Annotated in this window: 110 protein-coding genes, 1 tRNA gene and 7 pseudogenes; 60 read left to right on the top strand and 58 right to left on the bottom strand. The window is 62.9% G+C overall.

What is annotated here, in order from left to right; translation table 11 throughout:
- Positions 1-145: pseudogene (locus tag I6F38_RS20320) on the top strand (IS630 family transposase); the annotation flags it as partial.
- A gap of 675 nt (positions 146-820) precedes the next feature.
- Here I6F38_RS20320 and I6F38_RS20315 read toward each other — a convergent pair.
- Positions 821-1,054: pseudogene (locus I6F38_RS20315) on the bottom strand (ATP-binding protein); the annotation flags it as partial.
- 309 nt (positions 1,055-1,363) lie between these two features.
- Between I6F38_RS20315 and I6F38_RS20310 the strand changes: the two are divergent.
- Positions 1,364-1,789, top strand: coding sequence for a hypothetical protein (locus tag I6F38_RS20310; RefSeq protein ID WP_223153801.1), 426 nt, complete (start codon positions 1,364-1,366; stop codon positions 1,787-1,789).
- Here I6F38_RS20310 and I6F38_RS20305 read toward each other — a convergent pair whose 3' ends face one another.
- Entirely contained in the window at positions 1,790-3,550 is a 1,761-nt protein-coding gene (locus I6F38_RS20305) for an oleate hydratase (RefSeq protein WP_011082857.1), read from the bottom strand. It abuts the gene before it with no gap.
- A gap of 45 nt (positions 3,551-3,595) precedes the next feature.
- Positions 3,596-4,354 (bottom strand): glucose 1-dehydrogenase, encoded by a 759-nt coding sequence (locus I6F38_RS20300; RefSeq protein WP_011082858.1) that lies wholly within the window; start codon positions 4,352-4,354, stop codon positions 3,596-3,598.
- 1,182 nt (positions 4,355-5,536) lie between these two features.
- Between I6F38_RS20300 and I6F38_RS20295 the strand changes: the two genes are divergently transcribed.
- From I6F38_RS20295 to I6F38_RS20280, 4 genes are all read left to right on the top strand, one after another.
- Positions 5,537-6,379 carry an acetoacetate decarboxylase family protein gene (locus tag I6F38_RS20295; protein ID WP_011082860.1) on the top strand — a complete coding sequence of 281 codons (843 nt, stop codon included), beginning with the start codon at positions 5,537-5,539 and terminating at the stop codon, positions 6,377-6,379.
- A 96-nt stretch (positions 6,380-6,475) separates the two neighbouring features.
- Positions 6,476-6,763 (top strand): hypothetical protein, encoded by a 288-nt coding sequence (locus I6F38_RS20290; RefSeq protein ID WP_011082861.1) that lies wholly within the window; start codon positions 6,476-6,478, stop codon positions 6,761-6,763.
- Positions 6,764-6,855: 92 nt separating this feature from the next.
- Positions 6,856-8,436, top strand: coding sequence for a recombinase family protein (locus I6F38_RS20285; RefSeq protein WP_011082862.1), 1,581 nt, complete (start codon positions 6,856-6,858; stop codon positions 8,434-8,436).
- A 64-nt stretch (positions 8,437-8,500) separates the two neighbouring features.
- The gene (locus I6F38_RS20280; protein ID WP_014490262.1) at positions 8,501-8,740 is read left to right on the top strand and encodes a recombinase family protein; all 240 of its coding nucleotides are present in this window, start codon (positions 8,501-8,503) and stop codon (positions 8,738-8,740) included.
- An 82-nt stretch (positions 8,741-8,822) separates the two neighbouring features.
- Here the strand turns inward: I6F38_RS20280 and I6F38_RS20275 are convergent, their stop codons facing one another.
- Positions 8,823-9,008 (bottom strand): hypothetical protein, encoded by a 186-nt coding sequence (locus tag I6F38_RS20275; RefSeq protein WP_011082864.1) that lies wholly within the window; start codon positions 9,006-9,008, stop codon positions 8,823-8,825.
- Between the two features lie 294 nt (positions 9,009-9,302).
- Here I6F38_RS20275 and I6F38_RS20270 point away from each other — a divergent pair, with 294 nt between their 5' ends.
- Positions 9,303-9,536 carry a polysaccharide deacetylase family protein gene (locus I6F38_RS20270; protein ID WP_011082865.1) on the top strand — a complete coding sequence of 78 codons (234 nt, stop codon included), beginning with the start codon at positions 9,303-9,305 and terminating at the stop codon, positions 9,534-9,536.
- A 179-nt stretch (positions 9,537-9,715) separates the two neighbouring features.
- Here I6F38_RS20270 and I6F38_RS20265 read toward each other — a convergent pair.
- A pseudogene (locus I6F38_RS20265) lies at positions 9,716-9,861 on the bottom strand (TrbI/VirB10 family protein); the annotation flags it as partial.
- An 87-nt stretch (positions 9,862-9,948) separates the two neighbouring features.
- Between I6F38_RS20265 and I6F38_RS20260 the strand changes: the two are divergent.
- The 5 genes from I6F38_RS20260 to I6F38_RS20240 all read left to right on the top strand — a co-directional run bounded on the left by I6F38_RS20260 (position 9,949) and on the right by I6F38_RS20240 (position 11,924).
- On the top strand, positions 9,949-10,374 hold the full coding sequence (locus I6F38_RS20260; RefSeq protein WP_011082866.1) for a transposase: 426 nt from the start codon (positions 9,949-9,951) through the stop codon (positions 10,372-10,374).
- A complete protein-coding gene (tnpB, locus tag I6F38_RS44020; protein ID WP_011082867.1) occupies positions 10,371-10,727 on the top strand; it encodes an IS66 family insertion sequence element accessory protein TnpB in 357 nt (118 codons plus the stop codon). Before I6F38_RS20260 ends, tnpB begins: the two co-directional genes overlap by 4 nt.
- On the top strand, positions 10,714-11,016 hold the full coding sequence (locus tag I6F38_RS20250) for a transporter substrate-binding domain-containing protein (RefSeq protein WP_014490263.1): 303 nt from the start codon (positions 10,714-10,716) through the stop codon (positions 11,014-11,016). Before tnpB ends, I6F38_RS20250 begins: the two co-directional genes overlap by 14 nt.
- A gap of 12 nt (positions 11,017-11,028) precedes the next feature.
- The gene (locus tag I6F38_RS20245) at positions 11,029-11,385 is read left to right on the top strand and encodes an ABC transporter permease subunit (protein ID WP_011082869.1); all 357 of its coding nucleotides are present in this window, start codon (positions 11,029-11,031) and stop codon (positions 11,383-11,385) included.
- A gap of 257 nt (positions 11,386-11,642) precedes the next feature.
- Complete coding sequence (locus I6F38_RS20240) at positions 11,643-11,924, top strand: helix-turn-helix transcriptional regulator (protein ID WP_011082870.1); 282 nt, start codon at positions 11,643-11,645, stop codon at positions 11,922-11,924.
- 109 nt (positions 11,925-12,033) lie between these two features.
- Here the strand turns inward: I6F38_RS20240 and I6F38_RS44015 are convergent, their stop codons facing one another.
- Positions 12,034-12,156 carry a hypothetical protein gene (locus tag I6F38_RS44015; RefSeq protein WP_256379488.1) on the bottom strand — a complete coding sequence of 41 codons (123 nt, stop codon included), beginning with the start codon at positions 12,154-12,156 and terminating at the stop codon, positions 12,034-12,036.
- A gap of 166 nt (positions 12,157-12,322) precedes the next feature.
- On the opposite strand from I6F38_RS44015, the gene I6F38_RS20235 reads away from it, so the two are divergent.
- Positions 12,323-12,562, top strand: a complete 240-nt coding sequence (locus I6F38_RS20235; protein WP_011082871.1) for an AAA family ATPase — start codon at positions 12,323-12,325, stop codon at positions 12,560-12,562.
- Positions 12,563-12,890: 328 nt separating this feature from the next.
- On the opposite strand, the gene I6F38_RS20230 is transcribed toward I6F38_RS20235, so the two are convergent.
- The 16 genes and pseudogenes from I6F38_RS20230 to I6F38_RS20155 form a co-directional block, all read right to left on the bottom strand.
- Positions 12,891-13,286, bottom strand: a complete 396-nt coding sequence (locus tag I6F38_RS20230) for a GFA family protein (RefSeq protein ID WP_014490264.1) — start codon at positions 13,284-13,286, stop codon at positions 12,891-12,893.
- A gap of 536 nt (positions 13,287-13,822) precedes the next feature.
- Positions 13,823-13,924: pseudogene (locus I6F38_RS20225) on the bottom strand (P-type conjugative transfer ATPase TrbB); the annotation flags it as partial.
- On the bottom strand, positions 13,921-14,361 hold the full coding sequence (locus I6F38_RS20220) for a ribbon-helix-helix protein, CopG family (RefSeq protein ID WP_011082874.1): 441 nt from the start codon (positions 14,359-14,361) through the stop codon (positions 13,921-13,923). The pseudogene I6F38_RS20225 and the gene I6F38_RS20220, both read right to left, overlap by 4 nt.
- Before the next feature lie 7 nt (positions 14,362-14,368).
- Positions 14,369-16,351 carry a conjugal transfer protein TraG gene (locus tag I6F38_RS20215; protein ID WP_018269525.1) on the bottom strand — a complete coding sequence of 661 codons (1,983 nt, stop codon included), beginning with the start codon at positions 16,349-16,351 and terminating at the stop codon, positions 14,369-14,371.
- A gap of 41 nt (positions 16,352-16,392) precedes the next feature.
- Positions 16,393-18,132, bottom strand: coding sequence for a VirD2 family relaxase/mobilization nuclease (locus tag I6F38_RS20210; protein ID WP_018269524.1), 1,740 nt, complete (start codon positions 18,130-18,132; stop codon positions 16,393-16,395).
- A gap of 468 nt (positions 18,133-18,600) precedes the next feature.
- Entirely contained in the window at positions 18,601-19,509 is a 909-nt protein-coding gene (locus I6F38_RS20205; RefSeq protein ID WP_011082877.1) for a lytic transglycosylase domain-containing protein, read from the bottom strand.
- A gap of 4 nt (positions 19,510-19,513) precedes the next feature.
- On the bottom strand, positions 19,514-19,849 hold the full coding sequence (locus I6F38_RS20200) for a DUF736 domain-containing protein (RefSeq protein WP_011082878.1): 336 nt from the start codon (positions 19,847-19,849) through the stop codon (positions 19,514-19,516).
- Between the two features lie 34 nt (positions 19,850-19,883).
- Complete coding sequence (locus I6F38_RS20195) at positions 19,884-20,429, bottom strand: S26 family signal peptidase (protein ID WP_011082879.1); 546 nt, start codon at positions 20,427-20,429, stop codon at positions 19,884-19,886.
- Entirely contained in the window at positions 20,426-20,944 is a 519-nt protein-coding gene (locus I6F38_RS20190) for a DUF2840 domain-containing protein (protein ID WP_011082880.1), read from the bottom strand. Before I6F38_RS20190 ends, I6F38_RS20195 begins: the two co-directional genes overlap by 4 nt.
- The gene (locus tag I6F38_RS20185) at positions 20,931-21,197 is read right to left on the bottom strand and encodes a hypothetical protein (protein WP_011082881.1); all 267 of its coding nucleotides are present in this window, start codon (positions 21,195-21,197) and stop codon (positions 20,931-20,933) included. The genes I6F38_RS20190 and I6F38_RS20185 overlap by 14 nt, the downstream gene beginning before the upstream one ends.
- Entirely contained in the window at positions 21,194-21,832 is a 639-nt protein-coding gene (gene parA / locus I6F38_RS20180) for a ParA family partition ATPase (protein ID WP_011082882.1), read from the bottom strand. The genes I6F38_RS20185 and parA overlap by 4 nt, the downstream gene beginning before the upstream one ends.
- Complete coding sequence (locus tag I6F38_RS20175) at positions 21,829-22,944, bottom strand: replication initiator protein A (protein ID WP_014490269.1); 1,116 nt, start codon at positions 22,942-22,944, stop codon at positions 21,829-21,831. Before I6F38_RS20175 ends, parA begins: the two co-directional genes overlap by 4 nt.
- Positions 22,945-22,957: 13 nt before the next feature.
- Complete coding sequence (locus I6F38_RS20170; protein WP_014490270.1) at positions 22,958-23,209, bottom strand: helix-turn-helix domain-containing protein; 252 nt, start codon at positions 23,207-23,209, stop codon at positions 22,958-22,960.
- A 203-nt stretch (positions 23,210-23,412) separates the two neighbouring features.
- A complete protein-coding gene (locus I6F38_RS20165; RefSeq protein ID WP_014490271.1) occupies positions 23,413-23,928 on the bottom strand; it encodes a DUF2285 domain-containing protein in 516 nt (171 codons plus the stop codon).
- Between the two features lie 61 nt (positions 23,929-23,989).
- Entirely contained in the window at positions 23,990-24,199 is a 210-nt protein-coding gene (locus tag I6F38_RS20160; protein WP_014490272.1) for a DUF6499 domain-containing protein, read from the bottom strand.
- Positions 24,200-24,318: 119 nt separating this feature from the next.
- Positions 24,319-24,582 (bottom strand): hypothetical protein, encoded by a 264-nt coding sequence (locus tag I6F38_RS20155; RefSeq protein ID WP_011082886.1) that lies wholly within the window; start codon positions 24,580-24,582, stop codon positions 24,319-24,321.
- Positions 24,583-24,813: 231 nt separating this feature from the next.
- On the opposite strand from I6F38_RS20155, the gene I6F38_RS20150 reads away from it, so the two are divergent.
- On the top strand, positions 24,814-25,047 hold the full coding sequence (locus I6F38_RS20150) for a helix-turn-helix transcriptional regulator (RefSeq protein WP_016841283.1): 234 nt from the start codon (positions 24,814-24,816) through the stop codon (positions 25,045-25,047).
- Positions 25,048-25,210: 163 nt separating this feature from the next.
- Positions 25,211-25,621 (top strand): hypothetical protein, encoded by a 411-nt coding sequence (locus I6F38_RS20145; protein ID WP_011082888.1) that lies wholly within the window; start codon positions 25,211-25,213, stop codon positions 25,619-25,621.
- 116 nt (positions 25,622-25,737) lie between these two features.
- Here the strand turns inward: I6F38_RS20145 and I6F38_RS20140 are convergent, their stop codons facing one another.
- Positions 25,738-26,064: a DUF736 domain-containing protein gene (locus tag I6F38_RS20140; protein WP_011084751.1), complete on the bottom strand. Its 327-nt coding sequence runs from the start codon at positions 26,062-26,064 to the stop codon at positions 25,738-25,740.
- 707 nt (positions 26,065-26,771) lie between these two features.
- On the opposite strand from I6F38_RS20140, the gene I6F38_RS20135 reads away from it, so the two are divergent.
- The gene (locus I6F38_RS20135; protein ID WP_011082890.1) at positions 26,772-27,113 is read left to right on the top strand and encodes a hypothetical protein; all 342 of its coding nucleotides are present in this window, start codon (positions 26,772-26,774) and stop codon (positions 27,111-27,113) included.
- 31 nt (positions 27,114-27,144) lie between these two features.
- On the opposite strand, the gene I6F38_RS20130 is transcribed toward I6F38_RS20135, so the two are convergent.
- Positions 27,145-27,378: a cold-shock protein gene (locus tag I6F38_RS20130; RefSeq protein WP_011082891.1), complete on the bottom strand. Its 234-nt coding sequence runs from the start codon at positions 27,376-27,378 to the stop codon at positions 27,145-27,147.
- 407 nt (positions 27,379-27,785) lie between these two features.
- Here I6F38_RS20130 and I6F38_RS20125 point away from each other — a divergent pair.
- Positions 27,786-28,555 (top strand): annotated as a pseudogene (locus I6F38_RS20125) (class I SAM-dependent methyltransferase).
- A gap of 48 nt (positions 28,556-28,603) precedes the next feature.
- On the opposite strand, the gene I6F38_RS20120 reads toward I6F38_RS20125, so the two are convergent.
- Complete coding sequence (locus tag I6F38_RS20120; protein WP_014490276.1) at positions 28,604-29,026, bottom strand: hypothetical protein; 423 nt, start codon at positions 29,024-29,026, stop codon at positions 28,604-28,606.
- 295 nt (positions 29,027-29,321) lie between these two features.
- On the opposite strand from I6F38_RS20120, the gene I6F38_RS20115 reads away from it, so the two are divergent.
- Positions 29,322-29,990, top strand: a complete 669-nt coding sequence (locus I6F38_RS20115; RefSeq protein WP_011082894.1) for a hypothetical protein — start codon at positions 29,322-29,324, stop codon at positions 29,988-29,990.
- Positions 29,991-30,065: 75 nt separating this feature from the next.
- On the opposite strand, the gene I6F38_RS20110 is transcribed toward I6F38_RS20115, so the two are convergent.
- The 4 genes from I6F38_RS20110 to I6F38_RS20095 all read right to left on the bottom strand — a co-directional run bounded on the left by I6F38_RS20110 (position 30,066) and on the right by I6F38_RS20095 (position 35,899).
- Positions 30,066-30,995, bottom strand: a complete 930-nt coding sequence (locus tag I6F38_RS20110) for a DUF2493 domain-containing protein (RefSeq protein ID WP_011082895.1) — start codon at positions 30,993-30,995, stop codon at positions 30,066-30,068.
- A 326-nt stretch (positions 30,996-31,321) separates the two neighbouring features.
- A complete protein-coding gene (locus I6F38_RS20105; RefSeq protein WP_011082896.1) occupies positions 31,322-32,380 on the bottom strand; it encodes a toprim domain-containing protein in 1,059 nt (352 codons plus the stop codon).
- A 56-nt stretch (positions 32,381-32,436) separates the two neighbouring features.
- Positions 32,437-34,530: a ParB/RepB/Spo0J family partition protein gene (locus I6F38_RS20100; protein WP_014490278.1), complete on the bottom strand. Its 2,094-nt coding sequence runs from the start codon at positions 34,528-34,530 to the stop codon at positions 32,437-32,439.
- A 172-nt stretch (positions 34,531-34,702) separates the two neighbouring features.
- Positions 34,703-35,899, bottom strand: coding sequence for a hypothetical protein (locus I6F38_RS20095; RefSeq protein WP_026192137.1), 1,197 nt, complete (start codon positions 35,897-35,899; stop codon positions 34,703-34,705).
- A 382-nt stretch (positions 35,900-36,281) separates the two neighbouring features.
- On the opposite strand from I6F38_RS20095, the gene I6F38_RS20090 reads away from it, so the two are divergent.
- Together I6F38_RS20090 and I6F38_RS20085 are read left to right on the top strand one after the other, a co-directional pair.
- On the top strand, positions 36,282-36,440 hold the full coding sequence (locus I6F38_RS20090; RefSeq protein WP_016839828.1) for a hypothetical protein: 159 nt from the start codon (positions 36,282-36,284) through the stop codon (positions 36,438-36,440).
- Positions 36,441-36,801: 361 nt separating this feature from the next.
- Positions 36,802-37,017, top strand: a complete 216-nt coding sequence (locus I6F38_RS20085) for a helix-turn-helix domain-containing protein (protein WP_011082899.1) — start codon at positions 36,802-36,804, stop codon at positions 37,015-37,017.
- Between the two features lie 267 nt (positions 37,018-37,284).
- Here I6F38_RS20085 and I6F38_RS20080 read toward each other — a convergent pair whose 3' ends face one another.
- From I6F38_RS20080 to I6F38_RS20070, 3 genes are read right to left on the bottom strand one after another with little or no spacing between them, the layout of a single operon-like run.
- A complete protein-coding gene (locus I6F38_RS20080; RefSeq protein ID WP_011082900.1) occupies positions 37,285-38,691 on the bottom strand; it encodes an exodeoxyribonuclease I in 1,407 nt (468 codons plus the stop codon).
- 7 nt (positions 38,692-38,698) lie between these two features.
- Complete coding sequence (locus I6F38_RS20075) at positions 38,699-39,220, bottom strand: ImmA/IrrE family metallo-endopeptidase (RefSeq protein ID WP_011082901.1); 522 nt, start codon at positions 39,218-39,220, stop codon at positions 38,699-38,701.
- The gene (locus tag I6F38_RS20070) at positions 39,217-39,612 is read right to left on the bottom strand and encodes a helix-turn-helix transcriptional regulator (RefSeq protein ID WP_011082902.1); all 396 of its coding nucleotides are present in this window, start codon (positions 39,610-39,612) and stop codon (positions 39,217-39,219) included. The genes I6F38_RS20075 and I6F38_RS20070 overlap by 4 nt, the downstream gene beginning before the upstream one ends.
- Before the next feature lie 134 nt (positions 39,613-39,746).
- Here I6F38_RS20070 and I6F38_RS20065 point away from each other — a divergent pair, with 134 nt between their 5' ends.
- The 4 genes from I6F38_RS20065 to I6F38_RS20050 all read left to right on the top strand — a co-directional run bounded on the left by I6F38_RS20065 (position 39,747) and on the right by I6F38_RS20050 (position 42,870).
- Positions 39,747-39,968, top strand: a complete 222-nt coding sequence (locus I6F38_RS20065) for a DUF2188 domain-containing protein (protein ID WP_011082903.1) — start codon at positions 39,747-39,749, stop codon at positions 39,966-39,968.
- 75 nt (positions 39,969-40,043) lie between these two features.
- Entirely contained in the window at positions 40,044-41,294 is a 1,251-nt protein-coding gene (locus I6F38_RS20060; RefSeq protein WP_011082904.1) for a nucleotidyltransferase, read from the top strand.
- 6 nt (positions 41,295-41,300) lie between these two features.
- On the top strand, positions 41,301-41,750 hold the full coding sequence (locus tag I6F38_RS20055; RefSeq protein ID WP_202557271.1) for a hypothetical protein: 450 nt from the start codon (positions 41,301-41,303) through the stop codon (positions 41,748-41,750).
- Complete coding sequence (locus I6F38_RS20050; protein ID WP_014490283.1) at positions 41,743-42,870, top strand: SAVED domain-containing protein; 1,128 nt, start codon at positions 41,743-41,745, stop codon at positions 42,868-42,870. The genes I6F38_RS20055 and I6F38_RS20050 overlap by 8 nt, the downstream gene beginning before the upstream one ends.
- 362 nt (positions 42,871-43,232) lie before the next feature.
- On the opposite strand, the gene I6F38_RS20045 is transcribed toward I6F38_RS20050, so the two are convergent.
- Both I6F38_RS20045 and I6F38_RS20040 read right to left on the bottom strand, forming a co-directional pair.
- Positions 43,233-43,787 carry a restriction endonuclease gene (locus I6F38_RS20045; protein ID WP_011082907.1) on the bottom strand — a complete coding sequence of 185 codons (555 nt, stop codon included), beginning with the start codon at positions 43,785-43,787 and terminating at the stop codon, positions 43,233-43,235.
- Positions 43,788-43,902: 115 nt separating this feature from the next.
- The gene (locus I6F38_RS20040; protein ID WP_011082908.1) at positions 43,903-45,714 is read right to left on the bottom strand and encodes a hypothetical protein; all 1,812 of its coding nucleotides are present in this window, start codon (positions 45,712-45,714) and stop codon (positions 43,903-43,905) included.
- Between the two features lie 571 nt (positions 45,715-46,285).
- On the opposite strand from I6F38_RS20040, the gene I6F38_RS20035 reads away from it, so the two are divergent.
- The 6 genes and pseudogenes from I6F38_RS20035 to I6F38_RS20010 all read left to right on the top strand — a co-directional run bounded on the left by I6F38_RS20035 (position 46,286) and on the right by I6F38_RS20010 (position 54,503).
- Complete coding sequence (locus tag I6F38_RS20035; RefSeq protein ID WP_223153803.1) at positions 46,286-47,425, top strand: 5'-methylthioadenosine/S-adenosylhomocysteine nucleosidase; 1,140 nt, start codon at positions 46,286-46,288, stop codon at positions 47,423-47,425.
- Between the two features lie 246 nt (positions 47,426-47,671).
- A pseudogene (locus tag I6F38_RS20030) lies at positions 47,672-47,836 on the top strand (JAB domain-containing protein); the annotation flags it as partial.
- Positions 47,837-48,198: 362 nt separating this feature from the next.
- Entirely contained in the window at positions 48,199-50,322 is a 2,124-nt protein-coding gene (gene glgX, locus I6F38_RS20025) for a glycogen debranching protein GlgX (protein ID WP_225161541.1), read from the top strand.
- A gap of 245 nt (positions 50,323-50,567) precedes the next feature.
- Positions 50,568-52,433 (top strand): sigma-54-dependent Fis family transcriptional regulator, encoded by a 1,866-nt coding sequence (locus I6F38_RS20020; RefSeq protein ID WP_225161540.1) that lies wholly within the window; start codon positions 50,568-50,570, stop codon positions 52,431-52,433.
- A gap of 82 nt (positions 52,434-52,515) precedes the next feature.
- On the top strand, positions 52,516-54,099 hold the full coding sequence (locus I6F38_RS20015; protein WP_225161539.1) for a hypothetical protein: 1,584 nt from the start codon (positions 52,516-52,518) through the stop codon (positions 54,097-54,099).
- Positions 54,099-54,503, top strand: coding sequence for a hypothetical protein (locus tag I6F38_RS20010; RefSeq protein ID WP_225161538.1), 405 nt, complete (start codon positions 54,099-54,101; stop codon positions 54,501-54,503). Before I6F38_RS20015 ends, I6F38_RS20010 begins: the two co-directional genes overlap by 1 nt.
- A 9-nt stretch (positions 54,504-54,512) precedes the next feature.
- On the opposite strand, the gene I6F38_RS20005 is transcribed toward I6F38_RS20010, so the two are convergent.
- On the bottom strand, positions 54,513-55,268 hold the full coding sequence (locus tag I6F38_RS20005; protein WP_225161537.1) for an SDR family oxidoreductase: 756 nt from the start codon (positions 55,266-55,268) through the stop codon (positions 54,513-54,515).
- Positions 55,269-55,729: 461 nt separating this feature from the next.
- Here I6F38_RS20005 and I6F38_RS20000 point away from each other — a divergent pair, with 461 nt between their 5' ends.
- Positions 55,730-56,206 carry a hypothetical protein gene (locus tag I6F38_RS20000; protein WP_137481292.1) on the top strand — a complete coding sequence of 159 codons (477 nt, stop codon included), beginning with the start codon at positions 55,730-55,732 and terminating at the stop codon, positions 56,204-56,206.
- 144 nt (positions 56,207-56,350) lie between these two features.
- Here the strand turns inward: I6F38_RS20000 and I6F38_RS19995 are convergent, their stop codons facing one another.
- A complete protein-coding gene (locus I6F38_RS19995) occupies positions 56,351-57,124 on the bottom strand; it encodes an MBL fold metallo-hydrolase (protein WP_225161536.1) in 774 nt (257 codons plus the stop codon).
- Here I6F38_RS19995 and I6F38_RS19990 point away from each other — a divergent pair.
- Positions 57,123-58,085 (top strand): LysR family transcriptional regulator, encoded by a 963-nt coding sequence (locus tag I6F38_RS19990; protein WP_225161535.1) that lies wholly within the window; start codon positions 57,123-57,125, stop codon positions 58,083-58,085. The two genes, I6F38_RS19995 and I6F38_RS19990, sit on opposite strands and share 2 nt — an antisense overlap.
- A gap of 104 nt (positions 58,086-58,189) precedes the next feature.
- Here the strand turns inward: I6F38_RS19990 and I6F38_RS19985 are convergent, their stop codons facing one another.
- From I6F38_RS19985 to I6F38_RS19975, 3 genes are all read right to left on the bottom strand, one after another.
- Positions 58,190-58,744 (bottom strand): flavin reductase family protein, encoded by a 555-nt coding sequence (locus tag I6F38_RS19985; RefSeq protein WP_016847112.1) that lies wholly within the window; start codon positions 58,742-58,744, stop codon positions 58,190-58,192.
- 109 nt (positions 58,745-58,853) lie between these two features.
- Positions 58,854-59,954: an LLM class flavin-dependent oxidoreductase gene (locus I6F38_RS19980; protein ID WP_225161534.1), complete on the bottom strand. Its 1,101-nt coding sequence runs from the start codon at positions 59,952-59,954 to the stop codon at positions 58,854-58,856.
- A 355-nt stretch (positions 59,955-60,309) separates the two neighbouring features.
- Positions 60,310-62,655 (bottom strand): mechanosensitive ion channel domain-containing protein, encoded by a 2,346-nt coding sequence (locus I6F38_RS19975; RefSeq protein ID WP_225161533.1) that lies wholly within the window; start codon positions 62,653-62,655, stop codon positions 60,310-60,312.
- A gap of 314 nt (positions 62,656-62,969) precedes the next feature.
- Between I6F38_RS19975 and I6F38_RS19970 the strand changes: the two genes are divergently transcribed.
- Complete coding sequence (locus I6F38_RS19970; protein WP_225161532.1) at positions 62,970-64,700, top strand: ATP-dependent Clp protease adaptor ClpS; 1,731 nt, start codon at positions 62,970-62,972, stop codon at positions 64,698-64,700.
- A gap of 6 nt (positions 64,701-64,706) precedes the next feature.
- Here I6F38_RS19970 and I6F38_RS19965 read toward each other — a convergent pair whose 3' ends face one another.
- Positions 64,707-66,794, bottom strand: coding sequence for a tetratricopeptide repeat protein (locus I6F38_RS19965; protein WP_225161545.1), 2,088 nt, complete (start codon positions 66,792-66,794; stop codon positions 64,707-64,709).
- Positions 66,795-67,126: 332 nt separating this feature from the next.
- Between I6F38_RS19965 and I6F38_RS19960 the strand changes: the two genes are divergently transcribed.
- Together I6F38_RS19960 and I6F38_RS19955 are read left to right on the top strand one after the other, a co-directional pair.
- Positions 67,127-67,591 carry an Rrf2 family transcriptional regulator gene (locus I6F38_RS19960; protein WP_225161531.1) on the top strand — a complete coding sequence of 155 codons (465 nt, stop codon included), beginning with the start codon at positions 67,127-67,129 and terminating at the stop codon, positions 67,589-67,591.
- On the top strand, positions 67,578-68,396 hold the full coding sequence (locus I6F38_RS19955) for a class I SAM-dependent methyltransferase (RefSeq protein WP_225161530.1): 819 nt from the start codon (positions 67,578-67,580) through the stop codon (positions 68,394-68,396). Before I6F38_RS19960 ends, I6F38_RS19955 begins: the two co-directional genes overlap by 14 nt.
- A gap of 40 nt (positions 68,397-68,436) precedes the next feature.
- On the opposite strand, the gene I6F38_RS19950 is transcribed toward I6F38_RS19955, so the two are convergent.
- The 9 genes from I6F38_RS19950 to I6F38_RS19910 all read right to left on the bottom strand — a co-directional run bounded on the left by I6F38_RS19950 (position 68,437) and on the right by I6F38_RS19910 (position 74,758).
- Positions 68,437-68,604: a hypothetical protein gene (locus tag I6F38_RS19950; RefSeq protein WP_168857300.1), complete on the bottom strand. Its 168-nt coding sequence runs from the start codon at positions 68,602-68,604 to the stop codon at positions 68,437-68,439.
- A 50-nt stretch (positions 68,605-68,654) separates the two neighbouring features.
- The gene (gene mscL, locus I6F38_RS19945; protein ID WP_028335905.1) at positions 68,655-69,074 is read right to left on the bottom strand and encodes a large conductance mechanosensitive channel protein MscL; all 420 of its coding nucleotides are present in this window, start codon (positions 69,072-69,074) and stop codon (positions 68,655-68,657) included.
- A gap of 79 nt (positions 69,075-69,153) precedes the next feature.
- Complete coding sequence (locus I6F38_RS19940; RefSeq protein WP_225161529.1) at positions 69,154-69,438, bottom strand: hypothetical protein; 285 nt, start codon at positions 69,436-69,438, stop codon at positions 69,154-69,156.
- Positions 69,439-69,515: 77 nt separating this feature from the next.
- Positions 69,516-69,920: a DUF3597 domain-containing protein gene (locus tag I6F38_RS19935; RefSeq protein ID WP_225161528.1), complete on the bottom strand. Its 405-nt coding sequence runs from the start codon at positions 69,918-69,920 to the stop codon at positions 69,516-69,518.
- Between the two features lie 282 nt (positions 69,921-70,202).
- Positions 70,203-70,703, bottom strand: coding sequence for a GTP-binding protein (locus tag I6F38_RS19930; protein WP_057018933.1), 501 nt, complete (start codon positions 70,701-70,703; stop codon positions 70,203-70,205).
- Positions 70,703-72,454, bottom strand: coding sequence for an OmpA family protein (locus tag I6F38_RS19925; RefSeq protein WP_225161527.1), 1,752 nt, complete (start codon positions 72,452-72,454; stop codon positions 70,703-70,705). The genes I6F38_RS19930 and I6F38_RS19925 overlap by 1 nt, the downstream gene beginning before the upstream one ends.
- Before the next feature lies 1 nt (position 72,455).
- A complete protein-coding gene (locus I6F38_RS19920) occupies positions 72,456-72,842 on the bottom strand; it encodes a hypothetical protein (protein ID WP_225161526.1) in 387 nt (128 codons plus the stop codon).
- A gap of 139 nt (positions 72,843-72,981) precedes the next feature.
- Entirely contained in the window at positions 72,982-73,638 is a 657-nt protein-coding gene (locus I6F38_RS19915) for a response regulator transcription factor (RefSeq protein WP_028335911.1), read from the bottom strand.
- Positions 73,639-73,687: 49 nt separating this feature from the next.
- A complete protein-coding gene (locus I6F38_RS19910) occupies positions 73,688-74,758 on the bottom strand; it encodes a histidine kinase (protein WP_225161525.1) in 1,071 nt (356 codons plus the stop codon).
- A gap of 248 nt (positions 74,759-75,006) precedes the next feature.
- On the opposite strand from I6F38_RS19910, the gene I6F38_RS19905 reads away from it, so the two are divergent.
- From I6F38_RS19905 to I6F38_RS19885, 5 genes are all read left to right on the top strand, one after another.
- Complete coding sequence (locus tag I6F38_RS19905) at positions 75,007-75,321, top strand: hypothetical protein (RefSeq protein WP_225161524.1); 315 nt, start codon at positions 75,007-75,009, stop codon at positions 75,319-75,321.
- Positions 75,322-75,534: 213 nt separating this feature from the next.
- Positions 75,535-75,987: a MarR family transcriptional regulator gene (locus I6F38_RS19900; RefSeq protein ID WP_225161523.1), complete on the top strand. Its 453-nt coding sequence runs from the start codon at positions 75,535-75,537 to the stop codon at positions 75,985-75,987.
- Between the two features lie 41 nt (positions 75,988-76,028).
- Positions 76,029-76,631: an isochorismatase family protein gene (locus I6F38_RS19895; RefSeq protein WP_225161522.1), complete on the top strand. Its 603-nt coding sequence runs from the start codon at positions 76,029-76,031 to the stop codon at positions 76,629-76,631.
- Positions 76,618-76,947: a hypothetical protein gene (locus I6F38_RS19890; RefSeq protein WP_225161521.1), complete on the top strand. Its 330-nt coding sequence runs from the start codon at positions 76,618-76,620 to the stop codon at positions 76,945-76,947. The genes I6F38_RS19895 and I6F38_RS19890 overlap by 14 nt, the downstream gene beginning before the upstream one ends.
- Positions 76,944-78,206, top strand: coding sequence for an MFS transporter (locus I6F38_RS19885; RefSeq protein ID WP_225161520.1), 1,263 nt, complete (start codon positions 76,944-76,946; stop codon positions 78,204-78,206). Before I6F38_RS19890 ends, I6F38_RS19885 begins: the two co-directional genes overlap by 4 nt.
- Before the next feature lie 171 nt (positions 78,207-78,377).
- On the opposite strand, the gene I6F38_RS19880 is transcribed toward I6F38_RS19885, so the two are convergent.
- On the bottom strand, positions 78,378-78,554 hold the full coding sequence (locus tag I6F38_RS19880) for an MJ0042-type zinc finger domain-containing protein (protein WP_310881097.1): 177 nt from the start codon (positions 78,552-78,554) through the stop codon (positions 78,378-78,380).
- 389 nt (positions 78,555-78,943) lie between these two features.
- Here I6F38_RS19880 and I6F38_RS19875 point away from each other — a divergent pair, with 389 nt between their 5' ends.
- The 6 genes from I6F38_RS19875 to I6F38_RS19850 all read left to right on the top strand — a co-directional run bounded on the left by I6F38_RS19875 (position 78,944) and on the right by I6F38_RS19850 (position 86,488).
- A complete protein-coding gene (locus tag I6F38_RS19875; protein ID WP_176936742.1) occupies positions 78,944-79,651 on the top strand; it encodes a TetR/AcrR family transcriptional regulator in 708 nt (235 codons plus the stop codon).
- 19 nt (positions 79,652-79,670) lie between these two features.
- Positions 79,671-80,642, top strand: a complete 972-nt coding sequence (locus I6F38_RS19870) for an ABC transporter permease (protein WP_050385026.1) — start codon at positions 79,671-79,673, stop codon at positions 80,640-80,642.
- A gap of 42 nt (positions 80,643-80,684) precedes the next feature.
- Entirely contained in the window at positions 80,685-81,701 is a 1,017-nt protein-coding gene (locus I6F38_RS19865; RefSeq protein ID WP_225161519.1) for a sugar ABC transporter substrate-binding protein, read from the top strand.
- A 76-nt stretch (positions 81,702-81,777) separates the two neighbouring features.
- Positions 81,778-83,901 carry an SMP-30/gluconolactonase/LRE family protein gene (locus I6F38_RS19860; RefSeq protein WP_225161518.1) on the top strand — a complete coding sequence of 708 codons (2,124 nt, stop codon included), beginning with the start codon at positions 81,778-81,780 and terminating at the stop codon, positions 83,899-83,901.
- On the top strand, positions 83,898-84,995 hold the full coding sequence (locus I6F38_RS19855) for a hypothetical protein (RefSeq protein ID WP_225161517.1): 1,098 nt from the start codon (positions 83,898-83,900) through the stop codon (positions 84,993-84,995). The genes I6F38_RS19860 and I6F38_RS19855 overlap by 4 nt, the downstream gene beginning before the upstream one ends.
- Positions 84,992-86,488 carry a sugar ABC transporter ATP-binding protein gene (locus I6F38_RS19850; RefSeq protein ID WP_225161516.1) on the top strand — a complete coding sequence of 499 codons (1,497 nt, stop codon included), beginning with the start codon at positions 84,992-84,994 and terminating at the stop codon, positions 86,486-86,488. The genes I6F38_RS19855 and I6F38_RS19850 overlap by 4 nt, the downstream gene beginning before the upstream one ends.
- Before the next feature lie 81 nt (positions 86,489-86,569).
- Here the strand turns inward: I6F38_RS19850 and I6F38_RS19845 are convergent, their stop codons facing one another.
- Genes I6F38_RS19845 through I6F38_RS19835 form a run of 3 tightly spaced genes read right to left on the bottom strand, consistent with a single transcriptional unit; the run spans position 86,570 to position 88,078 of the window.
- Entirely contained in the window at positions 86,570-86,944 is a 375-nt protein-coding gene (locus tag I6F38_RS19845) for a hypothetical protein (RefSeq protein WP_225161515.1), read from the bottom strand.
- Between the two features lie 50 nt (positions 86,945-86,994).
- Positions 86,995-87,282 (bottom strand): DUF5658 family protein, encoded by a 288-nt coding sequence (locus I6F38_RS19840; protein ID WP_225161514.1) that lies wholly within the window; start codon positions 87,280-87,282, stop codon positions 86,995-86,997.
- Entirely contained in the window at positions 87,269-88,078 is an 810-nt protein-coding gene (locus I6F38_RS19835) for a sterol desaturase family protein (protein WP_225161513.1), read from the bottom strand. Before I6F38_RS19835 ends, I6F38_RS19840 begins: the two co-directional genes overlap by 14 nt.
- A 230-nt stretch (positions 88,079-88,308) precedes the next feature.
- Here I6F38_RS19835 and I6F38_RS19830 point away from each other — a divergent pair.
- Positions 88,309-88,629 (top strand): annotated as a pseudogene (locus I6F38_RS19830) (recombinase family protein); the annotation flags it as partial.
- 259 nt (positions 88,630-88,888) lie between these two features.
- Positions 88,889-89,410, top strand: a complete 522-nt coding sequence (locus I6F38_RS19825; protein ID WP_225161512.1) for an isoprenylcysteine carboxylmethyltransferase family protein — start codon at positions 88,889-88,891, stop codon at positions 89,408-89,410.
- Positions 89,411-89,458: 48 nt separating this feature from the next.
- Here I6F38_RS19825 and I6F38_RS19820 read toward each other — a convergent pair.
- Positions 89,459-89,535 (bottom strand) — tRNA-Arg (locus tag I6F38_RS19820).
- A gap of 151 nt (positions 89,536-89,686) precedes the next feature.
- Positions 89,687-91,165, bottom strand: a complete 1,479-nt coding sequence (locus I6F38_RS19815; protein ID WP_057018967.1) for a HAMP domain-containing sensor histidine kinase — start codon at positions 91,163-91,165, stop codon at positions 89,687-89,689.
- A gap of 365 nt (positions 91,166-91,530) precedes the next feature.
- Between I6F38_RS19815 and rpmH the strand changes: the two genes are divergently transcribed.
- From rpmH to dapE, 11 genes are all read left to right on the top strand, one after another.
- A complete protein-coding gene (gene rpmH, locus I6F38_RS19810; protein ID WP_008542748.1) occupies positions 91,531-91,665 on the top strand; it encodes a 50S ribosomal protein L34 in 135 nt (44 codons plus the stop codon).
- Between the two features lie 32 nt (positions 91,666-91,697).
- The gene (gene rnpA / locus I6F38_RS19805; RefSeq protein WP_057018968.1) at positions 91,698-92,108 is read left to right on the top strand and encodes a ribonuclease P protein component; all 411 of its coding nucleotides are present in this window, start codon (positions 91,698-91,700) and stop codon (positions 92,106-92,108) included.
- Positions 92,109-92,111: 3 nt separating this feature from the next.
- Positions 92,112-93,983, top strand: coding sequence for a membrane protein insertase YidC (yidC, locus tag I6F38_RS19800; protein WP_225161511.1), 1,872 nt, complete (start codon positions 92,112-92,114; stop codon positions 93,981-93,983).
- A gap of 113 nt (positions 93,984-94,096) precedes the next feature.
- On the top strand, positions 94,097-94,747 hold the full coding sequence (gene yihA, locus I6F38_RS19795) for a ribosome biogenesis GTP-binding protein YihA/YsxC (RefSeq protein ID WP_028340402.1): 651 nt from the start codon (positions 94,097-94,099) through the stop codon (positions 94,745-94,747).
- Positions 94,747-95,115, top strand: coding sequence for a DUF423 domain-containing protein (locus tag I6F38_RS19790; RefSeq protein WP_225161510.1), 369 nt, complete (start codon positions 94,747-94,749; stop codon positions 95,113-95,115). The genes yihA and I6F38_RS19790 overlap by 1 nt, the downstream gene beginning before the upstream one ends.
- Before the next feature lie 224 nt (positions 95,116-95,339).
- On the top strand, positions 95,340-96,233 hold the full coding sequence (argB, locus tag I6F38_RS19785; RefSeq protein WP_016848093.1) for an acetylglutamate kinase: 894 nt from the start codon (positions 95,340-95,342) through the stop codon (positions 96,231-96,233).
- Positions 96,234-96,292: 59 nt separating this feature from the next.
- Positions 96,293-97,279, top strand: a complete 987-nt coding sequence (locus I6F38_RS19780; protein WP_225161544.1) for a DUF1036 domain-containing protein — start codon at positions 96,293-96,295, stop codon at positions 97,277-97,279.
- Between the two features lie 190 nt (positions 97,280-97,469).
- Positions 97,470-98,159: a pyrimidine 5'-nucleotidase gene (locus I6F38_RS19775; RefSeq protein ID WP_225161509.1), complete on the top strand. Its 690-nt coding sequence runs from the start codon at positions 97,470-97,472 to the stop codon at positions 98,157-98,159.
- 255 nt (positions 98,160-98,414) lie between these two features.
- Positions 98,415-99,260, top strand: a complete 846-nt coding sequence (gene dapD, locus I6F38_RS19770; protein WP_028335932.1) for a 2,3,4,5-tetrahydropyridine-2,6-dicarboxylate N-succinyltransferase — start codon at positions 98,415-98,417, stop codon at positions 99,258-99,260.
- A gap of 239 nt (positions 99,261-99,499) precedes the next feature.
- Complete coding sequence (locus I6F38_RS19765; protein WP_225161508.1) at positions 99,500-100,111, top strand: DUF805 domain-containing protein; 612 nt, start codon at positions 99,500-99,502, stop codon at positions 100,109-100,111.
- 17 nt (positions 100,112-100,128) lie between these two features.
- Positions 100,129-101,295, top strand: coding sequence for a succinyl-diaminopimelate desuccinylase (dapE, locus tag I6F38_RS19760; RefSeq protein WP_225161507.1), 1,167 nt, complete (start codon positions 100,129-100,131; stop codon positions 101,293-101,295).
- 198 nt (positions 101,296-101,493) lie between these two features.
- Here the strand turns inward: dapE and truA are convergent, their stop codons facing one another.
- The 3 genes from truA to def form a co-directional block, all read right to left on the bottom strand.
- A complete protein-coding gene (gene truA / locus I6F38_RS19755; protein ID WP_225161543.1) occupies positions 101,494-102,231 on the bottom strand; it encodes a tRNA pseudouridine(38-40) synthase TruA in 738 nt (245 codons plus the stop codon).
- 110 nt (positions 102,232-102,341) lie between these two features.
- A complete protein-coding gene (gene fmt, locus I6F38_RS19750) occupies positions 102,342-103,277 on the bottom strand; it encodes a methionyl-tRNA formyltransferase (RefSeq protein ID WP_225161506.1) in 936 nt (311 codons plus the stop codon).
- 134 nt (positions 103,278-103,411) lie between these two features.
- A complete protein-coding gene (gene def / locus I6F38_RS19745) occupies positions 103,412-103,939 on the bottom strand; it encodes a peptide deformylase (RefSeq protein WP_038385628.1) in 528 nt (175 codons plus the stop codon).
- 170 nt (positions 103,940-104,109) lie between these two features.
- Between def and rmuC the strand changes: the two genes are divergently transcribed.
- The coding region (gene rmuC / locus I6F38_RS19740) for a DNA recombination protein RmuC (protein ID WP_225161505.1) at positions 104,110-105,289 on the top strand (1,180 nt) is incomplete at its 3' end.

The following is a 105,289-nucleotide window of genomic DNA, read 5'->3' as shown; positions in this document are numbered from 1 at the left end:
GCTCGAAGCCGACATCCGTACCTTCATCGAATTGCACAACAACAACCCGAAGCCCTTCAAATGGACCAAGTCCGCAGACCAGATCTTGGCTTCCGTCAAACGCTTTTGCCACAAAGCCCAGCAGACTCTATGTGGCGAACTTTAGATTCATGTGACTAGCTGCTGTTGTTAGTTGGTAAACTCACCGCCGTTTGTCGTGCTGGTGATTGCAACGCCGTTAACGCATGTTGTCAACAGCCGTTAACGTAAGCGGATCAACTTTCCGGACACGATGCAACCGCAGGCATAAATACACGTTCGTCTGCCTATTTTATAAGGCAGGCCGATCGTCGCAGCCAAAAACCTTTCCGAACATCGAATAGCGGCGAACAAGCGTAAACATCGACACGCACTGCTTTTGGCGACAATCAAAACGACCATCGACTCGTGCTCGTGACGATGACGAACGATGGTCAATCAAGCCACATCGGCATGGGATTCTGAGGAGGTGTCGCTTCTGCAATGCATGTGGAGCGCGGGCCACTCGGTGTCTGCGAGGGGTGGCGATGCGTATCTCGCAACGCCATCATCGGCAAGGTCAAGCGCATGAGAGCTCGCCGAGGCCAAGCAACGCAACAGGGACAAACGACGGCAAAGTCAGCAGCAGTCGCTATCGACTTTGATCCGGCGCTCGTGCAGGAGATGCTCGCCAAGATCGATGGCTATCACGCCGATCTCGCATCCGAACGCGGTTCGTCGATGGCGCGGTGTCGCAACATCCGCGATGTCGATCAGCAACGTCTACAAGGAAGTCAAAGCGCGGAGCTCATCGGCAACCCAACCATCGGCCGTCGCCCCGCGCGAGGGCAAGCGCCTCGAACAGCCGCGGCAGCCGCTGACAGAGCACGGAGCGGTTGTCGCGGCAGGCCTTGTGGCCCAAGGCGCAAGCAATCCAGCTCTTGCAGACGCCGGTCGGGCCGATGATGAGCAGGTTCTGATGCCGGTCGATCCACTCGCCGGCGACGAGCTTTTGGAACAGCGGCTTGTCGAGCCCGCGCGGCGCCTTCATGTCGATAGTCGATCCAGTCCCAATTGATCTTGCCGGCGTGCTGAACCAGTTCGTGCTCCATGTTGATGACCTGCTTGAGCCTGGCCCGGAACAGATCACCTTCGTCCGTCGCCTTCGGCTTCTTCGGTCGCATCGGCTCCTCCCGATACGAGCGCCGAATCATGCCGTGCGATTCGAGGGAATCTCAAACTGCAAATTGCAGGTTCCGAGCTACCGCACTGTCAAAGCCTGCAATCACAAAATCGCCGCAGCCGAAAAACAACGACTCCAGATCAGCCCCTTACCTGTTCTTCACGGACGACTAAGGAGGCACGGATGAATCGATCCATGAGTCAAAAACCAGGCGCACGCTTTACCGAGAAGCAGGGCCATTATCTGGCGTTCATCTATACCTATTCGCACATGTCCGGACGGCCACCCGCCGAATCCTGCATCCCCAGAAGCATCGAAGTCCTTGTGCCGCCAGAAAACTTGCCTATCCTAAGCTGGCCGGTATCAAACCATCAAGATCACTGTGACGAGCCACTAGCTAGTTTCGCCCTCACCTCGTGGCAAGAGGTTAATCGGATGCGTGTGGCGAGAATAACATCAAGCCGAAAGAACACCGAATTCCAGAGTACGCCTAAAGGTTGCCTGGAAGATCGGCGCGAACGTTTGATCCGCGCCTTGGCGAGTCCGAGCCGTCACGGCGCAGGACAGCGCTTCTCTATCCGAGCGAAGCCGCAGCGTCCGCTGCCTTAATCACCTCAGGTGATATTTATTGAGTAGTTCGCCAAGCTCAGTCGCTTCAATCTTTTTTAGAATGAGCTCGCGCAGGAACGCAGGTCCCGGGATCTCAATTTCATTGCCGTCGCGCAGTCTACCCATTGCTGCAAGCAGCTTGCGAATATCATAGGTCGAGTTGAATACCTCGGGCACGCCACGTTCAATCTTGAGGAGGATATACACGGCTTCCATCGCGGTCCGAACGGAGTATTCCGTCGTGAAGATACAATCCCGTTCACCCGACTCCGCGAACTGGCCGATGAAGGCGAAATTGACCGCATCTTTCGGCACAACATCTGGCCGGTCGCCCGCCTGCCGCGGCATGAAGAAGGAAGTGACGTAGGGCATCATCACCGGGACCGTCTTGGCGGCCCCAGCGGCGAGTTCCGGTATACTCGCAACCGGCACACCGAGGTGATAAAGCCATTCTTGCGTGATTTCCTCGCCCGTACAATCTTGCATCGGTTTCCTCACGTAGTCGCCGGCTTTATCGACGAATAGCGAATAGACCCAGACGACGACTTGATCGCTGGGCTGGCGCTTGAAATGCGGCTGGCGATTTGTGGTCCAACTGAGCAACCAGCTCGAATCTTTCACCGTAACGATGCCTCCTGTGACAACCTTGCCGCTGAACGGATCGCGTTTGGCGATCTTGCGGATGTATGCTGGAATGCGTTTGTCCAGGGTCGTGATCGTCGCCGATTCCCATTTGCTTGCAGGAATATTGCCGCAAAAGACATTTGGGCGTCCAAAGGCCGCATCTTTGGCCGCAATACGCCGCCACAGATCCCAGGCGGGCGCCGGTCCTTCGTTGAGCCTGGCGGCCGTGTGATGGTCCCCCATGTCCGAGTTTTCGGTCAGCGACCCGATCGTCATGAAAACAAGATCGTCGGCGCCAATAATGAGACTGCCCTCAATGCCATTCTCCAGCCAGCGGATGGCTGTGGCTTGCTTGCGGCCACGCTTTATGTCGAAATCGATATCGGTGACTCCGACCCCGTAGCGAAAGTTGACGCCTTGCGCCAACAGCCATTTGGATAACGGCAGAACGAGCGATTCATATTGATTGTATTTGGTAAACTTCAGCGTACTGAAATCCGGCAGGCCGCCGATATGGTGGATGAATCGATGCAGATAAAGTTTCATCTCGAGGGCTGAATGCCATTCTTCAAAGGCGAACATGGTCCGCCAATAGAGCCAGAAATTGCTGTTGAAGAAATCTCTTCCGAACACTTCGTCGATGCGCTTGGTCTCCATCTGCTTACGAGTGGCAAGAAAAAGGGCAATCAGCTCTTTCTGGGCCTGTTCGCTCAGTGTGAAGAGGCCATCGGTATGGGCATCCTGCCCCTGCTTCACCGTCGCCCGCCGTAGTGTGTAGTTCGGATCATCCTTGTTCAGCCAGTAAAACTCATCGAGCACGCTGGCGCCTTCAAGTTCGAGCGATGGGATCGAACGAAACAGATCCCAGAGACACTCGAAATGATCCTCCATCTCTCTACCACCTCGAATCACGAATCCCCTTTCCGGATCCTGACAACCGTCCAACGCGCCCCCCGGAACCGTCTGTCGTTCGAGGATGGTGATACGGTCGCCACGCAACTGCCCGTCGCGGATCAAGAAGGCCGCGCCGGAGAGCGCAGCCAACCCCGAACCAACGAACCATGCTGTCTTGCTATCCACGCCGGCGGGTTTGCGGGGCCGAGCAAAAGCTTCGTAATTTCCACTGGTGTAATACATCGCGACATTCGATCTCGTTTGATGTGACAATCCGTCCGCTGATAGTCAGAAGATGTTTTCGACCGCCTGACCCTTCTGCGGGACGCCGATCGTCAGACCGCCATCGACGACGATTTCGGAGCCGGTAAGATAAGAGGACTCGTCGCTAAGCAGGAACAAGACTGCCTGTGACACTTCCTGCGGCTCGGCTGGCCGCGCGAGCGGAATTGGAAAACTGGAAAGATCGATGTTCTCTGTCATCCGAGTGTTGATGAAGCCCGGATGGATAGAGTTTATGCGAACGCCGGACGCGGCGGCCTCCAAGGCAGCGGACTTCGTTATGCCCCGCACGCCGAACTTGGAAGCAACATAGGCGTGAAGCCCAGGACTACCCCTCATCCCCTCGACCGACGAGATGTTGACGATCGAGCCTCCGCCCGCGCGGCGCATCGCAGGTAGGGCAGTCTGCATTCCCAAGAATACACCGGTGAGATTGACAGCCAGGGTCTTCTCCCACTGCTCGAGCGGGAACCGCTCGATGGGAGCCATACTCGCTATGCCTGCATTGTTGACGAGGCCGTGCACCGCGCCGAACTTGCCCTCCGCAGCCGCAATCGCCTGGCACCATTCCCCTGGCTGAGCGACGTCTTGACGCACATAGATCGCGGATGGGCCAAGTTCGGCCGCGAAAGTCGCTCCTTCATTGTCAAGAATATCGGTGATCACGACTTTCGCGCCCTCGGCTACCAGCAGGCGCGCATGAGCGGCCCCCATCCCTTGAGCCCCGCCGGTTACCAAAATGACTTTTTCGCTCACACGTCCCATAACTCTTGGTTCCCTCGATCAGTGGCGGTGCAGGGGTTTTCAGCATCAAAAAGGATGACGGGCGTGTTGATCAAAATGGTTGAGAACGAGCATTGAAAGTCGGGCAAGCCAAGAGTTGCGGTCTGCACCACGCCCCGGACTCTTGGCGATCTGCCCTCTGCTACGTATCATCTTTGATTCCCAAAGCCTGTGCGCAGTACCCGTGTAAATTGGCGCTAAAGCACTTCGATAACGATTTCACGTCGCGAACATGCTTCCGCCGCTCAGGCGTTAGCCATCCTTTGGATTATTGCATTGGCTTTGCCGAACTACCCCGCCTTCTAGACGCCGACAATTTGCGACCGAATTTCCTCCGGTTTCGGAGATAGGATCGGTACCCGCGAGCGGAGCGATACCGGTGCCGAACGGTGCTGAGCTCCTTGTGGATCGAAAAGTGGGGCGCAGAACGCATGAGGTTCTCCTTAGTCTTGCGAATTGGAGTATCCATTCCGTGCAATCGGCGCGCCGAGACTCTGATGGGAAGTCAGCCTCACGTGACTCTTGCACAGGCGCCGGAGGTCTTCCGACTCTCCACCGAGACGGCGATGTCAGGGCCTGCGTTTTCGACCATGCGCAGCGACAATGTTACGCTGATCTGGTTTAATCGAGGCTGTTGCGAAAACTCGTGAGAGAGCCTCATCGACTTTCTGTCCGGATACTTGATCATGTCGGGCTTTCGACATCGCGTCGTCAATCGGACAAGCGAGGAAGGCAACAGAACAAGGGTCGAAAGTTGTCGGGTCACTCGTACCCAATTTGACGTCAGCCAGTGAGCCGTATAAACCGCACGAGGTGCCTGGCATCGACGTTGCATAACGACTGATAGACAAATAGGAATCACCCACTCGCCTTGACGTCATCATCGGTGAGCAGGCTCCGCCGGAATGGATGCACAATCAGGCGCATCCGGCAGCACAGGACAGCTGCCGGCTTCTAGAATGGAAAAGGTCAAGCGTGTCGGATGTTTTCGGATCGTTTAATCCGGCGGATTGAGGTGCAAGGCGCAGAAACGGCACTGCGGCCTCGCGTAGCGAAGATCGCTATCACCGGATCGATGTGCCGCACGGACTACCGAACCCACATCGCTGCCAGCGCAGTACAGTCGCTTCAGGGGCGCTTCAACAACCGGAGAGGCGCGGTGAGATGAATAGCTCAATCTCCAACCGCGCGAATTGTTCTGAGATCAAGGAGGATGCGATGCCCGACGTCAAAGGCATTCCGCTTGATGCGCCTCTTTACCATGGGGGCAAAAATCGTGGCGGTGCGTTTCTCGGCTGCCAAGCCATAAACCTTATGTTCAGCGTGGGGCACGAGGCGAATTGTTTATTGCCGAAGGAACTAGCACCTGCAGCAAACCCTGCAATCGCCATTGTGGGGGTCGCGAGCTATCGCTCAAGCACTGTCGGGCCATACTTGGAGTGCTATTCAGGAATTCAAGTTCGTGATCCCGACGGCGAGACTGGCTACTACATCCCTTACATTTACGTGACGGTAAATGATGCAGCTCTCGCCTCGGGACGAGAGGTTCTTGGTGCTCCAAAAAAGCTGGCGCACATTAGACTGATCAGAGAAGGCGGTCTAATTCAGGGTACGCTCGAGCGTCCGAAAGGCAAGCGCCTGCTGACCCTTACCGCTCAACCAGACGAGCGCATGAGCTCGGATTCGCGGCAGATGTATTCTGCGCGGACGAATTTCTACTCGGTTCGGCAGCTGCCGCCCATCATTGAGTCCGGGAAGGGAGAGGTCACGCAACTCGTCAAATGGTGTACGGACCGAACGTTGCGACGCGACGAGCGTGGCGAAGAAGTTCTATTTACTGGACCAACCTCCCTAACTTACGACTCCCCCTCGATTATCGATCCCGTGCACAACTTGACAGTTGGCCAAGCCCTGCTCGGCACATACGAGGAGTATGACGCAAGGCTCGAGGCCATTGATATCCTTTCGGAGGAATCAAACCCGGTAAACGATGATCGACGAGCTTGAAGAATTCATCCAATCCTAAATTGCTGCCAGCGCTGTCGGTTTGCCAGCTGACGGGCGGTATGTGGGGTTCACCTCCCCGGCGACTCATTCTGGAAGATGGTCGACAAGGCCGGCTTCAAGACCCACGTCTACAACAAGAATAGCGGCAATAAGGAGAAGAAGGCCGACGTGGCGATCGCCACAGCCATGATGGATGGGCGTTCAACATCATCGACAAGGACAACGACGATATCCTGCTGGTTGCCTCGTCAGAAGCAGACGAAAGAGCTGCGCCGGACATGTCGGCTACGGGCCCAAAAGCGCAAACCCGCATTTCTCTGCAGCTCGCTTCGCCCGCCGCAACGTGCTTTCAAGAAAAACGACATAGCAGTTGACTCTTTCTGAATACACTTTCCGATGGCGCGGACTTGATGATGCGCCTAAATGGTTTGCGATGCGCAATACAGCGCGGCGCGATATAGCCGCGGGGAGGCAACATGGGGAACACCCTTGTTGTACACGCGAAACGTCTGCCTCAGTCGCAGAAAGCGCGACGGGCGGCGCAGTATGTCCGCATGTCGACGGATTACCAGCAATACTCGATTGAGAATCAGGCAGTGGTCATCGCGACCTACGCCGAACTTCACAAGCTAACCATCGTCCACACCTATCGTGACGAGGGAGAAAGCGGCCTCAGAATCGAAAACCGGGGGGGCCTTACCGAACTGGTTGAAGACGTGCAATCGGGACGCGCTGACTTCGCTCATCTGCTTGTCTTCGACGTGAGCCGATGGGGACGCTTTCAGGACGTTGACGAGAGCGCGCACTACGAGTTCATCTGCCGCAGGGCGGGCGTCGAGGTTGCTTATTGCGCGGAGCAATTCGACAATGACGGAAGCCTTCTCGCCAGCATCATGAAGAATATTAAGAGAGTGATGGCGGCTGAGTTCAGTCGGGAACTCTCCGCCAAAGTTTTCGCAGGGTCAGTCCGGCTGACGCATCGCGGCTTCAAAATGGGCGGCCCTACGGCTTACGCGTTCCAACGACGTCTCGTCGACGATCAATGCAGACCGAAGGGCATTTTAACGATCGGCCAGCGCAAATCTTTGCTTACCGACCATGTCAAGCTCATCCCCGGTGCGCCCGATCAAGTCGAGATCGTGAATTGGATTCTCCACGAATATCTCCGTCACAAATCGCAGGCCACCATTGCCCGAGAGCTCAACCAGCGAGGGATCTTGAATAGCCAGGGAAGACCGTGGCTTGGAAAGGCTGTCGGTGACCTCCTCCGGAACGAAGCTTATATCGGCGTTCTGACCTACAATCGCAAAAGCAGAAAACTTGGCGCCAAGGTGACGCGCAACCCAAGGGAGCTCTGGATCAGAAAAGAGAATGCCATCGAACCTATCGTCCATCGCGACGCATTCCGGCGCGCGCAAAAGATTATGGGTGAGGGGCGCGTCAGCATTCCCGAAGAGGAAATGTTGCTTCGGCTCCGTAAGGTCCTGATGAAGAAAGGCAAGCTTAGTAAGACGATTATCAATTCAAGTCCGGGACTGCCGTCCATGTCATCGTATGTTTTGCACTTCGGCGCGCTGCGGAACATCTACCGTCTTATTGGGTACAACGGCAATCAAGAATGGTTTGACAAATACGCGTCGCACCAACGGTGGGCCGCCCTTCAGCTTAGCAATGCTGCTCGCCTTCGAGACGCCTTCGAGAGACTTGGTCGCAGTGCCACCCTCAATGCTTCGACTGAATGTCTTCGAATCGACAATGTCGTGAATGTCGTCTTTCGGGTCGCGAGATGCCGCAACTATGAAAACCGGCCCTTGCGCTGGACGCTGCAATACCGCGTGAGGTGGCCGAAGGGATGGGTTGTCGCGGTTCGGCTGGACGAGAAGAACGAAGCGATCTTCGACTATGTCTTGATGCCCTCGGCGTGGCTCACCTTCAGTCGTCGCATGTTCTGGTTCTCAAAGGAAGTCTATAAGGGCCGCACCATAAACCGATTTGACACGTTCGAAGCGCTGTCACGCTTCCTCATCGAATGCGTCGGCAAGGAAAAGCCTTCGTGAGTCTAACACCGCAGATGAAGAAGCCGTTGAAGGCGGCAACTCGCCACGCGACATCGCAACTGCCTTGAACAAGAAAGGCGTACCCGGGCCACGTGGCGGCGCCTGGAACGCCTCGACCATTGACGGTAGCCGCAAGCGCTTGAACGGCATCCTTCAGTACGCCGGGCGGATCATCTGGAACCGCCAAAGGTTCATAAAGGTCCCGGAGACCGGCAAGCGCATCAGCCGCGAAAACCCGCGCGAGCAGTGGATGACTGCTGAGGCAAACGATCTGCACGCGCATGAAGGAAACTGGTTTCTGTGATAACCGGCGCACGGTGCCGCTCGAAGCGATTGAAGCCACGGTTCTAGAGGGGCATCGAGCAGATACTCGCGGTCTGCTGAGATCATGCGTCGGTTTCTTCCAGCTCGGCGATACGCTTGCGCAGCGCGGCGACTTGGCGGCCCAGCTTCCATATCTCGTCGCCGGCCCAGTAGGCGCCGCGCTGGGCGATTTCCTTGCGAACGTCGTCTGCTTCCGCGATCTCGCAGCGGATGACGCTGTCAAAGGCTTCGATGATCAGGTCTCGCACGGGTTATTACCACCTTTTCGGAGCGTGCCGGGGCCATCAGATGCCGGCTTTTGCCGGCCGCGTTGCTCAAATACGTAGAGCGCTCCCTACGGAGCGCTCTACGATCGTCAGTTACGCCTTCGGCAAACTGCCGGCGCGCAAGATGGCTTACGCCTGCCGTACGAGGTTTTCTGGATGCGACGATAGGAAATACCATTCGGCCATGTCAACGTTTAAGTTGTATTCTTTTGTATAACACGTATTGAGTCATTAATTATATCGACACACAAAGGTGCACCGTGTTTGAATCGCGCGATGAAGCGTAGAATCAAACCGAACTCGCAGATGGCGGACTATGAAGTCGTCCTCACCTTCGATGACGGACCGCGGCCGCCGAACACGGATAAGGTGTTGGCTGCGCTCGCACAGGAATGCGCGCGAGCCACGTTCTTTCTGGTGGGCCGATCCTCGGCGGAATTTCCCGAGCTCGTGCGGCGTATGGCCGCCCAGGGCCACACCGTAGCGCACCACAGCTGCCGATCGACGTGATAAGCAGATTGCCCATCCCGGGCCACGAAAACACCGTCTCAACAAGGATTGAGCCCGTGACCACTCCCCCAACAAGCAACCCGAGCACCGTCAATATGGCACGGCCGCGTTCGGCAACGCATGATGGATCAAGATACGCCAGACCGGGATGTCGCGTAGCGGACCGAGTTTGAGCTTCGTCATGGCGTTCCTCCCTTGCCGTAGGGTGCCAATACCAAATCGCGGGTAACGATGACCCGCACGGGGAAACCTGGCCGGATGGTCAGCGTCGGCTGGATGTTGAGCTGGCGCTGCAGATCTGCTGGCCAGTCTGGCTGATGCTGCTAGGTCGTCCAGCGACTCGGCATAGACGACGTATCGCTCCGGGGAGGACCGCCTTGTGCGGTTTGATGGAGGATGAAGACATAGGCGTATGACTGACCATATGCCTATGCCGAAGGTTTCCCGACTTGAAGTCGTCTCGACAGGCGCTCGACGTCGTTGGACATTGGAAGAAAAGCAGCGAATCGTCACCGAGAGCTATGGCGGGCCACGTCTGGTGTCGGTCACGGCACGACGTAACGGGCTGTCGACAAGCCAATTGTTCACGTGGCGCCGGTTGGCGCGGGAAGGCAAGTTGAGCGGGGATGCCGCGCCGGTGCTTGTTCCGGTTGAGATGACGCCTGCGGCGGCTCCGATCTCGAGTGGCGCGCCACAACCGGTGTCTTCACCGCCTGCGCAACGTGCACGGGCCGGCATTATCGAGATCGAGCTTGGGGGCGGCTGTCGCGTGCGCGTTGACCGGGACGTGGACGCGGAGGCGCTGCAGCGGGTTCTTGAGCTTCTGAGACGGCGATGATCCCGATCCCGAGCGGCGTCAGGGTCTGGATCGCCACCGGCCACACCGACATGCGCCGCGGGATGCAAAGCCTGGCGCTTGCGGTCCAGGAGAGCCTGAAGCGCGATCCTCATGCTGGCGATCTCTACATCTTCCGGGGTCGCCGCGGCGATCTGGTCAAGATCCTCTGGCATGACGGGCTGGGCATGTCGCTCTACGCCAAGCGCCTGGATCGCGGCAAGTTCATATGGCCTTCGGCGTCGGACGGCGCAGTATCGATCTCGGCGGCGCAGATGGGTCCAGAAACTAAAGGTCCCAAACGTGAAAATCCTAAACATCTCGAATTTTTCAGAAGGACTCTTGGCTGTCGATAGCGATCGCGCCGACGCGTTTTGTTCGGACGACGCGATCCTCTACACTTTGCGACAAAAGCCGGCTCGCGACCGTCTGGAGGTCGTCGGCCGCCCGCTCTCCTTCGAGCCGTACGGGTTAATGATGCGCCGTGACGACTCTGCGTTTCGCTTGGCTGTCAACAAGACGCTGGCCGAGCTCTTTCGCTCGGGAGAGATAACATCTCTCTACCACAAGTGGTTTGACCAATTTGGAATTCCACTGAGCGAGAAGCTCGAGACCGTTTTGCAAGCGCAAGCAGTCCCTCAATAGCGGCTGGGTCGAATGCTCTCCTACAATTGGAACTGGAGTATTCTCTTCCAGCAGCCGCAGCTTGGATGGCTGCTGGAAGGTCTGCGTCTCACAATAGTCATGGCGGTGGTGAGCTTCCTCCTAGCGCTTGCGATCGGAACCTTAGTCGGTACAGCCCGCACTGCTCGATCGAGAGCGGTGCGTGGAATAGGCTTCGTCTACACAGCTCTCTTTCGGAACGTGCCATTGCTGATCCAGATGTTCCTGTGGTTCTACGTCTTTCCGGAGCTCCTGCCCTCAAATCTTGGACGCTGGGTGAAGCGGGATTGGGCGTGCTTGTCGTCCCTTATGGCGATCGATACGTACGGTTGGTCATCTACGCTGGAATAGGACGGGATCAGATCGATGCGGTCTTGAGCGCTTTTTCGGAGATAGGCCAAAGCTTAGAGGCGAAATACCCCGATACACTGTCGACATCCTAAGCCGCGGGCATCGTGCGAAGCGCGTGGGACGCCGACTGCCCACGTGCATCGATCACGGTCCCGGCCGCGTTTGAGGCTAGATCACGTCGAGGAACACCGACCAAGAAATAATAGCGGGATTATAGCCAGTGTTTTGAGGCCTAGCACCATGGCATGAGTTGACGTATGAAAACTCGTGCGATTGTAGCCTGGAATGTGCGTCGGATTCGCGTGAATCGGGGTATCTCGCAGGAGCAATTGGCTTGGAAGGCCGGGATCGACCGCTCCTACATGAGTAGTCTTGAGCGGCAATCGAAGAACCCGACGATTGATCTTCTCGACCGCATCGCCGAAACGCTGGACGTGCAGTTGTCCGAGTTCTTTGTTCTGCCGCCCAAAGGTGCTAGGTCTCCGAAGACCTTGCCTAAAAGCCGCAAGCCAGCGGGTCCACGTCGCAAGAAAAAATAGCGAATTTCAACGGCTTCTACGTAGCCAATTGAGGGACTTAGAACACCAATTTCGCCCGACAAGCCTTCTTTGCCGGCCGAACAGGGCTGTGATTAAATTGGAGTGCGTTTCACAGCACGGGAGTGAGTGACGACTGGTTGCCGGATGCAGGTTCGCGAAATGCATTGGCGGGCGCGGTCGCATCGGAAGAGGAGACTTCGATAATCGCAATTGCCTCGACTTTTTCAACCATTTGTACGCAGCCGATTGACCACGGCAACCGGGTTCATCCCCACTGGGGCGATCTTTCGTAGTCCACGTGTGATGTGTCCGGAGGCGCAAAGGCGCGGAGATTACGCCTCATCAGGCAAGTCTATTGGAGCGCCAATTGAGCTTGAAGAATATCTGATCGATTCGCCGTGATCTCGGGATGCCCCGGCTGTGGGAAGTCCACGCTGCTGACCGAACTCGGCCGACGCGGCTACGCGACGATAGATGAGCCTGGACGCCCGGTCGTAAGGAAGGAATTGGAGTCGGGCGTTCCCGCGTTGCCCGGGACAGGTATTGAAGCGCGCCTGCACAGTGCGTTTGATCTTTCCCTTGAAAACCTGACGCGAGCGAGTGCGTTCGACGGCTGGGTTTATTCGATCGCGGCCTGATCGACGCCGCAGCGGGTCTCGAACGCGTGACAGGCGAGCCGGCGACAAGGAACTCGGACAGGCACGCCACTATCATCGACGCGTGTTCATCGCTTCCGCCTTGGCCGGCCATCCACGCGACCGATCAAGAGACGCGTCATGATTTCGAGGATGCCTGTCGAAAACGAGCATCTTCTGAAGGTTTTCCCGATGCTCGGCTATGAAGTGGCACTACTCCCAAACTCAGCGTGGTGGAAAGGGCCGATTTCGTTCTTTGAGTGCCGACGTCCAACGAACATCACCAATTATAAACACGTGCAGTCGAACGGAAAGTCCATGGCAAGGGCCGCTATGGCGAATCAATTGTCAGCCTGCTGCCGTGAATCTGCCGAACGGGCACTGAAAACGGATCGAAGTCCTTCAGGCAACGCACGTTCACTGCCCATCCGTCGAACGGCCGAATGCCGGCTTCGCGTTCTGCTGCGGTGGGCTGGCTTGGTTTGCGGAACGGCAAAATACCGCAAACCGGGCAAAAATAGTCAGCCGCAGTGAATAAACCCCAGCGATAGACCGACAACTCCTGGAGGGGCGTCAGGAGCCGGAAGTCGCCCTCGGCGACGCGATAAATCAGCGCGCCACGCTTCGAGCAGATAGAGCAGTCGCAAACCCGCACATGGTCGATATCGGCGTCGATCTCGAAACGGACGGTGCCGCAGTGACACGAGCCGGTGTACGTCTTCATCATCGGCGGTTTGTCTCTAGAAGCCCGACCGAAGATAGATCAACGGATGGGGCCTGACAAAATCTCGTTGATCCTGTTCGCAAACACATAATAGCCGCAACTCCGCCAGCAAGTCACGGGCGCGGCGCGCTGATTGGCTCCTGGCTTACTCGCTCGATTGGAGTCGAGAAGAACTCGGGTGGAAGAAATGCCAGTCGTCGCCTTGAGACACACACCGTCTAAAGATACGCCCGCTTCAATGGCGAGGTCATTGGTTAACCAGTCTGGGAAATCGAGCGTGAATGTGCGAACACTATCCGTGTCTTCGACTGAGGCAATCTTGGCAACGCTTGTACAATTGTCGCAAACACAGGATCCCCCCTCATCCCGTTGACATCACTCGCTAGGTCGCAGTCGATCCTGGCAGGCCGTCGAGGGATATAGCTCGCATCAGACGGTCGCATACGGGGCCAGGGGGTCGCCTCTGATCGAGTTGATCCAGGGGAGGGCATGCATTTCGCAGTTGAGCACGCGGGTCGCCTAACACTTTTTGGATGGTCCACGATCCGCTCGCCGTCGGCGGCGGACATCGTTCGTCCGCTATCCTCCAACCCGCCAGACAGCCAATCGATCCAGAGCCGACCGTCGGGGTTGAGCATCACTCGCCTGGGGACGAGTCAGTCTGCTGGGCATCCTCCGGGATTTCTTGCCGCAGTTTCGGCCCTTGATTGAGCCGGCGGCCCAATGCGGCAAGGAAATTATCATAACGCGCTCCGGCCTGTGCTCTCGCGGCCTTGGCGGCGGGTTCGGGGAGTGATGGTGTTGTCGTGAGCCAGAAGCGGATGAAGAGAGCGATAGTCTCGACCGAAATCCCGACATCCCGCTCAAGGCGCGCGATCCGGCGGTCGATCTGGTCAAGACGCTTGGCAGTAGCAGCCTCTCGCCGTTCATCGGCGTCCGGCGACAGAAAGGAAGCGATCGCGGCTTCCGCGATAAGCGACAGCGACTGCTCGCGCCGGGCGGCGTAGGCCGATAGCGCCTTCATGACATCAGGATCGAGATAGACCGACAGCTGAGCCTTCTTTTTTGTCCCGATCATGGCTACCTCACAATCCGAGATCGTCGCCGGGATCGAGGGAGGCTTGGCGCGCCACGCCCTGCATCATGTCGTTCATGCGCCTGATCCGCGGGACATCTTCATCGAGCTCATCCACGAGGTCCGAAGCGAACTCGTTCTCGAGTGGTTCCTTATTCTCCACCGTGTCTCGATCGAGTTCCGGCTGCTGCCTGCGGTCGGCGGCCTTTGGATCTTCGTCATCCGTCTGGTCGTCGTTCAACGTCTCCAATGCCCTTGGGCGCGGCGGCAATGGCCTTGAGCTCCAATCGTCCAACCGGCCGCCATTGGATTTCGTCAGCATCGGCGGCGCCATGATGCGCTCCTGGAAACGTCTATCTTCGTAATAGCGCGCCTTCTTCGCCCGAATCGGATGGAGGCCCGACATCATGACGATCTCGTCGGAGGGCGGGAGCTGCATCATCTCGCCGGGCGTGAGCAGCGGGCGGGCGGTCTCGGACCGCGACACCATGAGGTGGCCCAGCCAAGGCGCCAGCCGGCTGCCGGCATAGTTCTTCATCGCCTTCATCTCGGTCGCCGTGCCGAGCGCGTCGCTCACGCGCTTTGCGGTGCGCTCGTCGTTGGTCGCAAAGCTGACCCGGACGTGGCAGTTGTCAAGGATCGAGTTGTTGGGCCCGTAGGCCTTCTCGATCTGGTTCAGCGACTGAGCAATCAGGAAACTCTTGATGCCGTATCCGGCCATGAAGGCCAGCGCAGACTCGAAGAAGTCGAGCCGGCCGAGCGCCGGGAATTCGTCGAGCATCAGGAGGAGCCGGCGCCGGCCGGCCTTGGCTTGCAGATCCTCGGTCAAGCGGCGGCCTATCTGGTTGAGGATCAGACGGATCAGCGGCTTGGTGCGATTGATGTCGGAGGGCGGCACGACAAGGTACAGCGTGGTCGCTCGCTCTCCGCCAACGATATCGGTAATCCGCCAGTCGCAGCACCGCGTCACCTCCGCCACCACGGGATCTCGGTAAAGGCCCAGGAACGACATGGCGGTGCTCAAGACACCGGAGCGTTCGTTGCCGGACTTGTTCAGCAACTCGCGGGCAGCGGACGCGACGACGGGATGAACACCGGCCTCGCCGAGATGCGCGGTTCGCATCATTGCGGCAAGCGTCGTCTCAATGGGCCGCTTGGGATCGGACAAGAAGGCTGCGACACCGGCGAGCGTCTTGTCTTCCTCGGCATAGAGGACGTGGAGGATCGCGCCGACCAGCAGGGCGTGACTGGTTTTCTCCCAATGGTTCCGCTTCTCGAGGCTGCCCTCCGGGTCGACCAGAATGTCGGCAATGTTCTGGACGTCGCGCACCTCCCACTCGCCGCGGCGCACCTCGAGCAACGGGTTATAGGCCGACGACTTCGCGTTGGTCGGATCGAACAGAAGGACACGGCCGTGTCGGGCGCGAAAGCCGGCAGTGAGCTGCCAGTTCTCCCCCTTGAGGTCGTGGACGATAGCCGAGCCCGGCCACGTCAAGAGCGAAGGGATGACGAGGCCGACGCCCTTGCCCGATCGCGTGGGTGCGAAGCACAGGACATGCTCCGGTCCATCATGGCGAAGATAGGTGCGCTCGAACCGGCCGAGCACCACGCCGTCGGGTCCAAGCAATCCAGCCTGCTCGATCTCCTTTGCCTTCGCCCACCGCGCGGACCCATAAGTCTCGGCATTCTTCGCTTCGCGGGCGCGCCAGACCGACATACCGATCGCGACCGCCGCAGCGATGATGCCGCCGGATGCCGCGATGAAGGCGCCCTCGGTGAAGATTGAGGGCGCGTAAGCATCGTAGGCATACCACCACCAGAAGAAGGCAGGCGGAAGGTAGAACGGAAAATGGAGCAGCTCGAACCAGGGCTGCCCGAGCTGCGGCTGAAAGCCGAGGCGCCAAGCCGTCCATTCCGTCGCGGCCCAGATCGTGAGCAGGACGATGCCGAAGACCATGATGACCTGCCCCCAAAGAATCTTGGTCGCCGACATGGCGGCCGCCCTCTCCTGACGTCGGTGATTGGAAGGATCACTCACAAGCCGAGCCCCCGGTTGCGCCCAAAACCCCAATCGATGCCGCCATCCGCGCGCGCGACGCCAGAGACATGCCGGCCGAGCTGTTTATCGAGTGAGGGCGTCCAAGGCACGAGCTGGAAGCCGAGACCGTCGTCGATCATGGCGAAGCGGCCGGAGGCGAGCGCGAAGCGCTGCCGATAGGTGCCTGCCACATACTCGCCGCTAGCCGACGGGTTGAACGGCTGACCGGTCTCGGCGGCGAGCTGCTTGCCGAGATCCTCTAACTCCCGACGGCGCAGCGTGCCGATAAGGTTTTTCGCGAACACCAGTCCACGCGCCTGGCGTTCGGCGAGCCCCTGCCCGATGAGCTGCTCGGGCCGCCGTTCCATAGCGTCGCGGACCTCGGCGCCGAAGCCGCCCTGGCCAAGCGCCACAGGGTCGCGCGCGACGGCCTGCCGATCGAGCCATGTCGCGCCGCTCGCGGTCACCTGCGCTTCGATCGAGAGATCGGAGCGGACGGCAAGCGCCACGCGACGCTGCCCTCTTGCGTCATCGAATTTGCGAAGCTCGACGATTGAGCCTGGCGCGCTGTCGCCGGCAGCGTCGAGGTCGGGCAGCCGGATGTGGTGGGTGCGGCCGTCGACCCCGTCGACCACGGCATAGGCGGTCGCCTTGAGCTCGTCGTCGAGACCGCGATCAACGAGACGCCCGATGACGGGGACGTCAAGATTTTCGCCTGATAACACGTAACTCGCGCTCCCGCGCTCGATGCCGCGTTCGGTCAAGCTGCGGTGGATACGCTTGATGATGTCGCCGCGTTCGCCGAGCTCGCGCAAGGTCGTTTCGGCGGCCTCGTCCATGGACCATTGGCCGGGCCCGAGTTGATGAGCGAGGCCAAGACTTTCCAAGTGTCGCAGCCGGCCAACCTTCAACGCATGGAATTGATCGGGCTGCTGCTCGGGACGCGGCGCAAGGTCGATAACACCGTGCTGGTTTGCATCGCGAACAAGCTGGCGATCGAGCTGCGTCCAGCGCTCGGCTCCGATCTGGCTCTCGAGCGAGCGACGAATGTCGAGATCGGAGCGCAGTCCAAGTTCCTGGGTGACCAGGTCCTGGGCGCGGGCGCGCATCCCTTCCTTGATGTAGTCGCGGGAGATGACGAGGTCTTGGCCGTCCTCTGCGACGCCGCGCACGATGATGTGGACGTGGGGGTGCTGGGTGTTCCAGTGATCGACCCCCACCCAGTCGAGCTTGGTACCCAGATCCACTTCCATCTGGCCGACCAATTCGCGGGCGAAACCCTTGAGGTCGGCCATGTCAGGCGCGTCCTCGGGGGAGACGATGAAGCGGAAATGGTGGCGGTCATTCTGACAGCGCTCGGCGAAGGCCTTGGGATCGGCATCCTCGGTGCCCGGGCCGAACAGGTGGGCCTTCTCCCCGTCCCGGGTCACGCCTTCGCGCCGGAGATAGCCGAGATGCGTCGCGAGCGGCGCCGACCTCGCCCTGTGCCGGACGACCCGGGTCTTGATGGTCACCAGACGCGAGCGGCCGGTGAGCAGACGGTTTGCCCGCACGCTGGCGGCTCGGCCGCGGCCGAAGCGCGAATGACGGTGGCTGACGAGCTGGCCGGCTCGCGAAATGCCGCCGCCAGCGCGTTGAGCGGCGGCAAGCGCCTGGGCGATGAAGGGCTTGGCCCGCTGGCTCCTCGAGGAGCGGATGCGGCCGGGCCGTGGTTGAAAATCGCTGTCTTCAGCCATGGCCAGCCTCGACAATGTGCGGAATGCAGAATCCCTGCAACGGGTTGATAGTCGAGCGCACATTGCGCGCCGAAGCCGCACATTGCGGACCCGAGGAAAAATAGCAGCACAAACAACCAACCAACCGAGCCGCACATTGCGGCCTTTTATCTCGCCATCGTTCGGTCGGTACTCGCGGAAGCCCCCACTGTTTGCGAGTGTTTGCGATAGCGATCGTTACGCGAAGGGCCGAGACACCCGTAGGGTGGCTCGGTGAGGAGCGAAGCGACGAGTAGAGCGCGGGCCGAAGGCATCGCCCGTATGACTGTGTTGCAGCGTTTCGAATGCAAACCGAATGTTCGTCAAGGGGCGCCAGCGAACCTGGAAACTGACAGCTGATATCGCGAGCTGCCCGATGTGCAGCCGCCGCAACAAGGGTGCCTGCAGACGTACCGCGATCCGCGCATTGACGTTGAAGATGCCGTGCAGTCATTGCGATCGCCCCATGGCCGAGAGCGCGACGAACAGGCCCTCCGACTGCGGCGCAATCGCCGAAATATCGTGCACCGTAGTGCCGACTGAGCCGCCGTGCGCGGGTTGATCGAGCGCCGCTCGCGCGCCAGGGGACGGCCCGTCAGCGTGGTCGAAGAACAGCGGCGCCCGCGTCCAGGATGAACGAGAAGAAGCCGCGAGGAGAAGAGGTCCTGGCGCTCCCTCCGCGTCGACAAAAGGGACGATGGCCGCGACATAGGCTGTCGTCTCCGCGGGCAGTGGACGGTGTCTATCCCGAAACTCCTCGTAGCGGCCGGGACCTGCATTATAGGCCGCGAGAAAGCCCGGCGAGCCGTAACGGTCGTGCAGTTCGCGAAGAAAGGCGGCGCCGGCGAGGATGTTGTCACGGGGATCGAAGGGATCGCGCCCGAGACCATAGCGCGCGCGCATGTCCGCCCAAGTCTTGGGCATGAGTTGCATCAGGCCGAGTGCGCCTTTGGGTGAGACGGCACGCCGATCGCCATTGCTCTCGACCCGCATGACGGCTCGTATCCATGCAGCCGGAATGCCAAAGCGCTGCGCGGCCTCTGCCACATGAGATGCGTAGTGATCGCTCGCCGGTTGACTTCGTGCCGGTGCTCTCTGCCCGGACACTGCTGCCGTTGGCCCGCCAATCACCAGCAGGCCGGTAAGGAGGAGAACGGCAAGGCTCGCCCTGTCTCCGCCATCATGGCGAGGCGTCTTGCTGCCTACCGGCGGTGCGCACGGACCACCGGTTTGACCGCCGCTGTGCGTGGCGGCCGCCCGACGGTTGCGTGGACCCGAGTTATGAGAGGGCTTTTCCCCGAACAAGGGGGTGGACCGTTGATGCGCCTGGTTGGCGGCACGCGCGACAGGATCCTGCATGCAATCAGTCCCGCTCGGCGCGTTGGGGCTGACGATTCCAGTTCAGCGTCCAGGCCGCTTTGTCGTTGCCCGACTGGAAGAGATTTGCGCGGATCGGCCGCGGCAGCGCCGGGTCGTCGATGACGAGCGAAACGTAATCGCCGGCCTTCTCGCCGGTCCGCTTCCAACCTGCGCCGATCTCCGGGCCATCGGCATCGCCGAGGCGGATACGGTAGTCCGGCGCGTTCTCGGCATCCGAGGATTCGGCCGGGACGAGGGTGAGAATCCGCTCGAAGAACAGCGTTTCAACGCGACCGGTGAAGCCGGACTTATCGCGCGTGAACTGGCCGATTTGTGCCATGGGAAAGCTCCTGGGTTGCTGGGTTGGAAACGGGTCAATGAGTGGCGGCGCGCCAGACGAAACGGCCGTCGGCGGCTTCGTCCGTCCAAAGCGGGACTGCGCGCGCGACGATCGAGCTGACGGGGAGCGCGCCGAAATAGCGGCCGTCCAGGCTGTCTGGGACGGTCGGGTTCATGAGAAAGACCTCGCCCGGTTCGAGGGTATGGCAACCGCTCCAACGCGGCAGCGGACGGCCGCGATGATCGTGCTCGTGTGCGGCGCCGACATCGACAGCATCGACCGTGATGGCATCGCCCGACCGGCACACGGTTTGCCCGGGCAGCGCCATCACACGCTTCAGCAGCGGCAGACCTTTTGGAAGAAAGCCGCCATCGGCAAGGAAGCTGGCGATCGGTTCCGGCAGCCGTACCGCGACCAGTTCCAAGTCGCGCAGCTCTCCGAGCGGATGCAGCGCGTAGAGCCCTATTGGCGTGCTCGCGGTAGCGTTCCAAATCAGCCGCGGCGCAGGATGAACGAGGGCCAGGGCGCCGGCGACCAGCGCCGCAAGGTAGGTCAACATGAGATAGCCGAAGCGGGTCATGGCGTGACGCTCCGGCGCTTGAGCCAGGCGATATGCTGCTCGCGCGTGTAGGCGCGCGGCACATGGTCGGCGGCGAGACGGTTGTGGAGATGCCGCCAGTATTCGGGTGCGGCGTCAGCCGGATCGATGGAGAGCGCCTCGATGGCGTCGATGGCCTGCAACACGCGCTCGACCTTCGGCCAGCTATCAACGCGCAGCAGGATTTCGCCACCGGGGCGGACGAAGGGCAGCGTCTGATAGCGCTGCCCGGCTTCCACGGCACGCACGATGTCCATGCGCGACACCACGGTGCCATAGTCGTTCGATGCCCAGCGGACGAAGCCGAAGATGCTGCCCGGCTCAAAGCTCGAGATGCTGCGGCGACGGTCGAGAATCTTCTCCTCCGCGCGGCGGCCGAAGCGCAGCCAGTGCTCGATCCGCTTCTCGATCCAGGTCAGCTCGACATGGGTGAGCGCGACATCCCGTCGATGCGAGGGCGGCACTGCACGCGGCGGCAAGGCTTCATTGTCGTTCATGACGGTTCTCCGGGGCGTCAGCGGGGAACTCTCGCGCCAGCAATTCGCGCAGCATGTCGGCGACGGTCACGCCGCGCTGGAACGCGGCGACCTTGATGCGGCCGCGCAGCGTGGGCGTGACGTCAATCGTCAGGCGCGCGGTGAATGCGGCAGCATCATTCACGCTGCGTGGCGGCGTATCACTGGCTTTGATCCAGCTCTCGGCATCGCCCGGACGCGAGGCGAAGCCGCGTTTGATAGAGCGGTCGCTCATGGCGCGAACCTCGCAACTTCTGCCGCGAGCGCGGCGATCTCGCGGGCGGCGGCGCTCTGCTCGACGAACTCGAAGACGAGCCGTCCGGACTGAGCGGCGTCGGCGAAGACAACGCGTTGGCCGATGGTGCTGGCGAGCACCGGCGGATCGTGGTCGGCGAGAGTTTCGGCAGTCTCGCGGGCGATGATCGTGCGCGCGCCGCAGCGGTTGAGCACAAAGCGAGCAGGAAGCTGCGGACGATAGATGCGAGCCTCTCGCAGCAGAGCGAGCATCTCGGCCGAGGCCCAGCCGTCGAATGGCGACGGCTGCACGGGGATCAACACGAGATCCGCCGCCAGCAGCGCCGAACGCATCAGTCCCGCGACGCGCGGCGGTCCGTCAATGACGACATGATCGGCGGTGCGTGCGATTTCCGGCGCCTCGCGGTGGAGCGTATCGCGCGCGAGGCCAACGACGCCGAATAGCCGTGCGACATTCTCCCGCGCACGCTGCTGCGACCAGTCCAATGCGGAGCCCTGGGGGTCAGCGTCGATCAGCGTCACGCGCTTTCCGCGCAGCGCCCATACGCCGGCGAGGTGCAGGGCGAGCGTGGTCTTGCCGACACCGCCTTTCTGGTTGAGCACGGCGACGATCATCGCATGCCTCCCGTCTTGCGACCTGAAAGCGGCAGAGATGGTTGGCTTGGGTGCTCGGTTGGCGGCTGAGCGCGGATGTCGGTGTTATCCGCAAGACGCGCGGCCCCACTACAACAGTTAGATTCTAAGTTAGACTCTAAGTTAGGGCAGGCGATCGTGTTTCCTGGCCAAAGCGTTAGCTGTGGTTTGCACTCCCGGAATCCCGATACCGGCACGCCCGGAGTCCCGATAGTGTGAACGCCCGAAGTCCCGAGCTGATTCACAGCGCCGTCCACAGGAGCTGTGAATGACTTCGATGGCAGGATGCGCAATAGCTCTCGGCGTTCCCTGCGTTCGATGCTCAGGCAGTAGCCTGGCAGCGGTTGACGTGCCGCGATCCGGCGGAGATCAAAGGCGAAGTCTGCAGGCTTGGCGAGGCTGCCGGATTTCTCATGGAGGTGTGCGACCTCGAACAGCCAACCTCTCGGCTGGCGGCCAGCATGCTTGCGCGCGACGCGGTAGAGCCAGCGCTCGATCCCACCAGTCAGGCTGAAATAGGCCGGATCGATCGTGAGAACGAGTGAGCGATCGATGACGCCGCGATAGAGCCAGTCGGGAAGGACGAATTCCATTCCCTGCACCCGACCGTCGCGCGTCGCGCATTCCTCCCATTCGTTGATCCATGAGAACTGGTGGCGCCGCCAATGCTCCCCCTGCCGGATGCTGGTGCGGATGACGGTCGCCTGCAGGCGGGCCAATGCCCCCTTCAAGAGCTTGTAGTCGCGGGCGCCGGTCTGCCGGCCGACTGCGGTCAGAAGCTGGTAGGGTGTGAAGCGCAGGAAGCGCGAGGTCTTCAGACCGAGGTTCTCGGCCTCGACAATCTGGCTCGCCGCCCAAATCAGCACGTCGGCATCCCAAATGGTCGCCATACCGTGCTCAGGAACTGCATAGACTTCGACACACACGTCGCCGGTCTGGTAGAGGATCGGTCTTGTTCGCTTGGCCTTGGCGAGCGAAAAGAACGGGCGCTCCATCAGGTCGCGTTGATCACGCGGGCTGGCATCACCGGTGGCGACAACGAACGGGTCGAGCTTGCTTCGCTCGCTGGGTGTGATGAGGCGACGCGACGACATGACGAGCGTTGCCTTAGCGATGCGCGTTGCCGGCGGCGCGCGCTTCGAGGTAGCGCGGATCCGACGTTGAGCTGCAGGCGGCCTGATCGGCCCAGGCTTCGAGATCGCCGATGGCGTAGACAACGCGGCCGCCGAGCTTGCGAAAAGTCGGGCCATTGCCATGGCAGCGATATTTTTCAAGCGTGCGCGGCGAGATGCCGAGGAGGCGCGCGGCCTCGGGGGTGCGCACGTAACGGGTGGCGAGTTGCGCAGGCCTGTCGAGCATGGGAGATCTCCGTCTTGCCTCGAAGTGCCGCGGCCAAGTCGCGGCATGTCCGGGCCAGAGTGGCGGAGAGTTCAGGCGTTGGGGGTGGACGAAAATTGACGTACGTTTGTGTCCCCCCATCGTCGCAACCAGGCGAAGCCAGGCGTACTACCGGGGCGCAACTAACTCATCAGGTCGATGGCTTGAAGGAATCGGGGAGCCGATCAGAGGCCGCGTAGAAGTTTCAGATAGCCGCGCTCGACCAAAGCGATTGAATCGTGAATGAGCCGGTTCGCCTTGCGGCGGGCATGAGAATCCTTCCACTCGACCGAGCGGCGCTGAGCGTGGTCGGAGGCGAGCACCTTCGCTGCCACGTCTCGCGGGCCGCCACCCAGGTCGTGGACGTCGAAGGCGTGCAGGAGCTGAATCAGTCGCCGTTTCTGAAACGACGTCAGCCGCAGCGCCGCCGGGAGAAGACCGGTGCGCTGGCCGCTGAGGCGACGCACGAAGTGTAGCGCCACGTCGGCCCGCAGTTCGCCCATGCCGTCGAGCGGCACAAGCACGGCGGGACGGCGCGCGGCCTGCTCGTCGCGCAAACTGACATGGAGCTCACCCGAGCCGTCGGCGACAACCAGCTCGCGACCGTCAGCATCTGTCCGCCCGACGATCGACAGTCCGAAAGCGTTGCGATCAATCGAATGAACGGTCTCGAAGTCCGGCGGCGCGGGCGTCAGGATCAATGTTCCCGGTGATGCCTCGGGCAGCCAAATGGCTGGTTCGGGCCAAACCGGAGAGGCGGGGTCATGGGCGACACCGCAACCTCCATCGACGTGCGAAACTGGTTCGGATGGTGTTGGGATCGGATTCGCCGCGCGCGATCTGTCGCTCAGTGCGGGCGAAGTCGCGGCGGTAGTCGGCATTGCGACGAAGGAATTCGAGGGCAAAACCCGGGCGCTCAAGACGATTCAGGCGTTCGATGGTCTCCGGCGAGCGCCAGTACTGGGTCGGCATGGTCTGTCTTCTCGTCTTTTTGTTCTGTGCCCCGCACCACGATCCCTAAAGACGCTACAAGAGACCAGACCCGGAGGTTGCATCACGCGAGATCGCAATTTGCGTGATTGGGGCGCAAATCACTGCATCCGCGGTTCCAAAAGGCCCTGATATCCGGCTTCCACCATCCATCGCGCGCGGGCGAGATGGCTATCATGGACATTTTTGGCACGATCTGGTTCGCGCGTGGGGTCGAGGCCGAAGATCACGCTGACCACCTCGCGCCAGTCGGCGCCCTCCTCTTCGGCCATCAACAACCGAACGTAGATAGCAAGATGTTTCTCGTCATAGGCGTTGACGCGATCCGTTATTGGCGGCCGGTCCTGGAATGGCGCGCCGTTCATTGCAATTGCCCCTCAGCATTGATGCAGCGATTAGAATTCATCTAAGCTCCAGAACTTTGCAAGCTGGGAAATCGTCACACTCGAATTGTGCCGTGATGCGCAGATCGCATCGCGGCGCTCCCCGGAAGCGGCACACCAGGGCCTAGCCAGACGATATGAATAGCACAGTGACGCACGAATCGGAACGATCGTTCCTGGAACGATCATTCCGATGTGAGTTCCCTTGTTGCCATGGATCTCAAGGAGGTCATGGCGGTCAATCTGCGTCGGATACGTCATGTGAAGAAAATGACGCAGGAAGAGTTGGCCGATGGCGCTGGACTAAGCGTCCGTTACGTCGGCGCAATTGAACGCGCAGATGTGTCGGCCAGCGTGACCGTGCTTGGCCGAATCGCGGAGGCGCTCGGCGTCGAAGCAACCGATCTCGTCAAGCGAACGACGGTTCATTCCCATCGGGCTCGATGACGCGACAATTTTGTGCCCCACCGCAACACCGGCACGTCGTGAATCAACTCCGCATTGCCTCACGCATAAGTTGATAGTCGGCTTTACGTAAATCTGATCTGTCTCCAAAGCGCATGCCTAGTTCAGAAACGGACGAGCATGCTGGGGAGATGGAGTAGGCCTCATGACTCTGTACGAGCACTTGCCAGCCGACATTCGCGAGACAGTGGATGCTCTGGTCACGGAACTCAGGCCGCAACCTTGGCCAACGCGGTTCTTTGCGCTGATTGGCCTGCTCGGAGAGAAGTTGGAGGCGCGGCGCGAGGCGGAGCCGTGGCATCTGATCCAACAGTGGACCGGCATAGTGACGGCAACGATGGAGCACTTGCTCCCCGACAGTTCGGTTGTCGAATGCCTGGGACTGATGAGCATTAGTTTCAACGACCAGTGGCGCGCTCAGGCGCTTGGCCAGATCGAACGGGATCCCACAGTGCTGGATCGTCTCGTCGCCATTTGTCCGGACTGGGAAGACATCGTCGAGAGCGTGATCGAGGCCAACCAAAGACGTCCAATCAAATCGGCACGCGGCCGCTGATCGGCATCGGTTACGCCCTTGCCGCTTGCGCCGTCACGGCAAACGAGGTGCCTTCGCGCTTCCTCAGCGTGGCGGTGCCCCGCCCGGGCCAGCCGGGCGGGGCATTGCGGATCGGCTCAGTCGCCGTTGCGACGGTTGGGGCGAGACCAGATCAGGCTGAAGCCCTCGCCCTCTTCATCGGCGAAGAGGTTGGCGAAGATCGGGGCGGTGAAGCTCGGATCGTCGAGCTTGAGGCCGAGATAATCGCGGCCTTCGTTGGAGCGCTTGGACCAGGCGGCCCCGATCTCGACCCGGCCGACATAGATCCGGTGGCTGGGGGCGTTGTCGCCCGAGCGGCTGGTTTCGGGGACGATGCGGACGTTCCTCGCCTGGAGCGAGAGAGTGACGATCTCGCCGTTGAACTCGTTGTTGCCGGTCTTCTTGAAGGTGCCGATGGTCGCCATGGTAGTTCTCCTTGATCTCTGTTTTCGAGCCCGCACCTTGCGGCCTCGATGGTGATCGACAGGCCGGAGGCGATCGACGGCGCACCCCGAAGGGGCTGGACAGCAAAGGAGGAACTTTCTTGTCTCGCGCGAGGAATGGCGGCGCAGCCGGCAGGGGAAGAAAGTTGTGACGCCGCTGTTGCGCCAAAGGCGGTCGAGGCTTCAGCCGTCCTTCGGCCAGATCCATCCATCGAAGAGGCCGTTGGTGCGCTCGATCCAAACAGAGCTGACATCAAGGAGAACGTGGCGATTTGGGAGCCCACCGAGAGAGCTGGCCCAACGAATCCAATGCTGCTTAGCCCTCTGTAATCGAGACGGACGGATCTCCGCTTCCGCGATCGCGCGTCGGCAGCACGCCCCATTCACGAGAGCGGCTGGCCGTAGTTGTGATCCGTCACCGTTTGGTCGATGCCGCACAACGACTGCCACGAAACTGCCACTCTGCGATGATCGGTCGTGTCTCGATGCTTGGCCGCTCTGTGTGAAGCTCACAGACTAGAATGCGAGCACGCTGGATGTCTGATCGAGTCAGCCCCTTCCAATGGACGCTGCCGGCTTGCGCCAGGCCTTCCCGCCCCTACAGGGGTTACGACAATTCGCCGCGCGGACCCAGAGGAGGATCTCGCGCAAATGATGACCGCTAAGAGCTCGAGTGAGAAGAGAACCGGATGAGCGACAAAAGCGATCTTGAAAACAGAGCCATCGAAGCGATATGGAACTATCGTGAGGCCTTCGCCGTGGTCGGCCGCCTGGAGCGAAAAGAACGTTCCGCGCATCGAGCGGTGACCAGGATACTGCCTGAATTGGGGCGCGCCTTACGCAGCCAAGACACGCGGTGTCTTAAGAATAGCATTAAGATCGGCTCGGCAGCTGTCTCGCGGCAGAACGAAGCGTGGGCCAACCTAACTGAGGCGACCGCACGTTTGGATTCAGCCCACTCGACTTTGGCCGCCCTCGAGCGCCAACTAGGATATCTTCCAAAGGTCTCAAAACCACGAGATTCAGGCTAGCTCAAAGTATGCCAGGACGTCGAGCTGCGCCTTATCCTAGGCGGAGATTTTCTGCGGCTTGTTTGCCGCTGCGGTTCATCACCAGCTCGTAGCTGACCTTCGCGCCTTCAACAAGCGAGGTATAGCCGGCCTTCTCTACCGCCGAGATGTGCACGAAAACATCGTTGCCACCGTCGTCCGGCGCAATGAACCCATAGCCTTTGGTCGGGTTGAACCACTTAACAGTCCCTAACGCCACGTCATTTGCTCCAAAAAGAAAAAACACCTTCCCATCTAAATCATTGAACGAGCCGATCGCAAGTCTCCGCGCGAAAGCGGCTCGATGGGATCCGTTGTCCCGCCCGTTCGTAGGTCTTGGACAGAAGAAATAGAGTGCCCCACTCGATGAAATGAACGAGCACGCTGAAATCGGCCGGCATTCAAGAACGACGAGGCGAAGGTCACATTTTCTTCGAAAACTCCGTGCTAACTGTCGCCTGCTTGTCGCGGCCGGATGTACGTCGTGGCATCACGGGAGCCCCGGCTTTCATGCCGGGGTTTTTCGTTTCCGGCGCGAGAAGCAGCTTGACCGGATAGGCTCGTCAAATGGCGCAGCCCACTGCGACAATTCGACTTGGATGCGTAAGAATCATCCGGAGCGGCACAGAGCGAAAAGCCGAATAGCAGGCAGATATGGCGCAGAATATCTACGACAATCCCGATTTCTTCGCTGGCTACAGCCAATTGCCCCGGCAGGTGCATGGGCTGGACGGCGCTCCTGAATGGCCGGCGATCCGGGCCATGCTGCCCGATTTGGTCGGGAAACGTGTCGTTGATCTCGGATGTGGCTTCGGCTGGGCCTCGCGCTGGATGCGCGAGCAGGGCGCGGCCTCGGTTCTGGGTCTCGATCTGTCGCAGAACATGATCGAGCGTGCCAGGGCGGACACAGCGGATACGGCCATTGAGTATCGCATCGCCGATCTCGACACACTGGACCTCCCTGAGGCGGCTTTCGACCTCGCCTACAGCGCACTGACCTTTCACTATGTTCAGGACTTTGGCCGTCTCGTACATGTGATCCGCAAAACGCTCGTTCCTGACGGGCATTTCGTCTTTACGATTGAGCATCCGATCTTCATGGCCGCGGCACATCCGCACTGGATTTCCGATGAGGAGGGCCGCAAAACCTGGCCGGTCAATCGATATTCCGTCGAGGGCGAACGTCGGACGGACTGGTTTGCCAAGGGCGTTCTGAAATACCACAGGACACTTGGCACTACCTTGAATACGCTGATCGGCGCAGGCCTTCAAATTCGGCGGATCGAGGAGTTTGCCCCAACACGCGAGCAGATCCAGCAGATGCCGCAATTGGCCGAAGAACTCGCCCCATGATGCTGATTGTATCTGCGTCCACATCGATCGGCGGTAAGCTTCGAAGCCTTCGTGATATCCGGCCGGATTAGGTTCCTGCCGGGCCCGCCCCGGTATTGATATCAGCCCGGCGTCAAGCGCTATCTTGCCGGCCCGTCTGCGGCCATGCCGGTGAAGCGAGCCAAGGCCGTGATGCTGACCGCAACGGCCCCGGCGATCGCGAAGACCGTTTGCCAGGTGGGCGAAGACATCGCCATCTGGGCGATTCCATGCGTCGCGCTGTAACCGGCGACGGTCGCGGGCGCGACATAGAGGATGATGATTAAGAGCCGCAGCCAAGCCCATGTCACGAGGGCGAGCGCGAGTTGGCCGATGCCGAAGGTTACGGCGCCAGCCGCGAACGCAACCGCGATTCCGCCCAGAGCGCCAGCCCCTGTGTGGAAGGCCCGAAGACCAATCGTCACGCCGGCGAAGACGGGCACCGCGAAGACCGCAAGCGTGAAGAGTAGCCAGGCGAAGAAGCCTATGGCGAGGAAAATAAGCAGTGGTCCCAAGGCAATCATGGTGGTGGGCTCCGTGAGATAGGGGTCTGACGGTCGCGCCTTCCACCACCACCACGGCGCAAACGCAGTATAGCAGCAAATGCCAGCGACCGGAATCGTCACAAATCCGGTTGCGGGCGAATGACAAAATGACCATATTGAGCGTCAGGAGCCGATCGCCCGGGCTGCAAGCGACCCAAAAGGCGGCATCTCGATTTCCCAATCGAACACCCGAACGGCAACCATTCTGCCGGCGCGCGGTGGTCATGAAGCGCTTGTGACTGCCACTAAGACGCCGGTGTGAAATGGATTTGCCATGTCTACCATCCAAAAGAAGTGCGCAGACTTTCTGCGTATGACCTTCAACGATCTGGCCGGCGGCAAGCTCGGATCAGGTCACGCCCACGAGATCGTGGCTGCGTATTTCGGCTATGGTACCGCGGCGGCTCTAAGGGCCGAGCCGAAGTATCAGCTTGCGGCTTTGGATAAAGCCGCGATCCTGATGCCTGATCTGCGCTTGATGGATCAGCGCGTGCAGCACCTCAATGGTCTCCCTGCAGGTCTACCCAATGTTGACGAGCTGGCTTCGCTGCTCTCGAGCTTTCTTAACGCAAACGGCTACTTTTCAGGTGAGGTTTGGTACACCCGAGATCTCGAGGAGTATATCGATGTATCCTTCATTCAAGAAGATCCCATGATGATCGAGGACGCTCTCTCGGGTGAGATGGCTATGACGAATGCTTTTTTTGACGAGCTTTACATAGACAAAGTAAGCCTAGACGTCGGAGACGATGTGCTCGTGGCAAATGTCTCAGGTTCTCTCAATGGAGAGAACGATCCGGATAAGCCGTTCCACGGGGATTCGATCGCTTTCACGACGATGATAACATTTGAGCGTGTGGCCGGTCGAACCGGCTATATGCGGCCGGAGCTGGAGACGTCGGGCGCCATTGATGACTCACATTACTATGATCAGGACGCCTGAGGGCAGCTAGGCATTTCATGGCACGATTGGGCTCTCATTTCGTCTGTCGTTCTGCACGACAAGGTACGGCGGCGCTCACGAGCCGCCGTACCTCCAGACCGGGATGCCTAGCTTCTTCGCTTTGTCAGCGAGATTGTCTTGGATGCCGGTGCCAGGAAAGTGCATCACGCCGATGGGTAGCGTCTCCAGCATCGCATCGTTGCGTTTGAACGGCGCGGCCTTGGCGTGCTTTGTCCAGTCGGGCTTGAAGGCGATCTGCGGGACCTTGCGATTGTCGGCCCACTTGGCGGCAATCAGCTCGGCGCCCTTGGGCGATCCGCCGTGCAGCAGCACCATGTCCGGGTGCTTGGCGTGCACCTGGTCGAGCTTAGCCCAAATTAGCCGGTAGTCGTTGAAGTCGAGTCCACCGGTGAGCGCGACTTTCGGTCCGCGTGGCATGAGCACCTGATTTTCGGCGCGCTTCTTCGCGGCCAGGAAATCGCGGCTGTCGATCATCGCTGACGTCAGATTGCGGTGGTTGACCTTCGATCCGTTGCGCGGCCGCCATGCGGAATGGGCGTGGCGTTCGAACTCGTCGGCGGCCTGGTCGCGCATCAGCTCGAAGGCGTTGCGTCGCTCGATCAGCGTTTGCCCTTCTGCCGTCAGACGCTCCAGCTCGACGGATTTGATTTCGCTGCCGTCCTGCTCCCGCTGCGAGCGCTGCTGGGCCAGCTCGTTATCGTCGAGCTCGCGCTCGATCCTGTCGATCGCACGATGGAAGACGTTTACCATCGACCAGAGCAGGTCGTCGAGGTCGGGCTCAAGACGGGTATCGGACAGCGCCACCACCAGGGCATCGAAGATGTCGGCGACGCTGCCGGCGAGGATTCGCGCTTCAGGAAGCCCCCGGGGATCGGGATCATCGTGGAAGGGACGGTAGCCATGGAGCTGGAGTTCCTGGAGGACCTGGTCGGTCGGGGATGAGCTGTGGTGCGGCTCGAAATCGTTGTCGTGGTCGGCGGTCATTGCGGTTTTCCCTCGTCGGATCGACCGCGCCCATCGCGGCCTTCATGGCGACGAAAGCGGCAGGCGGAACGGACTTGCACCCGCAGCGCAGCGGAGGGCCGGAGCCTTGGCGGAGGACCGAAGGGGGCCGACTATTTTGTCTCGCGATGTAAAGGCGGCTCTGCCGCCGACGGAAAATAGTCGGCCCACGAGGTTGCCGGTCCGGGCCGCCTGCCGCCCGATCGCCCTCTCAGAAGGCCGTGGGGCAGTCCTCTGGCGCCGAGGGGAAACACGTTCACCGACCGTGCGGTAACGAAGCGGCCGCGTCGCCCCTCATCCCGTTTCGGCTATGCCGCCAGCTCCATAAAGCGCGCGACGTCCTGCGCCGCGATCTGTACGCGGCTTGCGGCCCGAAGGGCGTCAAATCCGAGCAGGCGAAGATCCTCGTTGAAGTCGCCAAGCTGTGGCGAGATCACGATTGCCTCGATGCCGGCCTCCTGCGCCCGATCCATCAAGGTCGCCATGGCGCCGTCACCGGCAGGATCGTCGTCCCGGGCGATGTAGAGCCGGCGGAGCGTATCCGGAAGAAGGACGGCGGAGAGATGCGCTGCCGAGAGAGCTGCGACCATCGGCATGGTCGGCAGGGCGCAGCGGAGCGACAGCATCGTCTCGATGCCCTCACCGGCCGCCATGACTTCACCAGCGACGCCAAATCGAACAGCGTGACCAAGCAGGTCGCCCATCGCCCGCTTTGGCGTGTCGATTGGCGCCTTGCCCAGCGTCGCCTCGCTGAAACCATGCGGGTCGAGCCAGGTGCGGTGTACGCCAGCCAGCTCGCCGGACAGATCGGTGACGGCGGCGATCATCGCCGGCCAGGTCTCGGTCGGGCTGTGGTCGTCGGGCCGGTAGTAGCAACGTGGGTGAAAGCGCAGGCTTCCGGTTTCGTGCAAAGACGTAATGCCGCGATTGCGGAGATACGCTTCTATGAGTGTGCGTTCGATCGGCTGCGACATGGCAAAGAGCCGACGAGCGGCCTCCGGCGATCCTCGTGCCGCGCTGGAATTGCGGAGCCGCGGCTGATTGGGCTCGGGCTCTGGATGCGGCAAGCTGAGAAACAAGCGCGCCTCGTCGAGGACGTTCTTGAAGTCGACCAGGCGGCAACTCTCGCGAATGACATCGAGCAAATCGCCATGTTCCCCGGTGGCGGCATCGGTCCATTTGCCGGCGGCTCCCTTCGCCGACTGCTTGAGCCGCACGAACATTGAGCGGCCAGGCGTATTGCGGACGTCGCCGACGAGCCAATAGCTACCTTCCCGTCGTCCGGCAGAGAGGTAGTGACGGCACACGGACTCAGCCTGCCGGCCGAGACGCCGTGCGAGATCGTGTGCGTTATCGGCCATCGTCATCCCCAAAAAGAAAAGGTCCGCCGTCGCCAGCGGACCTTGTTGTTGCTCTCGACGGCTTATTCGGCTGCCATAATCTGCTCACCGGCTCGCTGATTGTGGGCGGTCCGCTCTTCTTCGTCTTCCAGTTTGTTTTCGCTAGGCTGCTCTGGAGTTTCCTCGACTATAGATTCGACCGCCGGTTCGTCGCCAATGGCTCGGCCCAGCGTGCGAAGCGGTTCGGGCAGCCAGGCCGTGTCGGTGAGCAAGGTCTGCGCCTCGGCAGCCATGTCACCCTTCTTCAGATGCTCGATCCGATCGGCGGCGCGCTGCCCTTTTGCCTCCACCACGGCCTGGAGGATTCGCGTCTTCGTCACCCGACCGAAGAAGTTGTCTACGGTCGGTTTCCACCCCGCCGCAGCCATGTCGAGATCGACAGCCCGGGCGAGACGGTCGGCGTGAGCGAGCGCACGCGGCCGCCGATTCCAGGGTTCATGCACGGCGTTGACCGACAGGCTGACGACATGGGCAAAGAGCATCGCCTGGCTGTCGCCGTCCCACGCCTGAAGTGCGTCCCAGAGGTCGGCCGATTCCTTCGGCAAAGCCTTCGCCCAGCGCTCGTGCCGAGCGCGGATCGCCTCGGCTAAGGCGCTGTCGTTCAGGCCGAGCGCCTGGGCGCCGAAACTCACGCTCTTCAGATCCAGCTCCAGGCAGCTATCCGAGCCGTAGTGGTAGAAGGTCTTCAATGTCAGAGCATGCAGGGCCGCATGAAAGGCGACCTGCGGCTGCTCACCGAGGGCATGACGCAGGCCGAGTGTCCGATGGGTGGTGAGCTCGGTCATCAGCCGGTCGGAGATGGGCGAAAGGCCCTCGTCCTCCTCCTGCTCGGCGCCGGGCTCGACCGACACGTTGCGCTCGCCGCCTTCGTAGCTCGCGGCCTTGGCCCGTTCGGCCTCACCATCTTCTTCAGCAAGACCGGGCTCCGGCTCCGCCGACGGTTCGTCTTCGGGCCGGACGTAGCCGCGCTCAACACGAAGCTCGCCTTCAGCGCCAATGCTGACGAAGACGCCTGCGCGCACGATCTCGGCCGGGTCGAAAACAACCGGCCGGCTCTCGAGCCCCTCCAAAGCTGTTTCCAGCTCGGACAACCGTTCGTCGACCTCGTCGGGCAGTTCATCGGCGTCCGCGTGTTTCTCAGACAGCTGATCGAACTCTGCTTGCAAGGCGTTGCGGGCCGCTTCCTCCTCGGCAGTGAGGGTGACGATCTCGCCGCGAAGTTGTCGCAGACCGAAAGCGTGGCCGTAAGCGAAATCGGGGGCGACCTCGGTCCACTTCCAACCCTCGGCGGCAATCGTCTCGGATTCCGCCTTCAGCTTGTCGGCCACCATCTGGTCGACGAGCGCGACATCCTGCATCCAGCCGCCATCGTCGCCCTGAAACAGATCTCGCAGCACCGTGCCACCGGCGGCAGTATAGGCGTCAACCCCGATGAACAGCGCCCGCTTGTCGGAAGCGCGGACCGCGCCTTCTGTCAGCATGCGGCGGATGACGTAGGGCTGCTTGTCGTGGGACGCCTTCAGCCGCTCGAACACAACTTCCTGACGCTCGTGGTCGCCAGATACAGCGAAGGCCATGAGCTGGTCGAGCGTCATGCCGTCCTCCGCATAGACGTCGAGCAGCGTCGGCGAAACCGACGCGAGCTTGAGGCGTTGCTTGACGACGTTGACGGAGACGAAGAAGGCGGCAGCGATCTCCTCCTCCGACTGGCCCTTTTCGCGCAGCGCCAGGAATGCCCGGAACTGGTCGAGCGGATGAAGCGGAGCGCGCTGGACGTTCTCGGCGAGCGAGTCTTCCTCAGCGATGCCGCTATCGCGGACGACGCAGGGCACCGGGGCGGTCTTGGCGAGGCGCTTCTGCTTGACGAGCAGCTCCAGCGCGCGGTAGCGCCGGCCGCCAGCCGGGATCTCGAACACGCCGGTCTCGGCGCCGACCTGGTCGACGACGGGCCGGACACTGAGGCCCTGCAGAAGGCCCCGGCGGGCGATGTCCTCTGCTAGCTCCTCGATCGAGACGCCGGCCTTCACGCGCCGGACGTTCGACTGACTCAGCACGAGCCTGTTGAAGGGGATATCGCGCGAGGGCGAAAGGGTGATCTTGCGAACGGTAGTCGCCATGGGATGATACTCCGCGACGGGCGCCGAGAGCCTCTCTCTCGACATCAACTCGTCACGAAGCGCAGCGCCGCCCTCTCACTTTGGAGGGCGGCGTCGCAAAGCCAACGAACAGGAAAGACGGAAAGCCTCGGAACCGGAAAAGCACCGTTCCGTATCTCCGGTTGTCCGGGAATCAGGCCGCGCGGTCGAGCAGCTTCTTCGCCCGTGCCTCCATGTCGAGTCGTGCGTCCTGATGAGTCTTGTCGCGCGCGACGGCTGTGATGCCCTGGACGAAATCAAACACGCTCTCGGGCTTCCGGCCTTCCTCGGACAGAACTGTGTCGATGATCTTCGCCGTCTCGGTCTTGGAGAAGCCGCCCTTGCGCAGAAACTCGCTGCGGTCCTCGTCGGTCCGGGCGACGATCCGCTCCCGCGCCGATTTGATGCCGTTGACGAAGGGCATCGGCGAAGAGTTCGCGAAGCGTGTCAGCGCCGGCGCCGCCTCATGGGCGAAGCGCGTCGCGGCGTATTTCGAATGGCGGATGGTGATCTCCTCGAAATCCTGAACACCCCACAAATTCCGATTCTGACAGACGGCGCGAAGATAGAAGCTCGCTATGCCGAGCGTCTTCGCGCCCACCTCGGAATTCCAGCAGTAGAAGCCGCGGAAGTAGAGGTCCGGCAAGCCGTCGGGCAGCCGGCCGGCCTCGATCGGATTGAGGTCGTCGACCAGAAACAGGAAGACATCGCGATCGGAGGCGTAGAGCGTCGTCGTATCCTGGGTGATGTCGACGCGCGGGTTGTAAACGCCAGTCGACCAATCAAGCACGCCTGGGACCTTCCAGCGCGTGTCACCCGTGCCATTGCCGGCGATGCGCTGAACAGCTGCCACGAGTTCGTGGTCAAATATACGCCCATATTCCGGACCCGTCGCGGCGCGAAGCTCGAGGCGACTGCCCTGCACCTCAAGCGTTTTTATCTGCTCGGCTCGATGAAAGCTGAGGCCGAACTGCAGGTTGATGCCAGCGAGCGGTGCCGGAAGCTGACGGAGGTAAGCCGCCGGCGCTCCGACCAAGCTGGCAAGTTGACCGAAGCTCCAATGAGTCGGCGCGATCGGCGCGTCGCAACCGGGTAGCATCAGCGTCAGGCGCTCGGCATCGTCGCGGTTGGCCTCCACTCGGATCGCGGTGCTCTCGACCGTTCGGGTCCGGCTGCGCTCGCTCCGGCTGCGCACGGCGGAGTAGAGATCCGACAAGGACAGATAGCGTTCGTCCGCCGGCCGCGAGAACCATTCGGATGAAACGCGGCCGATGCGCTCGCCGCGACTCACATCCACCTTGTAGCCGCCGGCGCAGTCGTGGGCAGCGATCAAAACTTCTGCTTGGGTCATGGGACAATCTCCATGACGGGCGCCGGAGGCCTCTCCTCCGATCATCAACCCGTCACGGCGAAGCCGATCCGTCCTCTCACTCTAATGGGGGCGTTGCGGGGTCTCCCCGCAGAAGGGGGTGCGTCGGCGACCGCGGCGCCGACCAGGGGGAAGGCTTTCCCCTCAAAGGCGCACCGCCGGAATTCGCCATATCATCGGAGCAACAGGCTGCGTAACCCGATGGACCAGCTCGGAAAGTTAGTGCGCGCGCAAACAAGGGGAACTGAACATCGGAGCCAACTGGCGGGTGCTTTCGCCATTTTCATACGACAGCTTGACTTGACGTCCCACACACCGGCAGAACGATCCTCCACAGACCACAACGTCAGCGATTGAAACGAAAATGACGTTCGATATCAGGGGCAGCATCAAGAATACGAAGATCAGCTCGAACCTGTATGTCGTTTTTGAGGAACCGATCTCAAATGCGACCGACTCATTCCTTATCCGCAAGCACGAAGACGCCTCTGAAACGGACATGCTGGTTGAAATCGACGTCTAATTTATTCGAGCTGACATGCTCGACGACCGAGAGTCCATGATCGTTTCCTGCAAAGACAACGGATACGGGTTGGGAGACGATCAGCTCAAGGCATTTCTAACCAAAGACACTTCCTACAAGGACGACCTTCCGATCTTCGCGATTGGTCAGTGTACCTGCGGCCGAGAGCCGCAAGTATTTTTGCTACGCTCCGTTACGCTATCTTGCGGCTATCAACGCAGGCTGACGCGTTAACTCGCTCGCGTTTGACGCGAGCTATGCGGGGTCATCGAGAATATCGTTTTCTTCCGTCATTCTGGGTGCCAACATCTCAGTCATCTCGACCGTGACGTTTCGTGCGGCGGAGTGATGGAGAAGACGAATGACGGAGTCCAAATTCCTGACACCGGAGGAAGTGTCTGCACGATACCGTGGCGAGGTCTCCGTGGGTACGCTGCGGAATTGGCGCGCAATGCGAACTGGGCCTGCATACATCAAGATCGGCAAAGCCGTCTTATACCCGGTGGACGAGCTTGACGCATGGGATCGGGGAAATCTGGTGATTTGTAGTGCGTCGAAAGAACTGAACGTGAGCTAGCTTGAGAAAAACAAAATCGCGCTCTAATATGATGACTCAATCCGCTGGCACGCTCGAGACAACGACTCGGTTGCTGTGCTCGGAATGATAGGGAGCTAAAATCGCGAACCGCGCTGCGTTTCCCCTGTTCAGCGGTGCACCGTCAGACCACCGCTTTCATCATAAGTCGGCTCAACACTGACGCCATGTCCTCGCGGCACTCCGTCCGTGACCAAATACTCAGCGCAGAGAAGGCGACGTTGAGTTGAGCGCTCCGAACCGGTCGGTTCAGGCAATCAGCCGTGTCCGATAGGCCTCAAGCCGCGCCAGTCGATCCTGCAGATACGTGCGATATTGGATCAGAAGATCATCTGGACTGGCGAACTCGCCAAGCACCCTTTCCGTCTCTGCCATCGCCTGATCGATGGTGAGGCAGCCCGAACCGTCGCCTGTCATCTGATCGGTCAAGTAGCGCTCGACCTCCAATCGAGTAGGTTCGGGGAGAACCGAGCGCGCTTCGAAATAGATCAACCGGAGCCCGAACCAGCGCAGTCGCTCGTCCTCCATGCCCTGGACGATCGCGAGGCGGTCCTCCCATCGCGCATCGTGGAACGCGGCAATGCGTGCCTCATCAGCAGGACCGGGAAAGCCGCTATAGATGCGCTCTTCGAGGTGCGGAGATAATGCGTAGGGCTCGCGCGCAGCCATGTAAGCAGCCACAAGCCGCGCGCACAGACCAGTGTCCGCCTTCATGAGACAGGCCCGGTCTCCGGTGGCGCCCATCGAACCGCCATCCAGCATATGCTCGGGAGCGTCGTAGAACGCCGTCAGCGTGGGCGCGGCATTGATCCTGAAGCGACGAATCGGACTTGGCTTCTGCGTCAGATGAACTTGCAGTTCGAGATCGCTCATCGCGGCAAGCCGGCCCATGTCTTCGTTGAGACTCAAGCAAAGCCGGCCATTGGCCTGATCGGGATCCCTGCCGATGCAGACGACCGACGTATGATAAGCTTGGCCGCCGAAAAACTCGGTCAACACGAAGCCGTCTTCGACCTCAATGAAATCCGCGACGGTCGCTTTGTTCGAGAAGCGCACGAAGCGCTGCCACAACTCCGGAGACCTTCGATAGACCAATCGGCTCAGTTCGAGCGTCGCAAGCACATCGGACATCGCGTCGTGTGCCCGAGCATGTGCGACGCCATTTGCCGCCGCCAACTGTTGCAAGCGAAATGTCCGCCGCCCTTCTTCGCTGACCGGCACAACTAGTTGCGCAGGCGACACGGCATCGGCGGCCATCACCAGACTGAGCGCATCGGCGCGGCAGTTTCGATGATTACTTGTCAGATATGCCGGATATAGGCACTGGAAGAGGGCGTGGCGCAGCATCTCCTCGTCGAAGCGGATGGAGTTGAAGCCGACGAAAACCGCAGGGCTCCAGGAAATCAAGGTCCGGCGAATATCTCCTACCATGGTGTAGTGCGACGGCAGGCTGGAATCAGTCAACGACTCGATCGGCAATCCGTTCGTCCGAAGCGCCGAAGGATGGGGAAGCACATGTGGCTGAAGGCGCGAGCGCGTCTCGAACCGAGCCACCTCGTTCAGGTTTTCATCGGTGCGAACAGCGGCGAAGTGGAGAATCTGATCGAAGCCACGCTTAAGCCCCGTCGTCTCGGTGTCGAAAAAGACGAAGCTCATGGGTGTGCTACCAACGAGTCAACCGGAAACGCATCGCCGCCGGGCTTACCCTAAACCGGCGCGCGAGACCCTCAATCGCTGCCTCGTCCTCGAGATCCACACCACCGCCTTCCAAGACGGCGGCTAAGAGGTCGCCGGGGATCAACAGCTCTGAGGCGAAGGCGTTGGCTTCGATCTCTATCGGTTCGGTTCCGAGCGCTGAGATATCATCTCGGAAGAGAACGCGTATCCCCTTGTCGACGTGAACGGCTTGTCTGATGTCTTCGTCGTGCAGCACATGATGGGCGAGTTCATGGGCGGCGGAAAAACGCTGGCGGTTGGGATGATGTAGCGCATTGACGCCGATGATGCCGATGCCGTCCTTGATATAGGCCATGCCCGAAAGATCCTCCTCCAGCGGTGCGTACTGAAGGACGATCTTGCGCGATTTAATGATGCGTTCGACAGGGACGGGCGGCGCTGAAACGCCGAACTCCCGAAGGATCGAGCGCGCAGCTTCGCGCGCTCGACCTGGATCAGCGTCCCTCACGATCCGACCTTAGAGCCGCGGCGTGGCGCGAGCGCGCTGCTGATCAAATCAGCGACCTGGGCGCCCGCGTTCTCGGACAGCGACTCCTTCGAAAGCTTCTCATTGACCAGCGTCATCTTCAATTCCTCCCCGATGGACTTATGCGGCATTGGCGGCAGCAGGTCGGCGACCTTCGCGAAATCAAGCGCGGTGGCGAGGGCATAGACATGGTGCAGCAATATGTTCTGCCGGCCGCTCTCGATGTTGGCGATCGACGCGCGAGACATCTTAACTTTGCTCGCCAACTGGGCCTGGGTCAGCGAAAGAGCCTTGCGCCGCGTCGAGACCGCGTTGCCGAACGCTATATAGACCGGATTGCCCGCCATCGCCGATGTTTGCGCTGCTTCGGGCATAATGTCAATCCCGCAAACATTATGTGCTTATTACAAACTTACTAGTGTGATCATTACTTGACATATTGGCCAATCTCAGGAATCCATATCCCGCCGGAGAGCGCGACGCTCACCGACGAGGCGAAGGAACCGAGATGTCGAAGCGCATTCATGTCGTGCCGCACGAATCAGGTTGGGCAACCCGACGTGAGGGGGCGTTGCGGGTGGGGTCCACCCATCACACCCAAGCCGAGGCGACGGAGGCGGCGCGTAGCACTGCGCTTCGCGAGCACGGCGAAGTCGTCATCCACCGTCCCGATGGCCGCATTCGCGACGCCAACTCCTACGGAAACGATCCCTTCCCGCCGAAAGGATAACCCAACGGATCGCTCACCAGGGCGATCCGGTCGGATCGGCGCGCGGAGGTCATTCAAAGAAGAGGACCAATATCGATGTCGAATTTTCCGTCCCTGCGCCGCGATGATCGGCCTGATGATCCCTTTGCCGACCCGCTGGACGCGGTACTCGCCGAGCTTGCCATCAATATTCAGCTTCCGCCCGGCCTGCATGCCAAGGCGGTCGAGCGATATGAGGCGGTCCGACGCTACATCGAACGACCCGGTAGTCCGCTCGAAGGCAGGGTCGCCTGCTTCTATCCCCAGGGCTCCATGGCAATCGACGCAACCACGTCGACCCGCGGCACGGACGACGAGTACGATCTCGATATCGTCGCCGAGATCGAAGGCCCCGACCTCGGTCCCGAGGCGCTGCTGGATGACCTGGAAGCCGCACTCGAGAGCTACCCGGTAAGCAAGGTCGTGCGCCAAACTCGGTGCATCACGCTCTACTACGCCGACGGCATGCATCTTGACATTACGCCGTCGCGGCGGCGGGCGCCGAAGGAGAAGGAAGGCGAGATCCCGCATGCGAAGAAGGGGACTCGCAGCGACCCGGCGCGCTATGTGCCGATGAACTCATATGCCTTCGGGAAGTGGTATTGCGCCCGAACGCCTACCGAGGAGCGGTTCGCGCTGGCGCTGAATCGTCAGCTGTACGAACAGGCCGGAATCGCCTTCGCCGCAGCGGACGTCGAGGACGTTCCGCCGCAAACGCCGCTCATCATCAAGAGCGTGACGACGGTCGCGCTGCAGCTAATCAAGCGGCACCGCAACATCGCCTACGCGACCGAGACGGGCCGGATCCCGCCATCGGTGATGTTGTCGTGCCATGCCGGCCATGCCGCCCGTCCGGGCATGAGGCTTGCGGAAATGCTGATCCGGCAGGCGCGCTGGACGGCCCGCGCGATCGACGACGCCGCGAAGCGCGGCCAGCTCCTGGTCGTGCCCAACCCCGAATTTCCGGTCGAGCGTTTCACCGACCGTTGGCCAGAATCTCAGCTGCAACAGACAACCTATTCTCGCCACCTGCACACCCTCGCTAACGGGCTCGAAGCCGCCCGCACCGGCGACGTGCAGCTGGAGGACTTGCAGGAGTGGTTGCGCGGGCAGTTCGGGGACCGGGTCGTCACGCGTTCTGTCAAAGCTTTCAACCAGCGGCTCGGGCGCCAAGTTCAATCACGGCAGCATGGTTATACGCGCTCCGGCGGCCTGTTCGTTCCCGCCGCGCCGGCGATCATCGGCGCGGCGACCAGCCTGGCGCCAGTCGCGGCTCGCGCACACACCAACATGGGAGAGCGCCGATAAGTGGTGATGACGGTCGACGCCCAGATCACTGACATGGCTTCCTTGTGGCCGAACTTGAAACTCATCGGCCGCCACGGCGCAATCGCGGCGTGGCAGGGCCCTCTCCGGCCTTTGCTTCAGACGTTTCAGGTCGAGATCACTTATCGAGCGCCGCTGGTGATCGAACGGCTCGACGTGCGCATTCTCCAGCCACGCGTCAAAGTCTTGTCACCGCCGTTACGGCACCGTCCGGGCGACCCGGAGGGTAGGCTCCCTCACGTGTACTACGGTTCGGATGGCGAAGTGACGCTATGCATGCTCGATCCCGATTCCGACGATTGGTCGCCGTTCGACAGCCTCTCGCAGACAACTGTGCCCTGGGTGATCGAGTGGCTTGCCGCTTACGAGGGCTGGCGCGCAACGGGTCAATGGACAGCGAGCGGCCGCCACGTCGTAGCAGGTGGCGTCGGTGTCTAAGAGCAGCATTCCGCAAAAGGTCCAATCGGCGCTGTGGGCGCGGGCTGCTGGCCGCTGCCAATATCGTGGATGCAATACTGATTTGGTCGGCGACCTGGTGGCCGGGCGGCAAGACGGGATCTTCGGCTTCATCGCACACATCGTGGCTGACGTCGAAGGCGGCCCGCGCGGCGATCCGATCCGGTCGACTCAGCTCGCGCGTAGTCTGGAAAATCTAATGTTGATGTGCGCCCGACATCACAAGCTGATCGATCTTGACGCCGTCGCCGATCATCCGGAATCTGTTCTGCTAACTATGAAAGCCGAGCACGAGGGCCGGATCGCGATCGTTGCCGGCATCGACGAAGACCGGGCATCTCACGTCATCAGGTTTGGGGCGAGCATTTGTGACAACGAGGCGCTTGTATCGACGCAGGCGATCTTTTCGGCGATGCCGCCCGACCGCCACCCAGCCAGCGGCCAGAGGTTGGATCTTGAAATGGTAGGCTGTGCGTTTCGAGACAACGAGCCTGCCTATTGGACGGTCCAGCGCGAGAACCTGAGACGCCAGTTCGAAGCGAAGGTGCGAGGCCGCGTAGAGCGACAGGAGATTAGGCATCTAAGCGTATTCGCACTCGCACCGCAGCCGCTGCTGATCGAGCTTGGCCGGCTGCTCTGCGATATCGTTCCGGCCGTCGTTCATCAAAGGCATCGCGAACCCGCGAGTTGGCGATGGGCGTCCGATGGCCCCCCGATCACATTCCAGGTCACCGAACCGGATATCGGGCTGTCAGGCTCGGTCGCGCTAAAGCTCGGTGTCAGCGCTACCGTGACCGACGCGCGACTCCAGGCGGTTCTCGGCGACGAAGCCGCGATCTGGTCGCTCTGCGCGGATCAACCTCACAACGACGTCTTGCGGCGAGCTGACGATCAGGCCGCATTTCGGCGCGAACTCCGACGGCTCTACGACCGCATCAAGGCTCGGCATGGCGAGGGAACGCTGCTGCATGTTTTTCCCGCGCTTCCCGCCTCCCTGGCGGTCGAGGTCGGCCGCGTCTGGATGCCCAAATCGGATCTTTCCCTCCGGCTCTACGACAACAATCGATCGCACGGGTTCATACGGACCTTCGATATTCCCTAAACCCGATGCGACAAGCGCGCGGACATCTTCCTGTCCGCAATCCTCCTCGCCGCTGCGATTACCTGGTGGATCAATTAAGTCCGGACCCAAGCCCTCTCTCGTAGAGGCATGTATCCGAACGGGAGAAGCCTATTTTTTCAGGAGGCCACCAAGCCACTTTTGAAGGCTGTCACCGTTCATCAATTCGAGACGCGTCGGCAGAAAGGGAGTTATGAACGGATCAGATATTAGCCTTGGCGGAAAGTCCGACGTTGTAGTCAGGATTCCCTTAGAGGCATTCTGCTCCCCGCTGAGTACGCCCAGCAATGCACGAATGTCATCATATGAAACCTCGTTCCTCGGCTTATACGCCTTCACCGATCCTATGATCTTGATGCAACCAACCCCCTTCGAACAGCTATGACATCCCGTCCGTGATCCCCTGAGCGTGGCGTTAATGTCACCTCGTCGAACCCCGCTTTATCGAAGGCACCAGCGACGATCTCTTCCCAACGCGTCGCAGAAAGTGAATACGCTTGGCTCCAATCCGATTGCAGGCTTGCTACAATTTCATACCAAACCGCTGAGTTTGCCTTTATTAGAAATCCCTCTGCCGTTTTACGATCTGCCAGGACGATCTTGTGATCTGGTGTAATGATTCCCGCTACTCGCAACTCCGCTTGCTTATTCCCCTCGGAAAACCGCCGAGCGATAAACGACTCGAACACTGACGGAAGCCTGTCTTCGTAGATCAAGTCAGTAATTTTGATCTTCTCTGGTGGAATTTCCAGATTCCTAAAATCCACTAGTCGTGTGAACTCTAAAAGAATCGGAAACGCTAATTTCTGCGCAATAGGAAACAGCTTAACGGGCATGTAGAATATCAGTTGCTGCGCTAGGCGAACCCTTACCTCTTCCATCTGCTGCAAAGTAAGCATGGCACGCGCTCTTTACTACAACTGCGCATAGGTTAGCAGTCAGCCGGCTGTCGGGCCTTAACAGCCGGAATAGCCAAATCGCAGTTTCGAATACCGACTCCGTGATCAGCGCCTGCTAAGTTTGACAGATCACGTATCCATGTGCGTTCATTTCGGTACACGCCGAGAAGAATGACATCAACAGCCAATAGAGCTGAACGAAGTATGGGTCTGGCGCTTGGCCGGCTGCGACTTCCTTTAGCGCCTCTTCAACAGCACCGCGGCTCAGCGAAGAGGTCACGATGAAGACCCGACGAATTGCATCCGGCGCAAGCCGCACTTGAGCGAATTCGTTCATTAGCTCGTCGGCATCGCCTCGGACAATCCTCTTGATCCGGGTTTTGACTCCGCTACCGCTTACATACTTGTTGTTCCAACCACGAATTTTCGCTTCCATCGATTCCGGCGGAAGGCTCATACGCTGCAAGTTCTTAATTGCTTGGCTCACGGAGATATGGAACGGCCCAGCACCGAGCGATAGTGGACCATGCTTTGCGTGATAAAAGGTAATTCTAGGCGGGCTGCTGGAGTTGTTTAGCCCAATATAGTCCGCCCATTCGTCGCCAAGATCGTCGCACACAAGCACATCGTCCCCGTCCGCAACACTCGCTTCGATCACACCGAAAGTGGAGTCAGCATCAAAGGTGGCCTTTCGCGTCGAAAAGTTACCCTTTTCATCAGTCACTCCGTCTAGGAGCGGATCAGAGCGCAAATGGCGCAACAGGGCTGCGCCACCATCTACAAAGCCTTCGTCGCGGAACAAGGTCCCGTCGATGTAAGCTAAAGAGAGGGCGTCGAACAGCAATATGAACTTATCCTCGCGATCGATGTAGCGTCGGAGCGAGATCCGATTTGGATCGTGACCGAGAGCATACTCTGTACTTTCGACCTCGATGCCGGCAGTGATCGGCAATTGCAAGTCACGCAATGCTACGCGAGCTTGGTTGATTGCAATTGCTCCAACCGAATCAGCACCGTCGAAGATATCCATCCTCTTTCCGTCGCCGCTGACCCTAAACGCACGATCGAGCTCATTTAACGCTGCATCGATTTCATGCTTGGAGAGTTGAGTGAGTCTACCGCTATCTTCATGTACAAGTCTGATTTCGCGATCGACATGGATCGCATCAACAAATCCCGCAACGTCGACGGCAAAACTTGTTGGACGCGCGGTGCCGCCAATACTCGCCAAATCGATAGCGCGGGCTAAGGTACGGAGAAAGCTGGCAGGTGCAGCTCTTCCACCTACCAGCTCGTCAATTACAGATTTCGCGTACTCCACAAGTGCGAGGTGATCGACCCGATCAGACCGCTGCCCTATCCTGCCGGTGCTAGGAGTTGTAGAATAGTGGTCAGTTCCCGACCGGACCGCGTACGCCTGGGGCACATACCGGTTTGCGCCAGCAGGCCCGACAACATTTTGTAGGTCATCGGCTTCGAACGTTTTACTCCTCATCACGTGCTTGGAGACCGACATGTTTCGAAGCCGAATCTTTTCGAACACCGCTCCCTGCCGTGCGACCGCACGATCCACGCGTTCGGCTGATACTCGACCGAGATAGCGGGTGAAAAATCCTGCCGGAAGATCGAGCTTGGATTTAAGAATCGCGAGATGATCGCGATATTCGATCAAAAGAATAAATCCGCAGATTCGTTCTCGGATTCCTGCGTCTTCGGTTAAGAATGAAGGCGAGCGGTCATAGAGGAAGGAGATCGCAGACCAACGCGCGCGCCCAGCTTGGACGCGCCGATGGTAGAATATGTTTTGGGAGGCCGAGGGCTGGCTTGCCCGAACTTGGCGAAAAAGGTCATCCAATGCGGCATTGCTCATCTGCCGCTTAAGAATGTGAAAATTTGCTGTTTTTGCAACGCGAAGAGAGTCGATCATCCATCCCCCGTCGCGTTTCCGCGCGGAAGTACGCCATGTCAATTAAGACGGACCTTCAATATGATCAACTTAAGCGCGAATGCCTCCACGATGCAAATGGAAAGAACATGCCCCCCGCAAAGAAGAGTTAGAAGGCTACTCGATGTCGCGCAGCTCTAGACGGCCTGCTCAATAGCAACGTTAGCCACAAAGTGTCGGCTTATCGACACGTATCCGGTTGATGGGCGTTGAAGGCTATGATCTCTTGACTACGGGGCGACGGCATGCGGAGCGTGCTTGAGGTGCTATGCGACGACAACCCAGTGATCGTTCGATAAAGATTCTGTTCGCTTCTTCGGGGGGCCTATGCGCTTTCCCGGGATGTACAACGCAGCTCGTTCAGCCTCAATCTCGCGCATTACTGGGCGAACTCTGCCACATTCGTGCGGCCTCTCCCGGGGGGCCGAGATTCGATCCCGCGCAATCCGAAGAGTCGCGCAACGACGCAGACAACTTGATCATCCTATGTCCAACGCATCATCGTTTGGTCGATCAGGATCCGACCACTTACACAGCGGATTCGTTGCTTCTCATGAAACGGCGCCATGAGAGCCGCGTCGCAGCATTTCTCAGCTCGGTTGCTGTCGAGCTTACTGACAAGCAGGCTACCGACCTCTCGCGACAGGTGGAGGACGAATCAGTCGACTTCGCAGTTGTCGTCGCGTTGCGGAAGGAATTGGCTGCGCTTAAGCATTATTTTCCTGAGCTGGTACCGATTTCGTCGACATCGGATTCGACCCGCACGTACCTTCGCGGAACGATTCCAACAAGACGCGGCGGCTCGTATCGAGTTGTTGCCACTCTCCTTCATTCGATGGGAAATCTCGATGCCGCACATGCGACATCGGACCTCATCCACAAATGGAAGCCGCGATTTGTACTTGTGAATGGAATTGCTGGTGGAATCTCTAGAAAGGATCAGGGCTTCGGCGATATCGTGGCCTCGAACTCCATTTTCTATTATGAGCTCTCGAAGGTTCGACCCAATCATCAGGAGCATCGAGCTCGGCAATTTCAGGCGGACCCCATCCTCGTGGATGGAATACTGAACTTGACCGACTCAACGTGGCGCGCACATTTGCCTTCAAGGCCCGATGGGAAAAGCGCGAGCGCCATCGAGCCGAGAATTCATGTCGGACCAATTGCCTCTGGAGAGAAGGTGATTGCTTCAAGCGAGGCTGCCCAAGAGCTTCGGTCGTTGCAACGCGATCTCATCGCAATTGAGATGGAGAGTGCAGGAGTCGCTTCTGCGGCATTCAGCGCTGTCAAGAAGGTGGGATTCTTGACGATCCGAGCCATCTGCGACTTCGCCGACGGCAAAAAGAATGACATGTGGCAAGAGTACGCAGCGTATTCCGCGGCTTCGTGCTTGCGAAGCTTCATTGAGTCGCGCCCAGTTTCCCTCTCGGAGGGGGCGTGGCCGAAGTCCGTTGCTTCGGTAGCGGCAACGAAGTCGCGTATTTCGATAGCTCAACGTAAGAAATTGTTCGATGAGCTGTGTACGGCGTTCGATATGGAAGAGTTTAAGAACCTTTGCTTTCTCCTGGGCGTGGACATTGACGAAATTCCCGGCGACCGCAAATCGGCCCGGGTCAGAGAGCTAATTTTACTGTTCGAGCGGCGCGATACGTTGCACGTATTGGAGGAAGCCGTCGATGAAAGGACACGTTAACGGAAAACCTGAGCATTCAGGCTGATGCTTTCGGCGGTGTCCGTAAGCCGTCGATACGCACTGAAATGCATGTCACGGACAGATCGGGCATTGAAACAAGGACTCCAATCGAAGCGGCCAGGACCGAGCGTGAACTCTCGTGACTATCACGAACAATCACCCACTACATGCCCCAGTCTCCGCCTCCTACAGCTCGATCAGAATCTAAAATAACAGCAAACTCAAATAGATAATAGACGCCGCAGGCTCATGCACAACCATCCGTCCGGCGACCCGACGCCGTCGCAGGCCGACATCCAGATGACGAAAGCCATCGTCGACATCGCCAAGCCACTCGGGATCGCCGTGCATGATCACATCATCGTCGGCAAGAACGGGCATACCAGCTTCAAGGGCATGCGGCTGATTTAAGGATTGCACTCAACAAGCCCCCGCTGTCGTCCCGGCCTAGTGCGCAATTGCGCACGGGGGCCGGGACCCATAACCACGGGGTTGCGTTGTCGAAGCACGCTGTGGCTCCAGCTTTGCAAGCCAATTTGCTTTCGTGGTTGGGTCCCGGGTCGCGCTGCGCTTGCCCGGGACGACATCGAGATTGTGGCAGAGAGTCATACGACCGCATTCTCGCGACATCTCTTGCCGAGCCTTGCATCTCGTTCCGCCCGCGTCATACGAACCAAGCGTAACTGCCGCTAAACTAGCCCATGCAACGTTTCCCGCGCGGCGGCGTTTGTTGCAGATTGATCTGACGGCCTGTCAGGGGCCTTGGGGGACCGATGTCCGATTTCGTCATTGAGGAAGGGCTGCCCTACCCGCTGGGCGCCCACTGGAGCGGCCACGGCACCAATTTCGCGGTGTTTTCCGCCAACGCCACCAAGGTCGAGGTCTGCCTGTTCGACGGCGAGCGCGAGACGCATCGCTTCGAGCTGCCCGAATATACCGACCAGGTGTTTCACGGCTTCATCAACGGCGTGCAGCCGGGGACGTTCTACGGCTACCGCGTTTACGGCCCCTACCAGCCGGACGGCGGCCACCGCTTCAATCCGAACAAGCTGCTGCTCGATCCCTACGCCTGCGCCCATGCCGGCAGCCTGACCTGGAATCCGGCGGTTTTCGGCTACAAGATGGAGAGCGGCGACGACCTCACCTTCGACGAGCGCGACAGCGCGCCGTTCATGCCGAAATGCGTGGTGGTCGATCCCAATTTCGACTGGGTCCAGGAGGCGCAGCGGCAGGACGTGCATTGGGACGAGACCGTGGTCTACGAGACCCACGTCAAGGGGTTTACCAAACAGCACCCGGGCATCGACGAACATTTGCGCGGCACCTATGCCGGCTTCGGCTCGAACGCCGCGATCGACCATCTCAAGGCGCTCGGCATCACCTCGATCGAGCTGCTGCCGGTGCATTCCTTCATCAACGACAGCAACCTGCTCGACAAGCGCCTCACCAATTACTGGGGCTACAACACCATCGGCTTCTTCGCGCCGGATCCGCGCTACGCCGCCGACGTGCCGAACAGCCTGCGCGAATTCAAGGAGATGGTGTCGCGGCTGCATGGCGCCGGCCTCGAAGTCATCCTCGATGTCGTCTACAACCACACCGCCGAAGGCAATGAGCGCGGCCCGACGCTGTCGTTCAAGGGCATCGACAATGCGAGCTATTACCGGCTGCTGCCCGACAAGCGGCGCTACTACATCAACGACACCGGCACCGGCAACACGGTGAACCTGTCGCATCCGCGGGTGATCCAGATGGTGATGGACAGCCTGCGCTACTGGGCCGGTCACATGCATGTCGACGGCTTCCGCTTCGATCTCGGCACCATTTTGGCGCGCGAGGTCTACGGCTTCGACGAGCAGTCCGGCTTCCTCAAGGCGATGAACCAGGACCCGCTGCTCGCGACCGTCAAGCTGATCGCCGAACCCTGGGATTGCGGCCCCGGCGGCTACCAGGTCGGCGGCTTTCCGGCGGGCTGGGCGGAGTGGAACGACAAATACCGCAACGTTGTGCGCGATTTCTGGCGCGGCGAGGCGGCGCCAGGCAGCCTGGCACCGCGGCTGCTCGGCTCGCACGACGTGTTCAACCGCGAGGGCCGCCGCACCTGGGCCAGCGTCAACTTCATCACCGCCCATGACGGCTTCACGCTGAACGACTGGGCGAGCTACAACAACAAGCACAATGAGGCCAACGGCGAGCACAACAACGACGGCTCGTCGGACAACCACTCCTGGAATTGCGGCGCCGAGGGCCCGACCGCCAATCCGGATATCCGCACTTTGCGCGAACGGCAGAAGCGCAACATGCTGGCGACGCTGCTGGCCTCGCAGGGCACGCCGATGCTGCTCGGCGGCGACGAGTTCGGCCGCACCCAGCGCGGCAACAACAATGCGTACTGCCAGGACAACGATATCTCGTGGTTCGACTGGAATTTTTCCGACGACGCCGGGAAGCTGCTCGCTTTCACCAGGCGGATGATCAAGCTGCGGCGCGACTACCCGATCGTGCGCCGCAGCCGCTTCCTCTCCGGCGATCGCGATCCCCAACTCGAGATCCGCGACGTGGTCTGGATCAGCACGACAGGCGTGGAGATGACGCAGGCCGACTGGAGCACCGGCTGGATCAAATGCTTCGGCGTCGTGCTCGACGGCCGCGCGCGCAAGACCGCGATCGCGCGTGAGGGCGAGGACGACACTGTGCTTGTCATCCTCAACAGCTACGAGGGCGAGGTCGACTTCAAGCTGCCGCGGACGTCAGCCGGACCGCGCTGGTCGTTGCTGCTGGATACCAACGCGCCGGAACAGCCGGCGGGCGCGCAGTTTGCGTTCGACGGCACGTACAGGGCAGTGGGGCGTTCGTTCGTGCTGCTCACGACCGGCGAGGTGAAGTCATCCCCGTAGCCCGTTGGCTCCGCCCGGGCTGCGGTCCGCCTTCTCCTTCCCCCTGAAAGGGGGAAGGTCGGGATGGGGGTCAGCCCCGGGCGACGCTGCAAGCCGAGAGTGCAGATCCCCACCCGCTTAGCTCTGCCGAGCAAAGCGACCTCCCCTTTGCAAGGGGAGGTTAGAGTCCCGCGACCCCGTCGGCCAATTGACATTCGGCCGCGGACTGCCAGACTTCGCGGAAAATTAGGGGTGGAGACCTCTGGATGGCCAATCTTTCGGCCTCAAATCACGTCGCCCGTGTTTTGTCGGCCGCCAACCAGGCGGCCGGCGTCGACACCGAGACGCGGATCGCCGCGTCCTGGCGGCGCTGCCTGGTCAATCACAACCTCGATCCGGCCCGGCGCGGGCCGCCGCAGACCCTGACCGAGGCGGAGATCCGGCACATCGCCGGGCCGATGGAGGATTTGATCCAGGTCGCGATCCCCGAGCTCGAGGACCTCGCCCGCGTGCTCCACGACTCCGGCTACTGCGTCAATCTCGCCGATCCCAACGCCACCATGCTGGTGAGCCGGCTGCCCGGGGGCGACTACGCGCGCATGTTCCTGGAGTGGAAGATCTACACCGGCTCGAACTTCGCCGAGACGTTCGAGGGCACCAACGGGCTCGGCACCGCGCTCGCCGAGCAGCGGCCGATCCTGGTGCATGGCGACGAGCATTTCCGCGAGCAGTGGCACATGTTCACCTGCGCGGTGTCGCCGCTGTTCGATCATGCCGGGCGGCTCGCCGGTGCCGTCAACATCACCTCGTGCCGCAGCGACCTCGGCCGCAGCGCGCATGAACTGGCGCTCGCCGTCACCACGGAGGCGACGCGGCGGATCGAGCAGTCGTTCTTCCGCCGGCGCTACCGCGCCTCCTGGATCGCGATGCTGCCCGGCGACGGGCACGGCATGCTGGCCTATGACGACGACCGCCGTGTGGTCGGCGCCTGCCGCACCGCGCGCGCGGCGTTCGGCCTGACCGATGCGACGATCGAGGACGGCATCGACCTGTCGCATCTCATCCAACTCGACGATCGCGCGACACGCGCCGCGGAGGAGCCGGTTGCGCTGCGCCGCGCCGACGGCACGCCGTGGGGCCGCGCCCATCTGGCGCCGCCGGTGCGGACGCGATCGCCGCGTCCACCATCCACGCCGCCGCGCGAAAAGCCGGCCGGACAGTTTTCCGGCCTGCACCGGCTGGCGGGCCGCGATCCCGTGCTGATCAAGGGCGTGAAGCGGCTGATGACGGTCGGCAATCTCGATTTGCCGATCCTGCTGCATGGCGAGACCGGCGCCGGCAAGGACGTGTTCGCGCGCGCCATCCATGCCGCCAGCAACCGCGCCGGCCGCAACTATGTCGCGCTGAACTGCGCGGCGATGCCGGAGAGCCTGATCGATGCCGAGCTGTTCGGCTACGAGGCCGGCGCCTTCACCGGCGCGCGGCGCGAGGGATCGAAGGGGCTGATCGTGCAGGCCTCTGGCGGTACGCTGTTCCTCGACGAGATCGGCGACATGCCGCTTTCGCTGCAAACCCGGCTGCTGCGCGTACTGGAAAACCGCGAGGTCTGGCCGCTCGGCGCGCTGAAGCCCGTCGCCGTCGACATCCGTCTGATCAGCGCCACGCACCGTGATCTGGCGCGGATGGCGGAGGACGGCAGCTTCCGCTCCGATCTGTATTACCGGCTGCGCGGCATGGAGATCCGCCTGCCCGCGTTGCGCGAGCGCGCCGACCGCAAGGATGTCATCGCGCAGATCGCCGACGAGGAAGCGCCGCACTGCCGCATCGCAGCCGACGCGTGGGCGCAGCTGATGGCCTATCCGTTCCCCGGCAACATGCGCCAGCTTCGCCACGTGCTGCGGCTCGCCGGCGCCACCGCGGAGGACGGCGTCATCACCGAGGCGGATCTCGATCTGCCGCCGTTCAGCGCACGCGGCGCGGAGGCCGATCACGCGGCTAGCGAGCGCGCCGCGATCGTCGATGCATTGCGCGCCAATGACGGAAGAGTGACGGACGCGGCCAAGGCGCTCGGGCTCAGCCGCGCGACGTTGTACCGGAAGATCAAGGCGTTAGGGATCGCGCTGGACAGCTAGATCAGGACGCCCCCGCTGTTCCGGCCTTGCGGGAAAGGTGATATCCTACGGCTTTCGCCTTCAACGCCACGGAGCGGGTCCCATGACACGGTTTCCCCTCGCTGTGGTCGTTGGCCTCATTGCCGCGACCATTTCGCAGCCTGCCGCCTCGGATTCTACTGAGCAACGATTGGGCAAAGTCCATTTCGTGACATCCTGCAAGCCCGAAGCGCAGGAGCTGTTCGATCGCGCCATGCTGTATCAGCATTCCTTCTGGTACAGCGCGTCGCGGCGCACCTTCGAGGAAGTGCTGGAGGCCGACCCGCAATGCGCCATCGCCTATTGGGGCATCGCGCTCAGCTATCTCTACAATCCGCACGCGCCGCCGCCGCCGGAAAACCTTCCGCTCGGCCTTGAAGCTGCGAAAAAAGGCCAGGCGCTGAATGCCGGCACCCCGCGCGAACGGGAATACATCGATGCGATCGCGGCGATGTATGTCGACTACGACAAGGTCGATCACCGCACCCGCGTGCAGCGATTCCTCGCCGCCGAAGAGCAGGTCGCGACGCACTATGCCGACGATGACGAGGCGCAGATCGCCTATGCGATCACGCTCAACGTCGCGGCGTCCCCGGCCGACAAGACCTACGCCAACCAGCTGAAGGGCGCGGCGCTGCTCGAACCGATCTTCAAGCGCCAGCCCGAGCACCCCGGCATCGCCCACTATCTGATCCATCTCTACGACTACCCGGCGCTCGCGGAGAAGGGCCTCCCCGCGGCGATGCGTTATGCCAAGATCGCCGAGCACGCGCCGCATGCCCAGCACATGCCGTCGCACATCTTCACGCGCGTCGGCTACTGGAAGGAGTCGATCGCCTCGAACAAGGAATCCGCGCGCATCGCCAAGCAAGACGGCGAGCAGCAGGACCAGGCGCACGCGATGGACTATCTGGTCTATGCCTATCTCCAGCTCGGCCAGGACAAGGAGGCGCGCGCGGTGATCGACGAGCTCGGCAAGCTTCAGTTCAAGCTCGACCGGTTCGCAGGCCCCTTCGCGGTGGCGGCAAGCCAGGCCCGCTATGTCTTCGAACGCGGCGACTGGAAGGGTGCCGCCGCGCTTCAAGTGCATCCCACCAAATACGCCTATGCGGATGCCATCACCTATTTCGCCCGCGCGGTCGGCGCCGCGCGCTCCGGTGACCCCGCCGCCGCCAAAGCCGATGTCGCCAAGCTGATCGAGCTGCGCGACAAGTTGAAGGACGCCAAGGACGCCTACTGGTCCAACATCGTCGACATCCAGCAGCAGATCGCGAGCGCCTGGGTGCTGTACGCGGAAGGCAAGTACGACGAGGCGCTCAGCGCGATGAATGCCGCCGCGGAGGCGGAAGACAAGACCGAGAAGCATCCCGTCACGCCGGGACCGCTGGCGCCGGCGCGCGAGCTCTACGCGGCGATGCTGCTCGATCGCGGCATGGCCAGGGAGGCGCTCGCCGCCTATGAAGCCGTGCTCAAGAAGGAGCCCAACCGGCTGGCGACCTATCTCGGCATGATCAAGAGCGCCAAGGCGGCCGGCGATCAGGCCAAGATCCGGGAATGCGCCGATCAGATTGCCCGGCTCACCGCGGATGCCGATCTGTCGCGGCCGGAGCTGATCGAATTGCGCCAGACGACCGGAAGCAAGCTGTGATGCCACGGGCGACATGGCGCAACGGTGGAGCGGCGCTGCTCGGCGCCGTTGCGCTATCGCTTTGCCATACCCTGCCGCTTGGCGCGATGGAGATCCTCGGCCAGGCCGGCGTGCTCGGCGAATGGGAGCTGACCGGACATCTCACCGAAAGCGCGCCGGGCGCGCCGAGGCAGTTCTCCGGACCGCTCAAGATGAAGCATGTGGGCATCTGCGCGCAAGACGGGCCGGACGAACGCGCCGGAGAAATCAAGCTGCAAATCACGGGCGCGGATTCGCAGGTCACCGCCGAGCTGGTGCTGGACGGCGCGGCCTGCACCTACAGCGCGCGCAAGACGCGCAACTACGAGGGCACGCTGTCCTGCGAAGGACGCGCGCCCGTCCCGCTGCTGGTGTGGCTCAAATAGCCGATACCGTCACGCCGCCGGCCGCGCGCGGCGCAGCCATTCGTTCAGATCGATGCGGCCGAGGCGCGCCTCGCCGAGCGGCACCAGCGAGTGCTGCTCGACCCGGCCGCCCCAGTAAAGCGCGTCAGGGTCTTTGACCACCTCGCGCGGGTCACCCTTTGCCTTCAGGTAGCGCGCCACGATCTCGTTGAACGGCGCGCGGTCGGGACCTGCGATCTCGACGATGCCGTTGCGTGGCGGCTCGAGCGCGATATCGGCGACGAGCGCGGATACGTCCTCCGCCGCGATCGGCTGGAACAGGCCGGGCGAGAGCCTGACCGTGTTTCCGACTGCGCCCGCATCGGCGATCGCGCCGACGAATTCCATGAACTGGGTCGCGCGGATGATGGTGTAGGCAATCCCGGACGCCTCGATCAGCTTCTCCTGCGCCACCTTGGCGCGGAAGTAGCCGTTCTCGGGCGTGCGGTCGGTGCCGACGATCGACAGCGCGACATGATGCCTGACGCCGGCCGGCTTCTCCGCCGCCAGCAGGTTGCGGCCGGAGGTCTCGAAGAATTCCATCACCGCCTTGTCTTCGAATGACGGCGAATTGGCGAGGTCGATCACGATGGCCGCGCCGGCCAGCGCCTCCTTCAGCCCCTCGCCGGTGATGGCGTTGATGCCGTTCTTCGGCGAGGCGGCGACGACGTCATGGCCGCGCTGGCGCAGAATGGCAACGGTCTTTGAGCCGATCAGTCCGGTACCGCCGATCACAACGATCTTCATGGTGATACTCCTTGTCGGTGACGAGGTTTCTTGAGACATGCTTGCCGGATTTGCCGGCGGCAATCGTCATTGGTACGCCGATCCGCAGCAACTTCGATGGTTGCCGCGCGCGCGGCCGACCACGGCAGCGGAGAGAAGGATTGGTGAGTCGCGCTCCCTCCTCGGTCGCTCGCTCGCATGCAACCACCTATAGCACGCTACGGCTGTTCTGATGTCGCGGAACCTGCCATCTGATGCGTCATCTGATGCGCACCAGCCGTTGGTGGCTACGCTTGCTGAACCTTCTACCGTCGCGTAAACTAATGCGTGCGTTCCAGCCAGCGTGCTGGGGTACCGAAAGCTTCGGCCGCTGCCGGGATATCACCGCGGGCTCTCTTTCGTGCTGCAACGCAAATGCTGGGCATGACGTTTAGCCCGCTGTGCACTCCTTGATTTGATTTCAGCAAACGCAGGAGGAATCTATGCGGAATTTTATCACCTTTTTCGTTTCCAGCGTGGCAATCGTCGTTGCGGGGTCGACCGCGTTAGCGGGTGAGAAGGTGCTCGAGTTCAAGCTCGTCACCAAGCCTGTCGACGTCAAGGTCATCGAAGCAGCAAACGTCGAAGGGCAGACGGTCGTTTCCGGCAAGTTCTTTGGTGTCGCCGTCTTCAGTGACGGCCATATCGGGGTGAAGGAGTTCGTCCATTCAGGAGACATGCTGAAGGGCTCGGGCTCCTATTACGGTTACAGCACCTACACGTTCGAGGAAGGCGCGATCACGGCGCGTTACACCGGCGCGATCAAGGACGGAAAATCAAACGGCGAATATACGATCCTATCGGGCACGGGTGCCTATGCGAATGCGACGGGCACAGGAACGATCGAAAGCGCGCCGAACCCGTTCAAGGGGGTCAATCTCCTGAACATCAAACTGGTCGTGAGAACGCCGGGGTCATAGCAGCGCAGCGTCCGCGGGACCACAGCAAGGACAGCGACGCCTCACATGAGCGTTGGCCCGGCCAGCTGTCGCACGGCCGGGCCGGGCCCACGACATCAAACGCGGCGCCGCGGTCAGCCGTGTTCAGGCTCTGCCACGGCCGGTTCACCATGACAGTGGCAGCGGTTTGCCCTTTTCAAGCCGGGTCAGACGGGCCGCCAGATTGAACTTGGCGAAGACGTCCAAAAGCTGGTCCTGGCTTTCGCGCAGATGGCCCCAACCTTCGTTGTGGACCGCGACAAGTGCTGCGTCGGGAAAGGCATGCGCAGCTTCCAGCGCATCCTCGCTGCCCATCGTCATATGGAAACGGCCACGGGGCTCCGCGGCGCCCGTGAACAGCACGACGAGCTTGGGCGAAAACCGCCTCGCGACCTCGGCCGTGCCTTCGAACCAAAGCGTATCGCCGGTGACGTAAAGCAGGTCTCCCGGCTGCTCGGCGCCGAGCGCAAATCCAACCACGTCGCCGGCATCGACCCCGATGGGTCCATGGCGGGCCGGCGTGGCGGTCACAAACAATTTCTTACGATCGCTCTCGAGGACGCGGGTCTCGAATGGAGCAAGGCCCAACGCGTTCCCGCCGAGACACTGCGCACCGGAATTCGTCGTGTAAGTTGTGCCGGCGTGCGGAAGAAGCGCGCGGCCGGCATTGTCGAGATTGTCGAAGTGGTGGTCGTGACTGAGCAAGACTGCGTCGAGCTTGCCGATCCGTTCGACTGAAAGGGCCGGCCCATCCGTCTTCCTGTGCCGCACCGGGCTGTAAGCTCCCTGATACTCGCCAGGAGGATCGAAGGTGGGGTCCGTCAGCAGACGAAACCCGTCGTACTCGATGAGCACGGTCGGACCGCCGACCAGGGTCAAGGTGAGATTCGGTGCCGCCATGAACTGCTCCCGCGCAATTGTCAGCCCAAATAACCAGCTCCCCGTCCTGAGCGGAATTCGCTATTCTTTCTCAATGGCTGATCAAAATCGCACAGCGATCGATTGGGAGGATGTCCGGCTATTCGCCGCGCTTGCCCGCCACGGCAGCCTGTCGGGAGCCGCGCGTGCACTCTCGGTAAACCATGCGACCGTCGCCCGCCGCGTGAAGTCGCTGGAGACCACGATCGGCGAACGGCTGGTCGAACGGCGTCCCGACGGTTACGTCCTCACCCGGAGAGGCGCGCGCATGCTCGATGCCGCCAACGATATGGAGGCCGCGGCAGCAAGGCTTGGCCACAGAGGGACGTCGGGCGCGCCGACCGGGCTTGTCCGCATCAACGCGCCCCCGAGCCTCTCACAGAACTTCCTCGTTCATCGCCTCGCCAGACTGTCCAGGCAGCAGCCGGGACTCGACATCGATCTGGCAACCGACTTTCGAACCGTCAGCCTCGAAAGGCGCGAGGCAGACATCGCCCTGCGATTTGGCCGTCCGGAGGACGGCGATGTCATCGCCAGGCGACTCGTGTCGATGGGTTTCGGCTTCTACGCGACCGCCGATTGCCGCCGCAGGATCGACGCCGGCGACGAGCCCGTGTTCGTCGGTTTCGACGAGGCCAATGCCCATCTTCCCGAAGCGCTGTGGTTGTTCCGGAAATTTCCCCATGCGCGCATGTCCTTCCGGACCAGCAACCAGGCCGCGCAGGCCGCGGCCGCACAGGCCGGCGCGGGCATAGCCCTGCTTCCGCATTTCATCGGCCGAGCCAAACGGAAGCTGTGTGCCTGCAAACTCGCGCACGCCCCGCCGCCACGCGAACTTTGGCTCATCACCAGGCGCCGCGACCGAAATGACCCTCTCGTCGGCACCGTTGCCCGGCATCTCGCGGACATCTTCGCCAATGAGTGCGCGCTGTTCGAGGATTAGGCTCGCTGCGGAGCAGCAGGTCTCAGGCAACCGAATTGCCGTCAGGCGAGATGGCCGGCGCGCAGATCATCAAGAGATGCGGGGGAAGGCCTTAAGCGCAAGCCTTACGAGAACTCGTTCCAGCTGACACGCCGCGCGTCGAGGTCGCCGAGCTCGACGGGATCATGGATGTTGCGCACGCTCTGGAAGCCAGAGCGCAGATAGATCAGCGGGTCGACCGTGGTCGCGGCGCGGACGTGCTGGACCTCGCCGATGAAGATCGAATGGGTCTTGGTCTCGAGCTCCTGCGCCAGCACGCAGTCGAACGCCGCGACGGCATCCTCCAGCACCGGGGCGCCGGTGGCGCCGGTGGTCCAGCGCCCAAACGCAAAACGGTCGTCGCCGTTGACGCCCTTCTGTCCAGAGAAGGTCAGCGCCAGCAGCGCGTGGTCCTCGTTCAGGAAGTTGATGACGAAATGGCGCTCCTCGCGGATGCGCTGATGCGCGCTGGCGTTACGGTTAACGCAGACCAGCACCGAGGGCGGATTGTCCGACAGCGAGCAGGCCGAGGTCACGGTCAGGCCGGTGCGCTGCCCGGTCTCGGAGCCGACCGTCACCAGCGCGACGGCGCCCGCGCAATGGCGCATCGCCTGCTTGAAACTCTGTGCGTCGACCGTCATGCCGCAAACCCTGTTTGAGCATGATCCTCCGGATCATGCTTCGGTAAAAACACTTCGTTCAAGATATGCGAGGCGGGGTGCGAGGCAAGCCCCGCACCCCGCGCAGCTGTCATGCAGCCTTCTCGAACTCGGCGCCGAGATGCTTGAGCCGCGGCATCACCTCGTTCTTGAGCAGGTCCAGCGAGTGCCGCCAGGCTTCCGGCTTGTGCTTGTAGTCGAAGCCGAACACACAGAGGACGCCGAAGCCGCCGACCTCCCGGTAGATCTTCTCGATCTTCTCGGTGACCGTCGCGGGCGAGCCGACGATCCAATTCCGGCGCGCGCAATATTCGACGGTGACGTCGCTGTCGGGCACGTCGGGCGCGTGCTTCAGATAGTCCTTGAAGCCGAAATGGCCGAGCAGCGGCAGGAAGTACTCGCTCATCATCCGGCCCATCATGTCGCCGGTCGACAGCTTCCACGCCTCCTCATCGGTATCCGCCACGAACACCTCGCGCACCAGCCGCCAGTCCGTGCGGCTCGGCTTGCGGCCGGTCTTGGCCGCGCCCGCCTCGACCGAGTCCCAGTGGCTGCCGACATAGGCCGGGTTGAGGTTGAGGCTCATCGGGATGAAGCCGCGCTCGCCGGCGAGCTTCAAGGTGTCCGAATTCTTCGACAGGCCGGCGACGCCGATCGGCGGATGCGGCCCCTGCAACGGCTTGATGTGCGGCTTGAGGAAGTCGAACATCGTGTCCGGCTTGCTCACCGTCCAGTACTTGCCCTTGTGCGTCCAGGGTCCCGGCTCGGACCACATCTTCAGGATGATCTCGAGCGCCTCGCGGGTCATGTCGCGGTTCTGGCCCGACATGCCGTCGACATTGAACATCGCCCAGTCGCTCGGCAAGCCCGAGGCCGCGACGCCGAAGTTGAGGCGTCCGTTCGAGAGGTGATCGAGCATCGCAACGCGGTTCGCGAGCTCGGCGGGATGATGATACGGCAGCAGGAAGCCGCCGGGCCCGATGCGCAGATTCTTGGTCTGCAGCAGCGCCTGCGCCACCAGCAGGTCGGGCGACGGGTGCGGCTCCCACGGCGCGGTGTGATGCTCGCCGATCCAGGCTTCCTGATAGCCGAGCTCGTCGAGCCAGCGCAGCGTCTGCAGGTCCCAGTCGTGGCCCTCCTTCAATCCGCACTCCGGCGGGTGCGAGGGCATGGTGAAGTAGCCAAGCTCCATGTGCGTTTCCTTCCTTCGCGTTGGGTTCAGTTGTGCAATGCGTCTTGCCGCGCATTGCATGACGATCAGCAAGCGCTGTGCCAGCGGAGGAAGTCGCAGGGAATGGGTGGGAACGGCCGGATTTCGGCCGGCTGCGCGCCGGTCAGCGGGCTTGGCAAGGCTGACGACGTCTCACCGTCGCGAGACGTGTCGCAATCGTGAGACGCGCCGGCAAGCATTCCCGCTGGTTGGCTCGGGCTGCCTTCGCACACACGGAAGCAGATACTCTCGCGGAGACTCCCCCTCACCCGAATTCGAGCTTCGCTCGAATTCGACCTCTCCCCGCAAGCGGGGCGAGGTGAAGCGGAGCGCCGGATCAGCCCGCAGCGCGGCGCGGCTGGGCGTTGGTATCGGGCTCGGAGGGTGGGGGAAGCTGCATCAGGATGGTCTGGCCCATCGAGGCGATCTCGATGCCCTCCTCCTGGAAGCGCCGTTTCATGCGGCGGTTGAACTCGCGTTGCACCGCCCAGCGTCCGCTATCGGTGCAGCGGATCTGGCCGACGATGGTCACGACCGAGCCGTCGACCTTGTCGACGCCCCACAATTCGAGGTCGCCTCGAATGAATGCGCGATACGCCGTCTCCTGGCGCATTTGGGCGACGATGTCCTTCAGCACCTCGCCGGCGCGGTCGGTGTCCTCCTTGTAGGACACGTTGACGCTGACCGCGGCATTGCCGGCGCCGCGGCTGGAGTTGGTGATCGTCGTCACCGCGCTGAACGGCACGACGTGCACCGAGCCGTCGCCGGCGCGCAGCCGCATGGTGCGGATCGAGACGTTCTCGACCACGCCCGAGAGGCCCGACACCGTGACGTTGTCACCGACCTGCACGGTGTTCTCGATCAAGAGGAACAGCCCGGTGATCAGGTCCTGCACCAGCTTCTGCGAGCCGAAGCCGATCGCGATGCCGACGATGCCGGCGCCGGCCAGCAGCGGCGCGACATTGACGCCGATCTCGCTGAGCGCCGTGAGGCCGACCACCGCGACGATCATGCAGAACAGCGCGGTTCGCAGCATCGGCTGAAAGGTGCGCAAGCGCGCGGCGCGGGCGTAATGCCCGTCGCGCGACAGGGTGTCGATCTGCCGATCCATCAGCGCATTGGCGACTTCCCAGATCACGGCCGCGGCCAGCGCGGCAATGCCGATCGTCACCAGCGCCGAGATCAGGCGACTTCCGATCTGGCCGCCATAGAACCAGACGATGGCGTCGACGCCCCAGACCTCGAGCAGCGCGACGAAGCCAATGAAGGCGATCACCGCCGTGACCACCTTGCGCAGCAGCGGCAGATAGCGGTTGGCGCGGGTCTCGAGCCCCGGGAAGCGCTGGATCAGCTCCGGGCTGATGCGGAAGCCGCGATCGATCAGGCTCAGCACCACCATGGTGACGAGGCGGGTGACCAGCAGCACCGCGACGGTGCCGACGAAATACTGCAGCAGCAGCGAATAGCCGTTGCGGATGTTGAGCGCCCACACCGCCCACAGCGCGAGGTCGAGCGCGATCGCCAGCACATGCCAGAGCGCCGCGAGCCGGTTGCGCGTCCGCGCCGCAAGCCCGGTGCGATCGGCCGGCGCGCGGATGGCGTCGGCGACCTGGCGGCGGCACTGCAGGATGATGACGACGACGAAGAGATGCACGACCAGCATCACGAGCCGGATCAGCGCGGCATAGCCGGCGCGATGCAGCCCGAGCAGCAGCGCGACATTGGCAAAGGCGATACCCGAGACGCCGACGGCGACGATGCGCCGGGCCCAGATCTCGATATAGGCCGCGGTCTCGGCACGGACGCGGAACAGGCCGAACGGCCCTGCCAGCGCGCGCACCGCGCAGATCAAGACGCGCGAGAACACATAGGCGTTGACGACGGCAAGGATCACGAGCCGCGTGGTCGATTGATCGCCGATCTCGGTGCCGAGCAGCGCGGTGGCGATGCCGCCGAACACGACGACCGGCAGCAGTTCGAGCAGCAGGCGCCCAAGCACGAAGGGCAGCCGGACCAGCGACTGCCAGGCCCGCGCCAGGCTGAGCCGGCGCCGCTGCAACTCGGGCGCAGGCGCGACGTCGGCAACCGACGACGGCGGATCGACGCTGGCGAGCGTCTGCACCGGCACGCGCGCGGTCTGCGGCAGCCGCGCTTCCAGGAACGCGACCGGCCGCTTGATCAGGCGGAACACCACCCATTCGGCGGCGAGCGCGCAGCCGAACACCAGCGCCAGCTTCCAGGCGATGTCGATCAAGAGGCCGTAGGCGACCGGATCATTGGCGGTGCGCACGAACCAGTAATAGAACGCCGGGAAATGCGTCAGCGTGCGCGCGACGTCGGCGACCTCGCGCGACATCTCGCCGACCTGCTCGGACACCATCAGCAACAGCTGTGCGCCGAGGCTGTCGGCGGTGAGCGGGATCGGCGAATGCTGCTCGGGCGCTGGCGCCGGCTGGGCCGCCGGCTGCGGCGAGGCATTGGCGATGGCGCGCAGCGTGTTGATGATCTCGCCGCGCTTCTTGTCGTCCTGCAGCGTGTCGAGCGCACGTTTCGCCTGCTCGGGCGTCAGCGCGTCGCCGGTAGCGGGTTGCGGCGGCGCCGGCTTGGCGGCCGGCTGCGCCAGCGCGGGAGAGACGAACAAGGTGAAGACGAGAAGCAGCGCAAGGCGAAGTTTGTGCGACACGAGGGCCTCATAAAATAACTGCGCGACCGCAAACCCTTGGGAGGAATCTGCTCTCGCGCTCGCGCCATGTCGGATACTCCTTTTCGCCCCGATGGTGTGTCGGAAGTTTGCCGCTGTGACGGCCATCTCTTGGCATTTGCCGCAACACAATCGTCACAGGCGTTGAGCCGCGTTTACACTTCGAGTGTGCGTTCCCGGCCGATCGGCCCACTACACGTCAGGGATGAGACCGCAGAATCTTTCGCTTGACGCGCAGGAGCCGCCGTGATGTTCTTACTTTGTTCTTTTGTTCCCAATTGCGTTTCGGGGGTCTCATGCACGACGTGTTTAGCGACGACGGTCCGGTGCGGCTCTTCATTCACGACGACGATGAAACCCCGCTGGAATTCGTGCAGGATTTGTTGCGTACGGTGTTCGGGAAATCCGAGCAGGAAGCCATCGCCTCCGCTGCCTTGATCGAGGCCAAGGGCGCCATTCCGTGCGGCCCCTATCCGGGACCGGTGGCACGGGCAATCTTCAACTCGGCGAAGTGGCTGATCCGCTCCAACGGCCAGCCGTTGATGATCACCACCGAGTCGGCCGACGCCAGCCGCCCCTGCGATCTCTGCGAAGCCCCGAGGGCCGTGACGGAGATTCTGATCTCCGGTACGACTGCGTCGCTGTGCAGCGACTGCCTGCTCGCTGCACGGCGCAGCTCGGAAGAATTGCCGGGGGAGACGTTTCGATCCGCTTACGTGGCGCTCGACTGGCATTTCGCCGGCGTGCCACGCAACCTGGTCGTGACACGGGCGCGACAGTTTCCGGGCCACATGCGCGCCGACGTTCAGGTCGCGATCGACAAGCTATTCACCGATCCGATCCACTTCTTCGGCATCCATGAAGAATATCGCTACGAGACGCTGGACTTCGCGGCGCTGATGAAGGCCGGCCGCAATGCGCCGGCGATCGCGCCGCCGCAATATCGCGATGTCGATATCGGCGAGGCCGAGCCGGTGAAATGCCTTGCCAATGGACTATGGCTGTGCCGAACCGGCGAACTGCGCTACGCCGTGCTGCTGACGTTCCATCGCGAATATGATCACGAGCCGTCGCTGCGAATCGAGCTTGCGTTGCCCGCCGGGGCGACCGGCAATGCTTTCGTGCAGCGCACTTTCGCCGAACTGGAAGCCGCCGTGCATGCGGCGCGATCCTATCGCGGCAAGATTCTGTCGCTGGAGGATGGCGCCAATTATCGCGGACGTTCGCGTGGCTTGACCGTGCATCGCCTGCCGACGGTCGCTCGCGATGATGTGATCCTGCCGGACCGGACGCTGCGGCTGCTCGATCGCAATGTGCTCGGCTTTGTCGAAAGCCGCGATCTGCTGCGCGAGCTCGGCCAGTCGACCCGCAAGGGCATCCTGCTGTACGGCCCGCCCGGCACCGGCAAGACCCACACCATCCGCTATCTCGCCACCAACCTGCCCGATCACACCACGCTGATCATCACCGCCGAGCAGGTCGGGCTGCTCGGCGCCTATATGAACCTCGCGCGGCTGCTGCAGCCGACCATGGTGGTGATCGAGGACGTCGATCTGATCGCGCGCGACCGCGAGGACATGGGCGGGCCGTGCGAGGAATCCCTGCTCAACAAGCTGCTCAACGAGATGGACGGCCTGAAGGAGGATTGCGACATCCTGTTCGTGCTGACCTCCAACCGGCCGGAAGAGCTGGAGAGCGCGCTGGCCGGCCGGCCCGGCCGCATTGACCAGGCGATCGAGGTGCCGCTACCCGACGAGACCGGACGCGGCAAGCTGATCCGGCTCTACGGCAAGGGCCTGCCGCTGGAGCAGCCTGTCATCGACGACGCCGTGCGACGCACCGAAGGCGTCAGCGCCGCCTTCATCAAGGAGCTGATGCGCCGTCTCGCCCAGGCCAGCATCGTCAGGGACGGTGGCCGCGAGGTCACCTCCTCTGACGTCGACGGCGCGGTGAACGAAATGCTGTTCGACGGCGGCCGGCTCAACGCCAAGCTGCTCGGCGGCGCGCAAGGAATGAGTGCGGGGTGAGGCCGATCACTTCGCCGCTGCCGGCAACAGCAACTCCCGCTCGCCGGCCGCAACGCGTGCAAGCTCGTCCGACACGCGCGCCAGCACGCGGCCCCAGGCCTGTGGCTTGTCCTGGCGGAACAGCCGCATGGTCGGATACCAGGGCGTGTCGGCGCGGTCGCGCAGCCAGCGCCAGTCGAGCGCGTAGGGACACAACATCCAGACCGGGCGGCCAAGGGCGCCGGCGAGATGCGCCACAGAGGTGTCGACGGCGATGACGAGATCGAGCGCGCAGACGGCCGCCGCGGTGTCGGCGAAATCGCCGAGCGTCGGCGCGAGGTCGACGATACCTGCGCCAAGGGCTCGCAGCACCGGAGCATCGTCCGGCCGCGGCTCCTTCTGCAGGCTGTAGAGCTGCACGCCTGATGTGACCAGCCGCGGCAGCACGGCGTCCGCCGCCAGCGAGCGCTGACGGTCGCCCTTGTGCCTGGGATTGCCGGCCCAGACCACGCCGACCTTCAGCGCGGTCACGCCGGCGAGCGCCTCGCGCCAGCGCGCGAGCTTGCCGGCATCTGCCCGCAGATAGGATATCGCGGCAGGAATGGTCTCGACGGTGGTGCGGAAGATCCGCGGCAGGCTCAGCAGCGGCAGTTGCAGATCGAACGGCGGCAGCGGTTCGCCGCGCGCGAATACCGCGACATCAGGCAGCATCGGCCGCAGCAGCGCGACCAGCGCCGGCTGCACCTGCAGAATGATCCGGCCGCCTCTGCCCGCCAGCATCGGCACATAGCGGACGAAATTGATGGCGTCGCCGAGTCCATATTCGGCAAACAGCAGCAGCGTACGTCCGGCGAGCGGCTCGCCCTGCCATTCCGGCTCGTCGAACACGGGATCGCCGTCGCTGAGCATCCTGGTCTTGCGGCGCCACTGATACTCCTCAAAGCCCTCCTCGAACTCGCCGTTCATCAGGAGGAAATGCGCGTGGTTGTAATGCGCGAGCGGCTGATCGGGATCGAGCGCAATCGCCCGGCGCGAGGCCACCAGCGCCGCATCGATCTCGCCGGCATTGCGCAGCGCGACCGCGAGGTTGGCGTGGCCCTTGGCATAGAGCGGCTCGAGCTCGATGGCGCGCCGATGCGCGGCGACCGCGGCCTCGACCAGGTTCTGCGCCTCGAAGATGATCCCGAGATTGGTGTGCGCGGCGGCGTAGTCCGGCTTCAGCGCCAGTGCGAGCTCCGCGCAGGCGATGGCGTCGTCGACCTGTCCGAGCTCGAACAGGCAGGCGCCGAGATTGTTGAGGATGACGTGATCAAACGGGTCGCGGGCCGAGACCTGGCGATAGATGCGAACAGCCTCCTCGCGTTCGCCTGCCTCGTGCAGCACCATGGCCAGCAGGCGCTGCGGCGCGATGTTGCCGGCATCGAGCGCGATCGCGCGGCGATAATGCTGGGTTGCGTCCGCCAGCAAGCCCTGGCGATAGAGCGCCGCGCCAAGGCCGCAATGCAGTCCGGCATTGTCGGGATCCGCGGCAAGTCCGCGGCGATAGGCCGTGGCGGCCGTTTCGTGCCTTTTCTGATCGCTCAGCACATTGCCGAGGTTGAGCCAAACGCCGCGGTAGACCGGATCGCGCGCGATCACCTCGCGATAGGCCTGCTCCGCCTCGACCGGTCGCTGCTGCCCGGCCAGCGCGACGGCGAGGTTGAACCGCGCCCGCGTCAGGCCGCCATCGAGCGCGATCGCACGGCGGAACGCGGTCTCGGCCTCGTCGAAACGCGACAGATCGCACAGCGCAACGCCGAGCTTGATGTGCAGGCCGGCATCCTGCGGCCGCAGCGTCACGCCGCGCTCGAAGGCCGCCACCGCGCCTTCGTGCTCGCCCTTCACGGCGAGCGCATCGCCGAGCGTGGCGAAGGCCGGTGCATGGTCCGGATCGAGGTTGAACACCCGGTTGAGCAAAACCGCGCCTTCCGCGGCACGATCGGTCACGAAGGCGATGACGGCGGACAGATGCAGTGCCGGAACATGGTCGGGATCGGCGGTGAGGATGTCGCCGCACAGCGTGCCGGCCTCCGCCGCGCGGCCCGCGCCGTAATGCGCCACCGCATCCCGCAACATCCGATCGACCGCCACACTGCCCACGATACCACCCCTGCCAAAGACCCCGATGCGGATTAAACGGGCGACGCCGCGAAATCCGGCACGCGAATCCCGGTTGAACAATCAAAGCCAACGTGCAGGTCCTTGATCACTTCTCCTTCCCCCTGAAAGGGGGAAGGTCGGGATGGGGGTCAGCCGCAGACGACGCTGCCCGCCGATGAAGCTGATCCCCACCCGCTTTGCTCTGACGAGCAAAGCGACCTCCCCTTTTCAAGGGGAGGTAGGAGGGCAACCAGGAGCCCGCCATCGCCCCCTTGACGGCCGCTGCATCATGTAACATATGAAGTTACATGATGCGCGATAGCCGCCTGTCCAGCGTCCTGCACGGCCTGCTCCACATGATCGGAGCCGGCGAGCCGGTCACGTCGGAGCAACTTGCGCAGGCGATGGCCACCAACCCGGTGGTGGTACGCCGCGTGATGGCGGGGCTGCGCGAGCAGGGTCTGGTGCATTCGGAGAAGGGCCATGGCGGCGGCTGGACGCTGGCGCGCGATCAGGTCGACATCACGCTCGCGGACATCTATCGCGCGGTCGGCGCGCCCACGATCGTTGCGATGGGCCATCGCTCGGATAATCCCGGCTGCCTGGTCGAACAGGCCGTCAACGACGCGCTCGGAGACACGTTTCGCGAGGTCGAGGCGCTGTTCCTGAAGCGGCTCGGCGCGGTGACGCTCGATGCGCTCGCGAAAGATTTCAAGCGCCGGCTCGCCAAACACAAGCAAAATCTCGAGGACCAGATTCATGCAGTCAAGTGAGCAGGCGAAACCTCTGCCGTACAACGATCCCGCGCATTGGGACAAAATGGTCGCCGCCTATGAGGCGCAGTCGCAGCCGTTCACGACGCTGTTCGCCGACGCCGCGGTCGCAACGCTTCCGATCGACCCGTCATCCAGGGTGATCGACGTCGCCACCGGCACGGGCGCCGCGGCACTTGCCGCCGCCCGCACCGGCGCCGAGGTCACCGCGATCGATTTCTCCGCCGGCATGGTGGCGCGTGTCCGCGCGCATGGTGTGGCGAATATCGAGGCGCGGCAGATGGACGGCCAGGCGCTCGATCTGCCGGATGCCGCGTTCGACGCGGCGGTGTCGGTGTTCGGCGTGATGCTGTTTCCGGATTGGCGCGCCGGCCTCTGCGAGATGGCGCGGGTGACGCGACAGGGCGGATCGGCGGCGATTGCGGTCTGGAAAAGCGCCGATGGCGCCGCCGTGCATCTCTTGCTCTCGCAGATCATCCGGCGGCTCTATCCCGACAATGTCACGCCGATGCCCTGCACGGGCCTCGCCGAGCTCGCCGACCCCGGCCGCCTCGCCGCTGCGCTCATCGCCGCCGGCTTCTCCGATCCGGCGATTGCCGAGGTCACCCACGACTTCAAACTCAATGTCGCCAATCCCGGTGACGTCGACAAATTGTTCGAGTTCATGCCGCATTGGAGCGGGCTCGATACAGACCAGAGCGCCGCAGTCGCGCGCGCCTTCCGCGCCGAGATCGAGCGCAGGCGGGTCGGCGACAGCTTCGCGATTCCGTCGACCGCGCTGATCGCGACGGCCCGGCGGGCTTGACCGAAACGGGCCGCGTCCGGCCATGCGAGGTCATGGCCGCCTAGCGCTTGTCGTCGTCCGGCTTTTCTTCATCGCTCGGCGGCTGCAGGCCGGGACTGTTGGCCCAGCGATCGAGTTCCTCGATGACCCGCCGGTGGCTCGGCCGTAGCGGCTCTGCACCGCCGGGCTCTTGCGACAATTTTCGGGGCAGCTTGACCTGATCTGGCATGGCTAGGCTCCAGAGCTGGGGGCTGTACGCAGTGGCATTCGCAGCGATTGCTACGCGCGCGACTTGAGGAGATCGCGAATCTCGGTGAGCAGCTCCTGATCCTTGGTCGGCTTCGGCGGTTCGGCCGGCGCCGCGGGCGCTTCGCGCTTGAGCTGGTTCATGAGGCGGACCACGATGAACAGCACGAAGGCGACGATCAGGAAGTTGAGCGTGAGGGTCAGGAAGTTGCCCCAGGCCAGCACCGCGCCCTGCTTCTTGGCATCGGCAAGGTTGGTCGCCGTCACCGACTTCGACAGCGCGGTGAAATAGTTGGAGAAGTCGAGCCCGCCGCTGACCGCGCCGATGATCGGCATGATGATATCGGCCACCATCGACGAGACGATCGCGCCGAACGCTGCGCCGATGATCACGCCGACGGCGAGATCGACGACGTTGCCCTTCATGGCGAATTCCCTGAATTCCTTCAGCATGTGATCTCCTGTCGTCCAAATGAATGCCGTGGCACGGCCCGGCGACCGGGTCGCCGACCGCTCCAAGGGGGGCGAAAGATTATTTGCGATCGGCCGGCTTTGCCGGCGCCGCGACCGGCTGCGCAGGCGCGGCCTGCTCCCATGGCGCCGGCAGGATGACCCGCGCCGGCGGCGGGTTCTGCGCGGCGCGCTGCACATTCGAATTTTCCGGCCGCGGCTCGTCGCCGGAATTATCCGCGCGGGCGATGGCGACATCGATGCCGAGCGCCAGCGCGACGGATCCGAGTGCCGCGCCGACCAATGCGGCGGACCGCACTGCACCAGCGCGCGGCCTGTTCAGGATGGCAGGATGAGATGAGGTCATCGCAACTGCTCCTCACGCAATACACATCGTTCGGAGCCGCGCGGGCGCGAGCGCCGCGCACGGCTCGAGGCGGGACGTCAGGTCTTGATGTCGTCCGGCAGCTTGCCGCCATTGGCGGCGAGCTTGGCCATCACCTGCTGATGCAGCCAGACATTCATGGTGGCGGTGTTGCTGGTATCGCCGGTGTAGTGCAGCTCCTTCGCGAGCTCCTTGCGCGCCGCAAGGCTGCTGTCGAGACCGAGCGCCTTCATCAGGTCGACGATCGAGCTGCGCCAGTCGAGCTTCTCGCCGGTCGCCGCAGCGGCCTTGTCGACGATCGCGGCGACGTCGACGGTTTGTGTCGCCGCCGTGCCGGGCGCAGCGGATGCAGACGTCGATGTCGATGGCGCTGCGCCGGGCGCGGCCGTCGTCGTGCTCTCAGCGGTCTTGGCCTGGGCGCCGTGGCCGAAGATTGCACCCATGATGCTTCCAAAAATGCTCATGATCTCTCGCTCCGTGCGCCCGAGACACCGTTCGTCCCGTGGCTGTTTCCAGTGACGGGGCGGACGATAGGCAGGCCATTGGCCGAGCGGAAGATGACCATCGTCACTATCGGAGTGTGGGACGGCGTGGTGCTGTCGGCGGGGAAAGCGTGCGGCTTTCTGCGGCCGCGCGAGAGCCTTTCATCGTACGCCCCACGTGCGATGAAGTCAGCCGTCCCGGCCCGATTCGCCAGCCCCGAGAAGTCGGGACGGCTGACACAGACGTGTGCGCGTTGTCGCTAACTAGAGCTGGCGGCGGCGGATGGTCTGGGCGAGTTCGACAAAGCTCTCGGCAATGCCGACGCCGGTCTTGGCGCTGACCGACTTGACGCTCGACTTCGCAAGCCCGGCAATCGCGCCCGCGCTGCCCGCGGCTTCCGGCAGATCGATCTTGTTCAGCAGCGCCCGGTAGGGTCGGCCGGGGAAGCGCTCCTCGAAGCCGCGGACCAGTTCGACCATGCGGGTCACCGTCTGCGGCCGCGTGACGTCGGACACGATGATGGCGGCGGATGCGCCGGTGACATAGACCGTGTCGAAGATCTGCGTGCCGAAATCGCCGTCGGTGTCCCACAGCACGAGGCGCATCGGATCGCTGCCATCCGCCGGCGCCACGTCGTGGCTCAGGATCTCGACGCCCAGCGTCGATTTGTACTGGCCCTCGAACCGGTTGTAGATCAGCCGATAGAGGATCGACGTCTTGCCGACCCCCATATCGCCGAGCAGCATGACTTTCGCGGTGAGCATCAGCGGGCCACTTCGCCTCGATAGACCGTCTCGAACGCCACGCGGCGATTACCGCCGACGGTGGCGTCGACCCGGTCGGTGATCGGCATCGTCGCCGCGCGCGAAACCAAAATCAGCCGCGACGGATCGACCCCGAGCGCAGTCAGCCTGCGCTGGACCTGCTCGGCCCGCTTGCGCGCCAGCGTCCGGTTGGTGCCTTCCGTGCCGCTCTGATCGGCATAGCCGACGATCCGCAGCCTGAGATCGTTGTTCGCCATTAGTCCGGCGAGCTCGCGCAGCTGCTGCTCGGCCTGGTCGCTGTCGAGGACTTCGTCTGAATTGTTCGCGAAGAAGATCGCGGTGGTGGCGATGAAGCGATCGAGCCGCGCCGCCGGGCCGTCGGCGACGGCTTGCAGCTTCGAATACTGCTCGCCCAATTTCGCATACTGCTCGCCGAGCCTGTCATATTGCTCGGTCAGGGCGGCATATTTCTCCTCGCCCGACTTCGCCCGCGCACCGATCGCCTCGCGCATCTGGTCGAGGCTCGCCTGCAGGCGCGTCAGGCTCTGCTGCAGGCCCGCGATACCGGCCTGCGATGCCGCGACTTGCTCCGGTGCGGACACCAGACCGATGTGGTTGACGATCTTGTACGGTGCCGCGGCCTCGGCGAGCGCATCGATCAAGGGCGCGGTCTCCAGCTGGCTCGGCTCGATGCCTGAAACGGCCACGCTTCGGCTGCCGTGATCGAAGTCGAGCCGCAGCGGAAACGAGGCCAGCAACGGCTGCTTTGCGGCGAGCTGTTCCAGCGCCGCATGGGTCCGCCGCTCCAACAGGCCGCGCGTCACCGATGTCGCGGCAAGCCAGAGCAACAGCGCGGCCAATGCCGCGAGCAAGGCGAAAAGGATCACCTTGCCGCGCCGGCCCGCGATCCGCCGTGGCGTATCGTCGGTCTCGATCGCGGCTGCCAGCGACGCCAGCATCGGCCCGTCGCAATCCGCGCCGCGGTCGATGCGCTCGATCGCATCGAAGAACAACGAGTTGATCCTGGCGTTGTCGGCGGGGCGCAGCGGTCCCAGGCACTCCGCCGCCAGGATGAAGCGGGGCGAGGCGCGCAGCGCGAGCTGCCGTCCGCCGAAATCGAGCGTCTGCAGATTGCCTTCGCCGGCCAGCGCCTGCACGGAGAATTCCAGAATCGCCGCGACCATCGCGCTGAGCAGGTCGGCGCGTTCGTCGGCGGTCGCATCGCGCTTCCAGTCCGCGATCAGGCGGCCATTGCCGCGTTCGATGATCAGGAGCCGGTTGATCTGCGGCGGCTGATCGGCGAGCACGAATTCGCTGATCGGGCGTCCCGTCACCAGCGACTTGACGCGGCCGACCCACAATTGCGCCGAGGTCAACGCATTGATGCGCTGCTCGAGCGAGGCAACCAGCTCCCTGAACGAATTTGCCACCGCGGCGCTGACCAGACGGCCGACGATCGGATAGAGCGCCTCGATCATCTGCTCGCGCGAGTTCTTGATCTCGCTGCGGATCGCCGAGACCACGACCGGCGCAATCGCGCTGGCGAGCTCGCGCGGCCGGTTGACCTCGGCGCGCTCCAGCGCCTCGACCAGGATGCCCGCGGTTGCCGTCTCCAGGCGGTCGGCGTTGCCGACATAGCGCTGCAGCGAGTCGAGGTCGGCCTCCAGCGACGTCAGGCGCGTCGCCTCGGGCTGAAACAGCAATGTCTTGAGCTGCTCGATCTCGCGGTTCTGGCCGGCAGCAGCTGCCATGCTATTTGCCCGTGCGGCCGGATCCCAATCCGCTGATGACCGAGCCGAGCTGGGTGATCGCCGCGCCGACATCCTTCAGCGAGTCGAGCCGCTTCTGCTCGGTATCCCGCTCGAGGTCGGAGAGCCGCGCAGAAAGCGCGGTGAGCTCGTTGGTGAAGTCCGCCTGCATCTGCTTGAGCGATGCCTGCATCTCCTCGCGCAGACCCGAGAGGTTGGTCTCGAGCGAACGTTGCGCGCCGCCGAACAGCAGGTCGCGGACCTGATCGATCGCCGCCATGCCATGCGCCGCCGCGTCCGCGCCGTTGCCGGCAGCCGGAGCGTCCGCCGGTCCGTCCGTACCTTTGGTCTGGCGCTCGATACCCTTCATGGTCATTTCTCGCTTACTCATAGCCACGCAATCCGGATCTGCGGTGTCAAAAAGCAAATCCGAAACAACCGTATAGCCAATTTTGCGGGCGCGGCCCAGAGAAAGGCGAGCAATCTCAGCCGGATCAACCGCGTGGTTGTGCGATCGCGGCCAATTATTTCTAGTAAGTTATTGCCTTTATTGCGAGTTCTGTACGGTTCTTGACCTGGCATTTCTCCAGAATCGTGCTGACATAGTTCTTCACGGTTCCTTCCGCCAAATGCAGCTGCTCGCCGATCTCGGTGTTGCTCTTGCCCTCGACGATCAGCGTAAGAATTTCATTCTCCCGCGCCGTCAGCCCATCGCGAACCGGCAGCTTCGCCGAGACGCGCGGGCCGCGCAGCCGCTTGAACTCGTCGAGGATGCGCGCGGCGACGCCGGGCGAAAGCCCGGACTGGCCGTTGATGACCGCGCGGATGGTCGAGGCGATCTCCTCCATCCTGGCGTCCTTCAAGAGATACGCCTTGGCGCCTGCGCTCACCGCCTCGAAGATCAGGTCGTTGGTCTCGAACGTCGTCAGCACCACGATATGCGTCTGCGGCAATTCGCGGAGAATCCGCTGGGTCGCGGCGATGCCGTCGACCCGCGGCATCTGCAGATCCATCAGGATGACATCCGGCCGGTAGCGCCGCGCGAATTCGATGGCCTGCTCGCCATCGGCCGCGCCGGGAAGGATCTCGAAATCGTCGTTCTGCTGGGCGAGCAGCGTCGCGATACCTTCCCTGATCAGCGTCTGATCCTCGGCGATCAGCACCCGTATCTTCTCAATTCTGCTCACGGGCTTTCCGTCATCCTCTCGAAAACGTGTTGCATGCGCGGCAACGAATTCAATCGGCCAGCACGCCGGCGGACGCTGCCGGCGGCACCGCCACGGGGAGCGAGATCCGGACCAGCGTTCCCTGCCCGGGCGCGCTCTCCACCGCGCAGCTGCCGCCGACAAGTTCAGCAAATTCGGCCATGCCAATCAATCCGAAATGTCCTGGCGTCGGGACCGCGGGATCGAAGCCGCGGCCGTCATCGCGGATCTCGACAATCAGCTTGCGGCCGACCGCGGCCGGTTCGTCGAAGGCGTGAAAGGAGACGCGGCGCGCCCGCGCATGCGTCTGAATATTGCGCAGTGCCTCGCTGAGGATGCGCTGAACCGTCAGGCCGCAATCGCGCAGGCCGGAGCGCGCCGCTTCGTCGATCTGGATCGACACCCTGACACCGCTGCGCGCGGCGAAGTCGCTGAGCAGCCCCTCGACGTCGGGATCAAGCTTCAGATCGTCGGGCGTGCGCAGGCGATCGATGGCTTCGCGGGCGCGGTTCAGGCCACTCGCGGCCGCATCTTCAGCTGTCGCGAGGCTGTCCGCCACACGGGCGGGATCGGCCGACAAATAATGCCGGATCAGCCGGATCTGGGTCAGCAGCGCCACGATCGAGTGCACCAGCGTATCGTGCAGATCGCGCGCCAGCCGCAGCCGCGTCCGCGCCAGCGAGGCAAAGCGCACCTCCGCGCTCGCCGCCTCGAGCTGCTGCTCCATCAGGCGCCGGGCGCGGCGCTCGCTGCCGAGCAGCGTTTCGACCTGACGGCCGGCAAAATCCGGCATGGCGATGACGAAGTAATGCGACCGCGCGCCGTTCCACAGCACGACCGCCGTCATCGGCTGCGTGATGTCAGGCGACGCGCCACGCACACCGGCCAGCGCAATCATGTCCCGCTGGCCGCTGGCAAGCGCCGCCAACTCGGCTTCCATGCCGACCAGCAACACACACTCGCAGCAATCGACGCCGGTTGCGGGAAGCCACTCGACCAGCCGGCCGATCTTCCGCTGCATGCTTCGATCGGCGCCGATGACGGCGAGACCGATGACGTCGGCTTCTGCGGCCGCAAGCAAATCCGCGCTCAGATCGATCATGCGTTGCCCATCAGCTCAGCGAGCAGCCCACTCTGGCGTAAGCCGGCAGCGGTCGCAAACGAATATGACTTTCGTCACAACCAGTCCTGACCTTCGTCAGATGCCGCCGCTGCTCGAAATGCGGTTCTGTCTCACGAATGAGCAACAGCGCAAGCCATGATGTGCCACATGCCGGCGTCCATGGCGATGCCGGCCGGGCGCCGGGCCTCGCGAAAGGTCGCGCCAGTCGGCCGGAATGTGAGCTGACAATGAAGGGCGCACCACGGAAACCGTCGGGCATCGAGCTGCGCATGCTGGCGGAAGCAAGCAAGCCCGCGCGGCGCCGGCGCCTGAGCGCGACCCAGAAGATGGCATTGCAGGAAGCGCTCGCCGGTCGCCTGCAGCTCTATCCGCGCGGATATGCCGCGAGCAAGACCGGACCGTTCCACTCCCGACGCGCCATTCTCGGACTGGTGCGCGCCGGCCTGATGAGCCTCAGCGCGACGGCGCGCTATGCGGCCGTGACCAGGCGCGCGCGCGAGATGTACGAGGCCGCGGCAAGCAGCGACGCTGCGCCCGAGTAAGCGCGCGCCATTGCGCTGAGGCGCTCAAAGCCCTCACCGTCCATTTCATTTCCCCCGTTGAGGCTTGGCCGGCGCTCTCGCGTGCCGCGCCGATTCCGGCCGCGAGCAGCGTCAGACCAGCCGGCCGGCGGCCGGCTGCAGCAGGACACGTATGCAGATAAACTGCGAAGATAATCTTTACAGTTTACCTTCATATATGCTATCCGATCCGGCATGAGCAATGTACCGGCCCGCCCCGGCTCGGCGCGCACATCCGCGCTGGCCGAAGATCTTCGCCTGTTGATTGGAAGGCTGAAGCGGCGGCTTCGCGAGCAGGGTCAGCGCGAGGACCTCCCGCCTTCCCAAGTCGCGGTGCTGCTTCGGCTCGAAAAGGACGGCCCCGCGACCGTGTCCAGCCTGGCGCGATCGGAGGGCATGCGTCCGCAGTCGATGAGCTCGGCGATATCGGCGCTCGAGGCTGCCGGCCTGGTCCGCGGCGCGCCGGATCCGGACGACGGCCGGCAGACCCTCATGTCACTCACCGATAGCTGCCGCGAGCGGCTGCGTATCGGCCGCGCCGCGCGGCAGGACTGGCTGTCGCGCACTATCGCTGCGCGGCTGTCGGCGCGGGAGCAGGACGAACTCGCCGCCGCCGTCGGCTTGCTGAAGCGGCTGGTCGAGGATTGAGGCGGGCTGCGGCGCGTCAGCTTGCGAGAAAGGTAACGACCATGGCCCTGACCACGCTCGATCCGATCACCGCATTGATCGTCATCGATCTACAAAGCGGCCTCATGGGCTGGCCCTTCGCCCATCCGATCGGCGACGTCGTGGCTCGCGCCGCCGCGCTTGGCGCTGCGTTCCGACGGCACGGTCTGCCGGTCGCGCTGGTCAATGTCGACGGCAGCTCGCCGGGACGAACCGAGCAGGCGCCGCGCCATGGAAATCTAATTGGAAATCCAATTGGCGGCCCGCTTCCCGACGGATGGACCGATCTCATTCCGGAACTCGACCGACAGCCCAGCGACATCGTCGTGACCAAGCGAACGCGAGGCGCATTTGCCAGCACCGACCTCGAAAGCCTGCTGAGAGCGCATGGCGTCACGCAAGTCGTGATCGCCGGCGTCGCCACCGCCGGCGGCGTCGAATCGACGGCGAGACAGGCCTATGAAGCGGGCTTCAACGTCACGCTCGCGATCGACGCCATGACCGATGCGCGGCCGCACGCGCATGCCTACAGCATCGAGCACGTGTTCCCGCGACTCGGCGAAACCGGCTCGACGCAGGCGATCATCGATCTCGTTGAAAGGACCAACGCGCATGAACTGGCTTGATCTTGTCGCCTATTTCTTCGGCGGCGCCTTCCTCACCAATGCGATCCCCCACGTCGTCGCCGGCATGATGGGCGAAGCGTTCCAGAGCCCGTTCGCCAAGCCGCCCGGCGAAGGCCTGTCCTCGTCGACCGTCAACATTGCGTGGGGCTTCTTCAACCTCGCGGTCGGATATCTGCTGGTCTGCCGCGTCGGCGACTTCGGCTTGCGAACCACCAGCGACGTCGCAGCGCTCGGGCTCGGCGGTCTTCTGATCGGCCTGTTCCTCGCGCGGCGGTTCGGGCGGTTTCACGGCGGGAATGAACCACAGAGAACATGAGACGCGTCTTTCGATCGCTTGCGAGCTTCAACTACCGGGTCTGGGCGGCCGGCGCGCTGGTATCCAACATCGGCACCTGGATGCAGCGCGCGGCGCAGGACTGGCTGGTTCTCACCCAGCTGACAAATCACAGCGCGTCCGCCGTCGGCATCGTGATGGCGCTGCAATTCGGGCCACAACTATTATTGATGCCGTGGACCGGCTTTGCCGCCGATCATTTCAACCAGCGCAAGCTGCTGATGGCGACCCAGGCGACGATGGGCGCGCTGGCACTCATCCTCGGCATTCTCACCGTCACCGGGCTGGTGCAGCTCTGGCACGTCTACACCTTCGCGTTGCTGTTCGGCTGCGCGGCGGCGCTCGACGCCCCGGTGCGGCAGACCTTCGTCGCCGAGCTGGTGAACGATACCAATCTGTCGAATGCGATCGCGCTGAACTCGACCTCGTTCAACGCCGCCCGCATGATCGGCCCGGCCGTCGCCGGCCTCATCATCGCCTCCGTCGGCACCGGCTGGGCGTTCCTGTTCAACGGCGCATCGTTCCTGGCGGTGCTGACCTCGCTGACCCTGCTGCGCACCTCGGAGCTGCGCCCGAACGCGCGCGCCCATCGCACCAAGGGCAGCGTGATGCAGGGCTTCCACTATGTCTGGTCGCGGCCCGATCTCAGGGCGACGCTGATCATGTTGTTCCTGATCGGGACCTTCGGACTGAACTTTCCGATCTTCATTTCCACCATGGCGGTTGGCGTGTTCCACACCGACGCGCGCGGCTTCGGCCTGCTGTCGTCGATAATGGCGCTCGGAACGATGTCGGGCGCGCTGCTGGCCGCGAGCCGCGAGGAGCCGCGCTTCGGCTCGCTGATGCTGGGCGCCGCGATCTTCGGGCTGGGCTGCACGCTCGCCGCATTGGCGCCGAGCTATTGGCTGTTCGCCGCGGCGCTGGTCGTGATCGGCGTCGCCGCGCTGACCGTCACCAACACCTCGAACGCGCTGATGCAGCTCTCGACTGAGCCGGCGATGCGCGGTCGGGTGATGGCGCTGCGGCTCGGCGTTGCGCTCGGCGGCACGCCGATCGGCGCACCGATCGTCGGCTGGGTCGCCGATCACCTCGGGCCGCGCTGGGCACTCGGCGTCGGCGCCGCCGCCGGCTTTGCCGCAGCGATCGTGGCGATCGGCATGCTGTCCCGATCGGGCGGCGAAGCCGAGCGCCGCAGCCAGGAGGCGCGAAGGAGCGAGATCAACCTGCCGCAGCAGCGTTGATCATGGCGCCACCGACCGGCGCTGCTACCTTGTGTTCGGACGCGTGTCCTTCACGCGAACCGAAAGCTCTAGAGCATTTTCGGTTCTGATTGAATCAGAACCGAAGCTCTAGATTCTTGTTTTGACGCGTTTTCTTCACGCGAACCGGTGCCCACTTCGCTCGAAAACGCTCTAGTAGGCGTAGGACGTCTTGCCCGGCTGCACGGTCAACCGAAAGGCGACATCGGTCGAACCATCCATCAGCTCGATGATGTGGTCGCACACCAGGCAGCGAAACTCACCCGCGACGCCGCCCTTCGACGTCAGTTCGATCCGGCGATAGCCGGCCTGGCAATGGGGGCACGTCACGTCAGATTTTCGCATCGAATCAGCAAGCCGTTGCGCCCTTGAGTTTCCCACACGCCCATGACCGGAAATGTGACGGCCGTCTAACCGGCGTGCTGGTCGACCAGTGCATCGGGAATTTGTGCTGTGCTTTCAGCGCGAAAATTCCCGACGATGGCCGGAACGACGACGCGCCCAGGCCGGGCAACACGGCCGCGCCAAAAACGAGCGAGCGCTCTCTCAGAAAATTTTCATCATCCCCCTTTTCCGGGCGCCGTTTCGTGGGCTAGGAATTAAGCAAGGGCGTAAAGCCCGGCCCGGACCAGCAACAAAATGAAATGGTCCGGGAGCATAGCCAGGGAGGCAACGTGGGTCTCGCGCGTCAGCGACCGGGGACGGCGAATGCGTTCGCGATGGACGTGCTTTGCGCGCGCATCCTCGAACGTCATCGGGATTCCATCCGGGTCCAGAAAACCCATCTCGCCGTTCCGAATCTCACGCGCATCATCGGCGCCACGCTCACGCTTTCCAACAAGCACGGCTTTCACGCCACCACGCTGCGCCAGCTCGCGGAAGCCTCCGGCCTCAGCATGGGCGGCCTTTATACGTACTTCGACAGCAAGCCGACGCTGCTGTCGATGATCCTCGGCGAGGTCGCCGAAACGGTGGCGGAGGTCCTCAACTCGCCGCCCGCCGACGTGAAGCAGGATGCGCGCAAGCATCTGCACTGGATCATCGCGACCCATGTCCGGATGAGCGAGGCGATGCAGCCCTGGTTCGTGTTCTGCTTCATGGAAGCAAAATCGTTTCCGCCGGCGGAGCGCCAGCGCGCCATCGAGATGGAGGTGATGACCGAGAAGATCATCGCCGGCGTCCTCAAGCAGGGCGTCGCCAGCGGCGTCTTCGCGATCGACCAGGTCACGCTGACGGCCTCGCTGATCAAGCCGCTGCTGCAGGACTGGTACGTCAAACGCGCGAAGTACCGCCGACGCGGCACCTCGATCGAGGCCTACATCAACACCGTCGGCGCGTTCGTCGACGCCGCGGTCGCGGCCAGGACGCGGCCCGGCCGCGTCGCGACCGGCTCTCGCACGAGATCCAGGCAGACGGCGCACCTATAGACGCAGGAAGGACGAGGCAATGAAGCGATTGCGGTTCAATCAACAGGAGATCGTCTTCGCCGTCTTTGCCGTGCTGTTCCTGGCGTTCTCGATCTTCCTGCGCGGCTTCCTGACGCCGGAGAACATGCTGACGCTGCTGCAGAACGTCGCGGTGCTCGGCATCCTCGGGCTTGCGATGGCGATCGTCGTGATCGGGCGCGGCATCGACATCTCCCTGATCGCAGCCCTCGCGGTGCCGCCGGGGCTCGTGCTGCAGATGGTGCAGAACGGCCACTCGCTGCCGGCCGCGCTGGTGACGGCCGTGCTGCTCACGATCGCGTTCGGTCTGGTCAATGGCTGGCTGATCGCCTACGCCGAGGTTCCTTCGCTGTTTGCGACGCTGGCGACCGGCCTGCTGCTCGCCGGCCTCGGGCAGGCCGCGCTGTTTCAGCTCGACGTCGTGCAGTGGAGCGACGGCATGAAGGGCTTCGAGCGGCTCGGACAAGGCACCATCCTCGGCATTCCGACCTCGATCGTGATGTTCGCGATCGCCTGCGTCGTGGTCGCGTTCCTGCTGCGCCAGACGCGCTGGGGCGCCTATATCTACGCGATCGGCGATAATCCCTACGCCGCCCGCGTCACCGGCATCCCCTCGCGCCCGATCATCGTGCTGCAATACGTCGTCGCGGCGCTGATCGGCTGCTTCGCGGGCCTCGTGATGGCGGCATCGGTCAACTCGATGCCGACCCGCATCTTCAATTCGACCCTGATCTACGACGTCATCCTCGTCGTCGTGCTCGGCGGCATCGGCCTGTCGGGCGGCCGCGGCGGCGTGCTCAACGTCATCATCGGCACGCTGCTGATCGGCACCATGCTGAACGGCATGACCATCATGGACATTTCCTACGCCGGACAGAATCTCGTCAAGGGTGTCGTCCTGCTGCTCGCCGTCATCACGGATTCATTCCTGAATCCGCGCAACGAAGAAACGGCACAGCAGGGCGACATCTGAACCAAGCCACAAGAACATTCAATCACGACCAAGGAGGAAGCAATGAAATACGCTGTCAGGACTGCAAAGGTGATCGCCGCTGCGCTCGGGCTTGCCGCCGTCGCCGCCCCGGCTCTGGCCCAGCAGGGCCTGGACGAGCCGTTCCAGAAGCCGTTCAGGGAAGCCCTCGCCGGCAAGACGGTGGCCTACGTTCCGGTCGCCATGAACTTCGACCTCACCGAAGGCTGGTACGCCGGCATGAAGAAGGAGCTCGAGCCCTTCGGCGTGAAGTTCGAAATCCGCGATCCCAACTGGAACACCAATGCCGGCGCGCAGGCGGTGACCTCGCTGATCTCGGAGAAGCCGGCCGTGATGGTGATCCACAATCCGGACGTGCAGACCTACGCCAAGTTGCTGCAACGCGCCGAGAACGAAGGCATCTACGTCATCCAGATCAACATGGGATCGGCCTATCGCTCGTCGGCCTTTGTCGGCGCCAACTGGATCGAGATCGGCGAGCGGGACACCGAAGCCGTGGTGAAGGCCTGCCAGGGCAAGTCGAACAAGATCGCCATCGTGCAGGGCGCGCTCTCGGCGGCCGCCAGCGCCTACACGCTCAAGGGCGTCGAGAACGTGCTCGCCAAGCATCCGGAGATCAAGGTGGTCTCGAGCCAGGCGGCCGACTGGGATGCCGCGAAGGCCAAGGCGATCACCCAGACCGTGCTGAAGCAGAATCCTGATCTTTGCGGCATCGTCGGCTTCTGGGACGGCATGGACATCGGCACCGCCGCTGCGGTGAAGGAAGCCGGCCTGACCGGCAAGGTATTCGTTGCGACCTCCGGCGGCGGCGAGCGCAAGGGCGCCTGCGAACTGGTGAAGTCCGGCGCGTTCGATCTCAACATGAGCTACGACGTGCCGACCCAGGCCGCGCAGATGGCCGGCACGATCAAATGGCTGCTGTCGTCGGGCGCCAAGGCCGGCTCGATCAAGGGTTCGGAATACACGACGCTGATTCCGATCACCAAGGAGAACGCGGACAGCCAGACCGCGTGCTGGAACCTGAGTGACCTGAAAAAATAGTCCGGCCATTCCCGCTCGACGTCCCGGGCGATCTCACCCGAGACGTCGATTTTCCCAAATCGAACGCCTTGCTGGAATGCCGATGCGCGACACCCTGACGAGCCTGCGTTATCGCTACTGGCCGGATCATCTCCTCGGCGAGATCCTGTCCAAGCGTTGGACCGAGACCGCAATACCGGTGATCCTGCTCTTGATCGTCGGCTTCGCGCTCAGCCGTTCCATCGATCACTTCCTGTCGCCGTCGAGCCTTGCCGATACCGCGCGGCAGGCCGGTGAGATCGGCTTCATCGGCCTCGGCATGGCGCTGGTCGTCATCGTCGGCGGCATCGATCTGTCGGTCGGCTCGATCTTCGCGCTGACGGATTTCTGCGCGCTCTATCTGCTCGACGTGCTGAACTGGCCGGTTCCCGCGGTGGTCGTCGCCACCCTCGTCTGCGGCGCACTGCTCGGCGCCGTCAACGGCGTGCTGATCGGCTACTTAAGGCTGCGCGCCTTCATCACCACGTTGATTACCTTAATCATCTACCGCTCGGCGTTCGATCTGCTGATCCAACGCTACTCCAATTCGATCGCCGCGGCCTTCCCCGACATCCCGTCCTGGAATTTCATCGGCGGCGGCGACGTGTTCGGCATTCCGAGCGTCGCTTTGGTCTACATCGCGATCGCCATCTTCGGCCATATCTTCATGACCCGGCTGCGCCCGGGCTGGCACATCACCGCGATCGGCGGCTCGCGCCGTTCCGCCTACAATTCCGGCATTCCGGTCCGCCGCACCATCGCGCTCTGCTATGTCGCAAGCGGCGTGCTGACCAGCATCGCTGCGCTGTTCTTCGCGGCCCGGCTCGGCACCGTCGGCGGCGATATCGGCGTCGGCCTCGAGGTGATCGTGCTGACCGCGACCGTGCTCGGCGGCATCACGCTCGGCGGCGGCAAAGGCTCGGTCGCAAAATCGCTGGTCGGCGTGCTGATCGTGCTCTTGATCACCAACGGCCTCACCACGCTCAATGCGCGTGGCGGCATCAACCGCATGGCGCTGGCGGGCATCCTGCTGGTCGCAGCGATGGTCGACATCCGCTGGCAGAAGAACCGCACCCGCATCATCAGCAAAGTCTATGTCGCGCCGACCTATCATGCGCTGCCGCCGCCGCCGGCCACCGAGATCGGCCAGGGCGGCCCGTTCGAGCAGAACGACAAGCTGCGCGACGTCGAATTGATCGGCCTCGGCCGCATCGAGGCGCCGGAGGACGTGATCCTCGATCGCAACAACAATCTCTACGCCGGCTCGCGCCATGGCGACATCATCCGCTTCCATGCGCCCGATTATCAGCGGATGGAGGTGTTCGCCCATATCGGCGGTCAGCCGCTCGGTATGGCGTTCGACCGGCAGGACAATCTCTATGTCTGCATCGGCGGCATGGGCCTTTACCGCATCACGCCCGACGGCACCGTGGAGAAGGCCACCGACGAGACCAACCGCAGCATGCATTCGGTGAACGACGACAGCCGGCTGCGGCTGGCCGACGACCTCGACATCACCGACGACGGCCTGATCTTCTTCTCGGAAGCCACCGTGCGCTACGAGATGGACGAATGGCCGATCGACGGCCTCGAGGCGCGCGGCAACGGCCGCATCATCTGCTACGACACCAAGACCGGCGCCACGCATACGGCGCTGCGCGGCCTCAAATTCCCCAACGGCATCTGCGTCGCCAGCGACGGCCAGTCGATTCTGTTCGCCGAGACCTTCGGCTGCTCGATCAAACGGCTGTGGTTCGCGGGACCGAAGAAGGGCGAGGTCGAGGTGGTGATGGACAATCTGCCGGGCTATCCCGACAACATCAATCTCGCCTCCGACGGCAATTACTGGCTGGCGCTGGTCGGTATGCGCAGCCCCTCGCTCGACCTTGCCTGGAAGATGCCCGGCTTCCGCCGCCGCATGGCCAAGCGCGTCCCGGTCGACGAATGGCTGTTCCCGAACATCAACACCGGTTGCGTCGTCAAGTTCAACGAGCAGGGCAAGATCCTCGAATCGTTCTGGGACCTGCGCGGCGAGAACCACCCGATGATCACCTCGATGCGCGAGCACCGCGGCTATCTCTATCTCGGCGGCATCATGAACAACCGGATCGGCCGCTACAAGCTGGAGAACGCGGACCCGAACTTCGTGCAGTATGACAAGCGCTGGGGGAAGCTGTCATGATCGCGGCCGTCAGGGAATTCGCCAACCGCTTTCTCGGCCGTGGCGAGGCCACCATCACCGTGCCGTCGTTCGACGGCGCACTCAAGCCGAATCAAAAACTGGAGACGGCGACGACCTTGCTGGAATGCGAGGCGCTAGAGGATCTCGCAACCGATGGCCGCAACCTCTATGTCGCCGACGGCCGGCGCCTGCTGCGCCTCGACGGCGGCGGAGCGGCCGAGCTGCGCAGCTTCGAGCAGCCGATTTCGGCACTCTGCGCGCTCACCGGCGGCGGCATCGCGGTCGCGCTCGGCGGCCGCGAGGTGCGGCTCTACGCCGATCCCTCGTCGGGCGAGCCTAGCGTGACGTTCAGCGACGCCGCCTTCAACGCGATCAACGCGCTGACGCAGGCCGGCGACGGCACCCTGATCGCAACCGACGGCTCGGCGACCTGCGGCATCGATGATTGGGCGCGCGACCTGATGGAGCTGAACCGAAGCGGCCGCGTGTCCCGGCTCGACCCCAGGACCAGATCGGTGCAGCCGCTGGCGTCGAAGCTCGGCTACGCCTTCGGCGCCTGCGCGCGCGGCGATGGTGTGCTGGTCAGCGAGAGCTGGCGGCATCGCCTCGTCCTCGTCTCCAATGGAAGGCCGCCGCAGATCGTGCTCGGTCATTTGCCCGTCTATCCGTCGCGGCTGTCGAAGGCCGCGGGCGGCGGCTATTGGCTCACCGCATTCACCGCGCGCACCCAGCTGATCGAGTTCGTGCTGCGCGAGCCGGCCTACCGGCGCCGCATGATGGCCGAGATCGACCCGGCCTATTGGGTGGCGCCGCGGCTGCGCTCGGGCTTCTCGTTCAAGGAGCCGATGCAGGGCGCGCACATCAAGACGATGGGCGTCATCAAGCCGTGGGCGCCGCCGCGCTCCTATGGCCTCGTCATCCGGCTGACCGAGGACGGCAAGCCAAAGTATTCGCTGCACAGCCGGGTCGACGGCGTCAATCACGGCGTCGTCGCGGCGCTCGAGCTGGGCGACGATCTTGTGCTGATCGCCAAGGGACCGGGCCGCGTGCTGAAACTGCCCCTCGCCGGGCTCGCCGAGGAGACAGGCTCATGAGCGACACCGTGTTGTCCCTGCGCAAGGCCACCAAGCTCTACGCCGGCGTCCCCGCCATCGAGGGCGTCGACTTCGATCTGCGCCGCGGCGAGATCCACGCGCTGGTCGGCGAGAACGGCGCCGGCAAGTCGACGCTGACCAAGGTGATGGCCGGCGTCGTGACCTTGACCTCCGGCGGCATGAGTGTCGATGGCGCGGAGGTCGCGCCGCGCACGCCGCTCGAGGCGCGCAATCTCGGCATCGCCATGGTGTTCCAGGAGAACAGCCTGGTGCCGACCATGACGGTCGCGCAAAACCTGTTTCTCGGGCAGGAGAAATTCTACAACCGGCTGCGCGGCATCTACATCGCCGCCCAGCAATTCCTGCAATCGCTGAATTTCGACGTGACGCCGACCGCCACCGTGAGCGGGCTCGGCGCCGCCAAGAAGCAAATGGTGGAGATCGCGCGTGCGGTTCTGCACAAGGCCAAGGTGATCATCTTCGACGAACCGACCGCGTCGCTGACGCCGGAAGAGAAGAAGTATTTCTTCGACCTGGTCCGTGACCTCAAGAAGCGCGGCGTCTCGATCATCTTCATCTCGCACGCGCTGGAAGAGGCTCTGCTGCTCGCCGACCGCATCACCGTGCTGCGCGACGGCAAGCATGTCATCACCGACGACGCGGCGAAATTCGACCGGGCGGCGATCGTGCAGGCGATGGTCGGGCGCGACCTCTCCAACACGCTGTATGGCGCGCGGAAGACCAGCGTCCGGCCGGCCGGTGCGCGCGTGCTCACGGTGCAGAACCTCAAGATGGCGCCGATGGTGAAGAACAATTCGCTGTCGGTGTTCGCCGGGCAGATCACCGGCGTGTTCGGCCTGGTCGGCGCCGGCCGCACCGAGACCTTCAAGATCGTCTCCGGCGTGTTGAAGCGCGACTTCTTCCATGGCGGCGAAATCCTGCTGCACGACAAGCCGGTGCGCTACCGGGTTCCGGCGCCGGCGGTCAAAGCCGGCATCGCCTATGTGACCGAGGATCGCAAGGTCGAGGGCTTCTTCGAAACCGCCTCGATCGCCCGCAACATCTATCTCGGCCTGCTTTCGAAGTTTCCCGGGGGCCGCATGATGTTGTCGCGGCGCGAGACCAATTCGGTCGGCAAGACCTGGACTCAGCGCCTCAAGGTTCGCGCCATCGGCGACGAGGCCAAGGTGGTCGAGCTGTCAGGCGGTAACCAGCAGAAGGTGGTGATCGCCAAATCGCTGGTGCAGGAGCCCGAGCTGATCATCTTCGACGAACCGACCCGCGGCGTCGACGTCGGCGCCATCGTCGAAATCCACGAGCTGATCAACCAGCTCGCCGACGAGGGCAAGGCGGTGGTGGTGATCTCGTCCTATCTGCCCGAGATCATGGCGCTGTCCGACCGCATCCTGGTCTCCCGCCAGGGCAAGGTGGTGGAGGAATTCTCCGCGCTCGAAGCCACCGAGGAGAAGATCATGTACGCGGCGATTCATTGATGCCCTGAAACGCGATGCGATTTTGGTTGAAGCGTCAGGCGCGGCGTGGGAAACCGCGACTGCTGCGGTCCTGGTCGCGAGCTACTTCGGTCCGACGGTTCCGGTCACCTTCAGTCTCGCCGATCTCACCCAACCCGAGACGTCGTTGCCCGTCCCCGGATTGAGATACATCACCGACGACCAGCCATCCTTGGTTTGCGCATACGCGATCAGTGCGTCATTCGGAATGACGAACACGCCGCGGATCGGACAGTGCAGATTCGGCGCCGAGTAGAATTGCAGCCGACCCGTGCCCGTCACCACATTGGCCAGCGGCGGCGACAGCATCGGGACGCGGCTGGTGCCGGTCTGCGGCTCCTTGCAGTTCGACGGCGTCTGCGCGTGCACGGTCTCCCCCGTAGCCCCCAGGATCAGGGCACAGCAGACCATGCAGGCGACGACGAACCTGTCCGACATCGCTGATCCTCCTGACGTCGCCGGTTGCGGCAACCGGCGAAGGGATTGATTCAGTTCGTGCCCGCGATGATGACGAGATTGTTCAGAACAGGCGTGGAGCAGAACGCGACGACGAGAGCGATGTTGTAAACGTTGTTGCTCCGCCAAAGCAGCCACGTGACCACGAACGTCAAGCCAAGCTTGGGCACCAGCCACCATACACCGAACCACGTCTGCGCCAGATGCATGAACGGGTTCAACTCACCCAATCCGAGACTCAGGATCACATTCGTCGACTCAAGGTCGGCGTAACCCAGCAGCAGCGCGAGGAGCACCAAAAGACCCTTAACCCAATTCATTCCGAGACTCCCGATGCCAGTAATGCCGAAGATGCCGGATTGGCCAGATCACACTGTTGATGATGTCCACGCGCTCGGCCGGCACGAGGCCCGTTGCAGGATATTCGCCCGGCTTCGGTATCCAGGCCGTGCCGAACAGAATGTCGAGAAACGGAAAGCAGGCAGCGAAATTTTTGTCCCTGTGCTCGGGAAGGACCGAATGATGGATCCGGTGCCATTGCGGATTGTTGATCCATGTCACATACCGACCGAGCGGAATGCGGACGTTGAGATGGGCACACGCATCGGGCATGAAGAAGATAAATCCCACCGCGATCACCATGTCCGGCGGGATGCGGAACAGGATCGCCATGATCGGAAGAAAGGCGTCGGACAACACCCTCTCCAGCCAGAAATGCCGGCCGCCGGTAATGAACGTGACGCCGTTCGCGCTGTGATGGAAGGAGTGCATCGCCCATAGAAAGGGGATCGCATGTTGAAGGCGATGATACGTGTACTTGTAGAGATCGAATGCAACCACGATGATCGCGAGTGAGACGTACCACCAGTAACCGTCGGTCGGCAGCTTGATCCAACCGAGACCGGTATAGCTCGCAATTTTGCCCGCGGTGATCGCCGCGATCGGAGCGAGCATGGACGACAACCCGAGGCTCACGATCACCGCGAGCCAATCATCGCGAAACTCGGCGTAGGGAACGTCCGCAATCGGCCATCTTTTTTCCAGGATGCGGCTGGTGTAGACGATGCCCAGAAACACGGCCGCATAAAATACGGCGTTTGCGATGTCACTCTGCATGAGGGATGACTCGCCGGTTCAAAAGGACAGACAATAAGAATAAAAACATTTCTGTGCCTATAAGCTAAAAAAGCTTATTTTTTCTCAACGCTCCGGCGGGGGCAAGCAGGGTTTTTACGGGGCGGCCCTCGCCTTCGGCCCGATTCTGGCCCGCGCGGGCGCATTTTTCCGGACGGGGTCCCCGATCCGGTGCGGCGACAGCCGGCTGAAGCGAACCCCGCGCCCGCCCGCAGGACATTGTGCGCACCGTGAAGGCGCGTGGTGCATCCCTGAGGGGCTATACAGAGCAACCCATCGACACCAGCACAGCAGCGGGCAAGTGCTTCCTGGACATGCTCGGTGTGTTCACCGAGTTCGAGACCAACCTCCGCAAAGAGCGGCAGCTTGGGAGTATCGCGGAGGCCAAGGCACGCGGGGTCTACCAGGGCCACAAAGCGTCCATCGACACCGCCAAAGTGAAGGCGCTCAAGGCTGAAGGCATGGGAGCGTCCGCTATCGCGAAGGCGCTCAAGATTGGCCGCGCGTCGGTTGACCGGGCTCTTGAGGACTGAGGAGGGAAGCCAATGACACCCACAGCGCCCTCCAACCGCGACCACGGGCTGTGTGAGTGCAGTGGAACGCAATCGATCCAGAAGTGTCTGGGGATGTTCTACTGAAGACGAGCACGCATCAGCTGCCCGAACCAATGGGAGCTTGCGTGAATGGCGCGCCGTGGCCGATGAAGATGGCCACTACGTGTTCGCCGTGGCGCTATGATGCAACGGTTCAATTTTGCCGACCGCCTTGCGACAGGACGGGAAGGAGGTGCCCATGCCGAAAACGATCGCGGTATTGGGCTCTGCCCTCTTCTTTGCGGTTGCGCCCAGCTCGGTGGCGGGGCTCGTTCCCTGGTGGATTACGCGTTGGGAGTTTCGGCCGCCCTTCTTCGATCTCGACGCGACGCGCGCCGTCGGGATCCTGTTGATCGTCGCCGGTCTACCCGGGCTTGTCGACTCGTTTGCACGCTTTGCGCTGCAAGGATTGGGCACGCCGGCGCCGATCGCACCGACGCAGAACCTCGTGGTGACGGGTCTCTATCGCTATGTGCGCAATCCTATTTACGTTGCCCTTGTCGCCGTCATTCTGGGCCAAGCGGTCTTGTTCGGCGACCAGCGCCTTCTTGGGTACGGTGTGTTGGTGTGGCTCGCCTTCCACGCGTTTGTCGTGGGGTACGAGGAGCCGGCGCTCGTTCGTATGTTCGGAACGGAGTACGAGGATTTCCGGGCCAATGTCCCGCGCTGGATTCCGCGGCTCACGCCCTGGCGAGCCGCACGACGCCGGAATCATTCGTGACGCGGGCGCCACCGCGGGAAGGGCGTGGTAGCGTGCTCTGTCGTAAAATGGCGCGCCCGGAACGATTCGAACGTCCGACCCTCAGATTCGTAGTCTGATGCTCTATCCAGCTGAGCTACGGGCGCATTTTCGCGGGTGGGCTTGAGCCCTCATGGCTCCGGGAGCCCCGGAACGTCGCGAAAGAGCGCTCTAGCTACAGGCTCCGGGTCCGGTTGGCAAGGTCTGGAAACGCCAATTTCGGCGCGGCTTTAGCCGCCCCGGAATACCGGAACGGCCTCAGGCCCTCGCCCGCTCGCTGCGGACCGACAGCAGTTCCACCGGGCGATCCGGGATCGAAATCCGGAAGGTGGCGCCGATCGTGCCCTCGACCAGATGGATGTGGCCGCCATGGGCCCGGATCAGCTCGGCGGCAATCGCAAGACCAAGCCCGCTGCCGCCGGGGCGGCCGGAGGTCTGGAATGCCTCGAACAGATGCTCGCGCGCCTTGGTCGGAACGCCCGGACCGGTGTCGGAGACCTCGATGATCGCAACCGTCCCCTCGCGGCGGCCGGTGATGCGGATCTGCTGCGCGCCGCCGTCGCCTGCGGGCCGGGTTTCCAGCGCCTGCGCCGCGTTGCGCACCAGATTGAGCAGCACGCGGAACAGCTGGTCCGGGTCGGCGTCGATGGTCAGGCCGCGCTCGATCGCGCTGATCCAGGTGATCGAGACATCGGTGGCAAGCCCGGCCGACTCCCGCACCTCGGCGACCGCGGGCTCCACCATGATGACGCGGCGATCAGGCGCCGCCTCCTGCGCGCGGCCATAAGAAAGCGTCGACTGGCAGAAGGCGATGGCGCGCTCCAGCGAGCGCAACAATTTCGGCGCAAAGCGTTGCACCCGCGGGTCGGGCACGCTGGCGAGCTGGTCCGACAGCAATTGCGAGGACGCCAGCAGATTGCGCAGGTCGTGATTGATCTTGGAGACGGCGAGCCCGAGCGCCGCAAGCCGGCTCTTCTGATGCAGCATCGAGACGAGGTCGCGCTGCATGTCCGACAGCTCGCGCTCGGCAACGCCGATCTCGTCGCCGCGCTGGCTCGGCACGATGATTCGCGCCGAACTCTCCGGATTCTCATGGAAGCCGACCAGGCTCGCGGTCAGCCGCCGCATCGGGCGCACGAACAAATAATGCAGCGCCAGATAGACCAGACCGGCGGTCAGGCCGGCAATCAACAGCGCGACGACCAGGACGTTGCGCGAGAAGCGGTACATCGCCTGCCGCAGCGGCTTCTCGTCGATCACGACCTCGATGAATTGCGCCTGGCCCGGCGCGGGTCCGACCACGCGGATGGTCTGGTCGCCGTGCTCCAGCATGATCTCGAAGGCATCGACGATCGCCGACCACACCGTCATGGTCCGCATGTCGACGTCATGGTCGATCGCCGCCGGCAGGTCGGCGCTGGCGAGCAGCCTGCGCTGCTGTCCCAATTTGATGGCGACCGCACGGGCGCCGATGCTGGTCAGGATCTGCCGCGCCAGCGAATCCGGCACCAGGCCGGACGGGGCGGCATCGAGCACCAGCGCCGCGGTATTGGCGGCGGCCAGGCGGTCATTGAGCCGGTTCATCCGGAAGTTGGCGATGGCCGGGACGTAGATCAGGAGCCCGGCGATCATCACCAGGGGAATCGTCAGCAGCAAAAGCTTGCCCGACAGCCCGAGCCGAGGGGACGGCTTGGGCCGCTGCTTCTGCGCGGTCGCCTGATCGTCAGTTAGAGCCACAAGATAAGGCCTTGTTTGGCTTAGGGGTCAGAAGATGCGGCCCGGCCCCCAAGCCGGTCAAATTACGGATCGCTAATGTGGACGGTTCCCCGAACGCCCCAAAGCGTCTCCATACCGTCAAATACCCCGCGAAATCAGATATATTCGCCCCAATTACGACGTTTCGAAGAAGCCTTTTTGCGACGTCCTGTGACATTGACGAAAACAGGGCGCTCCCTTATAAGCCGCGCCAACTGTCCGCGATGGCCCGGTTCTTGACCCGGGGGCGGCTCTTTGGGGCCGTCAACGGCTCGTTTGGGCCCGCCAGCATCACCGGACTCCATCTCAATACAACGGCAAATTGCCCGGTCAGCGGAGAATTACCCGTGAAGCGGACTTATCAACCCAGCAAACTGGTGCGCAAGCGCCGTCACGGCTTCCGCGCCCGTCTCGCCACGGCCGGCGGCCGTAAGGTCCTCGCTGCGCGCCGCGCGCGTGGCCGCAAGCGCCTGAGCGCCTGAGCCCGGACGTCTCCTCTCCGGAGATACCCATTATGGATCGGCTGAGGCAGCGGGCGGATTTCCTCGCCGTTGCCAATGGCGCACGGGCGAATACCACAGCTTTTGTGCTGCAGGGCCGCCGCCGCGACGACCAGGGCCCGATCCGCGTCGGCTATACCGTCACCAAGAAGAACGGCACCGCGACCGAGCGCAACCGCATCCGCCGCCGGCTTCGCGAAGTGATGAGACAGGTCGACGCCGTATTCATGCGGCCGCACCATGATTATGTGCTAGTGGGCCGTCGTGACGCGCTGACCCGCGACTTTGCGACCATGCTTGACGACCTGCGGTCGGCGCTGCGCCGCCTCGACCGGCCTGCGCCCAACACGGGTAATAACAAGACGGGTACCAACAAGGCGGGTAACAAGAGCGCGCCCAATCCGAATGGAATGACGAGACCCTAAGAGATGTCCGACAACCGCAACACGATCCTTGCCGTCATTCTGTCCGGCCTCGTCCTGATCGCCTGGCAATACTTCTACAATGTGCCGCAGATGGAGAAGCAGCGCGAAGCGCAGCGCCAGGCGGAGTTGCAGAAGCCGGCGCCGCAGGCGACCCCGGGTGCTGCTCCCGGCACCGCTCCGGGCACCTCGACGACCCCCTCTCCGGCCCCCGGCGCGCCTGCTGCTGACGCTCCGGTCGCGAGCCGCGAGACGGTGCTTGCCTCCGGCCCGCGCATCAAGATCGAGACCCCGCGCGTCACCGGCAGCATCGCGCTGAAGGGCGCCCGGATCGACGACCTGGCGCTGGTTCAGTTCCGCGAGACGGTCGATCCCAAATCGCCGGCCGTCGTACTGCTTTCGCCGTCGGGCACGGCCGAGCCTTATTATGCCGAGTTCCTGTGGCTGACCGCCAACGGCTCATCGGTGAAGACGCCGAACGCCGAAACCGTCTGGCAGCAGGAGGGATCGAACAGCCTGTCGCCGGGCACCCCGGTGATTCTGAAATACGAGAACGGCCAGGGCCTGACCTTCCGCCGCACCATCTCGATCGACGATCGCTACCTGTTCTCCATCAAGGACGAGGTCATCAATCAAGGCAGCGCGCCGGTGACGCTGTATCCGTTCGGTCTGATCTCGCGCGGCGGCAAGCCGCCGGTCTCCGGCTACGCGATTCTGCATGAAGGCCCGATCGGCTATCTCGGCGAACACGGCCTGCAGGAATTCAGCTACAAGAACATCGACGAGGCCAAGACCTCGACCGGCGGAAATTCGCGCGGCATCGTGTTCACGAAGGTCACCGACGGCTGGCTCGGCATCACCGACAAATACTGGGCCACGGCACTGCTGCCGGAGACCACCGCAACGCTCGAAAGCGCCCGCTTCACGACCGGCGACAAGCGCTACCAGACCGACTACATGCTCGGCGCGCAGACCATTCCGATCGGCGGCACCGGCGTTGCCAACGGACGGCTGTTCGCCGGCGCGAAGGAGGCCGCCACGGTCGGCCTCAACTTCCCGCTGGTCGGCTTCGGCGGCTACAACAAGCAGCTTGGCCTCAACCATTTCGATCTCCTGATCGACTGGGGCCATTTCTACTTCATCACCAAGCCGATGTTCCTGGCGCTCGACTGGTTCTATCGCCTGGTCGGCAATTTCGGCATCGCGATCCTCTTGGTGACCGTGATCGTGAAGCTGTTGTTCTTCCCGCTCGCCAACAAGTCCTACGCCTCGATGGCGAAGATGAAGTCGGTGCAGCCGCAGCTGCAGGCGCTGAAGGAACGTTATCCTGATGACCGCGTGAAGCAGCAGCAGGAGATGATGGAGATCTACAAGAAGGAGAAGATCAACCCGATCGCGGGCTGTCTTCCCGTCGCCTTGCAGATCCCGGTGTTCTTCTCGCTCTACAAGGTGCTGTTCATCACCATCGAAATGCGGCACGCGCCGTTCTTCGGCTGGATCAAGGACCTCTCGGCGCCTGATCCGACCAATCTGTTCACGCTGTTCGGCCTGATTCCGTTCGATCCGATCGCGCTGCTCGGACCGCATTTCGGCGCCTATCTGGTGATGGGTATCTGGCCGATCATCATGGGCATCACGATGTGGGTCCAGATGAAGCTCAATCCGGCGCCGCCGGATCCGACCCAGAAGATGATCTTCGACTGGATGCCGCTGATCTTCACCTTCATGCTGGCCGGCTTCCCGGCGGGTCTCGTGATCTACTGGGCCTGGAACAACCTGCTGTCGGTGCTGCAGCAGAGCTTCATCATGCGCAAGAATGGCGTGAAGGTGGAGCTGTTCGACAATCTGAAGGCGACGTTCGCCAAGAAGACGACCTAGGTAGCACCGTCATTGCGAGCGAAGCGAAGCAATCCACGCCTCAACACGAGGAGAAATGGATTGCTTCGTCGCTTCGCTCCTCGCAATGACGGAACGAGAGTGGGGCGCCGCGCATGAGCACCGAACCCGATGCGGCGCTGATCGAGCAAGGCCGAAAGCTGTTCGCCGGCGACTGGCGCTTCATCTGGGCCTCGCCCTCGATCGAGACGCTGCCGCCGATGGCCGGCCTCGAGGTCGCCTTTGCCGGCCGCTCCAATGTCGGCAAGTCGAGCCTGATCAACGCGCTGACCGGCCGCAGCAACCTGGCGCGCACCTCGCACACGCCCGGGCGCACCCAGGAGCTGATCTTCTTTGAGGGGCCGGAGAAGGCGGGCTTCCGCCTGGTCGACATGCCCGGCTACGGCTACGCCTCGGCGCCCAAGACCAAGGTGGCGTCGTGGACGGCGCTGATCCACAAATTCCTGCTCGGGCGCGCGACACTGGCGCGGGTCTACGTGCTGATCGACGCGCGCCACGGCATCAAGGACGTCGATCTCGACGTGCTGAAGACGCTGGACAAGTCCGCGGTGAGCTATCAGGTCGTGCTGACCAAGGCCGATCAGGTGAAGGCCGGCGAACTCAAGACCGTCATCGCCGACACGTCAGCAACGCTCGCAAAACATCCAGCCGCCTTCCCCGAAATGCTGGTGACCTCGTCGCGCACCGGCGACGGCATGCCGGAGCTGCGTGCCGCCATGGTGCGCCTGATCGAGGAACGGCGCTGATGAGCGGCGCATCCCGCCTCCTGATCGGCCTTGCCGCCATCATGGGCGCCTGCGGCGTGATGCTGGCGGCGGCCGCAGCCCATCTGCCTGATGCCACGCGGCTGGCGGCGGCATCCTCGATGCTGCTGTTCCATGCGCCCGCCGTCGTCGCGGCCATCGCGGTCGCGGATCGCGCGATCATCCATGCGAAGCTCGCAGTCGTGGCGGCGGCCGGGTTCGTCATCGCGGCGTCATTGTTCGCGGGCGACCTCGTGCTGCGCCAATATGCCGGCCATGGATTGTTTCCGATGGCTGCGCCGACCGGCGGAACGCTGTTGATCCTGAGCTGGCTGGCACTGGCGGTCGCGGCGGTGTGGCCGAAGCGGTGATGACCGCCATACTTCCTTCTCCCCTTGTGGGAGAAGGTGGCGCGGATGCAATCCGCGCCGGATGAGGGGTCTCTATCCGCGGAGACAGACCCCTCACCCGGCTTCGATGCAGTCGCATCGAAGCCACCCTCTCCCACAAGGGGAGAGGGTCAAGACCGCTTTGCGCCCTGCCCGCCAATCAGATAGAACCGCGCCACCCCTCCGCTGACGACGAGACCAGCCTCATGACCGACCAGCACATCAGCCCGCTCGATCAGGCCCGCATCCTGTCCGAGGCGCTGCCGCACATGCAGGAATATGACGAGGAAACCATCGTCATCAAATATGGCGGCCATGCCATGGGCGCCGAGGACACCGCGAAGGCGTTCGCGCGCGACATCGTGCTGCTCGAGCAGACCGCGATCAATCCGGTGGTCGTGCATGGCGGCGGGCCGCAGATCGCGACCATGCTGAAGCGCCTCGGCATCCAGTCGGAATTCGCCGCGGGCCTGCGCATCACCGACGCCGCGACCATCGAAATCGTCGAGATGGTGCTGGCGGGCTCGGTCAACAAGCAGATCGTCGGCTACATCAACGAGGCGGGCGGCAAGGCCGTGGGCCTCTCCGGCAAGGACGGCAACATGGTGAAGGCGTCGAAGACGACGCGCACCATGGTCGATCCGGATTCCAACATCGAGAAGGCCATCGATCTCGGCTTCGTCGGCGACCCCGAAAAGGTCGACCTCACGCTGCTCAATCAGCTGATCGGCTATGAGCTGATCCCGGTGCTGGCGCCGCTCGCGACCTCGCAGGACGGCCAGACCCTGAACATCAACGCCGACACCTTCGCCGGCGCGATCGCGGGCGCGCTGAAGGCCAAGCGCCTGCTGCTGCTGACGGACGTGCCGGGCGTGCTCGACAAGTCCAAGAAGCTGATTCCGGACCTGTCGATCAAGGAAGCCCGCAAGCTGATCGCCGACGGCACGATTTCCGGCGGCATGATCCCGAAGGTCGAGACCTGCATCTACGCGCTCGAACAGGGCGTGCAGGGCGTCGTGATCATCGACGGCAAGACGCAGCACGCAGTGCTGCTCGAGCTCTTCACCAACCAGGGCACCGGCACGCTGATCCACAAGTAATGGCAGACGCGGGACACACGGCGAGGATTCCTCGCCGGTCGCTGCCGGCGCGGCTCGCGATGTCGCTGCCCGCCGCGCTGGTGTCGTTCCTGTTCTCGTCGGCGCCGGCACATGCCGACCTCAAGCTCTGCAACCGCATGAGCTATGTGATCGAGGCCGCGATCGGCATCGACGATAAGGCCGCGACCGCGACACGCGGCTGGTTCCGCATCGATCCCGCGACCTGCCGGGTCGTGGTACAGGGCGCGCTCACCGCCGACCGCGTGCTGCTGAATGCCCGCGCGCTCGGCGTCTACGGTGCGTCGCCGATCCCGCAGAACGGCACCGATACGCTCTGCGTCGCGCAGGATAATTTCGTGATCGCCGCCGCGCGACAATGCCGTTCCGGCCAGATGCCCGCGCAATTCACCCAGATCACGCCGACCAAGACCGACGACGGCCATCTGGTCGCCTATCTCGCCGAAGACAGCGAATATGACGACGAGCAGGCGCGCCTCGCCGGCATCCAGCGCCTGCTGGTGATCGCGGGCTACGATGCCGCGCCGATCGACGGCGTCGACGGGCCGAAGACCCAGAGTGCGCTGGCGGCCTTCCTGAAGAGCCGCGGGCTCGCCGGCGACATCGTGCAGTCGCCGAATTTCTTCGCCACCATGATCGATGCCGTGCAGAAGCCGTCGCCATCGGGGCTGACCTGGTGCAACGACACGCCGCACAAGGTGATGGCCGCGGTTGCAACCGACGACGGCAAGGTGGTGACCAGCCGCGGCTGGTATCGCATCGACCCCGGCAAGTGCCTGCATCCCGACGTATCAGGCACGCCGAAGCAGATCTATTCGTTTGCCGAAGCGGTCGACAACGACAACCGGGCCATCCGCATCAAGGACAAGCCGCTGAACTGGGGCGGTGGGGTCCAGCTCTGCACCCGCGAAAGCAAGTTCGAGATCAACGAACAGGGCGACTGCAGCACCCGCGGCCTCGCCGCGCTCGGCTTCACCACCGTCGACATGACCAGCGGCGGCAAGACGCTGCGCTTTGCGATGCCGTGATGAAGATAATGAGGCCGCAAACATCGATGTCGTCCTGGCGAAGGCCAGGACCCATTACCACAAGACTGCGTTTGGCGAAGAACGACGAGCACCGTGCCACATTGATAGATTCCGCGGTATGGGTCCTGGCTTTCGCCAGGACGACGGCGGAGGGCGGAACGACGTTCACGCTGACAAGTGGAGAGCCACAATGAATACTCCCCGCAGCTTCGGCCATGTCGAGACCTGGGTGTTCGACCTCGACAACACGCTGTACCCGCATCACGTCAACCTGTGGCAGCAGGTCGATGCGCGGATCGGCGAGTTCGTCAGCAACTGGCTGAAGATCTCTCCCGAGGAAGCACGGCGGCTGCAGAAGGACTACTACCTGCGCTACGGCACCACGATGCGCGGCATGATGACCGAGCACGGCGCGCAGGCCGACGACTATCTCGCCTATGTGCACAAGATCGACCACTCGCCGCTGCAGCCGAATCCGGCGATGGGAGCCGCGATCGCAAAACTGCCGGGGCGCAAGCTGATCCTGACCAACGGCTCGGTCGACCATGTCGATGCGGTGCTGGGCCGGCTCGGCATCGGCAACCATTTCGACGGCGTGTTCGACATCATCGCCGCCGATCTCGAGCCGAAACCGGCGCCGCAGACCTACCAGAAGTTCCTCAGGCTTCACGACGTCGATCCGGCGAAGGCTGCGATGTTCGAGGACCTCGCGCGCAACCTGGTGGTGCCGCATGAGCTCGGCATGACCACCGTGCTGGTCGTGCCCGACGGCAGCCAGGAGGTGGTGCGCGAGACCTGGGAGCTCGAAGGCCGCGACGCCGCCCATGTCGACCACGTCACGGACGATCTCACCGGCTTCTTGCAGCGGCTGAAGCCGTAGCCTTTCAACAGGTGTCGTCCCGGCGAAAGCCGGGACCCATAACCACCAATCTGCGCCTGGCTACGCGCTGTGGCCCCAGCGTGCCGCAACGCTGGCATTCGTGGTTATGGGTCCGGGCTCGCGCTTCGCTTGGCCGGGACGACGGAAAAGAGACCACTCGGCGACGGAGGAGTTTGCCTTGACTCCGCGGCCCCAAATTCCGAAAAAGCCCCGCAAAATCCCGTCATAATCCCCGATACGCCAAGGATTGTCCCGATGTCGCTGTCCGCCCTCGAAACCACCGTCAACACCGCGTTCGACGCCCGCGAAGGCATTTCGACCTCGACCAAGGGCGAGGTCCGCGAGGCGGTCGACCACGCGCTGGAGCTGCTCGACAAGGGCGAGGCCCGCGTCGCCGAGCGCGAGACGAGCGGTAAGTGGAAGGTCAATCAGTGGCTGAAGAAGGCCGTGCTGCTGTCGTTCCGCCTCAACGACATGGGTCAGATCGCGGGTGGCCCGGGCAAGGCATCGTGGTGGGACAAGGTGCCGTCGAAGTTCGAGGGCTGGGGCGAGAACCGTTTCCGCGACGCCGGCTTCCGCGCCGTGCCGGGCGCGATCGTGCGCCGCTCGGCCTTCATCGCCCGCAACGTCGTGCTGATGCCCTCCTTCGTCAATCTAGGCGCCTATGTCGATGAAGCCACCATGATCGACACCTGGTCGACGGTCGGCTCCTGCGCCCAGATCGGCAAGCGCGTGCACATCTCCGGCGGCGTCGGCATCGGCGGCGTGCTCGAGCCGCTGCAGGCCGAGCCGGTGATCGTCGAGGACGACTGCTTCATCGGCGCGCGCTCGGAGGTCGCCGAGGGCGTGATCGTGCGCAAGGGCGCAGTGCTGTCGATGGGCGTATTCCTCGGCGCCTCGACCAAGATCGTCGACCGCGAGACCGGCGAAATCTTCGTCGGCGAGGTCCCGGAATATGCCGTCGTGGTGCCCGGCACCCTGCCGGCCAAGCCGCTGAAGAACGGCCAGCCGGGACCTGCCACCGCCTGCGCCGTGATCGTCAAGCGCGTCGACGAGCGCACCCGCGCCAAGACCAGCATCAACGAGCTGCTGCGGGATTGATCTGCGCCGCGGAAATCGCGCCATCACCGTCACCCTGAGGTGGCCGCTTCTTCAGCGGCCCTCGAAGGGTCGACGGCCCCACTGTGCCCGTTCACCCTTCGAGACGCGCTACGCGCTCCTCCAGCGACAAAGGCGAAGCCTTTGCGCGGGGGTGACGGATCACATTTCGAACCAAGCACCTCTCGAAAACGACATATCTCCGGGCCGCGAAGAATTGCCGCAGCCCGGAGCTTATTTTCATGGACTGGGCCAACTACCTGTTCGGCTTCAAGGGCCGCGTCAACCGGGCCAAATTCTGGCTCGCAGGGCTGATCATCGTCTGCTGGATGATGTTCCTGGCTTTACTGGCGGTCTCGGCCGGCCTCGGCGGCAAGAACGGGTTCAGCTTCAATGTCGACGACATCTTCCGGGCCTTCGACCCCGACAGCTACAAATCGCTGAGCTGGGCCGGATTGCCGGCATTGCTGGTCAAGGCCTGCGGAACGTTCTTGTTCGTTTGGGTCTATGTCGCTGTCTCGATCAAGCGACTGCACGACCGCGACAAGAGCGGCTGGTGGATGGTGCCGTTTTTCGCGATCCCGGGTCTCACGAGCCAGTTCTCGGACCGGCTCCCCGATGAATCCTATTGGGTGATGGCCGCGGGCCTGATCGTCTTCGTGCTCTATGTCTGGGGCTTCATCGAGCTCGCCTTTCTGCGCGGCACCAGCTACCCCAATCGCTACGGCCCCAATCCGCTCGGGAAAACCCATGTGCGGCAAGGCCGCGACGGCGGGTCGCGCTCCGCGCGCGGCTGGGATCAGCAGAGCGAGCTCGATATCGTGCCGCACAAAGCTGGTCCCCCTGCCGTGTGACGTGTTAAGCGAGGCGCATGAGTGATGCCGTCTCGATTACCCGCGATCTCGTTCGCTGCCCCTCCGTCACCCCGGCCGACGCCGGCGCGCTTGGCGTTCTCGAAAACCTGCTGAAAACCGCCGGCTTCGAGGTCCACCGCGTGACCTTCTCCGAGCCCGGCACCGCCGATGTCGACAACCTCTATGCGCGCATCGGCTCTTCGGCGCCGCATATCACCTTCGCCGGCCACACCGACGTGGTGCCGCCCGGCGATGAAGCCGCGTGGACGCTCGGCGCGTTCTCCGGCGAGGTCAAGGACGGTTATCTCTATGGCCGCGGCGCCGTCGACATGAAGGGCGGCATCGCCTGCAGCGTCGCCGCGGTGCTGCAATATCTCAGCGATCATGGCGGCAAGCCACAAGAGAATGGCAACGGCTCGATCTCCTTCCTGATCACCGGCGATGAGGAAGACGTCTCGATCAACGGCACCGTCAAGCTGCTGAAATGGTGCGCCGAGCGCGGCGAGACATTCGATCATTGCGTGCTCGGCGAGCCCTCGAATGTCGAAGTGCTGGGCGACATGATCAAGATCGGCCGGCGCGGCTCGCAGTCCGGCACGCTTGTGGTCGATGGCGTGCAGGGCCACGTCGCCTATCCGCATCGCGCCTCGAACCCGGTGCCGGATATCTCGCGGCTGATCGTGGCGCTGAGCGACGAGCCGCTCGATCACGGCAGCGCGCAGTTCCAGGCCAGCAACCTCGAATTCACCACGGTCGATGTCGGCAACACCGCCAGCAACGTGATCCCGGGCCAGGCACGGGCGAAATTCAACATCCGCTACAACGACAACCACACCCAGGAGAGCCTGCGGCAGCTGGTCGACGCGCGGCTGGTGAAAGCCTGCGGCAACCGGATCCGCGCCCATATCGATTGGCAACCGTCGAACTCGAACGTGTTCGTCACCCAGCCCGGCCCGTTCACCGACCTCGCGGTCGCCGCGATCGAGGAGATCACCGGCCGCAGGCCGGAGCTATCGACCTCCGGCGGCACCTCGGATGCGCGCTTCATCTCCAGCTATTGCCCGGTGATCGAGTTCGGCCTGGTCGGCCAGACCATGCACCAGGTCGACGAGCGCACGCCGGTGGCCGATCTGGAGAAGCTGACGAAGATCTATCGGGGCGTGCTGGAGCGGTATTTCGGGTAGGCCAGCCGCCCGGCTGGACAAAAATATCGAAAACAACCCCATGCACAGTAGAGATTGGGGCCACTGGTCATCCACCTGCACCAGATACAGTACTAGGCTCACGATCGTAGGAATGGAGCACAGCGATACCCATCGCATTCCTGGCGAGAGGATGGGTATCGCTTCGCTCCACCCATCCTACAAGATCATTCACACCGCCTAGTAATCCACCCGCATCAGGTAGAGCCCGTCCGGCGGCGCCACGGGGCCGCAGGCGGCGCGGCTGCGGGCGGCGAGCGCACCCGCGAGATCGTCGGCGCTCCAGCGGCCCTCGCCGACCCAGACCAGCGAGCCCACCATCGAGCGCACCTGGCTGTGCAGGAACGAGCGCGCCGACGTCACGATGTTGACGGTGGCGCCGTCACGGGTGACGTCGAGCTGATCGAGCGTCTTCTCCGGCGACTTGGCCTGGCACTCGGTGTCGCGGAAGGTGGTGAAATCATGCTTGCCGAGCAGGCGCTGCGCGGCGGCGTGCATCGCGTCAGCATCGAGCGCGCGCGGCACGCGCCAGACGCGGCCGATGTCGAGCGCGAGGTTCGCGCGCGTGTTGGTGATGCGATAGAGATAGTGCCGCCTGGTCGCGGAGAACCGCGCCTCGAAATCGCCGGGCACGATGTCAGCCGCGAGCACGCCGATCGGATTGGGCCGCAGATGCGCATTCAGCCCGTCGCGAAAGCGGCCGGGCGGAAAATGCTTGGCGATGTCGCAATGCGCGACCTGGCCGCGCGCATGCACGCCGGCATCGGTACGCCCGGCGCCATGGACGCGCACGTCCTCGCCACAGATCGCCTTGACCGCCGCCTCCAGCGCGCCCTGCACGGTCGGCGCGGTGTCCTGGATCTGCCAGCCGGAGAACGGCGTGCCGTCATATTCGATGGTGAGCTTGTAGCGGGGCATCATTCAATCTGGTTTGGCCGTCATTGCCGGGCTTGACCCGGCAATCCATCGTCTTCGGGACAAGCTTCTTTTCGAGATGGATGCGCGGGTCAAGCCCGCGCATGACAATCTCAGGACACCTTTGCGCCAGGCTTCAACGGCGTGCCGCGCAGAAAATCCGCTGCCTTCATCGGCGCCTTGCCGGCGCGCTGCAGTTCGAGGATCCGGATCGCGCCGTCGCCGCAGGCGATCGCGAAATTGTCGTCGAGCACATCGCCCGGTGCGCCCGAACCCTTGGCCAGCTCGCAGCGCAGGATCTTCAGTCGCACCGGCTCGCCTTCGCCGGTGAGCTCGCACCAGGCGCCGGGAAACGGCGAGAGCCCGTGAATGTGCCGCAGCACCGCATGCGCCGGCTGCTTCCAGTCGATCCGCGCCTCGGCCTTCTCGATCTTGGCCGCATAGGTGACGCCGTCCGCGCTCTGCTTCGTCAGCTGCAAGCCGCCGCGCCCGAGCGCCGCCATCGCGCGCACCATCAGGTCGGCACCGAGCGGCGCCAGCGCGTCGTGCAGATCGGATGCCGTCATGCTGTCCGTGATCGGCAGCCGCTCGGCCATCGCGACGTCGCCGGTGTCGAGGCCGACATCCATCTTCATCACCATCACGCCGCTCGCGGCATCGCCAGCCATGATGGCGCGGTTGATCGGCGCGGCGCCGCGCCAGCGCGGCAGCAGCGAGGCATGCAGGTTGAAGCAGCCGAGCTTCGGCGCGTCGAGAATGGCCTGCGGCAGGATCATGCCATAGGCGACGACGACGGCGGCATCCGCGTCATGGGCGCGAAACTCCTCGAGCGCTTCCGGGGTCTTGAGGGTCTTCGGCGTCAGCACGGGAATGCCGAGGCAGCGCGCCTCCTGCTCGACCGGCGTCGGCTGCAATTGCAGGCCGCGCCGCCCGCCCGGCTTCGGCGCGCGGGTGTAGACCGCCACAACCTCATGGCCATGGGCTACGAGCTCCAGCAGCGTCGGCACCGCGAAATCGGGCGTGCCCATGAAGATCAGGCGGAGAGGCATGCGGTCAGATTCTTCCGGGAGGATCCAATCTTCGTCATGGCCGGGCTTGTCCCGGCCATCCACGTCTTTGGTCTCCCAGAAGGAAGACGTGGATGCCCGGGTCAAGCCCGGGCATGACGGCGGAGTGCGCGCGCCTACTCCGCCGCGCGCTTGGCGGCCTTCTCGAATTTCTTGAAGACGCGGTCGCGCTTCAGTTTCGACAGATAATCCACGAACAGCACGCCGTTGAGATGATCGATTTCGTGCTGGATGCAGGTGGCGTAGAGCCCTTCCGCATCCTCCTCATGCACCGTGCCGTCGAGATCGGTGAATCGCACGCGTACCCGCGCCGGCCGCTCGACCTCCTCGTAATATTCGGGGATCGACAGGCAGCCCTCTTCGTACACCGACAGCTCTTCCGAACGCGCAATGATCTCCGGATTGATGAAGACGCGCGGCTTCGCCGTGGTTTCGCCGTTCTCGTCGCGCTTGGCGAGGTCCATGGTGATCAGCCGCAGCGGCTGCGCGACCTGGATCGCCGCCAGCCCAATGCCGGGCGCGTCATACATGGTCTCGAGCATGTCGTCGGCCAGCTTGCGGATCTCCGGCGTCACCTTCTCGATCGGTTTCGACACCAGCCGCAACTGCTTGTCCGGCAGGATGATAATTTCTCTTAATGCCATGGCGGCGATTTAAGCTGCTGACTTCATGGGGTCAATGCGCTCAGGAACCCGTTAGGACAACCTTAACCACGTTTCTTCACCCCGCATTAACCCGGAAAATCAGGAATGCATTTGCCATAAACGTTCCCTCTTCGTTCGCACCTGACCGCGAATCGGCTACAACTGCCGGCATGAACGAGATTCTCCTCACGATTGGCGACCTTCCCATCCGTGTCTCCGACGCATTGATCGGCCTTGGGGCGCTGGCGCTGATCCTGCTGTTCGCCATTGCGGTGGTGATCGCACGCGCCAGCCGGCGCGGCGCGGAACTCGCAATGGCCCAGGCCATCCGCGCCGAAGAGCTGGAGGAGCGCCTCGCCGACATGCTGCGGGCCCAGAGCGAATCCTCCGGGCGGGTCGATGCCAAGGTTGATACTATGGCGCAGGCGCTGGCCGGCCGCCAGGCCGAGATGGCCCGGGCCGTCAACGAGCGGCTCGATTCGGTGACCCACCGGGTCGGCCAGTCGATGGAGCAGTCGACCCGCAACACGATGGATTCGCTGCGCGTGCTGCACGAGCGGCTCGGCATCATCGACCACGCCCACAAGAACCTCAACGAGCTCACCACCCAGGTGACGACGCTGCGCGACGTGCTCGCCAACAAGCAATCGCGCGGCGCGTTCGGCCAGGCGCGGATGGAGGCGATCGTCCAGGACGGCATGCCGAAGGGCTCGTTCGAGTTCCAGTATACGCTGACGTCGGGCAAGCGGCCGGACTGCGTGGTGTTCCTGCCCGACCAGCGCCCGCTCTGCATCGATGCGAAATTCCCGCTCGAGGCCATGACCGCGTTGCACGATGCGCGCAGCGACGAGGAGCGCAAATTCGCCAGCCAGCGGCTGCGCGCCGACGTGCTGAAGCATGTCAGCGACATCGCGGAGAAGTACCTGATCCCGGGCGAGACCCAGGACACCGCGCTGATGTTCGTGCCGTCGGAATCGGTCTATGCCGAGATCCATGACGGCTTCGACGACGTGATCCAGAAGGCCTATCGCGCCCGCGTCGTGCTGGTGTCGCCGTCGCTCTTGATGCTGGCGATCCAGGTGATGCAGCAGATCCTGAAGGACGCCCGCATTCGCGACGCCGCCGACCAGATCCGCAACGAGGTGATGCATCTCGGCGACGACCTCGGCCGCCTGCGCGATCGCGTGCTCAAGCTGCAGACCCATTTCGGCCAGGTGAACGAGGACGTCAGGCAGATCCTGATCTCCGCCGACAAGATCGAGAAACGCGCCGGCCGCATCGAGGAACTCGACTTCAGCAAGTCCGAGACCCCGATCGAGGTCCCCCGCTTCGTCAAGCCCGCCCCCGACC

The sequence above is a fragment of the Bradyrhizobium sp. BRP56 genome (genome assembly GCF_020194035.1).
GTDB classification, from domain to species: Bacteria; Pseudomonadota; Alphaproteobacteria; order Rhizobiales; family Xanthobacteraceae; genus Bradyrhizobium; species Bradyrhizobium australafricanum.
The sequence above is the reverse complement of the archived record's forward strand: the minus strand, read 5'-3'. Positions and strand labels throughout refer to the sequence as shown.

Coding starts and splice junctions, on each gene's coding strand:
- I6F38_RS20310 (WP_223153801.1), top strand. CDS start 1,364: ATGAATCGATCCATGAGTCAAAAACCAGGCGCACGCTTTACCGAGAAG.
- I6F38_RS20305 (WP_011082857.1), bottom strand. CDS start 3,550: ATGTATTACACCAGTGGAAATTACGAAGCTTTTGCTCGGCCCCGCAAA.
- I6F38_RS20300 (WP_011082858.1), bottom strand. CDS start 4,354: ATGGGACGTGTGAGCGAAAAAGTCATTTTGGTAACCGGCGGGGCTCAA.
- I6F38_RS20295 (WP_011082860.1), top strand. CDS start 5,537: ATGAATAGCTCAATCTCCAACCGCGCGAATTGTTCTGAGATCAAGGAG.
- I6F38_RS20290 (WP_011082861.1), top strand. CDS start 6,476: ATGGTCGACAAGGCCGGCTTCAAGACCCACGTCTACAACAAGAATAGC.
- I6F38_RS20285 (WP_011082862.1), top strand. CDS start 6,856: ATGGGGAACACCCTTGTTGTACACGCGAAACGTCTGCCTCAGTCGCAG.
- I6F38_RS20270 (WP_011082865.1), top strand. CDS start 9,303: ATGAAGCGTAGAATCAAACCGAACTCGCAGATGGCGGACTATGAAGTC.
- I6F38_RS20260 (WP_011082866.1), top strand. CDS start 9,949: ATGACTGACCATATGCCTATGCCGAAGGTTTCCCGACTTGAAGTCGTC.
- tnpB (WP_011082867.1), top strand. CDS start 10,371: ATGATCCCGATCCCGAGCGGCGTCAGGGTCTGGATCGCCACCGGCCAC.
- I6F38_RS20245 (WP_011082869.1), top strand. CDS start 11,029: ATGCTCTCCTACAATTGGAACTGGAGTATTCTCTTCCAGCAGCCGCAG.
- I6F38_RS20240 (WP_011082870.1), top strand. CDS start 11,643: ATGAAAACTCGTGCGATTGTAGCCTGGAATGTGCGTCGGATTCGCGTG.
- I6F38_RS44015 (WP_256379488.1), bottom strand. CDS start 12,156: ATGGTTGAAAAAGTCGAGGCAATTGCGATTATCGAAGTCTCCTCTTCC.
- I6F38_RS20230 (WP_014490264.1), bottom strand. CDS start 13,286: ATGATGAAGACGTACACCGGCTCGTGTCACTGCGGCACCGTCCGTTTC.
- I6F38_RS20220 (WP_011082874.1), bottom strand. CDS start 14,361: ATGATCGGGACAAAAAAGAAGGCTCAGCTGTCGGTCTATCTCGATCCT.
- I6F38_RS20215 (WP_018269525.1), bottom strand. CDS start 16,351: ATGTCGGCGACCAAGATTCTTTGGGGGCAGGTCATCATGGTCTTCGGC.
- I6F38_RS20210 (WP_018269524.1), bottom strand. CDS start 18,132: ATGGCTGAAGACAGCGATTTTCAACCACGGCCCGGCCGCATCCGCTCC.
- I6F38_RS20205 (WP_011082877.1), bottom strand. CDS start 19,509: ATGCAGGATCCTGTCGCGCGTGCCGCCAACCAGGCGCATCAACGGTCC.
- I6F38_RS20200 (WP_011082878.1), bottom strand. CDS start 19,849: ATGGCACAAATCGGCCAGTTCACGCGCGATAAGTCCGGCTTCACCGGT.
- I6F38_RS20195 (WP_011082879.1), bottom strand. CDS start 20,429: ATGACCCGCTTCGGCTATCTCATGTTGACCTACCTTGCGGCGCTGGTC.
- I6F38_RS20190 (WP_011082880.1), bottom strand. CDS start 20,944: ATGAACGACAATGAAGCCTTGCCGCCGCGTGCAGTGCCGCCCTCGCAT.
- I6F38_RS20185 (WP_011082881.1), bottom strand. CDS start 21,197: ATGAGCGACCGCTCTATCAAACGCGGCTTCGCCTCGCGTCCGGGCGAT.
- parA (WP_011082882.1), bottom strand. CDS start 21,832: ATGATCGTCGCCGTGCTCAACCAGAAAGGCGGTGTCGGCAAGACCACG.
- I6F38_RS20175 (WP_014490269.1), bottom strand. CDS start 22,944: ATGTCGTCGCGTCGCCTCATCACACCCAGCGAGCGAAGCAAGCTCGAC.
- I6F38_RS20170 (WP_014490270.1), bottom strand. CDS start 23,209: ATGCTCGACAGGCCTGCGCAACTCGCCACCCGTTACGTGCGCACCCCC.
- I6F38_RS20160 (WP_014490272.1), bottom strand. CDS start 24,199: ATGCCGACCCAGTACTGGCGCTCGCCGGAGACCATCGAACGCCTGAAT.
- I6F38_RS20155 (WP_011082886.1), bottom strand. CDS start 24,582: ATGAACGGCGCGCCATTCCAGGACCGGCCGCCAATAACGGATCGCGTC.
- I6F38_RS20150 (WP_016841283.1), top strand. CDS start 24,814: ATGGATCTCAAGGAGGTCATGGCGGTCAATCTGCGTCGGATACGTCAT.
- I6F38_RS20145 (WP_011082888.1), top strand. CDS start 25,211: ATGACTCTGTACGAGCACTTGCCAGCCGACATTCGCGAGACAGTGGAT.
- I6F38_RS20140 (WP_011084751.1), bottom strand. CDS start 26,064: ATGGCGACCATCGGCACCTTCAAGAAGACCGGCAACAACGAGTTCAAC.
- I6F38_RS20135 (WP_011082890.1), top strand. CDS start 26,772: ATGAGCGACAAAAGCGATCTTGAAAACAGAGCCATCGAAGCGATATGG.
- I6F38_RS20120 (WP_014490276.1), bottom strand. CDS start 29,026: ATGATTGCCTTGGGACCACTGCTTATTTTCCTCGCCATAGGCTTCTTC.
- I6F38_RS20115 (WP_011082894.1), top strand. CDS start 29,322: ATGTCTACCATCCAAAAGAAGTGCGCAGACTTTCTGCGTATGACCTTC.
- I6F38_RS20110 (WP_011082895.1), bottom strand. CDS start 30,995: ATGACCGCCGACCACGACAACGATTTCGAGCCGCACCACAGCTCATCC.
- I6F38_RS20105 (WP_011082896.1), bottom strand. CDS start 32,380: ATGACGATGGCCGATAACGCACACGATCTCGCACGGCGTCTCGGCCGG.
- I6F38_RS20100 (WP_014490278.1), bottom strand. CDS start 34,530: ATGGCGACTACCGTTCGCAAGATCACCCTTTCGCCCTCGCGCGATATC.
- I6F38_RS20095 (WP_026192137.1), bottom strand. CDS start 35,899: ATGACCCAAGCAGAAGTTTTGATCGCTGCCCACGACTGCGCCGGCGGC.
- I6F38_RS20090 (WP_016839828.1), top strand. CDS start 36,282: ATGACGTTCGATATCAGGGGCAGCATCAAGAATACGAAGATCAGCTCG.
- I6F38_RS20085 (WP_011082899.1), top strand. CDS start 36,802: ATGACGGAGTCCAAATTCCTGACACCGGAGGAAGTGTCTGCACGATAC.
- I6F38_RS20080 (WP_011082900.1), bottom strand. CDS start 38,691: ATGAGCTTCGTCTTTTTCGACACCGAGACGACGGGGCTTAAGCGTGGC.
- I6F38_RS20070 (WP_011082902.1), bottom strand. CDS start 39,612: ATGCCCGAAGCAGCGCAAACATCGGCGATGGCGGGCAATCCGGTCTAT.
- I6F38_RS20065 (WP_011082903.1), top strand. CDS start 39,747: ATGTCGAAGCGCATTCATGTCGTGCCGCACGAATCAGGTTGGGCAACC.
- I6F38_RS20060 (WP_011082904.1), top strand. CDS start 40,044: ATGTCGAATTTTCCGTCCCTGCGCCGCGATGATCGGCCTGATGATCCC.
- I6F38_RS20055 (WP_202557271.1), top strand. CDS start 41,301: ATGACGGTCGACGCCCAGATCACTGACATGGCTTCCTTGTGGCCGAAC.
- I6F38_RS20045 (WP_011082907.1), bottom strand. CDS start 43,787: ATGCTTACTTTGCAGCAGATGGAAGAGGTAAGGGTTCGCCTAGCGCAG.
- I6F38_RS20040 (WP_011082908.1), bottom strand. CDS start 45,714: ATGATCGACTCTCTTCGCGTTGCAAAAACAGCAAATTTTCACATTCTT.
- I6F38_RS20035 (WP_223153803.1), top strand. CDS start 46,286: ATGAAACGGCGCCATGAGAGCCGCGTCGCAGCATTTCTCAGCTCGGTT.
- glgX (WP_225161541.1), top strand. CDS start 48,199: ATGTCCGATTTCGTCATTGAGGAAGGGCTGCCCTACCCGCTGGGCGCC.
- I6F38_RS20020 (WP_225161540.1), top strand. CDS start 50,568: ATGGCCAATCTTTCGGCCTCAAATCACGTCGCCCGTGTTTTGTCGGCC.
- I6F38_RS20015 (WP_225161539.1), top strand. CDS start 52,516: ATGACACGGTTTCCCCTCGCTGTGGTCGTTGGCCTCATTGCCGCGACC.
- I6F38_RS20010 (WP_225161538.1), top strand. CDS start 54,099: ATGCCACGGGCGACATGGCGCAACGGTGGAGCGGCGCTGCTCGGCGCC.
- I6F38_RS20005 (WP_225161537.1), bottom strand. CDS start 55,268: ATGAAGATCGTTGTGATCGGCGGTACCGGACTGATCGGCTCAAAGACC.
- I6F38_RS20000 (WP_137481292.1), top strand. CDS start 55,730: ATGCGGAATTTTATCACCTTTTTCGTTTCCAGCGTGGCAATCGTCGTT.
- I6F38_RS19990 (WP_225161535.1), top strand. CDS start 57,123: ATGAACTGCTCCCGCGCAATTGTCAGCCCAAATAACCAGCTCCCCGTC.
- I6F38_RS19995 (WP_225161536.1), bottom strand. CDS start 57,124: ATGGCGGCACCGAATCTCACCTTGACCCTGGTCGGCGGTCCGACCGTG.
- I6F38_RS19985 (WP_016847112.1), bottom strand. CDS start 58,744: ATGACGGTCGACGCACAGAGTTTCAAGCAGGCGATGCGCCATTGCGCG.
- I6F38_RS19980 (WP_225161534.1), bottom strand. CDS start 59,954: ATGGAGCTTGGCTACTTCACCATGCCCTCGCACCCGCCGGAGTGCGGA.
- I6F38_RS19970 (WP_225161532.1), top strand. CDS start 62,970: ATGCACGACGTGTTTAGCGACGACGGTCCGGTGCGGCTCTTCATTCAC.
- I6F38_RS19965 (WP_225161545.1), bottom strand. CDS start 66,794: ATGTTGCGGGATGCGGTGGCGCATTACGGCGCGGGCCGCGCGGCGGAG.
- I6F38_RS19960 (WP_225161531.1), top strand. CDS start 67,127: ATGATGCGCGATAGCCGCCTGTCCAGCGTCCTGCACGGCCTGCTCCAC.
- I6F38_RS19955 (WP_225161530.1), top strand. CDS start 67,578: ATGCAGTCAAGTGAGCAGGCGAAACCTCTGCCGTACAACGATCCCGCG.
- I6F38_RS19950 (WP_168857300.1), bottom strand. CDS start 68,604: ATGCCAGATCAGGTCAAGCTGCCCCGAAAATTGTCGCAAGAGCCCGGC.
- mscL (WP_028335905.1), bottom strand. CDS start 69,074: ATGCTGAAGGAATTCAGGGAATTCGCCATGAAGGGCAACGTCGTCGAT.
- I6F38_RS19940 (WP_225161529.1), bottom strand. CDS start 69,438: ATGACCTCATCTCATCCTGCCATCCTGAACAGGCCGCGCGCTGGTGCA.
- I6F38_RS19935 (WP_225161528.1), bottom strand. CDS start 69,920: ATGAGCATTTTTGGAAGCATCATGGGTGCAATCTTCGGCCACGGCGCC.
- I6F38_RS19930 (WP_057018933.1), bottom strand. CDS start 70,703: ATGCTCACCGCGAAAGTCATGCTGCTCGGCGATATGGGGGTCGGCAAG.
- I6F38_RS19925 (WP_225161527.1), bottom strand. CDS start 72,454: ATGGCAGCTGCTGCCGGCCAGAACCGCGAGATCGAGCAGCTCAAGACA.
- I6F38_RS19920 (WP_225161526.1), bottom strand. CDS start 72,842: ATGAGTAAGCGAGAAATGACCATGAAGGGTATCGAGCGCCAGACCAAA.
- I6F38_RS19910 (WP_225161525.1), bottom strand. CDS start 74,758: ATGATCGATCTGAGCGCGGATTTGCTTGCGGCCGCAGAAGCCGACGTC.
- I6F38_RS19905 (WP_225161524.1), top strand. CDS start 75,007: ATGAAGGGCGCACCACGGAAACCGTCGGGCATCGAGCTGCGCATGCTG.
- I6F38_RS19900 (WP_225161523.1), top strand. CDS start 75,535: ATGAGCAATGTACCGGCCCGCCCCGGCTCGGCGCGCACATCCGCGCTG.
- I6F38_RS19895 (WP_225161522.1), top strand. CDS start 76,029: ATGGCCCTGACCACGCTCGATCCGATCACCGCATTGATCGTCATCGAT.
- I6F38_RS19890 (WP_225161521.1), top strand. CDS start 76,618: ATGAACTGGCTTGATCTTGTCGCCTATTTCTTCGGCGGCGCCTTCCTC.
- I6F38_RS19885 (WP_225161520.1), top strand. CDS start 76,944: ATGAGACGCGTCTTTCGATCGCTTGCGAGCTTCAACTACCGGGTCTGG.
- I6F38_RS19875 (WP_176936742.1), top strand. CDS start 78,944: ATGGACGTGCTTTGCGCGCGCATCCTCGAACGTCATCGGGATTCCATC.
- I6F38_RS19870 (WP_050385026.1), top strand. CDS start 79,671: ATGAAGCGATTGCGGTTCAATCAACAGGAGATCGTCTTCGCCGTCTTT.
- I6F38_RS19865 (WP_225161519.1), top strand. CDS start 80,685: ATGAAATACGCTGTCAGGACTGCAAAGGTGATCGCCGCTGCGCTCGGG.
- I6F38_RS19860 (WP_225161518.1), top strand. CDS start 81,778: ATGCCGATGCGCGACACCCTGACGAGCCTGCGTTATCGCTACTGGCCG.
- I6F38_RS19855 (WP_225161517.1), top strand. CDS start 83,898: ATGATCGCGGCCGTCAGGGAATTCGCCAACCGCTTTCTCGGCCGTGGC.
- I6F38_RS19850 (WP_225161516.1), top strand. CDS start 84,992: ATGAGCGACACCGTGTTGTCCCTGCGCAAGGCCACCAAGCTCTACGCC.
- I6F38_RS19845 (WP_225161515.1), bottom strand. CDS start 86,944: ATGTCGGACAGGTTCGTCGTCGCCTGCATGGTCTGCTGTGCCCTGATC.
- I6F38_RS19840 (WP_225161514.1), bottom strand. CDS start 87,282: ATGAATTGGGTTAAGGGTCTTTTGGTGCTCCTCGCGCTGCTGCTGGGT.
- I6F38_RS19835 (WP_225161513.1), bottom strand. CDS start 88,078: ATGCAGAGTGACATCGCAAACGCCGTATTTTATGCGGCCGTGTTTCTG.
- I6F38_RS19825 (WP_225161512.1), top strand. CDS start 88,889: ATGCCGAAAACGATCGCGGTATTGGGCTCTGCCCTCTTCTTTGCGGTT.
- rnpA (WP_057018968.1), top strand. CDS start 91,698: ATGGATCGGCTGAGGCAGCGGGCGGATTTCCTCGCCGTTGCCAATGGC.
- yidC (WP_225161511.1), top strand. CDS start 92,112: ATGTCCGACAACCGCAACACGATCCTTGCCGTCATTCTGTCCGGCCTC.
- yihA (WP_028340402.1), top strand. CDS start 94,097: ATGAGCACCGAACCCGATGCGGCGCTGATCGAGCAAGGCCGAAAGCTG.
- I6F38_RS19790 (WP_225161510.1), top strand. CDS start 94,747: ATGAGCGGCGCATCCCGCCTCCTGATCGGCCTTGCCGCCATCATGGGC.
- argB (WP_016848093.1), top strand. CDS start 95,340: ATGACCGACCAGCACATCAGCCCGCTCGATCAGGCCCGCATCCTGTCC.
- I6F38_RS19780 (WP_225161544.1), top strand. CDS start 96,293: ATGTCGCTGCCCGCCGCGCTGGTGTCGTTCCTGTTCTCGTCGGCGCCG.
- I6F38_RS19775 (WP_225161509.1), top strand. CDS start 97,470: ATGAATACTCCCCGCAGCTTCGGCCATGTCGAGACCTGGGTGTTCGAC.
- dapD (WP_028335932.1), top strand. CDS start 98,415: ATGTCGCTGTCCGCCCTCGAAACCACCGTCAACACCGCGTTCGACGCC.
- I6F38_RS19765 (WP_225161508.1), top strand. CDS start 99,500: ATGGACTGGGCCAACTACCTGTTCGGCTTCAAGGGCCGCGTCAACCGG.
- dapE (WP_225161507.1), top strand. CDS start 100,129: ATGAGTGATGCCGTCTCGATTACCCGCGATCTCGTTCGCTGCCCCTCC.
- truA (WP_225161543.1), bottom strand. CDS start 102,231: ATGCCCCGCTACAAGCTCACCATCGAATATGACGGCACGCCGTTCTCC.
- fmt (WP_225161506.1), bottom strand. CDS start 103,277: ATGCCTCTCCGCCTGATCTTCATGGGCACGCCCGATTTCGCGGTGCCG.
- def (WP_038385628.1), bottom strand. CDS start 103,939: ATGGCATTAAGAGAAATTATCATCCTGCCGGACAAGCAGTTGCGGCTG.